This is a genomic window from Kitasatospora sp. NBC_01560, assembly GCF_045208415.1.
Taxonomy (GTDB): domain Bacteria; phylum Actinomycetota; class Actinomycetes; order Streptomycetales; family Streptomycetaceae; genus Kitasatospora.
The window spans coordinates 6,227,773-6,325,000 of the sequence record NZ_CP109364.1 but is presented as its reverse complement, the minus strand read 5'-3'; the positions used below and the strand labels follow the sequence as shown (position 1 = coordinate 6,325,000).

The following is a 97,228-nucleotide window of genomic DNA, read 5'->3' as shown; positions in this document are numbered from 1 at the left end:
TTGCGCGGCTTGCAGATGTTGAAGAAGTACAGCAGCTCACCGGCCGAGGCGTGGCCGGAGACGTGCACCTTGGCGTTGCCCTTGTGCACGACCTTGGCGCCCCAGCGGGTCAGGCCGTTGATCACCCGGTAGATGGCGGTCTCGTTGCCGGGGATCAGCGAGGAGGCGAGGACGACGGTGTCGCCCTCGACGATGCGGATCTGGTGGTCACGGTTGGCCATCCGGGACAGCGCGGCCATCGGCTCGCCCTGCGAACCGGTACAGATCAGGACGACGTCCTTGTCCGGCAGGTCGTCCAGCTGCTTGACGTCGACGACCATGTTGCCGGGGACCTTCAGGTACCCGAGGTCGCGCGCGATGCCCATGTTGCGGACCATCGAGCGGCCGACGAAGGCGACCTTGCGCTTGTGCTCGTGCGCGGCGTCCAGCACCTGCTGGATCCGGTGCACGTGGCTCGCGAAGGAGGCCACGATGATGCGCTTCTCGGCGCTCGCGAAGACGTTGCGCAGCGCGGCCGAGATGTCCCGCTCGGACGGGATGAAGCCGGGGACCTCGGCGTTGGTGGAGTCCACCAGCAGCAGGTCCATGCCCTCCTCGGCCAGCTTGGCGAAGGCCGGGAGGTCGGTCAGCCGGCCGTCGAGCGGCAGCTGGTCCATCTTGAAGTCACCGGTGGCGACGACCATGCCGGCCTTCGTGCGCACGGCGACGGCCAGCGCGTCCGGGATGGAGTGGTTGACCGCGATGAACTGGCAGTCGAAGGGGCCGATCCGCTCGCGGTCGCCCTCCTTGACCTCCAGCACGTACGGGCGGATGCGGTGCTCGGCGAGCTTGGCCTCGATCAGGGCGAGGGTGAGCTTCGAACCGATCAGCGGGATGTCCGGGTTCTCCCGGAGCAGGAACGGGACGGCACCGATGTGGTCCTCGTGCCCGTGGGTCAGGACGATGCCGTCGATCTTGTCGAGGCGGTCCCGGATGTAACTGAAGTCCGGCAGGATCAGGTCCACGCCGGGCTGCTCGTCCTCGGGGAAGAGGACACCGCAGTCGATGATCAGCATGCGGTCCCCGTATTCGAGAACCGTCATGTTGCGACCGATCTCGCCGAGACCGCCGAGCGGAGTGATGCGGAGGGCGCCCTCCTTCAGGGCCGGGGGTGCGCCGAGTTCGGGATGCGGGTGGCTCAAAAGACTCTCCTCACGACGCACGCCATATGCCTGGGGTCCTCCCCCAAGAGACATATGGCGTGCGTACTCAGTGTCGGTTTCCTACTGGGTCGGTGCTCTCGCGCCTTCGTCCGGTCCAGCGGCGGACCTCGGGGAGGCCCGGCGAGCCGGGGCGCGCACGTCTGTGTCTGCTACAGGTGTACCCCGCCTGCGGCGAGATCCTTCTTCAATTGCGCGATCTCCTCGGGAGTCGCGCCGATCAGTGGCAGCCGGAGCGGGCCGGCCGGGAGCCCCTTGAGCTCCAGCGCGGCCTTGCTGAGGATGACACCCTGCGTGCGGAACATACCGCTGAAGACCGGCAGCAGACTCTGGTGGATCGCCGTGGCCTTGGCCACATCGCCGCCGAGGTGCGCCTCGATCATGCTGCGCAGTTCGCCGGCGACGACGTGCCCGACCACGCTGACGACGCCGACCGCCCCGATGGACAGTAGCGGCAGGTTGAGGATGTCGTCCCCGGAGTACCAGGCCAGGTCGGCGCGGGCGATCGCCCAGGCGGCGGCGCCGAGGTCGCCCTTCGCGTCCTTGTTGGCGACGATCCGCGGGTGCTCGCCGAGCCGTACCAACGTCTCGTGGCTCAGTGCGACGCCGCTGCGGCCGGGGATGTCGTAGAGCATGACCGGCAGGCCGGTGGCGTCGGCGATGTGCGTGGTGTGCCGGTACAGGCCCTCCTGCGGGGGCTTGCTGTAGTACGGCGTGACGACCAGCAGGCCGTGCGCTCCGGCGGCCTCGGCCTGGCGGGCCAGCTCGGCGCTGTGGTGCGTGTCGTTGGTGCCGACGCCGGCCACCACGTGGGCGCGGTCCCCGACCGCCTCCACCACGGCGCGGACGAGCTCCGCCTTCTCGGCGTCGCTGGTGGTCGGGGACTCGCCGGTGGTGCCGTTGACGACGAGGCCGTCGTTGCCGGAGTCGACAAGGTGCGCGGCGAGGCGCTGGGCGCCATCGAGGTCGAGCCCGCCGTCTGCGGTGAACGGCGTCACCATCGCGGTCAGGACCCGGCCGAAAGGCGTCTGGGGCGTGGAGGTCGGAGCCATGCGTCCAAAGCTACTCGTAGACGGTGGGGCGGTACCCAGGCCGGTCCAGGGTTCGGACAGGTGTAGCAGGAGATGCGGCGCGCGGGGCGGCCGGAACATGGGATTCCGGTGCTGCATGCTCGGGGGTTCAAGCAGCACCGGAATCCGTGTCACGAGCGTAGGGAGCGGGCGGAAAAGCCGCAATCCAGACATGCCAGCCTAGCCGCCCATATGCCTATCACCCCAGGTCAGGGGGCGACCCGGCCGTGCTTCTCGAAGGCCGCACGGGTGAGCGGCATGAGCCGGGCCCACTGCTCCTCCATCTGCTCGGCGACCATCTCGATCTCGCGCTGCGGGAAGGACGGCACGGCGGCGTTCTCCTTCTTGGTCCGCAGCGACAGGAAGTGCATCAGCGAGCGCGCGTTGCAGGTCGCGTACATCGAGGAGAAGAGGCCCACCGGCAGCACGGCCCGGGCCACCTCGCGGGCGACGCCGGCCGCCAGCATCTCCTGGTACCGGGTGTACGCCTCGCGGTAGGCCGCCTCCATCGCGCCGGTGACGGTCTCGTGCTGCTCCGGCGTGCCGTCGACGAACTCGTACCGGCCCGGACGGCCCTGCTGCACCAGCTTGCGGTCCTCACCCGGCACGTAGAAGACCGGCTGCAGCTCGCGGTAGCGGCCGGACTCCTCGTTGTAGGAGTTGTGGACGACGACGCCGTTGGCGAGGAAGTTGTGCCAGGGCCCTTCGACGGCGAGGTCGTAGGTCATCTCCTCGCCGTCGTCGACAACGGCCGTGATCAGGTCCGCCTTGGCCAGCGCGACCTTCCCGCCCCGCTTGGCCAGGGACTGCTCGTCCGCGCTCTTCGCCGCGTGGCAGTCCGTGCAGGCCGGTGCCAGATTCTGCTCGTCGAGGGCCTTGCCGAGGTCCAGTGCGACCGGCACGACGTGGTCCAGTTCGAGCGCCTCGCGCGGGAAGGTGCGCGAGCACAGGTAGCAGACGTCCAGCTCGTCGATCAGCCGGTTGCGCTGCATCGAGGTCCAGACGCCGATTCCCCGGCGCAGACTCGGCGGCACGAGCGCCTCCGACGGCCGGGTGTCGGTACCGCCGACCATCACCGCGTCGCCGACGGCCAGCTCCCCCGCCTTGCGCCACCCGTCGGGGGTGAGGATCGCGTGGTCCTTGCTGCACCGCAGCTGCTTGCCGCCCGCCGTCGTCAACCGGACGAGCCGCTTGACGCCGGACTCCATCACATCGACGATCTGCGCGCGACCCGCCAGCAGCGTCCGCTCGTCGAAGCAGCGCACGTGGTTGCGCCGGACGGAGTCGAGCTTCCTCGTGCGCTTGCTCGGGTGCGACGCGCGGAACTCCTCGACGGCCGCCTCGGCCGCCTCCCGGCTCGTGTGCAGGCCGAGGTGGTGCACCTCGCCCCGGTGCTTGACCTGGGCCCGCCACTTCTCGGACTTCTTGTGCCAGGTCACGCCACCCTTGGTGGCCGGTACCCGGTCCTCCACGCCGACGTGCCACAGCCGGTACAGCTCCGCAATGGTCCGCCGCTTGAGCGAACCGTCCTTGCCCTGAAGGGTGACCTCGGTGTCACCCGCCAGGCACCATCCGCTGCGGTGGCGGTGGAATTCGCGGAAGACGAAGATCGGCGCGCTGATGAAGAAGGTCATCGAGTTGTGCTCGAACGGCGTGCCGTGCCGGTCCCGCATCAGGTAGTTGATCAGGCCCGTGGACTTCTCCGGATCCTGCTGGAGCGCCTCCAGGGACTGCTCCCCCGCCGTCGAGACCCGGGCCGCCCAGATGACGTCCGAGTCGGCGGCGGCGCTGCGGACCAGCTCCACTGTCACATCGCTGCGGAACTGAGGGGCCGTCGTTTCGTCGGTCACGCATTACTCCTTGCGGATTCGGTGCTGCTGGTCGTACGTGTGCCGGTGCCGCCGGTGCCGCCGGTCGTGCCGTGCAGCCGGATCGCGTGCTGCATCGTCCTGCGGGCCCGCGGGGTGTCGCCGGCGTCGGCGTACGCCACCGCGAGGCGGAAGAACACCCGCCAGTCGCCGGGCGCCTCCTCGGCCTCCGCCTTGCGGCGGGCGAACACCTCGTCGGCCGAGGCCCGGTCGATCCGCCCGCCGGCGGTGCGCCGGAGCTCGTCGACCGGCAGGCCGCCCTCGGCCTCCAGCTCGCGGGCGAGCCGCTCACCGGCCCGGCCGAAGCGGACGGTCTGGCGCAGGAACCAGACGCCGATCAGCGGGATCACGAAGGCGCAGAGCCCCATGCCGATGCCGAGCGGCTTGCCGGTGGCGATCAGCTGGACGCCCTCGCCCACGCAGACCAGGGCCACCAGCAGCAGGACGCCGGAGAGGACGAAGAAACCGGTACGGGAGGTCATCCGTTGCTCACAGGTCCAGGAAGTTTTCGAGGCCCACGGTGAGCCCGTGGTTCTCCACGACCTTGCGGACGCCGAGCAGGATGCCGGGCATGAAGCTGCTGTGGTGCAGCGAGTCGTGCCGGATGGTGAGGGTCTCGCCGGTGTCACCGAACATCACCTGCTGGTGTGCCAGGAGGCCCCGCAGCCGGACGGCGTGCACCGGCACGCCGTCCACGTCGGCGCCGCGGGCACCGGGCAGGCTGTGCGTGGTCGGATCCTGCTGCGGCGGGCGGCCGGCCTCGGCCCGGGCGGCGGCGATCAGCTGTGCCGTCCGGGTGGCGGTGCCGCTGGGGGCGTCCGCCTTGCGGTCGTGGTGCAGCTCGACGACCTCGACCGACTCGAAGTACCGGGCCGCGGTCTGCGCGAACTTCATGCCCAGCACGGCGCCGAGCGAGAAGTTCGGCGCGATCAGGACGCCGACGGGCAGCGGCGGCCGGCCGGTGGCCTCGGCCGGGTACAGCCAGTGCTCCAGCTCGCCCAGCCGGGCGTCGTTCCAGCCGGTCGTCCCGGTGACCACGTGGATGCCGTGGTGGACGCAGAAGTCGAGGTTCTGCATCACGGAGTCCGGATGCGTGAGCTCGACGGCGACCTGGGCGCCGGCCCGGGTCAGCTCCTCCAGATCGGAGCCGCGGCCCAGCGTGGCGACGAGCTCCATGTCCGGGGCGGCCTCGACGGCCTTGACCGCCTCGGAGCCGATCCGGCCCTTGGCGCCGATCACGGCGACACGCAGCGTCATAGCGAGAAGTCCCTTCAGACCAGCAGGTCGGCGAGCCTGGCGGCCCGCTTGTCGTTGATCGGGCCGATCAGCGCCAGCGACGGCCGGTACGCGCCCAGTACGTCCCGGGCCACCGCGTGGACGTCCTCCAGCGTCACGGCCGCGATCTTCGCGAGCATGTCGTCCACCGAGAGGTGGTGGCCGTAGCTGAGTTCGGCCTTGCCGATCCGGTTCATCAGCGAGCCGGTGTCCTCCATGCCGAGCACGGTGGACCCGGAGATCTGGCCGATCGCCCGGCGCAGCTCCTCCTCGGTGATGCCGTCGGCGACCACCTTGGCGAGCTCGTCGCGGCAGATCCGCAGCACCTCCTCGACCCGCTTGGGCTGGCAGCCGGCGTAGATGCCGAACAGGCCGCTGTCCGCGTACGAGGAGGAGTACGAGTACACCGAGTAGGCCAGGCCGCGCTTCTCGCGCACCTCCTGGAACAGCCGGGAGCTCATCCCGCCGCCGAGGGCCGCGTTGAGCACGCCCATCGCCCAGCGGCGCTCGTCGTGCCGGGGCACCCCGGGCACACCGAGGACCAGGTGGGCCTGCTCGGTGGAGCGGTTGAGCACCTCGACCCGGCCGGCGGTCCGCAGCGCCTTGGTGCCGCGGCGGGCCGCGGCGGGTTCGGCGTCCGACTTCGCCAGCAGCGGCGCGAAGGCCCGCTGGACCTGCTGGACGACCTTGCGGTGGTCGAGGTTGCCCGCCGCGGCCACCACCAGGTGCTCCGGCTTGTAGCGGCGGTGGAAGAAGTTGGCGATCTGGTCCCGGGTGAGGGCCTGGACGGTCTCCTGGGTGCCGAGGATCGGGCGGCCGAGCGGGCCGCTGCCGTAGATCACCTTGGCGAAGAGGTCGTGCACGACGTCGCCCGGGTCGTCCTCCGCCATCGCCATCTCTTCCAGGATGACGCCGCGTTCGGCCTCGACGTCCTCCGGGCGGATCAGCGAGCCGGTGAGCATGTCGCAGACCACGTCGATGGCCAGCGGCAGGTCGGTGTCGAGCACGCGGGCGTAGTAGCAGGTGTTCTCCTTCGCGGTGAAGGCGTTCATCTCTCCGCCGACCGCGTCCAGGGCCGCCGAGATGTCCAGCGCGCTGCGCCGCTCGGTGCCCTTGAAGAGCAGGTGCTCCAGGTAGTGGGTGGCCCCGTTGAGCTGCGGGGTCTCGTCCCGCGAGCCGACACCGACCCAGATGCCGAAGGTCGCGGAGCGCACCGTCGGCAGGGTCTCGGTGACGACCCGCAGGCCGCCGGGGAGGACGGTGCGGCGCACCGTGCCGGCGCCGTCCACGCCCTTGAGCAGGGTCCGGGTGGAGCCGGGGCGCTGCTTCGCCGCCGAGGCCTGGGCCACGGGGGTACCTCCGTAGAAAGCATGGGGAACAACGGGGTGCGGCCCGCACGCCGACGGGGGCGTGCGGGCCGCGACCGCGTTTATTGAATGGGGAGGCTAGCGGCGCTTCACTCGGAAGCGGCCTCGCCGCCCTCCTCGCCCTCGACGACCGGGATGAGGGAGAGCTTGCCGCGCGGGTCGATCTCGGCGATCTCGACCTGGACCTTGGCGCCGACGCCGAGAACGTCCTCGACGTTCTCGACGCGCTTGCCACCGGCCAGCTTGCGGATCTGCGAGATGTGCAGCAGGCCGTCCTTGCCCGGCATGAGCGAGACGAACGCGCCGAACGTCGTGGTCTTCACCACGGTGCCCAGGTAGCGCTCGCCGACCTCCGGCATGGTCGGGTTGGCGATCTGGTTGATCGTCGTACGGGCAGCCTCCGCCGAGGGACCGTCGACCGCACCGATGTAGATGGTGCCGTCGTCCTCGATGGTGATGTCCGCGCCGGTGTCCTCCTGGATCTGGTTGATCATCTTGCCCTTGGGGCCGATGACCTCACCGATCTTGTCCACCGGGATCTTGATCGTGATGATGCGCGGCGCGTTCGGCGACATCTCGTCGGGCGCGTCGATGGCCTCGTTCATCACGTCGAGGATGTGCAGACGCGCGTCCTTGGCCTGCTTCAGCGCGGCGGCCAGCACCGACGCCGGGATGCCGTTGAGCTTGGTGTCCAGCTGCAGCGCGGTGATGAAGTTGCGGGTACCGGCGACCTTGAAGTCCATGTCGCCGTACGCGTCCTCGGCACCCAGGATGTCGGTCAGCGCGACGTAGTGGGTCTCACCGTCGATCTCCTGCGAGATCAGGCCCATGGCGATACCGGCGACGGCGGCCTTCAGCGGCACACCGGCGTTCAGCAGCGACATGGTCGAGGCGCAGACCGAGCCCATCGAGGTGGAGCCGTTGGAGCTGAGCGCCTCGGAGACCTGGCGGATCGCGTAGGGGAACTCCTCGCGGGTCGGCAGCACGGGGATGATCGCCCGCTCCGCCAGCGCGCCGTGGCCGATCTCGCGGCGCTTGGGCGAGCCCACGCGGCCGGTCTCGCCGACCGAGTACGGCGGGAAGTTGTAGTTGTGCATGTAGCGGCGACGCGTCTCCGGGGAGAGCGTGTCGAGCTGCTGCTCCATGCGCAGCATGTTCAGCGTGGTGACACCCAGGATCTGGGTCTCGCCGCGCTCGAACAGGGCCGAGCCGTGGACGCGCGGGATGGCCTCGACCTCGGCGGCCAGGGTGCGGATGTCGGTGACACCGCGGCCGTCGATGCGGACCTTGTCCTTGATGACGCGCTCGCGCACGACCTTCTTGGTCAGCGCGTTGTACGCGGCGCTGATCTCCTTCTCGCGACCCTCGAACTCCGGCAGGAGCTTCTCGGCGGCGATCGCCTTGACGCGGTCCAGCTCGTTGTTGCGCTCCTGCTTGCCCGGGATGGTGAGCGCCTGGGCCAGCTCGCCCTTGACCGCGTTGGTCAGGGCGGCGAACACATCGTCCTGGTAGTCCAGGAAGACCGGGAACTCGCCGGTGGGCTTGGCGGCCTGGGCGGCCAGCTGGGACTGCGCGGCGCAGAGCACCTTGATGAACGGCTTCGCGGCGTCCAGACCGGCGGCGACGACGTCCTCGGTCGGCGCCTCGGCGCCGCCCTCGACCAGCTTGATGGTCTTGGCGGTGGCCTCGGCCTCGACCATCATGATCGCGACGTCGCCGTCCGGCAGCGTGCGGCCGGCCACGACCATGTCGAAGACGGCGTCCTCGAGCTCGCTGTGGGTCGGGAACGCCACCCACTGGCCCTTGATCAGCGCGACGCGGACGCCGCCGATCGGGCCGGAGAACGGCAGGCCGGCCAGCTGGGTGGACGCCGAGGCGGCGTTGATGGCCACCACGTCGTACAGGTGGTCCGGGTTGAGCGCCATCACGGTGACGACGACCTGGATCTCGTTGCGCAGGCCCTTGACGAAGGACGGGCGCAGCGGGCGGTCGATCAGGCGGCAGGTGAGGACGGCGTCCTCGGAGGGCCGGCCCTCGCGACGGAAGAACGAGCCGGGGATGCGGCCCGCGGCGTACATCCGCTCCTCGACGTCCACCGTCAGCGGGAAGAAGTCGAAGTGCTCCTTCGGCTGCTTGGAGGCGCTGGTGGCCGACAGCACCATGGTGTCGTCGTCCAGGTAGGCCACGGCGGAGCCGGCGGCCTGACGGGCCAGCCGGCCGGTCTCGAAGCGGATGGTACGGGTGCCGAAGGAACCGTTGTCGATCACGGCCTCGGCGTAGAACACGTTCTCTTCCACCTGGAAGATCTCCTCTTTCGTACGTCTCCGGGAGAGCGTCCCCGCGCATCGCCTTCCGGTGGCCCCGGGCCCTCCTTCTCGGAGGGGGGCAGTCGGGCCGGTCTTCGATCGAAGCCTCCGGTGCGCCCCGCTCGGTCTGCGGGGCTTCCGGCGGCCACTACCGAGGACCGGCGCCTCTCGGCTGCCGGGCCTGGTCGGTCGGTCCGCGTCTGGACGCTCTCTCGGATGCGGGCGGCTTCCGTTTGAAGCCTTCGTCCCGCGGGGGTCGGGGTCTTTCTGTCCGGGTGGCGCGCGACAGCGCCATCACCGGCATTTCCCACAACCCTACGGTGCAATCCTCGGGCACCCGGGGAGGTGCGCGCGAGTTGTTATGTGCTGCTGGTGCCCCCGGGGCGCCGCGGGCCGTCGGCCGCGGCATACGCGCGAGGGGCGGCTCCCCGGTGTGGGGAGCCGCCCCGAGCGGCGGTCTTAGCGGGCGCCACCGGCGGCACCGCGGCGGATGCCCAGGCGGTCGACGAGCGTACGGAAACGCTCGATGTCCTTCTTGGCCAGGTACTGCAGCAGCCGGCGGCGCTGGCCGACCAGGATGAGCAGGCCACGACGCGAGTGGTGGTCGTGCTTGTGGATCTTGAGGTGCTCGGTCAGGTCCGAGATACGGCGCGAGAGCATGGCGACCTGGACCTCGGGGGAGCCGGTGTCGCCCTCCTTCTGGCCGAACTCGGCGAAGATCTGCTTCTTGACGTCAGAGGCGAGAGCCACTGCAACTCCTTCGGGGTGATACCGAGCCGGTCCTGGTCTACGGCACAGGACTCGATGAGAACTCGGTGTCGTGACTGAGTGCGGCCGGCGGTCTTCGACCCTGCTGGGCGGACACACTGGTGCACTCGAAAGGCAAGCGTACCAGTGCCGCCCGGACGGACCGGCCGGTGGGCCGGTACGCACTGCGGCCGGCCCGCCGGGGGGCGGCCGGTCAGCCGGTGGCGCCGCGGACCAGGCTGTAGATGTCGAGCACGGCCAGTGCCAGCGGGACGAGTGCGATCAGGGTCAGGCTGTCGACGAGGTCCAGGATCCGCCCCCAGAACGGGGAGACGCCGAGCCGGGGCACCACCAGGGCGATCGCGGTGAGGATCGCGGCGCCGAAGGCGATCGAGGCGGCCAGCCAGATCGTCCGCAGGTCGACGTCGGTGGAGCTGCCGGCCTTGAGGATGAACAGCGGGGTGTGCAGCGAGAGGCCGACGATCAGCAGCGACAGGCCGAGCAGGCCGGCGATGGTGAGGCTGAAGACCTGCGCGGTGTAGCGGAACAGCCGGGCGCGCAGCATGGTGGCGATCCCGACGGTCAGCGCGAGCAGCTCGGGGAAGACCTGGTCGGTGAAGCCGAGCACGGCGCAGGCGCCGACGATCACCGCGGCGCAGCCGCCGACCAGGCCGACCAGCACCTCGTGGCCGCGGCGGGCCTGGTGGGCGATCCGCTCGTACTGGACGGCCTCGGCGCGGCCGGCCTCCTCGTCGTAGTCCCGGCTGCGGGTACGGGTCTGGCCGGGGGCGCTGAAGCCGACGGGCAGCCGGGCGAAGCGGGCGGAGAGGCCGGGCAGGAAGCCGATCACGGCGACGGCGGCGACGCCGGTGACGGCGGCGATGTGGCCGGCCGGGGTGCCGGGCAGCAGGACGGCGGCGAAGGTGGCGAGCGCGCCGGCGGCGGCCAGGAAGGCCGCGGCGACGAACAGCGAGTCCTTCTCGGGCAGCAGGCCGACGAGCAGGACGGCGACGATCAGGACGGCGACGCAGCCGGTGAGGAACTGGAGCCGGCCCGGGCCGTCCCACTGGTGGGCGGGGGCGATGATGCCGCTGCCGCCGATCAGGGCGTGCGGGAGGGCGCCGAGGCCGAGCGCGAGGGCGGCCCAGGAGTCCTGGTAGACCCGGGCGCGGACGCCGGCCAGGGCGGTGAGCACGACGGCGACGACGCCGGACAGGACGCCGGGCAGGCCGTGCATGTCGTGGCGCAGGTCGGAGAACCAGAGCGCGAAGCCGAGCAGGGTGAGCAGGACGCCGGCGCCGATCAGGCCGAAGGCCCGCATCAGCTCGGGGCTCCAGAACCGGCGGTCGGCCTCGACGGCGGTGGCGATGGCGTCGGCCACGTCGTCGTAGACGGCCGGCGGCAGCGACTCGGCGAAGGGGCGCAGGCTGAGGAGGTCGCCGTCACGGACCTGCTGGGCGGCGAGCGGCAGCCCGCTGTCGAGCACGGTGCCGTCGCGGCGGACCAGGTGGAACCCGGTCGGGGCGCCGTCGGGCTGGGTCTGGCCGGAGAGGCGCAGCACCTCGGGGTAGACGTCCGCGAGCGGGACGTCCTCGGGCAGGGCGACGTCGATCCGGCTGTCCGGCGCGACGACGGTGACCCGGCAGAAGCCGGTCGTGGTGGAGGTGCTCATGTCCGCACCTCGCTGACGCTCATCGCTCGACGCACTACGCGCTCCCCCTTGTTGACGGGCCGCCGGTCCGGGCGGCGGTCGATCTGACTGCTGCGCGGGTGCAGGGCCGGGCGGAACTGGCTCGATCCGGCCCTGAGTTGGCGCGGCGTTACCCTACCCGCTCCGTTCGTGCCCGGCTCCGCGCAGGTCCCCGTGGGGTGGGCCGGTACGGTCGGCGGGCCCTCCCAGTAGGATCGGCCCCTGCGCAAGGCGACGGGGGCAGGGGCCGCGCTCCTCCCCGGGTGCCTGCGGTCGGCGGAGCGGGGGCGGCGTCACACGGGGCGCCCTCACCCGTACGAATCCAGTTGCGTGAGGGCTGATGCCGAAGTGATCGAGCGAGCCGTTCGAGGCCGTGGGGTGGGCGCATGAGTGGGCGAAGCACCGGTGGGTGCGTGACTCGCGGGGCGACCGCCGGGCCGAACGAGGTGGGCGCATGAGTGTGGTGACGGTCAAGCGTCCGGCACGGGCCTATCCGCCTGCCGTGCCGGAGGAGCCGGTGGAGCTGGTGACGCCGCCGGAGCTGCCGAGGTCGGGCGGCGACGACTGGATGATGAGCCTCCTGCCGATGCTCGGCATGGGCGGGTCGGCGGTCTTCTTCTTCTCGCCCGGCGCACAGGCCCCGATGAAGATCATGGGTGGCCTGATGATCGTCTCGACGGTCGGCATGGCCCTGGCCCAGATCGTGAAGGCGCGCCGGGGCGGGTCGACCGCGACCGCCGACGAGCGGCGCGACTACCTCAAGTACCTGCAGCAGATGCGGCGCCAGGTGCGGCGGACGGCGGAGCGCCAGCGCGGTGCGCAGCTGTTCCTGAACCCGGAGCCGGACCAGCTCTGGTCGATCGTCGCGGAGGGCCGCCGGCTCTGGGAGCGCCGCACCGGGGACGCCGACTTCGCGCAGATCCGGGTCGGCCGCGGGCCGGTGCAGCTGTCGACGCCGCTGGTGGCGCCGCAGACGGCGCCGATGGACGAGCTGGAGCCGTTGTCCGCGGCGGCGATGCAGACCTTCCTGAAGGCCCACGGCACGCTGCAGGACCTGCCGCTGGCGGTCTCGCTGCGCGCCTTCTACCACATCACGGTGTGCGGGGATCCGGACACCGTGTACGGCAACGTGCGGGCGATGATCGCTCAGTTGACGACGCTGCACTCGCCGGACGACCTGCTGGTGACGGTGGCGGCGGCGCCGGGCGCGGTGGAGGAGTGGGAGTGGACGAAGTGGCTCCCGCACAACCAGCACCGCAAGGAGAACGACGGCGCGGGTTCGCGCCGGCTGATCGCCACCGGGCTCGGTGAGCTGGAGCACCTGCTCCAGGACGAACTGGCGGGCCGGCAGCGGTTCGTGCGGGACGCGGCGCCCTCGGGGGACCAGCCGCACCTCATCGTGATCATGGACGGCGCCGCGGTGCCGCACGACTCGCTGCTGGCCGGCCCCGAGGGCGTGCACGGGGTGACCATCATCGAGGTGGTCCCGGGCGACCTGGACGAGCCGACCGGCCACCTGGTCGTCACGGTGACGCCGGAGAAGCTGGTGCTCCGCTCGGCCTCGGGCGCGACCTACAACGGCACGCCGGACACCCTGTCCACCTGGCAGTCCGAGGCGCTGGCCCGGCAGTTGGCGCCGTACCGGATCTCGGCCGGCGGCGACGACGAGCCGCTGCTGTCGAACCTGGACTTCACCGAGCTGATGAACTCGGGCGACCCGGGCTCCTTCGAGGTGTCGCGCAGCTGGCGGCCGCGGGCGCAGCACGAGAAGCTGCGGGTGCCGATCGGGCTCGGGGCGGGCGGCGAGCACGTCTACCTGGACCTCAAGGAGGCCGCGCTGGAGGGCATGGGCCCGCACGGCCTGTGCGTCGGCGCGACCGGCTCCGGCAAGTCGGAGCTGCTGCGCACCCTGGTGCTGGGCCTGGCGATGACGCACTCCTCGGAGACGCTGAACTTCGTCCTGGCCGACTTCAAGGGTGGTGCGACCTTCGCCGGCATGGCGGACATGCCGCACACCTCCGCGGTGATCACCAACCTGGAGGGCGAGCTCACCCTGGTCGACCGCATGCGCGACGCGATCGAGGGCGAGATGAACCGCCGGCAGGAGCTGCTGCGCTCGGCCGGCAACTACGCCAACCTGAACGAGTACGAGCGGGCCCGCGCCGCCGGTGCGGCGCTGGACCCGCTGCCGTCGCTGGTGCTGATCATCGACGAGTTCTCCGAGCTGCTCACCGCGAAGCCGGACTTCATCGACATGTTCATCCAGATCGGCCGGATCGGCCGTTCGCTGGGTGTGCACCTGCTGCTCGCCTCGCAGCGCCTGGAGGAGGGCAAGCTGCGCGGTCTGGACACCTACCTCTCGTACCGGATCGGTCTGCGCACCTTCTCGGCGGCGGAGTCCCGGGCGGCGATCGGCGTGCCGGACGCGTACCACCTGCCGCCGGTGCCGGGTGTCGGCTACCTGAAGTTCGGCACCGACGTGATGGACCGGTTCAAGGCCGCGTACGTCTCCGGGCCGTACCGGGCCCCGGGGCAGCAGCGCTCGGCCGGCGGCCGGCTGGTGACGGCGCTGCCGGTGGTGTTCACCGCCGCCGAGGTGCCGGTGCAGGAGCCGGAGGTGCAGGAGGTGGAGCCGGAGGTCGAGGAGCAGGACGACGCGCTGGTCGACACCGTGCTGGACGTGTTCGTGCAGCGGATGGCGGGCCAGGGCCCGGCCGCTCACCAGGTCTGGCTGCCGCCGCTGGACGAGGCCCCGAGCGTGGACCAGCTGCTGCCGCCGCCGCTCCAGGCGACGGCGGAACGCGGCCTGACCTCGCCCGCGTACGGGGCGCTGGGCCGGCTGCGGGTGCCGGTGGGCATCGTCGACAAGCCGCGCGAGCAGAAGCGCGACGTGCTGGAGCAGGACTACTCGGGCGCGGCCGGTCACGGTCTGGTCGTCGGTGGGCCGCGGTCCGGCAAGTCGACGCTGATGCGCACCCTGGTGGCCTCGTTCGCCGTCACCCACACCCCGCTGGAGACGCAGTTCTACCTGCTGGACTTCGGCGGTGGCGGGTTCCAGTCGCTGCAGGACCTGCCGCACGTCGGCGGGGTGGCCGGCCGGCTGGACGCCGAGAAGGTGCGCCGGATGGTCGCCGAGGTGCACGGGGTGCTGAACCGGCGCGAGGAGCTGTTCCGCTCGACCGGGATCGACTCGATCGGCACGTACCGGGCCCGCCGGGCCGCCGGGCAGCTGCCGGACGAGCAGTTCGGCGACGTGTTCCTGGTCGTCGACGGCTGGAACACCTTCAAGCAGGACTACGAGATGCTGGAGGGGGTGATCGGGGACATCGCCCAGCGCGGTCTCGGCTACGGCGTCCACCTGATCATCACCGCGGCCCGCTACGCGGAGGTCCGTCCGGCGCTGAAGGACCTGCTGCAGAACCGCACCGAGATGAAGCTCGGTGACGCGATGGAGTCCGAGGTGGACCGCCGGATCGCGCAGCACGTGCCGGCCGTCCCGGGCCGCGGTGTCACGGCGGGCGGGCTGCACTTCCTGACCGGCCTGCCGCGGCTGGACGGCTCGCACGCGGTGGACGACCTCCAGGCGGGCGTGGCCGGGCTGGTCTCGGCGGTCGCCGCGGCCTGGTCGGGCCCGCGTGCCCCGCAGGTCCGGATGCTGCCGGCGGTGCTGGACGGGTTCGCGCTGCCGAAGGGCTTCGAGTACCCGGACCGCGGCATCGCGTTCGGCGTGGACGAGCTGGAGCTGGCTCCGGCGTTCGTCAACTTCGAGACCGACCCGCTGTTCATCGTCTTCGGCGACACCGAGTCCGGTAAGTCGGCGACGCTGCGGATGCTGATCAAGCAGATCACCGAGCGTTACACCCCGGACCAGGCCGGCATCGTGGTCGGCGACTACCGGCGGGCCCTGCTCGGCACGGTGCCGCAGGAGTACCTGGTGGAGTACGCGGCCGCGCAGCCGGCCATGACGAGCATCGTGGAGATGCTCCGCGGGGCCTGCTCGCGGCGTCTGCCGGGCCCGGACGTGACCGCCGAGCAACTGCGCAACCGCAGCTGGTACAGCGGCAAGGACATGTTCGTGATCGTGGACGACTACGAGCTGGTGGCGACCAGCTCGGGCAACCCGCTCTCGCCGCTGGCCGAGTTCCTGCCGTTCGCGCGGGACATCGGCCTGCGCATGATCATCGCGCGCAGTGCGGGCGGCGCCGGCCGCTCGCTGTACGAGCCGGTGATGCAGCGGATGCGCGAGCTGGGCGGCCAGGGCGTGATCCTGTCCGGCAACAAGGACGAGGGTGCGCTGCTGGGCACGGTCAAGCCGCAGCCGCTGCCGCCGGGCCGCGGGGTGTACGTCTCGCGCCGGGTCACCAGCGGGCAGATGGTCCAGACGGGCTGGCTGCCGTCGGCCTAGCGGGCGTGACGCCTCCGGCGGCGGTGACGGACAGTGATCGAAGGGGTCGGGTTCTGCGGAGCCCGGCCCCTTCGGCGTCCGGGTGCTGAAACGTTACCTAGATCTTTCCGGCGCCGCGCTGCGGTTCCCGCACCCGGCGGGACGGCCGCCCGGCCGCGGGAGGCTGCCTGGGCGAGCCGCCCTCCCGCTCACCCGAGGCCTTTGAATGAGCGCACGCAATGCTCCGTTCACCTTGGATTCAAGTGCGATGTGGCCAAGGTAACAACACGGACATACGTGACAATGACCGCTCGTGATCATTGGATCGCATGTTTATGCCCCTTGACGCAACGGATTCCGTAGCAATTCCGGCGTTGACGCAATCAATACGGCCAAGGTTCCATGGCGGACCGGGAGCGTCAGAACCAAGACCCAGAGCAACCAGCCAGCGGAGGCGATACCGCTCCCTCTCCAGGACCGCTCAGAGCCGATCGGAAGCCTCATGACCGACACGCTTCGCCCGCCCCACGCCGCAGCCCCCACTGCGGCCGCCGAGGGCGCGATCGCGTCCCCCCAGACGCTCAAGCGCTCGATCGGCGTCGTCGGCGGGACACTGCTGACGCTCTCCTGCGTCACCCCGGCCTCCACGCTCTTCGTGATCGTCCCGGAGCTGTTCTCCAGCATCGGCAGCGCCACCGCGCTGGCCATCGCGATCGGCTCGGTCCTCTGTATCGCCGTCGCCTTCTGTTACTCCGAGCTCGGCACCCTGATCCCCAGCGCCGGCGGCGAGTACGCCATGGTCGGCACCCTCGCCGGCCGACTGGCCGGCTGGCTGGTCTTCGTGCTCTCGCTGATCGTGGTGATGATCGTCCCCTCGGTGATCGCCCTCGGCACGGCCGACTACCTCGCCCCCGTGCTGCACGTCGACAAGCCGATCGCCGGCGCCGCGGTGATGCTCGCCGCCACCCTCGCCGGCCTGCTGGACCTGCGGGCCAACGCCTGGATCACCGGCATCTTCCTGGTGCTGGAGGTCATCGCCGCCGGTGTCGTCTCGGTGCTCGGCTTCGCCCACGCCAACGGCAACGCGCCCAGCATGCTGCACGGCGTGGTCGCCGACGCGAACGGCACCGCCACCACGGTGAGCATCGGCGCCATCATCGGCGCCCTCGGCATCGCCCTCTTCATCACCCAGGGCTTCTCCACCGCGGTCTACCTCTCCGAGGAGCTGGAGAACCCGCGCCGCAACGTCTCGCGCACCGTGCTGTGGACGCTGGCCATCTCGGCCGCCGTCATCCTCGTCCCGGTCGCGGCCATCACCGTCGGCGCCCCCGACCTGGCGACCCTGACCTCCGGCGACATCTCCGGCATGGTCACCGCCTGGAGCAACTCCGCCGTCGGCACCTTCATCAGCCTCTGCGTCGCGCTGGCCATCATCAACGCCGGCATCGTCATGGTCATCCAGAACTCGCGGGTGCTGTTCGCCTCGGCCCGCGACAAGGCCTGGCCCGAGCCGGTCAACAAGGCCTTCTCCACCCTCGGCCGGTTCGGCTCGCCGTGGGTCGCCACCCTGGCCGTCGGCCTGCCGGGCGCCGCGCTCTGCTTCGTCAAGGGCGAGCTGCTGAGCGAGATCACCGGCGTCGCCGTCACCGGGATGTACCTGCTGGTCGCGATCGCCGCCCTGCTCTCCCGCCGCAACCACCACAAGCACGCCGCCGCCTGGCGGATGCCGCTCTGGCCGGCCGTGCCGGTCGTCCTGATCGTCGTCCTGGTCTACGTCATCACCCAGCTGGACACCGTGCCGCTGCTGTGGACCGGCGGCATCACCGCCGGCGCCACCCTCTACTGGCTCTTCTACCTGCGGCCCCGGCAGGCCACCCGCTGGGTGATCACCCTCCCCGAGGACCAGCAGGCCTGAGAGCGCCGCACCGACCCCCACCCCCCACACGGCAGTGCCCCGGGCTCCCCCTCGCCCGGGGCACTGCCGTTTCCGCGCTGTGCGCCCGCTACCTCTTCGCCTTCCACAGCGGGCTGGTGGCGATCGCCGTCAGCTGCTCGGGGGTGAGCAGCGTCTTGCCGGTCGGCCCCTGGGAGACCATGACGCGGATGTTGTCCGGGCGCAGGACGTCCGCCATCATCTTGGTCTTCGGGTCGGAGGCCGGGCCGAACACCTTGAGCCTGCTCCCGTCGGGCAGGACGGTCGCGTCCCCGAACACCGTCTCCCCCTTCGGGTCGCCCGGCGCCGGCACCATCTTCTGCACCCGCAGGACGAGCGAGCCGGCGGTCTGCCCCTGGGCCAGCTGGACGGTGGCGACCAGCTCGGTGCCGTCGATTCCGGTCACGGTCACGCCGGCGGGCAGCAGCTGGGCCAGGATCGCCCGGCGGTCCTGGAGGGACAGGCCGGTGTCCTGCGCGGCGTTGTCGACCCCGTCGTACTGGACGGCCGCGACGATCCGGTCCCAGGACCTGTCGACCACCACCGCCTTCAGCCGGTCCAGGGTGAGCGGCGGGTTCGGGCGGCTGTCCGGTGCGCCCTTCTCCTTGGGCGCGTTCCACTCGCTCAGCGAGATCTCCCGGCCGTCCGGGCCGGTGAGGACCGCGGACCACTCCTTGGTGTCGGCCCGCCCGTCGGGGTACTCGTGGCCCTGGGTCAGCATCAGCTCGGAGCCGTCCGCGAGCTTGGTGACGGCGCAGGAGTCGATCCGCGAGAGCTTGAGGTCCGCCGGGCAGGTGTGCGGCTGCGCCTGGCCCTTGCGGTGCTTCTGGACGGCGATCTGGACCAGCGACTTGCCGTGGCCGTCGTCGAAGACCAGGTCGGCCCCGGCGAAGGTGCCGTGCATCGTGCTGTCGTCGGTCCCCCGGCCCTTGCCCTCGGTGGCCTCGCCCTCGGGCAGCAGCGCCTGGAGGGTGGCGAGCACCTCGTTGCCGGTGATGACGGCCTGCGAGGCGGAGGCGGAGGCCGTCGGAGCGGCGGACCCGGTGCCCGCACCGCTCGCCGTCGAGGTGGCGGCGCCTCCCGAGGCGGCCGCCGTCAACGCCGTCCCCACCGGGGAGGAGCCGGTACCGCCGGCGAGGTACACCGCGCCCGTCCCGACCAGGGCCAGTGCGGTGGCCCCGCCGACCACCGCGGCGGCCGAGCGGCGGCGCCAGCGGCGGCGGCCGCGGAGCAGCCCGCCGCTCGCCAGCGGGGCCGGCTCGGTGCGGAAGCCCTCGCCGGTGCGGGTCATGGCATAGAGAAGATCGTCCTCGAACTTGTCCTGTTCGGACATGCGTGGTCACCGTTTCCTTCGGTCACGGGGTGGGGTCGGTGGGCATGGCGTGCCCGGCGGCGGGCTCAGTGGGCCGCGAGTTCGGTGAGCGAGTCACCGAGCATGCTGCGCAGCCGGCCCAGGGCGCGGGTGGTCCTGGTCCGGACGGCACCCGAGGAGGCGCGCAGCACCTCGGCGGTCTCCTCGACGCTGCGGTCCTCCCAGAAGCGCAGCACCAGCACCGCCCGGTCCTTGGCGGACAGCCGGCCGAGCGCGTCGAGCAGGGTCAGCCGCAGTGTGCTGTCCACCTCGCCGCCGACGGGCTCGGGCAGGTCGTCGGTGGGGCGCTCGCCGCTGGAGCGGCGGCGCTGCTGGGCGAGGAAGGTGCGCACCATCACGGTGTGGGCGTACGCGCCGGGGTTGTCGATCCGGTGCCGGCCGCCGGTCCACGCGCTGCGGCGCCACAGCACGTACATCCGGCTGAGGGCCTCCTGGACGAGGTCCTCGGCATGATGGGTGTCGCCGCTGGTCAGCAGGCAGGCCGAGCGGTACAGATGGCCGGTCCGGCTCGAAACGAGTTCCAGGAACTCCGCGTCCTTGCCGTCACGTGTGCCACCGGTCCGCCCCATGTCCCCCGTGCCCTCTGCTCGTTGTCGTCGACATCTGTTCGATGCGGTGAGCGGGGCGGGATGTTACAGACGGACGGGAAAAGGCCCGGGAATTCAGTTCGAGGGGCGCCGGCGGTGGTCGCGGAGCACGACGCCGCCGCCGATGAGCAGCGCGACGAGCAGGGCGCCGACGCCCAGCACGTACGTCGCGGTGCGGCCGTCGCGGTCGGCCTGGGTCTCGCCGAGGCCGACCGGCTGCGGCACGATCGCGGCGGCGGCCAGCGAGACCGACTTGTCCTCGACGGCCTTGTCGGGCGCCACGTCGGGGGCCTTGGTGACGGCCTTGACCGGGTCGACCACGCCCCAGCCGACGTACTCGTTGTCCTTGCGGTCGGTGCGCTGCGCGGTCTGCTCGATCCAGGCGCGGACCTGCGGGGCCGTCCAGTTGGGATGGGCGCCGACGAGCAGCGCCGCCAGGCCGGCGACGTAGGGCGCGGCGAAGCTGGTGCCGTTGTCCACGCACTGGCCGCCCCGGGGGACGGTGGAGAGCATGTCCACCCCGGGTGCCGCGACGTCCACGAAGTCGCCGTACTGGGAGAAGGGGGCACGCTCGTTGTTGCGGTCGGAGGCACCGACGGCGAGCACGGAGGGGAAGGCGGCCGGGTAGGTGTCGCCCTCCTTGCCGTCGTTGCCGGTGGAGGCGACCACCACCACGTTCTTGGCCTCGGCCGCGTCGATCGCGGCCTTCAGCTCGGCGTACCCGGAGAACTGGGCGGTGCCCGCGCCGCGCACGTCCTGGGAGATGTTGATGACCTTGGCACCCCTCTGGAGCGCCGTGTTGATCCCGGCGACCAGGGTGTGGACGTCCCCGCTGCCCTCGGCGTCGTTCTGGCGGACCGACAGGATGGTGGCGCCGGGGGCGAGGCCGACGAACCCGGTGACGTCACTGTGGCCGGCGGCGATGATGCCGGCCACCTTGGTGCCGTGGCCGACGGGGTCGACCTTGGCGTCGCCCTCCGGCTTCTGGCCGTCCTTCTCCTTCAGCAGCGAGCCGCCGTCCACGACGCGGCCGGCGAGCTGGGGGTTGGTGTCGTCCACGCCGGTGTCGATCACCGCGACCATCACGCCCGCGCCGGTGGTCCGGCCGCCCTGCCAGAGCTCGTCGAGGACCATGCGCTGGAGCGACCACGGCACGGCCTGCACGTTCTGCGCGGCCTTGGAGCAGTCACCGGCGGCGGCGATACCGGGGCCGTCCGCGTACGCCGGGGCGGCCAGCGGGCCGCCGAGCACCGCGAGCGCGGCCATCGTCGCCGCCGCCTTCCGGTACCTGACCACGGACACCCTGCCACCCCTCATGTCGTCCACCCCGTGTTGCGCGCCAGGGGCGGGTGCCCGTGTGCCGGGCACCCGCCCCTTCGGCGGAGTCACTCGCGCCCCTCGCGGGGCTCGGGATCCGTCAGGACCAGAGCTGCTTGTTGCTGTTCTCGGTGCTGTTGTAGCTCTCGGCCGCGCTGTCCAGCGAGGTGGCGATCTTCGCCAGCGTCTCCTGGAGGTGCGCGGCGCGCTGGTCCCACTGCGCCTGGTGGGCGCGGTAGCCCTCCTGCGCGACACCCTGCCAGCTCTGGGCGATCTTGTTGACGCCGGACTTGAGCTCGTCCAGCTGCGACTTGATCTGGTTGGCGGTGTTGCGGACCTGCGTACCCGCGCTGCGGACGGTCTCGAAATTAACGTGGATCTGGCCGTCGGACACGATGTCTCCTTGTCGGGATGGCGACGTCGGACCTCAGTGGGTGACGTCGATAGCTGACCTGGAAGAGCGCAGGGATCAGGACTTGAAGGTGGCCTGCTGGTCCGCGTCGGTCTGCGAGTACTGCTTGGTCGTGATCTCGATCGCTTCCTTGATCTTCTTCAGCGACTCGTTCAGCAGCCGAGCGTCCTCGTTGAAGTCGGCCTGGAGCTTGCCGTAGGCCGTGGCGGCCTCGCCCTTCCAGCCACCCTTGATCGAGTCGACCAGGGCGTTCAGGCTCTTGATCTCGCCCTCGATCTTGCCGATGACCTCGTCCATGTGCTTGGCGAAGCCCAGCATCTCCTGAGCGGTCGTCGTGAACTGACCCATGCTCTATCGTCCCCCATGAGACAGACATTGTGTCCGGAGACCCGTTCCCGGTCGCTCCGGCGCATCACGGTGTGATGTCCAGCAGCACTGTAGTCGGCACACGCAACTCACCCAACACCGGGCGACGGGTAGTTACCAGACCATGACACTGCGGCCAATTCCGTTGCCCGACAGGGACGGTCAGGCGTTCTGCTGCTGGGCCGCGCTCTTCGAATTCAGCGGGGGGCCGGCCGGCACGAGGTTCGACCAGGCCTGCGGCACCGGAACGGGCTGGAGCCCCTGGTAGCCGAGCCGGGCCTGGTTGCCGCCGGGCTCCTCCGGCTGCGGCGGCGCGGCCGGATCGGTCGGCTGGGCCGACGGCGTCTTCGTCGGGGTCGGGGTCGCGTTCGGCGATCCGGACGCGCCGGTCGCCGAACCGCCCTTGCCGCCGGTGCTGTTGGCCGGCACCGCGTACCGCAGCCCGGTCTCGGTGATCAGGTAGTCGTTGCCGGAGCCGTCCACGCTGTTGTCCAGCGCGCGGTAGAACAGGCCGAGGCCGGGCGTCACATGGGCCGAGACGGCGCCGTTGCCGTACTTCGCCGGGTAGTCCGGGCCCGCCCAGACGCTGCGGCGCGGCGTCCTGCCGTCCTCCGCCACCCCGTCGAAGGTGCTGCAGACGACCGCCCTCGCGTCCTTCGGCGCCTGCCAGTTGTTGGCCGGGGCACCCGTCCTGGTCGGCCAGTCCTTGGCGCCCTCGCCCATCAGCGGGGTGTCGCTCTTGAGCGCGGCGTGCTCCGCCGGCGTGATGGGGTCGACCCGGGGGTTCTTGTTCGCGTCCTGGTTGTACAGCGGCTGGAGCGCCGGGTTCTGACGGATCAGCTCGGCCTGGAACTGGGTGATCAGGTACAGCCGGTCCTTGCCCACCACGTAGAACCGGTCACCGGCGCTGACCAGCCGGCCGACCTTGCGGTCCTCCGCGTTCTGCAGCGCCACCGTGGAGTTGGGGCCCTTGGCGTCCGGGACCAGGCCGTCGATCTTCGGGAAGACGAGGTCACTGCCGGCGGCCAGGGTGTCCAGCCAGTCCTTCTTCACCCGCTGCGGGGTCGCGGTCGTCCCGAAGACGGCCCCCACCAGCTGCGTCTTGGTGCCGTCCGGCTCGTCCGGGGCGATCGCGTGCTTCCGGCCCTTGGCGTCGATCAGGAACAGCTTCAGCTTGCCCTGGCCGGCCGCCGGCTGGCCGCCGCCCGGCTGCACGGTCACCTGCTGGTCGTCCATCTGCTGCACCAGCAGCGTCTGGTCGACGTCCAGCACCCGGTCCTTGGCCTCCAGGGCCCCGGCGTCGGCGCCGCCCGCCACGAACACCGCCTGGTTGACGGTCTCCTGCTTGTCGTCCGAGCCCGGCCGGTCGCAGACCGACCACTTCATCGCCTTGCTGACGTTGGCCTTGGTCGGCAGCTTGTCCGGCGCGTACGGGATCCCGATCGTCGCACCGTGGTTGGGGTACTTGTCGAGCACCTCGTCGGCGACCACCACGACCTTGGCGTCGGCCGACAGCACCAGCCGCGCCGAGGCCATGTTGAGCACCTGGTGCAACCGCTTCACCTTGGTGTCCTGATCGACCAGGACCACGTACCGGGTGGTGCTCTGCTTGCCCTGGATGATGTTCTTGCCCTCGTCCCAGCCGACCGGCGCGCTCGGCTTGAACACCCCCCAGACGCCGAACCCACCGACCACCAGTGCGCCGATCACCACACTCGGCAGGATCGCCTTCACCGGCCGCGGCGCGTCCTCGTCACTGCCGCCGCCGCTGGGCAGCAGGAAGGCTCCCACCGTTCGCTTGCGGGCGAACGTGTAGGCGTTCAGCTCGTCCCGGCGTGATGCCATGCTCGTCGTCTCCCCTGTCTGACCGACATGCCCCGTGGTCCGCACCCGCCGGGCGAGAGCGACCTCGAACCCTCTACGATGCGGCAGCAGACGGTGAGTACGGTACGGGTACGGTTCGCGAACCGGCCAACCGGGCCGCGACAACTGATCAGAGAGGGTCACTCGGGGGATGCCAAGCCAGACCGCTCCAGGGCGCCGCAGCACGGCACAGGGCAGGGGGTCGCGCCGGTCCGGCCGCCGGGCACCGCACGACCCGGCCCCCGCCGCCGCGCCCCCGACCGCACCCGCCGGCGGCCACGGCGCCCCCGTCCCGGTCCGCGTGCACCCCCGGCCGGGGCTGCTCGGCGGCCGGCTGAGGCTCCAGCAGCTCGTGCTGATCGAGGTCGCGGTGGCCCTGGTCGCGGTCGGCTGGACCATCAGCAAGCCGGTGGCCGGCGCCTTCGGTGCGGTCGCGCTGGCGCTGGTCGTCCTCGCGGTGATCCCGCTGCGCGGCCGGACCATCCCCGAGGCACTGCGGGTGCGCGCCGCCCTGAAGGCCCGTCGGAAGCAGGCCCGGACCAACGTCCCGCCGGCCGGCACCGACCCGGCCGTCGCCCCCGCCCTGGAACTCGAACCGGCCCTGCGCACCTGCACGCACGCCACCGAGACCGACTTCGGCGGCCGCCCGATGCGCCGCGAGACCGGCATGGTCGGCGACGGCACCTTCCTCAGCTCGGTGCTGCTCGTCCAGGCCAAGGACCAGCCGCTGCGCCCCGTCCGCACCGCCCTGCCGCTGCCGCTGGACGTGGTCTGCTCGGCGCTCCAGGTGGACGACATCACCCTGGAGTCCGTGCAGGTCGTCCAGCACACCCAGCCGGCGCCGGCCCCGCACCTGCCCGAGCAGTCGCTGGCCGCCCGCGCCTACCAGGAACTGCCGGACGGCACCGCCACCCCCGGACTGCGGCTGACCTGGGTCGCGCTCAAGCTCGACCCGGAGCGCGCGGCCACCGCCGTCCGGGCCCGCGGCGGCGGCGAGGAGGGCGCCCGCAAGGCGCTCCAGCGGGTCACCGACCAGCTGGCCGGCCGGCTCAACAGCGCGGGCTTCAACGCCACCGTGCTGGACGAGCGCGAGCTGATCGCCGCGATCGCCATCTCCACCTGTGCCAACCCGCTCGCCGTGGCGGGCCGTCAGGGCACCGGGAGCGGCGGCGGCAGCGGCCGCCGCACCCAGGAGAGCAACCGCTTCTGGCGGATCGACGACCGCTGGCACAGCACCTACTGGATCTCCCGGTGGCCCCAGCTCAGCCGCCCCGGCGGCTCCCCCGGCCGGATCGCCGCACCGGACCTCGTCAACCTGCTCACCGGCTCGCCCGCGCTGGCCAGCACCTTCAGCCTGACCGCCGGGCACGGCACCGGCGGCTCGGTGACGGTCAGCGGCCACGTCCGGGTGACCGGGCGCAGCGAGAGCGAGGTGGCCCAGGTCGGACGGCTGGTGGAGGCCCGCGCGCAGAGCGCCGGCCTCGGCCTCAGCCGGCTGGACCTGGAGCAGGCCCCCGGCATGCTCGCCACCCTGCCCCTGGGAGGTGCTTCCTGATGGCGTACCAGACCTACCCGACCGCCCCCGGCCCGCAGCCCGGCACCGAGCAGCCCCGGGTCCGGCCGCGCATCCTGCCCGGCTTCGGCCTGCGCGGCCCGCGCCGGGAGAAGCACGTGCTGACGGTCGAGGACCTCGGCGCGCTCTCCTTCCCGGTCGGCGACGACGGTGTGCTGATCGGCGAGGACGTCCAGCAGCAGCCCGCCGTGCTCGGCCTGTTCCGGCCCAGCGCCTACGACCTGGTGCTGGTCGGCGGGGTCTGGACGGCCCAGGTCATCGCGCTGCGCGCGGCCGCCACCGGCGCCCGGATCGCCGTCGAGACCGCCCGTGCGAACCTCTGGGGCCCGATGGCGCAGGCCGCGGGCGGCGGCCAGCCGTGCGTGACGATCCACCAGGTCGGCCGGCTGGGCCCGCAGGGCGCCTCGGTCAACTCCCCGGTGCTGGTGGTGCGCGACCTCGGTGTGCGCCCGCCGCGCAGCCGGCTCTCCGCCGCACCCTGGCAGACCACGCTGACCCTGCTCCCGTACCTCGGCCCGAACGCGGCCCGGGTGCTGAACGCCGCCGACCTGGTCGGCGTGCAGCGGGTGTCGCCGCAGGAGGCAGAGCTGATCGGCCGGGTCCTCTCGCTCGGCCCGCAGGACGTCACCGCGCTGCCCACCCTGGGCGACGACATGACGCTCTGGACGACCCGGATGCGCCGCCAGTACGTCCGGGCCATCGCCGGGCAGGCCGAGCAGCAGGTGCTGGGCGGCCCGCGCCGGATCGACTGACCCGGGGCCGGACGCCCCGGACGCCCCCGGACGCCCCCGGCCTCCTCCCGGCCGGGTCGTCCTCCGGCGTCCTTCCGCGTCCTCCGGCGTTCTCCGGCGTCCACCGCCGTTCACCGGGCGAGATGAGACTCCGCCTTCAACGGGGGGTGCCGCACGGCCTAGTCTTTGATGCGGCAACGGCACCGCGACGAGCGGCGGCGAACACGAGGGAGCCCTAGGTGAGCAGCGATCGGGACGGCGTCTACGTCGGCGACAACGCGGCGGAGGACGACGACGACTGGTCCGACGCACCCGACTACTCTCCCCCGTCCTGGTACGTGCAGACGGACACCGGTGCGGCTCCGGGCGCGCCGGTCGCACCCGGGCCCGCTCCCGGCCCCGCGGCGGGACCACCGGGTACGGCTGGTGCTCCGGGTGGCCCGGGTATCCCGGGTGCTCCGGGGGTGGCCGCGCCGGTCGGGGGTCCGGGTGCGGCGGCCGCGCCGGTGCCCGTAGCCGTTCCCGTCCCCGCCCCTGCGCCCGCCCCTGCGCACGTGGCCGGTCCGCCGGCCGAGCCGATGACCGGGCCCGCGCCCGTGCCGGTGGCCGCGCCGCCCGTCGCCCCGGTGGCGGACGGTCCGGTCCCGAACGGTCCGGTCGTGAGCGGCCCGGGTGCCGACGGCCCGGTGCCGCCGCAGGCGATCGCCGAGCCGGGCCCCGCGCCCGCCACCCACGTCGAGGCGCAGCACGTCCCCTTCGCCGCACCGCCGACCGAGGCGCCCGTGCCGGTGCCCGGCCCCGGGCCGGAGCAGCCGCAGGTCGCGGCGCAGCCCTGGCCGCCGGCCGAGCCGGTGGCGCACCAGCAGCCCGCGCCCGCACCGGTCCAGCCGCAGCCACTGCCCTACGCCGACCCGCAGCAGGCCCAGGCCCAGCCGTGGGCCGACCCGCAGCAGGCCCCGTACCCGTACGCGCAGCCGCAGGACCCCCAGGCGTACCCGCCGCAGCCGCAGGACCAGCACGGCTACGCACCGCAGACCCAGCAGCCGGACCCGCAGGCCGCCGCCTGGGCCGCAGGCCAGCAGGCCCAGCCGTCCCAGGCACACCAGGCTCCCGGACCGCAGGCACCCGGACCGCAGGCGCCCGGACCGCAGGCCGGACCGGTGGACCCGCGGCAGGCCGGCTGGCCGCAGCCGAACACCTACCAGCAGCCCCCGGCCCAGCCGCAGGCCCCGCAGCAGGCCCAGGCCCAGCCGTGGGCCGACCAGCAGCAGGTACCGCAACAGGTACCCCAGCAGGCGGCGCAGCCGCAGCAGCCCGGTCCGGCCCAGCCGTGGCAGCAGCAGCCCCCCCAGGCCCAGCAGGCACCGGCCGCGTTCCAGCAGGCCGCCGCCCCGCAGCCGACCGCGCACGGCGCGCCGCTCGGCTACACGGCCGCCGTCGAGCTCTCCTCCGACCGGCTGCTGCGCAGCCAGCCGAAGCAGCAGCGCCAGCAACCGCGGTTCCAGTTCGGCGGGAAGGCCGCCGCGGCCGAGAAGGCCCGCAAGCTGGAGACCATCCGCACCCCGGTGATGAGCTGCTACCGGATCGCCGTGATCAGCCTCAAGGGCGGCGTCGGCAAGACCACGACCACCACCGCGCTCGGCGCGACCCTGGCCAGCGAGCGCCAGGACAAGGTGATCGCGATCGACGCCAACCCTGACGCGGGCACCCTCGGCCGCCGGGTGAAGCGCCAGACCGGCGCGACCATCCGCGACCTCGTGACGGCCATCCCGCACCTGCGCAGCTACATGGACATCCGCCAGTTCACCTCGCAGGACATGCACTCGGGCCTGGAGATCCTGGCGAACGACGTCGACCCGGCGGTCTCGACCACCTTCAACGACTCGGACTACCGCCAGGTGATCGACGTGCTGGGCCGCCAGTACCCGATCATCCTGACCGACTCCGGCACCGGCCTGCTGTACAGCGCGATGCGCGGGGTGCTGGACCTCGCGGACCAGCTGATCATCGTCTCCACCCCGAGCGTGGACGGCGCCTCCTCGGCCTCCACCACCCTGGACTGGCTCTCCGCGCACGGCTACGCCGACCTGGTGCAGCGCAGCATCACGGTGGTCTCCGGGGTCCGCGAGACCAGCAAGATGATCAAGGTCGACGACATCGTGGCGCACTTCCAGACCCGCTGCCGCGGCGTCGTCGTGGTGCCGTTCGACGAGAGCCTGGCGGCCGGTGCCGAGGTCAACCTCGACATGATGCGGCCCAAGGTCCGCGAGGCCTACTTCGACCTGGCCACCCTGGTCGGCGAGGACATCGTCCGCGCCCAGCAGGCGGCCCAGCAGTCCGGCTGGCAGCAGCAGGCCCAGCAGCCCCCGCAGGCCGCCGGCCCCTACCCGGGCCAGCCCCAGCCGTACGACCCGCAGCAGGCCGGGTACCCCCAGCAGGCCCAGCCCTACCAGCAGCAGCCGCAGCCCGGCCAGGGCGGTTACCCGAGCGGGCAGCCCGCGCCCGGCGCGCCGTGGTCCCCGCAGCCGGGGCAGGCGCCGCCACCCCCGCCCGGGTACGGGTACCCGCAGGCCCAGCCGCAGCCGGGCGCGCAGCCGCCGCAGCAGGACTGGCAGCAGCAGCCCCCGCCGGCCGGATACGGCTACCCGCAGCCGCAGCCCGGTGCCCAGCCGCCCGGCGGGTACGGCTACCCGCAGCCGCCCCGGCAGCAGTAGGAGCAGCACGCCGAAGGGCCCGCCGATCGAAGGATCGGCGGGCCCTTCGGCGTCCGCGGGCGCCGGGTCGCGCGGGCCCGGTCAGGTCCGCGGCGGCGTGGAGCGGGAGGCGTCGGCCAGGTCGCGTCGGTCAGGTCGCGTCGGTCAGGTCGCGGGCCTGCTTCACGTCGTCGGCCATCCGCTCCAGCAGCGCCTCGATGGAGTCGAACTTCTCCATCCCGCGCAGGTAGGCCAGGAAGTCCACGGCGACGTGCAGGCCGTACAGGTCCAGGCCGATCCGGTCGATCGCGTAGGCCTCCACCGTGCGGGCGGTGCCGTCGAAGGTCGGGTTGGTGCCGACCGAGATCGCCGCCGGCATCAGCTCGCCGTCCGCCGTCAGCCAGCCCGCGTAGACGCCGTCCGCCGGGACGGCGCTGTGCGGCACCGTCTCCACGTTGGCCGTCGGGTAGCCGAGCTCACGGCCGCGCTGCGCGCCGCGCACCACCACTCCCTCGACCCGGTGCGGGCGGCCCAGCACCTCACCGGCGCCCGCCACGTCACCGGCCGCGACCAGCCGCCGGGTCAGCGTCGACGAGAACGGCTCACCGCCGCCGACCGTCCCGCGGACCTGGAGGTCGACCACCTCGACACCGCAGTCGGCACCCTCGCCGAGCCGGGCGAGCAGTTCGACGTTCCCGGCCGCCCGGTGCCCGAAGCGGAAGTTCGGCCCCTCGATGACGAGGCACGCGTGCAGCGCGTCCACCAGCACCTGCTGGAAGAAGACCTCCGGGGACTCCTTCGAGAACTCGGCGGTGAACGGCAGCACCAGCACGGCGTCCACGCCGAGCGCCTCGATCAGCTCGGCGCGGCGCGGCTGCGGGGCGAGCAGCGGCGGGTGGGTGCCCGGGCGGACGACCTCGCTCGGGTGCGGGTCGAACGTCACGACGACCGAGCGGACGCCGAGTTCGCGGGCGCGCTCGACCACCCGGTTGATGATCAGCTGGTGTCCGCGGTGCACACCGTCGAACGAACCGATGGTGACGACGCTGCGTCCCCAGTCACCGGGGATCTCCTCCAGGCCACGCCAGCGCTGCACCCTGACCGCTCCTTGTTCCGTACGGCGCGTACCTTCTGTACGCTCAAACGCTCAAAACCCGAACCCCTATAGCGTGCCATGCGCCTGCCCCTGCTTCGGCACCGGAAGGCGGGTTGGGCGCACCGCCGGGTGCCGGGTGACGGCGGCCGGTGTGCGAACGGCCCCCGGAGCGGTCTCCGCCGACTGCTCCGGCGCGGCCCCGGCGCCCTCCGACGGCCCGTCCGGCGGGCCGGAGCTGTGCGCGGTCTCACGTCCGGCTCCGCGGCCGGCTCCGCGGCCGGCTCCGCGGCCGGTGACCGTGGCCGGCACGAGGGCGGCACCGCCCGCGCGTGCCGCCTCGGCGGCGGCCTCCTGCGGATCGCGCCCGGCCTCCACCAGTGCCCGCATCCGGTCCAGCCGGGGCCCGCCGGGCCGGACCGGCCAGCCCTCCCGCGGCCACTGCGCCAGCAGCTGGGCGAAGCCCGCCGAGCGGCCGGCACAGCGCACCAGCAGGGCGTCGGCGTCCGGCAGGCCGCCCGCTGCCCGGGCCAGTACCGTCCGCGCCCGGGCCGGCCGTTCGGCCGCACCGTGCCCGGCCAGCCGCTCGACCACGGCGGCGAGCACCTCCGGGTCGCCCTCGGTGGCCAGCACGGTGTCCAGCAGCTCGGAGCGCACCGCGTCCGCCACGGCGTCCGCGACCGGCACCGCCAGCACCTCCGCGAACGGCCTGCGGACCGCCGCCGCCCGGGCCGCCAGTGCGCTGCCCAGCAGCAGCCGCAGCTCCAGCCGGGCGGCCGGCCCCTCGACGGCCCCGCGGGCCAGCCGGCGGCCCAGGTAGTCGACGGCGACCGCTCCGGCGAGGGCGGGGTGGTCGCGCAGCAATCGGGCCGCCAGCTCGGCACTGCGCCGGCCGGCGGGCGGGGCGTCGGCGTCGGCGAGCACCCGCAGGATCCCGGCGGCCGGTGCGCCCGGCCGCGACAGCCGGTCCGCCAGGGCGGCGAGCACCGGCTCCGGGTCGCTCTCCAGCGCAGGGGCCAGCGCCCGCGCGGTGAGGAAGCCGTCCTCGCCGCCCCGGTAGCGGGCGAGCGCCGCCGGCAGGTGGCCGGCCCGGGTGGCCGGGTCACGGACCAGCAGCGCCAGCGCGGCCCCGTGCAGGCCCGGTTCCTCCTCCCGGGCGAGCAGGGTCAGTGCCGTGAAGCGCAGCAGCTGCGCACCGGCGCCGCGTGCGTACGGGGCGGCCCGCAGGGCGTGCACGGCGGCGGCGACATGGCGCTCGGGCCGCCGGTCGTGGCTCCACCGGTCCACCGCGCGGCAGAGCGCGGAGGGCTCCTCCGCCGCCAGGACGGTGAGCAGTGCGTCGGCCCGCGGGTGCGCCGCGTCGGCCAGTGCGTCCGCCAACTCGTCCAGGGCGAGGGCCCGGTGGGCGTACAGCAGGTCGTGGGCGAGGTCGGCGACGGTGGTGCCGGGGCGGCCGGGCAGACCGCGCGGGTCCTCGAACCACCGGCAGAGCAGCGGCAGCACACCGGCCGGGTCGGCGCGCAGCCGGCCGGCGACGGTGGCGAGGAACGGCTGCCCCGGTCCGTCGGCGGCCACCAGGCGGCGCAGCAGCTCCAGTTCGGTCCCGGCCGGCAGGCCCAGGCCGGTCCAGAACGCCGGGCCGAACCGGCCGAGGCCGTCGGCCGGCAACCGTTCGAAGCCGCCCGCCGCCGGGGCGACCTCCGCGATCCGGACGGCCAACTGGCCGAGCAGCGCCCGGTGTTCGGCGAGTTCCGGGCTGGCCGCGAGACCGGCGACCAGCAACCGGCCGGCCCACCAGCCGGGTTCGCTGCCGGCCGGGCGCAGGTCCAGCGCCCGCCAGATCCGGTGCAGCCACGGGTCCAGCGCGGGTGCGCCCCAGGCCTCCGCCAGCCGCCGCAGGGCGGCCGCGACCGGGCCGACGCGATGCCGGGGCACCGCCCGGTCCTCCCCTGCCGGGCGAGTGTCCGCCGCCTCGCCGAGCAGCAGCCGAAGCGCCGCGTCGAGGTCCAGGTGCAGGCCCTGCAGCCAGTCGGAGAACTCGCCGTGCGCCAGGCGGTAGCCCGGCCCGGCGGGCACGAACAGTCCCTCCGCCAGCACGGCGGTCGCCCAGCCGCCCGGCACCGGGAAGAGCTCCTCGAACGCCGCCCGGCCGAGCCCGCCCTGCTCCGCCCCGAGCATCCGCCGGGCCGCTTCGTGCACCCGGCCCGCCACCGCCGCCGCCAGCCGCCGCACCCGGCCGTGCGCGCTCCGGACGGGCCGCCCGGCGCCCCGGCGGTGGGCGCCCGGCCGCCGGGACCGCCCGCCGTCGACGAGCCGCTGGGCCACTCGGAGGCAGCAGAGGTCCAGCCGGGCGGCGAACAGCTCGGCCCGGCCCGGCGGCTCGCCGCGCAGCCCCTCGGCCCACAGCTCGCCGGCCAGCCGCAGCGCGAGCGGGTGCCGGGCGTCCGGCGCGGCCGGCCACCCCGGCGGCAGGCCGTAGCGCCGCCGTACCCGGTCCGCCGCCTCCGCCGGCAGCGGCCCGAGGCGGTGGACGGCGTAGGCGCCGGGAAAGGCACCGGGGAAAGCGCCGGGGAAGGCGCCGGGCCGGGCCCGGGCACCGGCCGGCAAAGCGCCCTCCCCCGCACATCCCCGGTCGTCGCCACCGGTGGCCGCGCCCGGGCCGGGGTCGCCGTCCGCCGCGGGCGCGAGCCGCTGCCAGGCCTCCTCCCCGCAGGCCGTCAGCAGCCGCGCGCCGACGGCCGTCAGCCACTCCCCCGCCGACCGCAGCCACTCCGCGTCCAGCGGTGCGGGCGCCTCCTCGGGCCCGTCCAGCACGACCAGCAGCGGCCGGCCGGCCTGCGCGCAGAGCGCGGCCACGGTGTCCGGCCCGGGCGAGGGCCGGCTGTCCGGCCCGGCCGCGCCCTCCAGCGCACGGCCGACCGCGTCGGCGAGCGAGGTGTCCTCGGCCCGCAGGTCGGCGCCGCGCAGCCAGAGGGTGGGCCGCGGGTGCTCGCCGGCGCCGCGGCGGACGGCGAGCGCGGCGAGTTCGGTGGTCCGGCCCGAGCCGGGCTCGCCGAGCAGCGCGGTGACGGCCGCCACCGGTTCGTCGCCGGCCAGGCCGTCGGGGCGGTCGATCCGGTCGGCGGCGAGCGTGGCCACCCGCCCCGGGCCGGCGCCGGCGGCGGCCAGTTGGGCGGCGGCGAGCCGCAGCACGCCCGCCAGGTTGAGCGCCGTCCCGTACCCGGGCACGCCGGCCGCGTTCCGGGCCAGTGCCGCGGCCAGCCCGGGGGCGGTCCGCATGGCCCCGGAGCCGCTCACGGGGGCGGCGGCGAGCGCGCCCGCCTGCTCGGGTGCGCGCAGCGCCGGGGCCGCGACGGCGACCACCGCGCCGCTGCGGGCGTCCAGCACGGGCGCCCCGGCCGGGACGGTCACCGGGCCGCCGCCGACGGCCGGCACGTCGAGCAGCAGGACGCCGCCGATCAGGTGGAAGGCGTCCGGGCGGACGTGCACCGCGCCGGTCGCACCGAGCACACCGCAGCGCAGGGCCACCGCCGGCCCATCCCCGCCGGCCGGCACGGCCAGCAGCGCACCGCGGGCGGCGAGCACGCCGTCCACGGACGCGATCGGCAGCGGCGGCACCGGCAGCCCGCCGACGCCGTCGGTCCGGAGCAGGGCGAGCCCGTGACCGGGCAGCGGCAGGACGCTCTCGGGGCCCAGCACCCGGGTCTGCCCGCCGGGGGTGTGCAGGACGATCCGGTCGAGGCCCGCGACACTCTCGTGGGCGGTGAGCACGGTGCCCTGCGGGTCGGCGACGAAGCCCAGTCCGCGGAGCCGTCCGTCCAGGTCGCGGATGCGCAGCAGGTACCGCCCCGGATCCCCCGCCACCTCGTCGCCGTCCAGGAATCCCGGCATGTCGCGCAGCCCTCCCCGGCAGGGCCGGACGGCCCGGGCGGACACGTCGCGGCGACCTGCTCGCTGCCCGGGAGCCTGCCCGCCGCCGTGGAGGCCCGACCGCACCCGCGCCGCTCACCACCGCGGTTCACCTCGCGCGCTCCCCCGTCCGGGTGAAGCCGCGTCCCTTCCCCCGGAGCGCAGCGCCCGGGTGGCTCCCGCCGGAGAGCCGGCCCGGGAACGCGGCGAGCCCCCCGCCGCCCGGCAGGGCGACGAGGGGCTCGGGTGCTGCCGCGGATCAGCCGACGAAGACCGCGAGCGGCTTCGCCTGGCCGCCCTGCTCCTCGACCAGTGCGAGGAACTGCTCGTCCGGCCCGAACACCGCGATCGGCCCGTCCACGCCCAGCCCCGGCGCCTTCAGCCGGGAGCCGTGCGAGAGCTGCTTGGCCTGGTCGGCGTCGAGGTCCCAGCGCGGGAAGGCCGCGGCCGCGGCGGCGCCGATCGGCAGCACCTCCAGGCCGGTGGCGGCCTCGCCGGTCACCGACTCCTCCAGCTGCTCCAGCGTCCGCGCCGACTCCACGCCGTACGGGCCGACCCTGGTGCGCCGCAGCGCGGTGAGGTGGCCGCCCACGCCGAGCCCGGCGCCGAGGTCGCGGGCCAGCGCCCGGATGTAGGTGCCGGAGGAGCACTCCACCGTGACGTCGAGGTCGAGCACCGGCGTGCCGTCCTCGGCCACCGCGGTGCGGTACTCGTGCACGGTGAAGGAGTGGATGGTCGTCGGTCGGGCCGCGAGCTCGAACTCCTCGCCCTCGCGGACCCGCGCGTAGGACCGCTTGCCGTCGATCTTGATGGCGCTCACCTTGGACGGCACCTGCATGATCGCGCCGGTGAGGGCGGCGACCCCGGCCTCGACGGCCTCCCGGCTCACGCCGTCCGCCGCCGTGGACGAGGTGACCTCGCCCTCCCGGTCGTCGGTGACGGTGGTCTGGCCCAGCCGGACGGTCGCCTCGTACGTCTTGGCGGTGAGCATCAGGTGGCCGAGCAGCCGGGTGGCCCGCTCGACGCCGATCACCAGCACGCCGGTGGCCATCGGGTCGAGGGTGCCGGCGTGGCCGACCTTCCGCGTGCCGGCCAGCCACCGGAGCTTGGCGACCACCCCGTGCGAGGTGATGCCCTCCGGCTTGTCGACGATGACGAGACCGTCCGGACCGGTTCCTTTGCGCTTCATCTGTTCTTTTCTGTGAAAGTGATCAACTGATCGGCCGCAGCGCACTGCGGAACCGCCCGACCACGGCCTGCACGCCCTCCCGGGCGGAGAACCCGGCCGCGTAGGTGTGCCCGCCGCCGCCGAGCTCGGCGCAGGCGGCCGCGACGTCCACCGCGCCCTTGGAGCGCGAGGAGCCGCGCAGCGTGCCGTCCGGGTCCTGCTTGAGCACCAGTGCGACCTCGGCCTCGGCCGGCCGGCGCACGATGTCGATCAGGCCCTCGATCTCCTCGACGGTGACGCTGAACAGCGCCAGGTCCTGGTACGGCACCCAGGTCCACACCAGGCCCAGGCCGCCGGCCGCGTCGGGCTCGTAGACGGCCCGGTCGAGGGCGGCGGCGAGCACCTTGAGGTAGCCGAAGGAGGAGGTGTCCCACAGCTGCCGGGAGATCAGGTCGTGCCGGATGCCGGTGGACAGCAGCCGCCCGGCGAGTTCGTGGGTGGCGGGCGTGGTGGCCCGGTACTTGAACGAACCGGTGTCGGTGGCGACCCCGGTGTAGAGGCAGGTGGCCAGCGGCTGGTCGAGCTCGACTCCGAGCCGGCGCAGCAGCTCGTCCACCAGGACGGCGGTGGCCGGGGCGGTCGGGTCGATCAACTGGTGGGTGCCGAAGCCCGGGTTGGAGGCGTGGTGGTCGATGACCACCAGCACGGGCGCGGCGAAGGCCTTGTCGTGCAGCAGCCCGAGCCGGCTCTCCGCGGCCACGTCGAAGCAGAGCACCAGCTCCGGGGTGTCGGGCACCTCGGAGGCCGGCACGATCAGCTCCTGGCCGGGCAGGAAGGCCAGCGACTCGGGCACCACCTGCGGGTCGTCGCCGAAGGAGACCCGGACGTCGTGGCCCAGCCCGCGCAGCGCCAGCCCGGCCGCCAGGGCCGAGCCGAGCGCGTCGCCGTCGGGGCAGATGTGGCAGATCAGGTCGATCGACCCGGCCCGCCCGATCTCCGCGACGACCTGCTGCCAGACCAGCTCGAAGCCGCTCTCCTCGGCGCGCGGCCCCGGAAGCACCGCGAGGGCACCCTCCACCGTGGTGGTGGAGGACGCCCCCGTGGATGGTCCAGCTGTCGAACCGGCCGCTGCCGGCTCACCCGCCATGACTACTCGTCCTCGTCGTCACGCTCGGACGCCGGCACCTTGTACGGGTCGGCGTCACCGGCGAACGTCGCGCCCGCCGCGGTGGTGCGCACCGCGGCGTCGATGGCCCGGGCCCGGTCGAGCAGGTCGTCGATGTTCCGGGCGTTCTCCGGCAGGGCGTCCGCCACGAAGGTCAGCGTCGGGGTGAAGCGCACCCCGATCTTGCCGACCTCGGAACGGATGACGCCCTTGGCGCTCTCCAGCGCGGCGGCCGTGGCCTCGCGCTCGGTCTCGTCGCCGAAGACGGTGTAGAAGACGGTGGCCTCGCGCAGATCGCCGGTGACCCTCGTGTCGGTGATGGTCACGTACCCCAGACGCGGATCCTTGATCCGGCGTTGCAGGGTCTCGGCCACGACCACCTGGATGCGGTCGGCGAGCTTGCGCGCCCTAGCGGTGTCGGTCACGTTGCCTCCTCGTGCAATGGGCCGGTTGCCCGGGCGTGTTGCTGCCCGTCGGGGCCCACGCCCCAAAGTACCGGCCCGCGCCCAGCCTTGTGGGCGCTCTCGGTCCTGATCTGTGTGAGAACGGCGACTCGCGCCGGTCCGCTCCGCAGACCTCATTCATCGTCGTCGTTGTGGTAGCGCCTCCTGGCGGAGAGCAGCTGAACCTCGGGGCGGCCGGCGACCAACCGCTCACAGCTGTCCAGGATCTCGGTGACGTATCCGGCTTCGCCGGACACCACCGCCAGGCCGATCTCGGCCCTGCGGTGCAGATCCTGGGTCCCGGTCTCAGCAGCGCACACGCTGTACTTGCGCTGCAGTTCGGCCACGATGGGCCGCACGATCGAACGCTTCTCCTTGAGCGAGTGGACGTCGCCCAGGAGCAGGTCGAAGGTGAGTGTTCCCACGAACATGTATGACAGGTCTCGCCGACCTGGAAGGCCTCGGGGACAGCCCTGGACCGGGCTGTGTCCGGGAGGAACCCCCCGGACACCCAGGACCCTACACAGCGAGACCGGGGCCGGTCGACGGGAATTTCCTCCCGCCGACCGGCCCCGGACACCACCCGCTTACGCGCGCGGCTTCTCGCGCATCTCGTAGGTCTCGATGATGTCCTCGACCTTGATGTCGTTGAACGACCCCAGGGTCACACCGGCCTCGAAGCCCTCGCGGACCTCGGTCGCGTCGTCCTTGAAGCGACGCAGACCCTCGATGTTGAGGCTCTCCGCCACGACCTTGCCGTCGCGGATGAGGCGGGCCTTGGTGTTGCGGCGCAGCAGGCCCTCGCGGACGATGACACCCGCGATGTTGCCGAACTTGGAGGAACGGAACACCTCGCGGATCTCCGCGGAGCCGAGGCGCACCTCCTCGTACTCGGGCTTGAGCATGCCCTTGAGGGCGTTCTCGATCTCCTCGATCGCCTGGTAGATGACCGAGTAGTACCGGACGTCCACGCCTTCCTTGTCGGCCGCAGCGCGCGCACGGCCTTCGGCGCGCACGTTGAAGCCGAGGATGATGGCGTCCGAACCCATCGCCAGGTTGACGTCGGACTCGGTGATCGCACCCACACCGCGGTGCAGGATGCGGAGCTCGACCTCCTCGCCCACGTCCAGCTTGACGAGGGCGTCCTCAAGAGCCTCGACCGAACCGGAGACGTCACCCTTGATGATGAGGTTGAGCTGCTCGATCTCGCCGGCGGCGATGGCCTTGTCGAGGTCCTCCAGGGACACCCGGACCCGACGCTGCGCGAAGGCGGCGTTGCGGTCGCGGGCCGAGCGCTTCTCGGCGATCTGGCGCGCGGTGCGGTCCTCGTCGACGACGATGAAGCTGTCGCCGGCGCGGGGCACCGAGGTCAGACCGAGGAGCAGCACCGGGCGGGACGGGCCGGCCTCGGCGAGGCTGTTGCCGTTCTCGTCCAGCATCGCGCGGACGCGGCCGTAGGCGTCGCCGACCACGATCGAGTCGCCGACGCGGAGGGTACCGCGCTGCACGAGCACGGTCGCCATGGCGCCGCGGCCCTTGTCGAGGTGGGCCTCGATGGCAATACCCTGCGCGTCCTGCTCGGGGTTGGCCCGCAGGTCCAGCGAGGCGTCCGCGGTCAGGACCACGGCCTCCAGCAGCTGGTCGATGTTGAGGCCCTGGCGCGCGGAGATGTCGACGAACATGGTGTCGCCGCCGTACTCCTCGGCCACCAGCCCGAACTCGGTCAGCTGACCGCGGACCTTGGTCGGGTCGGCACCCTCGACGTCGATCTTGTTGACCGCGACCACGATCGGCACACCCGCGGCCTTGGCGTGGTTCAACGCCTCGACCGTCTGCGGCATGACACCGTCGTTGGCCGCGACCACCAGGATCGCGATGTCGGTGGACTTGGCACCACGGGCACGCATGGCGGAGAACGCCTCGTGACCCGGGGTGTCCAGGAAGGTGATCGGGCGCTCTTCGCCGTTCACGACCGTGGCCACCTGGTAGGCACCGATGTGCTGGGTGATGCCACCGGCCTCGCCGGCCACCACGTTCGACTTGCGAATGGCGTCCAGCAGGCGGGTCTTACCGTGGTCGACGTGACCCATGACGGTGACGACCGGCGGGCGCGGGGCCAGCTGGTCCTCGTCGCCCTCGTTGGCACCGAAGTCGATGTCGAACGACTCCAGCAGCTCACGGTCCTCGTCGTCGCGGCTGACGATCTCCAGGATGAAGCCCATCTCGCCGGCAAGCAGCTCAAGGGTGGCATCGGAGACCGACTGGGTCGCGGTGACCATCTCACCGAGGTTGAACATCACCGAGACGAGCGCGGCCGGGTTGGCGTTGATCTTCTCCGCGAAGTCCATCAGCGAGGCGCCGCTCGACAGGCGAACGGTCTGGCCGTTGCCGCGGGGCAGCATCACACCGCCGACGGACGGGGCCTGCATGGCCTCGTACTCCTGGCGCTTCGCCCGCTTCGACTTGCGACCACGGGCCGGACGGCCACCGGGGCCACGGCCGAAGGCACCCTGCGTGCCACCACGGGCACCCGGGCCACCGGGACGGCCGCCGAAGCCGCCGGGACGCGGACCGAAGCCGCCGCCACCACCGGGGGCACCGCCACCGGGACGGGGGCCGCCGAAGCCGCCACCGGCCGGACGCGAGCCCGGACCGGCCGGACGACCGGCGAAGCCCGGACGGGCGCCACCGGCGCCACCGGGACCACCCGGACGGCCGCCGGGGCCACCGGGGCCACGGCCGCCGGGGCCCGGACGCGGGCCCGGAGCCGGACGCTGCGGCATCATGCCGGGGTTCGGACGCGGCATACCGGACGGGCTCGGGCCACCGGGGCGCGGGCCGGCCGGACGCGGCATGCCGTCGGGACGCGGCGCGCCACCCGGACGGGGGGCACCGGCACCGGGAGCACCGGCCGGACGCGGACGGTCGCCACCGGGGCGCGGGGCACCGGCACCGGGAGCACCGGCCGGACGCGGACGGTCACCGCCCGGACGCGGGGCACCGGCACCGGCACCGGGAGCACCGGCCGGACGCGGACGGTCGCCACCCGGACGGGGACGGTCGCCACCCTGGGCGCCCGCGGCGGCCGGACGCGCACCGGGCGCGGCCGGACGGCGGTCGCCGGGGCGGGCCATGCCGGTCGCGCTGCCCGAGGTGAACGGGTTGTTGCCCGGACGCGGGCCGGCCGGACGCGGGCCCGGACGGGCGCCGCCACCGGCGGGGCCGGCAGCCGGACGCTGCGCCTGCGGGGCCGCCGCCGGACGCTGGGCCTGGGGGGCCTGGGGGGCCTGCGGGGCCTGCGGCTCGGCCGGAGCCGGCGAGGAGAACTCGGCCGCCGGAGCAGCCGGTGCCGCCGGGCGGGTGGCCACCGGGCGCGGGCCCGGGGTCGGCGCACCGGTGCGCGGCGCGGCCGGAGCCGCGGGTGCGGCGGCGGCCGGGGCGGCGGGTGCCGGGGCAGCGGGAGCCGCCGCCGGCGTGGGACGGGGACCCGGGGTCGCGGCAGGGCGCGGACCCGGGCTCGGGGCACCCGGCTTGGGTGCGGCCGCACCGGCGGCGGAACCACCGGTGGGCTGGGGCGCCGCGGGCTTCCGCGGGCCAGGCTTGGCAGCGCCACCAGTGGGGGCGACGCCCAGCGCGTCAGTCAGCTTGCGCACGACCGGCGCCTCGATCGTCGAGGACGCCGAACGGACGAACTCGCCGAGCTCGGTGAGCTTGGCCATGACGGCCTTGCTCTCCAAGCCAAGCTCCTTGGCGAGTTCATAAACCCGGACCTTAGCCACTTCACTCCTGTCTATGAGTCCGGGGTGTCTCGTCCGCCGGACTGTCGCTACTTCATGGGCGTACCCATCGCGTACTCATCGCGTACTCATCGAGTGCTCATCGCAATCTCGACCTACTTCCACATCGCGAGGTACCTGACTGGTGGCACGGCGCGCGGCTGCACGCGCACTGTGCTTGGTGCGGTGGTTCTCCGCCGCGTGGGGCGGCGGCCGTAACGGGAGGTGCCCGCCGGGCGCCTGAGGAAGCTCAGGACGCCGGGGTGTCGCCTACCCGCTCCTCGATGAACCCGCGGAGCCGCTCCGTGTCGAGCGTGCCCTGGAGCCGGAAGGCCCGGGGGAACGCCCGGCGGCGGACCGCGAGGTCGAGGCAGGCCGGTTCGGGGTGCAGGTGCGCGCCCCGGCCCGGCAGTGCGCCACGGGGATCGGGGACGCAAACGCCCTCGATCGCCGTGACACGCAACAGCTGGTGCTTGGCCGCGCGCTTGCGGCAGCCCACGCAGGTGCGTTCCGGGCGTGCTCGGACATGCGTCCGGCCAGACGAAGGCAAGTCTACCCCTCCGAAGGGACATGGCGCCGCCCTGCCGGTCCGGGGTGGACCGGCGGGCGGCCGCGACAACGCTGACTGCTCGACCGGCTCGCCCTTAAAAATCGTCGCCGGACCGGCGGGCGCCCTCGGGGCGGTCCTCCGAGCGCCCCTCGGACTGGCCCTCCGACTGGCCCTCAGTGTCGGGCCGGATGTCGATCCGCCAGCCGGTCAGGCGGGCGGCCAGGCGGGCGTTCTGCCCCTCCTTGCCGATCGCCAGCGACAGCTGGTAGTCCGGCACGATCACCCTTGCGGAGCGCTGCTGGAAGTCCACGATCTCCACGCTCGTCACCCGTGCGGGGGACAGCGCCGCGGCGACCATCTCGCGCGGGTCCTCCGACCAGTCGACGATGTCGATCTTCTCGCCGTGCAGTTCGCCCATCACCGCGCGGACCCGGCTGCCCATCGGGCCGATGCAGGCGCCCTTGGCGTTCAGCCCGGACCGGCGCGACCAGACCGCGATCTTGGTGCGGTGGCCGGCCTCGCGGGCGATCGCCGCGATCTCCACGCTGCCGTCCGCGATCTCCGGGACCTCCAGCGCGAACAGCTTCTTCACCAGGCTGGGGTGGGTGCGCGAGAGCGTCACCGACGCACCGCGGACACCCCGGCGCACCGCCACCACGTAGCACTTGAGGCGGGTGCCGTGCCGGTAGTCCTCGCCCGGGACCTGCTCCTGCGGCGGGAGGATGGCCTCCAGCTTGCCGATGTCGACCAGCACGTTCTTCGGGTCGTTGCCCTGCTGGACGACACCGGTGACGATGTCGCCCTCCTTGCCCGCGTACTCGCCGAAGGTCTGGTCGTCGGCGGCGTCGCGCAGGCGCTGCATCATCACCTGGATGCCGATGCTGGAGGCGATCCGGCCGAAGCCGCTCGGGGTGTCGTCGAACTCCTTCGGCTCGACGCCCTCGTCCAGCTCCGCCGGGTCCTCCGTCGCCCACACCGTGACGTGGCCGGACTTGCGGTCCAGCTCGACCCGGGCCCGGCGGCGCGAGCCCTCGGTGCGGTGGTACGCGGTGAGGAGGGCCGACTCGATGGACTCGACCAGCAGGTCGAAGGGGATGTTCTTCTCGTTGACCAGCGTGCGCAGGGCACTCATGTCGATGTCCACGGCTACGCCTCCTCGTCTTTCGTCACGTTCGTGTTGCTGTTGATGGCCGGATCCGTCCGGACGGTGCGCAGGGCCTCACTCCGCACCGTCGTCCCCCTCGTCGGAGGCGTCGTCGGAGGCGTCGTCGTCGGCGAAGTCCGGTGCCGCGTCGAGCAGTTCGTCGTCCTTGCGGTTGAACTCCACCTGGACGCGCGCCTTGGCCACCTCGACGTACTCCAGGCGGCGCTCCTTGGCCCGGCCGCGGCCCTTCACGGGCTGCACCTCGACCAGCGCGCCGTCCTCGTCCGCCTCCAGGACGCGGGCGACGATCTCCCCGCCGTCCACCAGCTGGATCTTGGCCAACCGGCCCTCCGCGCGGCGCCAGTGGCGGGGCTCGATCAGCGGACGCTCGGCGCCCGGCGAACCGACCTCCAGGACGTACGCACCCGCGCCCATCACGTCCGACTCGTCCAGCGCCTCGCCGACCGCGCGGCTGAACTCGGCGATGGCGTCGAGGTCAACCCCGCCGTCGGCGTCCACGTCGATCTGAACCTGGCGGCGGCTGCCCGTCTGGGTGACCTTCAGGTCCTCCAGGTCGAGGCCCGCCCGGGCGGCCAGTGGCTCCAGCAACGCACGCAGGCGGTCGATGTGGGTGGTGCTCATCCGGGTGGACTCCTCGGCCGCGTCTGCTGTTGTCAGGAGAGGGTGCCGCACCTCCTGGCGCCGTTCGGGCGCAGGCCGGGTCGCGGCAGCTCGGCCCAAAGCCTATCCGGTGAAGCCGCCAACCACCGATTCCGGACCGCGGCCGGCCGCCCGCGCAACAGCCACTGCGAGCAAGCTCACACCCGCCCCGGCGGGCACCGGTCGGGCCGATCCACCCCCACGGACGTGGGGATTCTGTAATCATTCACGCCTACGAGGGCAGGCGGGCAGGCCGTCCTCCCGTACACGCCCCGGAGTGACACCGATGCAGCCGCCCAGCCGACGGACCTTCCTGGCCCTCGGGCTGCTCCTCACCGCGGGCGGCACGCTCACCGCCTGTACCGACCCGGGCGACGGCCGGGACGGTGAGACGGGCGAGCACCGCCGGCCCGACCCGGACGAACCGGTCCGGCTGCGCGCCGTCACCGCCACCGACACCCTGCTCGCCGGGTACGACGCGCTGCTGGCCGGCCCGGGCGCCGGGCAGGCCGCGCTGCTCCAGCCGCTGCGGGCCGAGGTGGTCCAGCACCGGGCCGCGCTGGCCGCGGGCCTGCCCGGCACCCCGTCCGGACCGGCCACCGGGGCCACCAGGGCCACCAGCTCCACCGGCGGCGCGTCCGCCGCGGCCGCCACCTCGGGTGCAACCGGTACCGCCGGTGCGGTCACCAGCGCCGCCGCGCTCGCCTCGCTGGAACGGCAGACCGCGCAGGGCCGGCTCGCCGACCTCGGCGCCGCCTCGCCGCAGCTGGCCCGGCTGCTGGCCTCGGTCGCCACCGCCGGGGTGCTGCACGCGGTCGCCCTGGGCGACCCCGCCCCGGCAACCGTCCCCGCGCCCGCCGAAGCGGCCGACGCCTCCGCACCGCCCGCCTCGGCGACGCCCACCGCCACCGCGGCCTCCAACGCGGCCTCCGGCGCCGGATCGGCCGTGGCCGCGCCGTCCGCCCCCGCCGTCGGCCCGGAGGCCGTCGCGGCCTTCCAGGCGGCCCTGGGCGCCGAGCACGCGGCGATCTACGGCTACGGCGTGGTCGGCGCCCGGCTCCCCGACGACCAGCAGCGCGCCGACGCCCGCACCGCGTACGCCGCGCACCAGACCCGGCGCGACGCCTGGCAGCGGCTGCTGGGCGGGGCCGGCACCACCCCGGTCCCGGCGGCGGCCGGGTACCAGCTGCCGTTCGCCGTCACCGACGCGGCGGGCGCCGGGAGGCTCGCCGCCCACCTGGAGACCGGCCTCACCACCGTCTACGCCGACCTGGTCGCCGCCGTCACCGGTACCCGGCGCACCACCGCCGCCGACGCGCTGCGCGAGTGCGCCCTGCGCGCGCGCCGCTGGGGCTCCGCCCCCACCGCCTTCCCCGGGATCCCCGACCCCGCCACCGCAGCCCCGGCTGCCGCTCCGACCGGCGGCCCCACCCCCGCCGCCACCGGCTGACCACCCCCGGCACCGCCCCCCGACCTGCGGGAGTACCGCTCCCCCGCCCCGATCCGGGCTGCCGATCTGCTCCGCTGACCTGCGGTTTCGCATCCATGGCCGACAATGGACGGGTAGCACCACGGGGGAGTACCAACCGGAAGGCCGGCATGTCGGGAGCACCAGGGCAGATCACCGTCCCCGAGTGGCTGGCGCGCAGCGTCGGCGTGGACGAGGCGGGGCGGCACTGGCTGGCCGAACTGCCCGGCCTCTTCGCCGACCGGCTGTCCGACTGGGACCTCACCCTGGAACGGGTACTCGACCCCGGCGGCTCGCTGAGCCTGGTCGGCCACGTCCACCGGGACGACCTCAGCCCCGCCGTCCTCAAGGCCGGCCTGGTCACCCCGGAGACCGCCCAGGAGCATGCCGCCCTCGCCCACTGGGCCGGCCGTGGCGCCGTCCTGCTGCTCGCCGCCGACCCCGCCCGCGGGGTCCTGCTGCTGGAACGCCTGCACGGTGACATCCCGCTGCGCTCGCTGGCCGAGCCGAAGGCGATGGTGGAGGCCACCAGCCTGCTCCGCCGGCTCTGGGTGGAGCCGCCCGAGGGCCACCCGTTCGCCCCGCTCGCGGACCGGGCCGCCGCCACCGCCGAGCGACTGCGCCGCCACCGCGGCCTGCCCGGCGCCGCCGAGGCGGCCGCCGTGGTGGACGAGGCCCTGACGGGTGCCGAGGAGCTGCTCGGCTCCGCCACCGAGACCGTCCTGCTGCACGGCGACTTCCACCACGGCAACGTGCTGGCCGCCGACCGGGCGCCCTGGCTGGCGATCGACCCCCGCCCGCTGACCGGCGAGCGCGCCTACGACCTGGCCCGGCTGGCCCTCGACCGCGCGGACACGCTGGTCGGCTCCCCGGGTGTGCCGGCCGCCGTGCGCCGCCGGCTGCACCAGCTCTCCGAGGCCCTGGAGGTGGACCGGGACCGGCTGCGCGGCTGGACGCTGTTCCGCGCGGCCGACCTCGGCCTGCGCGCGCTGGCGGCGGGCCGCCGCGGGGACGCCGAGCTCTACCTGGAGTTCGCCGGCGCGCTCTGAACGGCCGGCGGCCGCAGCAGCGGCAGCGGGGCGCCCATCACGGCGTAGAGGCGGTCGGTGTTCGGGAAGTGCACCGCGCGGGCGAGGTCCCGGTAGCCGAGCGAGCGGTAGAGCCGGCGGGCGGGCGTCTCGGTGTCGATCGCGGAGAGGATGCTGCGGCTCAGGCCGGAGCGCTCGCAGAGGCCGCGGATCAGCGAGGAGCCGATGCCCCGGCCCTGGAACTCGGGCAGCACGTGCAGTTCGGTGATCGCGAACACCCCGTCCAGCCAGTCCCCGTTGGCGTGCGCCTCCAGGTAGGGCTGGATCACCGTGCTCCACCAGTGCTCGCGGCGGTTGGGCATGCCGTACCCGAAGCCGACCAGCCGGCCGCCGCTCAGCGCGCCCAGCGCGATCACCCCGGGCTGCTGCGCGTGCCGGCCGACGATGTGCAACCGGACCATGACCTCTTCGGGCGTCAGCCCGAATGCCACCGCCTGGACATCGAGCGCCTGCGGCGCCAGGGCCGCGAGGTCGATGGCCTCGATCGTCACGCCGGTCAGCTGATCCATGCCCCGGACGTTACTACCCGCCCGGCCCGGACGCGGGTGAAGATCAGAACAGGACGCTCATGAAGGCGCCGACCTCGCGGAAGCCGACCCGGCGGTAGGCGGCGCGGGCGCGCAGGTTGTAGTCGTTGACGTAGAGCGAGACCACGGGAGCGACCTCGCGCAGGGCGAGGTCGAGGACGGCCGCCATGCCCGTCTCGGAGAGCCCCCGGCCGCGGTACCCGGGATCGACCCAGACGCCCTGGATCTGGCAGGCGCCCTCGGTGACCGCACCGATCTCGGCCTTGAAGACCACCTGGCCGTCCTCGGTGAACCGGGCGAACGAGCGCCCGGTGGAGACGAGTTCGGCGACCCGGGCCTGGTAGAGCAGGCCGCCGTCACCGGCCAGCGGGGAGACCCCGACCTCCTCGGTGAACATCGCCACGCAGGCCGGCATCAGCGCCTCGACCTCGTTGCGCTGCACCCGGCGCACCAGCGGGTCCGGCAGGATCTCGGCGGACGGCTCGGAGGTGGCCATCAGCGGCTGGTGGCCGCGGACCTCCCGGGGCGGCCCCCAACTGCGCTCCAGCAGCGCCCAGAGCGCGGCGGTCGGCCCGGCCGGGCCGACGATCGAGGAGCAGCGGCGCCCCTGGCGGCGGGCCCGTTCGGCGAAGGCCTGGACGGCCTGCGGCCCGGCGTTGACCAGGACGAGGTTGGCCCCGGCGTAACAGAGCGCGTCGAGCTCGCCGCGCTCGTCGTACCAGCCCCACATCTCGCCGCCGAGGCGCCACGGATCCAGCCCGACGGCCTCCACCCGGGTGGCGACGAAGGCGTTGGCGACCGGGTCGCGGTGCAACAGCGTCAGGGTGTCGGCGAGGTCGGCCGCCTCCAGGACGCGCGTGGTCGCCAGGGCGCGGGCGGCCTGGAACGAGCTGGGGAGCATCACACCTCGATCGAGCATCGAGACAGCACCTCACTGAGACGACTCTGGCCGCACCCTACTCCGTGGCCCCACCCGGCTACGGCGCGGGGCCGTCCGCGCACGGACGGCCCCGCTTCCGGAAAACTACCGTCCGCCGGTCACTCCGCGGCGGTCACGGTCGGCGCACCCGACGCCACGCCCTCGGCCTGCATCTGCTCGGCCAGCTTGAGGGCCTCCTCGATCAGGGTCTCGACGATCTTCGACTCGGGGACGGTCTTGATGACCTCGCCCTTGACGAAGATCTGGCCCTTGCCGTTGCCGGAGGCGACGCCGAGGTCGGCCTCGCGGGCCTCGCCCGGGCCGTTCACGACGCAGCCCATGACGGCCACCCGCAGCGGCACCTCCATGCCCTCCAGGCCGGCGGTGACCTCCTCGGCGAGCTTGTAGACGTCGACCTGGGCGCGGCCGCAGGACGGGCAGGAGACGATCTCCAGGCCGCGCTCGCGCAGGCCGAGCGACTCCAGGATCTGGTTGCCGACCTTGATCTCCTCGGCCGGCGGGGCGGAGAGCGAGACCCGGATGGTGTCGCCGATGCCCTCGGCGAGCAGCGCACCGAACGCGACCGCGGACTTGATGGTGCCCTGGAACGACGGGCCGGCCTCGGTGACGCCGAGGTGCAGCGGGTAGTCGCAGGCGGCGGCCAGCTGGCGGTAGGCGTTGATCATCACGACCGGGTCGTTGTGCTTGACCGAGATCTTGATGTCGCGGAAGTCGTGCTCCTCGAAGAGCGAGCACTCCCAGAGCGCGGACTCGACCAGCGCCTCCGGGGTGGCCCGGCCGTACTTCTCCAGCAGGCGCTTGTCGAGCGAGCCGGCGTTGACGCCGATCCGGATCGGGACGCCGGCGCCCTTGGCCGCCTTGGCGATCTCGCCGACCTTGTCGTCGAAGGCCTTGATGTTGCCCGGGTTGACGCGGACGGCGGCGCAGCCGGCGTCGATCGCGGCGAAGACGTACTTCGGCTGGAAGTGGATGTCCGCGATGACCGGGATCTTCGACTTCTTCGCGATGATCGGCAGCGCGTCGGCGTCGTCCTGCGTCGGGCAGGCGACCCGGACGATCTGACAGCCGGACGCGGTGAGCTCCGCGATCTGCTGCAGCGTGGCGTTGATGTCCGCGGTCACCGTGGTGGTCATGGACTGCACGGAGACGGGCGCGTCCCCGCCGACCGGCACGTTGCCGACCATGATCTGCCGGGAGTAACGGCGCTTGGCGAGCGGCTTGAGCGGCAGGGACGGAATACCGAGCGAGATCGCGGTCATGTGCGCAGGGTTCCCCGGGGTTGAGGTGTGGTCGGTCCGGCCGATCGGGAAGACCGGGACCGGGCGCGCCGATGAACGCGCACCCGGCCTCCAACGGTACGGCACGGTGGTGGCCCCGGGCACACCAGCCGTACCCGCACGGTCAGCTGATCTTGACCGGGTTGACCAGGTCGGCGACCAGCACCAGCAGGGTGAAGCCGATGAAGACGCTGGCCACCACGTAGGCGAGCGGCATCAGCCGGGCCACGTCGAAGGGCCCCGGGTCGGGCCGCTTGAACAGCTGTGCGAGCCTGCGGCGGACCGATTCCCAGAGCGCGCCGGCGATGTGGCCGCCGTCGAGCGGGAGCAGCGGCAGCATGTTGAAGAGGAACAGCGAGAGGTTGATGCCGGCGAGCAGGTTCACGAAGAAGGCGATCCGCTGGCCGCCGGAGATCTCCTCGTGCGAGAAGATCTCGCCGCTGACCCGGGCGGCGCCGACCATGCCGATCGGCGAGTCCGGATCGCGCGGGGCGTCGTCCACCACGGCGTTCCACAGGCCCGGGATCTTGCCGGGCAGCGCGACCAGCGACTTCACACCGTTCTCGCCCATGTCGTACATCCGGTCGAGGGACTGACCGAAGGTCTGCTGCACGACGGCGCGCTGGGGGGTGAACCCGAGGAAGCCCGCCTGCACCGTCTCGCCCTTGACCGGCAGGTTGTTCGCGTCGAACTTCTGCACGGCGTTGACGGCGATCGTGGGGGTGAGCGTCAGCCGCTCGCCGTCCCGCTCGACCACGACCGGCACCTGGCGGCCGGCCGACTTGCGGATGTCCGCCTGCAGCTGGTCGTAGTCGCGGATCCGGTCGCCGTCGAAGGAGAGCACCTTGTCGCCCTGCTTCAGCCCCACCTGGGCGGCCGGCGTCGGCGGCGCGTCGGCCGGGCAGACGTCGGTGGGCTGCCCGGCCTTCACGATGCACTGGGAGACCGTGCCGATGGTCGGCACCGCGGTGGACTGGCCGAAGCCCATGTTCACCGTCAGGAACAGCCCGAACGCCAGCACCAGGTTCATGAACGGCCCGGCGAACATGACGATGACGCGCTTCCACGGCTTGCGGGTGTAGAAGAGCCGGTGCTCGTCACCCTCCTGGAGCTCCTCGTAGGAGGCCTCCCGGGCGTCCTCGATCATCGTCCGGAACGGCGAGCTGCTGCGCTTGGTGATTCGGCCGTCCTCGCCGGGCGGGAACATCCCGATCATCCGGATGTACCCGCCGAGCGGAACCGCCTTGATGCCGTACTCCGTCTCGCCCTTCTTCCGGGACCAGACGGTCGGACCGAACCCGACCATGTACTGCGGCACCCTGATGCCGAACAGCTTGGCCGTGGAGAGGTGGCCCAGCTCGTGCCAGGCGATCGAGATCAGCAACCCGACCGCGAAGACCAGGATGCCGACCACCGTCATCACCATTGCCACCGATGCTCCTCCGTCATGCCGCTCCGCCGTCGTCCTGTCCTACCCGATCCCACCGCGGTCTGTCACCGCCCGCGGGGGCCGGACCATCAGCCCGCCGCCAGCTCGCGGGCCCGGGCGCGGGCCCAGTCCTCCGCGTGCAGGACGTCCTCGACCGTCAGGGAAGTTCCCGCCGCGGGCGTCCCGTGCTCGGCCACGACCTTGGCAACAGTGTCCACGATCCCGGTGAAGGCGAGGCGGCCGTTCAGGAAGGCCTCCACACACTCCTCGTTCGCGGCGTTGAAGACCGCCGGCGCCGTGCCGCCCAGCGTGCCCACCTCGCGGGCCAGCTCGACCGCCGGGAAGGCGTCGTTGTCCAGCGGGAAGAACTCCCAGGTGGCGGCCTTCGTCCAGTCGCAGCCCGGCGCGGCGTCCGGCACCCGCTCCGGCCAGCCCAGGCCCAGCGCGATCGGCATCCGCATGTCCGGCGGGCTGGCCTGCGCCAGCGTCGAACCGTCCGTGAACTCGACCATCGAGTGCACGACCGACTGCGGGTGGACCACGACCTCGATCCGCTCGAACGGCACGTCGTAGAGCAGGTGCGCCTCGATCACCTCCAGGCCCTTGTTCACCAGGGTGGCCGAGTTGATCGTCACGACCGGGCCCATCGCCCAGGTCGGGTGCGCCAGCGCGTCCTCCCGGGTGACACCCGCCAGCTGCTCCCGCGTCCGGTTGCGGAACGGGCCGCCGCTCGCGGTGACCACCAGCTTGCGGACCTCCGCCCGGGTGCCGCCGGCCAGCGCCTGGAACAGCGCCGCGTGCTCGGAGTCCACCGGCACGATCTGCCCCGGCCTCGCCACCGCCTTCACCAGCGGACCGCCGACGATCAGCGACTCCTTGTTGGCCAGCACCAGCACCCGGCCCGCCTTCAGCGCGGCCAGCGTCGGCGCCAGGCCGATCGAGCCGGTGATGCCGTTCAGCACCGAGTGGCACTCCGCGGCCGCCAGCTCGGTGGCCGCGTCCGGGCCCACCAGCACGGCCGGCAGCGGGCGCCCCGCGGCCTTCGCCGCCAGCGCCGCGCGCAGTGCCGGCTCGGCCGCCGGGTCGGCGACCGCGACGGTGTGCACGCCCAGCTCCAGCGCCTGCTCGGCGAGCAGCTCCACCCGGCCCCCGGCCGCCGACAGGGCGACCACGCGGAAGCGGTCCGGGTTGCGGCGCACCACGTCGATGGCCTGGGTGCCGATCGAACCGGTGGAGCCGAGGATCACCAGCTCCCGGGGGGCGGAAGGGTCCTTCACCACGGGGGTGAAACGCAGCTGCGGGTGGGCGAGCGAAGTCATGCGCCCATTGTGTCCTGCCCGACGCCCTCCCCGGGACGCACCTCCGCAGGACGCCGCCCGGCGCCCCCGCTACCGTCGGAGCCATGCGTACCGTCATCGCCGGGGGCCACGGACAGATCGCGCTCAAGCTGGAACGCCTGCTCGCCGAGCGCGGCGACCGGCCCGCCGGCATCATCCGCCGCCCCGCACAGGCCGAGGACCTGGTGGCCGCCGGAGCCGAGCCGCTGCTGCTCGACCTGGAGGCCGCCACCGCCCCCGAACTCGCCGCGCTGCTCACCGGCGCCGACGCGGTGGTCTTCGCCGCCGGCGCCGGCCCGGGCAGCGGCGCCGACCGCAAACGCTCCGTCGACCGCGACGCGGCCGTCCTGCTCGCCGACGCCGCCGAACTGGCCGGCGTCCGCCGCTACCTGATCGTCTCCTCGGCCGGCGCCGACGCCGCGGCCGAGTACCCCGCCGACGAGGTCTTCGAGACCTACCTGCGGGCCAAGGGCGCCGCCGACGACGCCGTCCGGGCCCGCACCACGCTGGACTGGACGGTGCTGCGCCCGGGCCGGCTCACCAACGGCCCCGGCACCGGCCTGGTCCGGCTCGCCCCCGGCGTCGGACACGGCGCCGTCGACCGGGCCGACGTGGCCGCCGTGCTGGCCGCCCTGCTGCACGAACCGGGCACCGCCGGGAAGACGCTGGAGCTGGTCGCCGGCGACGCCACCGTGGCGGAGGCCGTCGCCGCGGCCGCCGGGCGCGGCTGAACCGCCCCGGGAACGCCGAGGGGCCCGGCCACCGCGCGGTCGCGGTGGCCGGGCCCCTCGGCGGGCCGTCCCGGGCAGGTCGTCCCGACCGGGCGCCCGGGCCGTTCTAGAGGTCCAGACCGGTGAGGACCAGGACCTTCTCGACGGTGTAGTCGTCCATCGCGTACTTGACGCCCTCGCGGCCGACACCGGAGTCCTTGACGCCGCCGTACGGCATCTGGTCGGCGCGGTAGGACGGCGCGTCGCCGATGATCACACCGCCGACCTCCAGCTCCCGGTGGGCGCGGAAGGCGGTCTGCAGGTCACGGGTGAAGACGCCGGCCTGCAGGCCGAAGGCGGAGTCGTTGACGGCCGCGAAGGCCTCGTCGACGCCGTCCACCTTGTGCAGCGACAGCACCGGGCCGAACACCTCGGCCTTGGCCAGGATCGCGTCGGCCGGAAGCTCCGTCAGCACGGTCGGGGCGTAGGTCGCGCCCTCGCGGGTGCCACCGGTGAGCACCTTGGCACCCTTGGCCACCGCGTCGTCCACCCACGACTCGACGCGCTTGGCGGCGTTCTCGTCGACCAGCGGGCCGACATCGGTGGCGTCGTCGTTCGGGTCACCGGTGACCTGGGCCGCGACCTTGGCCACGACCTTCTCCACCAGCGCGTCGTAGACGGACGCGTCGGCGATCACGCGCTGCACCGAGATGCAGGACTGGCCGCCCTGGTAGTTGGCGAACATCGCGATCCGGGTGGCGGCCCACTCCAGGTCGGCCTCGGAGGACCAGTCGGCGAGCACCACGGCCGCGGCGTTGCCGCCGAGCTCCAGGGTGGTGTGCTTGCGCGGCACCGAATCCATGATCTGGTAGCCGACCTTGTCCGAACCGGTGAAGGAGATCACCGGCAGACGCGGGTCCTGCACCAGGGCGGGCATCCGCTCGTTCGGCACCGGCAGGACGCTCCAGGAGCCGGCCGGCAGGTCCGTCTCGGCCAGGATCTCGCCGAGCACCATCGCGGAGAGCGGGGTGGCCGGAGCCGGCTTGAGGATGATCGGGGCGCCGACCGCGATCGCCGGGGCGACCTTGTGGGCGACCAGGTTCAGCGGGAAGTTGAACGGGGCGATGCCCAGCACCACACCGCGCGGGAACTTGCGCACCACCGCGAAGCGGCCCACGCCGCCCGGGTCGGTGTCCAGCCGCATGGTCTCGCCGTTGGTCCGGCGGGCCTCCTCGGCCGCCCAGCGGAAGACCGAGACGGCACGGCCGACCTCGCCGCGGGCCCACTTGATCGGCTTGCCGTTCTCCGCGGTGATCAGCTGGGCGATCTCCTCGGTGCGCTCGGCCAGGCGCTTCGCCACGTGGTCCAGCGCGGCGGACCGCACGTGTGCGGGGGTCGCGGCGAACACCGGGAGTGCGGCCACGGCGGCGTCCAGCGCCTCCTCGACCTGGGCCTCGGTCGGCACGCCGACCTTGCCGACCAGGCGGCCGTCCCAGCTGTTGTGCACCTCGAGCTCGGCGTCGCCGCTCACCCGGCGGCCGGCCAGCCAGAAATCGTACGTGGTGGTCACCGTGGGTACCGGCCCTCTCCTCGTCGTCCTCGGACCCCACGAACGTGGAGCCTGAACCCGAGGGTAGGGCGGCGACGCGCCGAGCCGGATTGGCCACGGAGTAGCGTTCGCCCTCCCGGCCACTCCATCACGTCCAGCCGCCGGTTCTATTCCTCACCGGAGCGCAAGGCCAGCCACAGCTCCATCCGGACGTCCGTGTCGTCCAGCGAACGGCCCAGCAGCTCCTCGACCCGCCGCATCCGGTAGCGCAGCGTGTGCCGGTGCACACCCAGGTCGGCGGCGGCCGCGTCCCACTGCCCGTGTCTGGACAGCCAGGCCCGCAGCGAGGCCACCAGGTCACCGCGCGCCGTCCGGTCGTGGTCCCGCAGCGGACGCAGCAGCCCCTCCGCGAACGCCGTCACCGCGTCCTCACCGAGCAGCGGCAGCAGCGAACCCGCGCCGACCTCCTCGTGATCCACCGAACGGCGGCCGCCCCGCAACGCCACCGCCAGCGCCCGCTCGGCCTGCGCGTGGGCCGTACCGGCCTCCTCCAGCGCGGCCGGAGCCGACACGCCGAGCGACAGACCCTCGTGCTCCTCCACCGCCCCGAGACAGGCCCGGTGCACCGCGCCGTTGTCCAGCGCCAGCACCATCAGGCGCGCCCCGTGCGCACCCTCCTCCCGCGCCACCAGCAGCTTCTCGCCCACCCGGGCCCCGGCCTGCTCGGCCCGGTCACCCAACTCCCCCAAGGACTCCGAGGCGTCCACGCCCTGGCCGGCGCCCGCCACCAGCACCCGGACCGTCCCCTCCGGCAGACCGCCGAACAGCCCCGCGGCCACCAGCCGGGCCGTCGCCACCTCGCCCGCCAGCACCATCCGCAGCAGCGCGGCACCCATCCGCTCCTCCGCCTGCCGAAGCTCGCGGGACCGCTCCAGGGTGAGGGTCAGCAGTGCCACCGCCGCGTTCAGCACGTACCGCTCGGTCGGCGTGATCCGGTCCTCGGTACCGACCGCCAGGAAGCCCCGGGCCCGCCGGTCCGCCCCCAGCGACTGGACCACCACGTAGTCCTCGTCCGCCGTGTCTATGCCCGGCGACCGACCCTGCAGCGCCGCACTCGACGGCGCCGGCCGGCGACGCAGCCGGTCCACCTCGGCCGCCAGCCGCCCCGCCCGGCGGGCCGCCCAGTCCGGCGCCACCACCGACAGCGCACCCGAACCGTCGTACAGCGCCGCCCAGCCGCCCAACCGGGCCGCCAGCCGGCGCACCACCGCCGTGGTGCCGTCCTTGCCCAGCGCCGCCCGGGTCAGCTCCTCCTGCGCCTCGAAGCTCGTGGTCACCGCCTCGTACTGCTCGGCCGCCAGCGCCGCCGACACCACCTTGCTGATCGCGATGAACGGCGTCGGCTCCGGCACCCGCAGCAGCGGCAGGCCGCGCTGCGCCGCCGCCTCCACCAGCGGCTGCGGCACCTCGGTGTGCGAGAGCCCCACCCCCAGACCCAGCCCCACCACGCCCGCATCGGCCAACCGGTGCACGTACGCCTGCAACTGGGCGGCGGTGCGGCCCAGCTTGATGCCGGTGGTGAGCAGCAGCTCGCCGCCCTCGAGGAACGGCGTCGGGTCGTCCAGCTCACTGGTGTGCACCCAGCGGACCGTCCGCTCCAGGTGGTCCGCACCGGCGAGGACCGTCAGATGGAGCGAGGTGTTGCGGACGACGGAGGCGAGTGTGGGAGGCATGGCACCTTCGGGGGAACGACCTGACCGCGCCGTTGCGGTCGGGCGGGGAGAGGACAACGGGGCAGAACGGGCTGAGCGGGGCTGGAGGGAGCCGAGGGGTTTCGGGCTCGCGGGAGACTTCTTCTCTCCCATTATGGACGCTCCGGACAACCGGCACCGCCGAATCCACCTCGACGGCGAGCTTGCGCCCCACCGGCCCCGTCCGGAACGGGACCGGCCGCCCCCGTCCGGCCCGCCCCGGCCCGGGGCGCTCAGCCGCGCAGGTCCACCAGCAACGGCGGCACCTGCTCGCCCGAGACCGCCGTCAGCGACACCACCGCGTGCCCGGCCGGCAGCGCGTGCGCCAGATCCGACGGCGACCAGCGCAACCGCTCCACGTCCCGGGTGGTCACCGACTCGGTCTGCGCGGTCGTCCCCGACAACGCCTTCCGCCCCATCCGCCCCGCCCGCCGGAGAGCGCCGCCGGAGGTGTCCGGCGCATGCGTCACCGCCGTCTCCCGGACCAGGTGGGTGCCCCAGGCCTCGGAGAACAACCGCCCGTCCCACGGCGCGATCCCCGGGAACGCCATCCGGCAGCCCACCGCCCCGAACAGCGGCGCCCGCAGCGCCTCGGGCAGGTCCACCAGGGTCCGCAGCAGCAGCACGGCACCCGCGTTCGCACCGCGCAGCCGCTGCAGCCCGCGGACGGCGTTCGCGTCCAGCGCCGCCGTGGCGTCGTCCACCACCAGCCCCGCGAACAGCGAACGGTCCTCACGGGCCGCCGCAGCCTGCACGAACTGGCCCACCACCAACCGCGACAGCATCCGCGCCGCCTCCGGGTGGCTGCGCTCGGGCAGCTTCACCCGGACCCGCAGCGGGTGGTCCAGCACCCGCATCGCGAATGGCGGACGGCCCGTGCCGTCGGTCGCGAACGCCCCGTCGAAGGCCGGCCGGTCCAGCAGCGCGAGCCGGTCCGCCAGCAACGCCCCCGGATCGTCCGCCCGGCCGCGCTGGCGCTCACGGTGCTCCAGATCCCGCTCGTACGCCCCCAACCGGCCCGCCGCGCGCAGCGCCTTCACCAGGGCCTCCAGCGCCTCCGGGTCGCCACCGAGCAGCGCCCGCAGCTCGCGCACCCCCGGGTAACGGCCGAACGCCGCGTGGAACGGGCCGACCACCTGCTGCACCGTCGTCCGGGCCGTCTCGGCGCGGGCGGTCAGCTCGTCCGGCAGCAGCGCCTCGGCCAGCCGGGCCGCCGCCTCGTCGGGGTCCTGCGCCGCGCCGTACAGGTCCAGCCCGTAGGCCGACTCCTGGTCACCGGGGGCGATCACCACGTCGTACCAGGCGTCCGGACCGAGATCCGCGTCCCCCGCACCGATCACCACCGCGCACGCCGTGCCGGCCAGCGCCTGCAGGCAGAGCGCCTCGGCGGCGGGCCGGGCCAACCGCGCCGTCTTCCCGGTGCCCGCCGGGCCGACCGCCAGCAGCGAGGTGCCCAGCACCGCCGGGTCGAGCGCGAAGCCCGCCCCCCGGTGGGTCAGCGGATTCTTCGGCACGTCCTGCGTGGTGCCCAGCCGCACCTGGCGCAGCAGCAGATCGTGCCGCTCGATCCGCCCGGGCAGCTCACGCGCCTCGGACGGGTGCGCGAACGCCGCGGCACCGCGGGCCGCCACCTGCTCGACGAAGGCCGGGACGAACACCTGGTCCGCCTGCGCCGACTCCCAGGCCCGGTGGATCCGCACGTAGTCGACGTCGCCGACCGCCGCCGCATCCAGCTGCGCCGCCGCCGCGGCCGCCCCGCCGGCCCGCAGCACTCCCCACGGGTCACCCGGCCGGGCCGCCTCCGCCGCCGCCGTACCGTCCTCGGCGGGCGCCTCCTGGGTCACCGTCCGCGAGAGCAGCGGCGCCGCGTACCTCCGCCACAGCTCGGGCCAGCGGCCCATCCGGCCGAAGACCTTGATGACGATTCCGGCCACCAGGACGTTCAACGTCAGGATGACCGACACTGCAACGAAAGCCGACCGGGTCGGCAGTACGCCGATCAGCGTCGTCCCGTACTTGGCCAGCTCGACCCCGTAGACATAGGTCAGCCACCCCACCACCGCGTTCAGTCCCGCCCGCAGCAGCAGGGGCCAGGTCTCGACCTTGGCGTCCTCCGCCCGGTCCGGGTCCACCTGCCGGTGGCCCTGGCGGTAGATGCCCGGGGGGGCTTCGGGGCGGGGGGCGGCGACCCAGGTGGGGAGGTCGAAGGCCGGGGGGCGGGGGCGTTGGTGGGGCATCGGTGTGGGGGGTGTGGTGGTGGACCGCTCTCCGTGGCCCCGCGCCCCGTCCAGTTCCATGTACGGCCCCGCTCCCTCGCCCGCCCGCCCCGACCGTCGTCGGTGCCGCCATACCCATGCCGCCGCACCGACGACACGCCCGCGCACAATGTAGTGGAGCGGAGCCTGCCGGTAGTCGCACTACCCGCGCTGGCCGCCTCGGACAAGTCGGACGGCCCAGTGCTACCGAGTGGCGCATGCCCGGCCGGGGAGGGCCGCCGTAGCCTGCGAAGCACCGAGCCGAGAAGTCTGGAGAAACCCATGAGCGCCGCAACGCCGCTCCCGCAGGAGCGCCGCCTGGTCACCGCGATCCCCGGTCCGAAGTCGCAGGAGCTGCAGGCCCGCAAGCTGGGTGCGGTGGCGGCCGGCGTCGGCACCACGCTGCCGGTGTACGTGTCCCGCGCCAACGGCGGCGTGCTGGAGGACGTGGACGGCAACTCGCTGATCGACTTCGGTTCCGGCATCGCCGTGACCAACGTCGGCAACAGCGCCGAGGCCGTGGTGGCCAAGGCGTCCGAGCAGCTGGCCGCCTTCACGCACACCTGTTTCATGGTGACGCCGTACGAGAGCTACGTGGCCGTGGCCGAGCAGCTGAACGAGCTGACCCCGGGCGACCACGAGAAGCGCACCGCGCTGTTCAACTCGGGCGCCGAGGCGGTCGAGAACGCGGTGAAGATCGCCCGCGCGTACACCAAGCGCACCGCCGTCGTGGTGTTCGACCACGGTTACCACGGCCGCACCAACCTCACCATGGGCCTGACGGCGAAGAACATGCCGTACAAGCACGGCTTCGGGCCGTTCGCCCCGGAGATCTACCGCGTGCCGGTGGCCTACCCGTACCGCTGGCTGACGGGCGCGGAGAACTGCGCCGCCGAGGCCGCGGCCCAGGCGATCGACATCATCAACAAGCAGATCGGCGCCGACAACGTCGCCGCGATCATCATCGAGCCGATCCAGGGCGAGGGCGGCTTCATCGAGCCGGCCAAGGGCTTCCTGCCGGCGATCGTGGAGTACGCGAAGGCCAACGGCATCGTGTTCGTCGCGGACGAGATCCAGACCGGTTTCTGCCGCACCGGCCAGTGGTTCGCCTGTGACGACGAGGGTGTCGTCCCGGACCTGATCACCACCGCCAAGGGCATCGCCGGCGGTCTGCCGCTGGCCGCGGTGACCGGTCGCGCCGAGATCATGGACGCCGCGCACGCGGGCGGCCTGGGCGGCACCTACGGTGGCAACCCGGTGGCCTGCGCGGCCGCGCTGGGCGCCATCGAGACGATGAAGGAGCAGGACCTCAACGGCAAGGCGCAGCGGATCGGCGAGATCATGCTGGGCCGCCTGCGGGCGATGCAGGAGAAGTTCGACGTGATCGGCGAGGTCCGCGGTCGCGGCGCGATGATCGCGATCGAGCTGGTGAAGCCGGGCGGCAAGGAGCCGAACGCGGAGATCACCGCGGCCATCGCGAAGGCCTGCCACGCCGAGGGCCTGGTCGTGCTGACCGCCGGCACCTACGGCAACGTGCTGCGCTTCCTGCCGCCGCTGGTCATGCCGGAGCACCTGCTGAACGAGGGCCTGGACATCCTGGAGAACGCCTTCACCGCCGTCTGAGCCGGCGTTGACCGGTCCCCCGTCCGAGCCGGCGGGGGCGACCGGACGGCCCGCCCCTGGAGGGCGGCTTCGAGACTGCCGGAGGGATGTCCGGACAGCACTGAACGGCCCGTGGGGACGAAAGTCCCCACGGGCCGTTCGGTCTGTTCGACGGGTTCGGGCGGACCGCCGGGCGGGCGGGGCCGGATCCGGCCCGGTGTTCGGACCGTGCGGGGCAGGGCCCGGCGGGCGGTGAAGATGCTGTGGGGAATCGCTGAAGCTCCTCGGCCCGGCAGGGAGGTTGACGTAGTGTCATCACAGATGGACAGCGAGCCTCAGCCATTGACGGATCCGTCCGCGGCACCGCCCCCAACGGCGGCTCCGCATGTCGGCCGTGAGGACAACCAGGCCGTCCCCGAGGGGCCGGCGCACACCGAAGACCGATCGACCGACCGTCCGACCCACACCCCCCGGGGCGCGCGGAACGGCGATCATCAGAGCCGCCCCGGAGCTCTCCCCCCTGCTCCGGGGCGGCCGCTTCGCGTTCCGGGCCGGTTCACCGGCTCGGCCGCGCTGCCGGCCCTCCTGGGCACGGTGCTGGTGCTGGTGTCCTGGCAGGTGGCCGTCGACGGGCCGCTGCTGGGCCTGGACCGCTGGGTCCGGCACGGCGTCCGGGAGAGCCGGCACGAACTCCACAGCACGCTGCTCAACCACCTCGGCACCGCACTGTCGGACCTGGGCGGTTCCGTCCCGGCGATCCCGGTACTGCTGGCCGGCGGGGCGCTGGCGGCCTGGCGGTCCCGCCGGGCGGCGGCGCCCCGGTGGTGGCTGCCCGCGGTGGTGGCGGTGCTGACGACCGGGCTGATCCCGCTGCTGGTCGTGCTGGCGAAGGCGTGGTTCGCCAGGCCGGGCCCGTTCGGGGCGCCGCTGGCCGCCGACCAGTGGGGCTGGTACCCGTCCGGGCACACGGCCACGGCAACCCTCGCGTACGGCGTGGCCGCACTGCTGCTGGCCCGCACGGTGGGCGTCCCGGCCCGGCGGCGGCTGTACGCGGCGGCGGCCCTGCTTGCGCTCGGGGTCGGTCTCGGGCTGGTGTGGAGCGACTACCACTGGCTGCTGGACGTGGTGGCCTCCTGGTGCCTGGGCGGGCTGGTGCTGTGGACGCTCGCCCGTCGGCTGCCCGACCGGCCGCAGCATCCCGGCCGGCTCTAGCCCTCGGCGGGCTCGTCGTTGCGGTGGACGAGGCCGGCCTCGCCGCTGTCGCGGTGCCACTCGACGACCAGTTCGTCGCGGGCGCCGAAGCGGACCAGGTGGCGGCCGACGACGTCCTCCAGGCCGGGCAGGTTCTCGGCGGCTCCCTCGACGGCGAGCAGCAGGGCGTCGGGGGCGGCCTCCAGGGTGGCGGTGCGGGCGCCGAAGGTGAGGGTGCCGCGACCGGTCTCGTCGGACCAGTCGGTTTCGACCTTTCGGCCCATGTGGGCGGCGAGCTGCTTGGCGTAGCGGGCGGGGCGGTCGGTGGTGACGCGGGCTTCGGAGCGGGGCACGGGCCCTCCAGGGATCGGTCGAGGGAACTTAGGTGCCCTCACTGAGGAACTACGCCAACGCAGATACTGAGCTTCACTCAACATATATTCCGGTGCCTGTCGGCCAGTGGTGCCACCGGGTCCGCGGACCGGTGCACGGGCTCCTTGCGCAACCCGAACCGCCGATACCCTGGGTCGGACACCTGCCGAGGAGAGCCGCCATGACCACCACGCCGACCGACGACGCGGCGAGCTCCTCCCCCGCCCCTTCCCCCGGCCCCTCGGCCGACGAAGGCGCGGCAACGCCGCAGGACACCGCCGCCGAGCTCGCCGACGCGATGACCCGCGCGATCAAGCGGATCCGCCGCCTTACCAGCGAGCGGCTGGAGCCCTACGGCATCACCCCCGCCCAGGGCCGCGCCCTGCGCACCCTCGCGCACGCGCCCGGCTGCGAACTGCCGGACCGCGCGATGCGGCTGAGCGACCTCGCGGACCGGCTGCACATCGCCCCCCGCTCGGCCACCACCGTGGTCGACGCACTGGAGGAGGCGGGCCTCGTCGAGCGCACCCCCGACCCGGCCGACCGGCGCGCGGTGCGGATCGTCCTCACCCCGGCCGGACACTCGGCGGTGGAGCGGATCGGCCTGGTCCGGTACGAGGTGGCGCAGGAGTACTTCGGCCCCGTCAGCCCCGCCGAGCAGGATGCGCTGCTGCGGGCGCTGCGCTCCGCCGAGGCCGGGTACGCGGCCGCCACGCCGCCGCGGCGGCAAGCGCCCCCGGGCGCAGCGCGGTGATCCCGATCCCGGCGATCACCAGCAGCGCGGCGGCCCCGGCGGCCGCGCTGATCCGCTCCCCGAGCAGCAGCCACGCCGAGGACATCCCGAACACCGGCACCAGCAGCGAGTAGGGCGCCACCGCGGTGGCGTCGTAGCTGCGCAGCAGGAAGCTCCAGGCGACGAAGCCGAACAGGGTGGAGACCAGCCCGACGTAGCCGATCGCGCCGAGACCGGCCGGGGTGATGTCGCGCAGTGCCCGGAGGTCCGCGGCCGGGCCCTCGACCAGCAGGGAGAGCCCGAGCAGCGGCAGCGGCGGCACCGCGCTGACCCAGACCATCCAGCGCAGTGCGTCCGACGGGGCCGCCCGGCGGGTCAGCACGTTGGACAGGCCCCAGGCCACGGCGGCGAGGACGACCAGGGCGAAGGCGCCGATCGGGCCGCCGAGGCCGCGGTCGAGGGCGCTGAGGCCGATGCCGCCGAAGGCGATCGCCAGGCCGGCGAGCCGCTGCCCACCGGGGCGTTCGCGCAGCAGGGCGGCGGCGAACAGTGCGGTGAACACCGCCTGGCTCTGCAGGACCAGCGAGGAGAGCCCGGCCGGCATCCCGGCGTGCATGCCGAGGAAGAGCAGCCCGAACTTGACCACCCCGAGCACGAACCCGACCGCCAGCACCCACCGCCAGGCCACCCGGGGCGGACCGACGAAGAAGACCGCGGGGACGGCCACCACCGCGAAGCGCAGCGCGCAGAACAGCAGCGGCGGGAAGTTCTCCAGCCCGACGTGGATGAGCACGAAGTTGAGGCCCCAGACTGCGGCGACCAGGACGGCCAGGGCGATGTGACGCGGTCTCATGGTGCCGCCGGTGGCGGCCGGTGTTGCGGTCATGGATCGAGGATGGCCGCCACCGACCGTGTAGCACCAGCGATGAATACTGAAGACCACGCTTTAGCATTGCTGCATGATGGATCTGGGACGCCTGCGGGCGCTGCACGCGGTGGCCGTGCACGGTTCGGTCGGCGGGGCGGCCGCCTCGCTCGGGTACACCCCGTCGGCGGTCTCGCAGCAGATCGCCAAACTGGAACGCGAGACCAGGACGGTCCTGCTGGAGCGTCAGGGCCGCGGTGTGGTGCTGACGGACGCCGCACGCGAGCTGGCCGCCACCGCGCAGGCGGTGCTGGGGCTGGTGGAGCGGGCCGAGGTGCGGTTGGAGGAGCAGCGCGGTCAGGCCGTCGGACGGCTGCTGGTGGCAGCCTTCGCGACCGGTGCGCGGGGCCTGCTGCCGGGGGTGCTCACCGATCTGCGGGAGCGTTGCCCGGAGCTGGACGTCCGGCTGCTGGAGAGCGATCCGTACCCGGCGGCCGAGCTGGTGGCCCGCGGCGAGGTGGACCTGGCGCTGGTCCAGGACTGGCCGACGGTGCCGCTGCCGGTGCAGGAGGGCCTGTCCCGGCTGGACCTCGGCCCGGACCGGGTGGACCTGCTGCTCCCCGCCGCGCACCCGCTGGCGGAGCTCGCCGTGGTGCCGGTGGGGCGGCTGCGCGGCCTGCGCTGGATCAGCGTGCCGCCGGGCAACATCTGCCACGACTGGCTGGTCCGGACCCTGCGCGAGGCCGGCGAGGAGCCCGACGTCTGCTACCAGGTGGGCGAGTTCGAGACCCAGATCGCGCTGATCGCGGCCGGGCTCGGCGTCGGCCTCGTCCCGCGGCTCGGCCGGGGCGCCCTGCCGGCGGAGGTGGTCGCCCGCCCGGTCGTCCCGGAGCCGACCCGCCGGGTGTTCGCGCTCTGGCGCACCCAGGCCTCCCGGCGCCCGGCGATCACCGTGGCGCTGGCGGCCATGCGCGCGCGGTGGGCCGCGCTGGACGGCTGAGCGGGCCGCGCTCGGCGCCGGCGGCCTCAGGCCGCGAGACCGATCACCAGCCACATGAAGCCCACCCCGGCCAGCGTGCAGAGCAGCGTGGTGCGCGAGGGGTGCGGGCTGTGGGCCTCGGGGAGGATGTCGGAGGTGGCCAGGTAGAGCAGGAAGCCGGCGAAGAACCCGAGGTAGAGCCCGAGCAGCTGCTCGGGGATGGTGAACAGCAGGGTGATCGCGGCGCCGGTCACCGGCGCGAGCGCGTCCGCCGCCAGCAGGGTCAGCGCCCGCCGGCGGTCGTTCCCGTACAGCCGGGTGATCGTGTACGTGTTGAAGCCGTCGGCGAAGTCGTGGGCGACCACGGCGACGGCGACCACCGTACCGACGGTGGTCCCGGCCTGGAAGGCCGCGCCGATCGCGAAGCCGTCCATCACGCTGTGGCCGACCAGCGCCAGTGCGGCGGTCAGCCCGATGCCCGGGGCCGCGTTGCCGCCGGCCGCCCGGCCGTGGTCGTGCGCGTGCCGGTGTCCGTGGGTGTGTTCGGCGTACTCGCCCTCGTGACCGCGGTGGATGGCCACCGCCCGTTCGACGATGTGGATGGCCAGGAATCCGGCCGCGAACATCAGCAGGGCCTGCGGCACGCCGTGGATCTCCTCGGGCGCCTGGCGCAGGGCCTCCGGCAGCAGGTCGAAGGCCACGACTCCGAGCATCAGCCCCGCCGCGAAGCCGAGCACCAGGTGGCGGCGGTCACCGGTGCGCTGGGCGACGTAACCACCGATCAGCGTCATCAGGAACGCGCCGGCCGCGACCAGGATCGCCGTCACCGCTGCTCCCCCGTCCCGGGCACCGTGCCCACCTCGCCTCCCCCGTGTGCCGCCCGTCCCCGGGCCGGCCACCGACCGTCGCCGGACGGCTGCGCCGGCGGGCACCGCCTCCCGGCCGGGCGCCGGTCACCCCGGCACCCGCGCCCACCAGCCTCGTGCCCCGCCCGGGCGGCTGCCCGCCGGGCGGGCCGTCAGGGTGAGCCGGGCCACCCCGCCGTCGCATCGGTCCGCCGCCCCGTGTACGGCCCCCGCATCAGGCCTCCTCGCAGCCGGACTCCCCGCATCGGGCCTCCCCACGTCCGCGCCCCGCATCCGCGCCCCACGCCCGCCGCCCCCGGGGGGCCGGCTCAGTGGCCGGTGGCCAGCGGGAGTCCGAGCTGGGTGCGGGCCAGCTCCCGGAGGCCGTCACCGTCGACCAGATGGATGTGCTGGTGGCCGTCCTCGGCGGTGAGGTCGAGCGCCTCGTCGCTGAAGCGGCCGACCGTGAGCCGCAGACCGCGCTCGGCGGACTCCTCGCGGACCGCCTCCGCCAGCGTCCGGATCTCCTCCGCCCCCACCGGCCGGTCGCTGCGGGAGGCCCAGACCACCCAGCGGCCGGGCAGCGCGCTGCCGGCCGCGCCCTCGCCGGTGGCGACCAGCCCGGCCGCACCGCGCAGCCGGACGCTCCACTGCGCGAGTCCGCCCCGGGTGAGCAGCTCGCGGACCAACTGGGCGAACTCGTTCGCCGAGAGGTCCTCGGCGGACGGCACGGCGGCGCCCGCGACGGCGGCCGGTCCCACCCCGGCCGGTGCGTACGGGTCGGGGGTGACGGCGGCACCGAGCTGGCGCAGCCGCACCAGGGCCTCGTCCTGCTCGGCGTCGGCGTAGACGCCCTCGCCGTCGTGCTCCTCGTAGGGGGCGGCCGGGGGCAGCAGCCGGGTGCGGGCCAGCGCGTCGCGGTCGGCGTCCACGCTCACCAGGCAGAGCGGCTCCGCCGTGCCGGGCTCGCGCAGCCAGCCGTTGAGCACGACCCCGGCCAGTATCTCGTCGGTGTCGACGGCATCGGCGGCCTGCAGGGCGCGGAGTGCCAGCCGGGCGACCAGCCGGAGGTAGTCGGTGGCCCGGTCGGCGGGCGGGCGGGGCACCGGGAGGATCTCGCCGTCCGCCGCGAGCCGGTAGCCGGCCAGTGAGGGCACCAGGTCGAGCGCGGGCAGGTCGAGGTCGAGGACGGCGGTGCGGGTGAGCGGGCGGAACACCGCACGGCAGGGTGCGGGGAGGTCCTGGGTGGCCGTCTCGGCGGCGGCCAGGGCCCGTTCGAGCAGGGATTCCACCGCGGCCGGCTCGGCCAGCCGGTACGCCCGGCGGCACTCCTCCAAGCTGTCGTTGTACTCCCGCACCGCGCGGGCCCGGGCCTGCTCGGTCTGCTCGTGCACCCGCCGGGACTCGTCCGCGGCCGGGCTGCCCGCCTCTGCCCGCAGGGTGCGCCACTCCCGCAGGGCGCGCTGGTGGGTGAGCCGGGCCTCGGCCAGCTTGCGCTGGTAGCCGGAGTCGAGCAACCGCCGGGACGGGCTCTCGTCCGGGTCGGCGGCGGTCGGTCCGGCGGGCGCGTAGTCCGCCCAGCGCGGCTCGGGCTCCGCGCCGGGCCCGGCCGCCGGACCGTCGGCCGGGTAGGGCTTCGGCTCGTACTGGCGCAGCTGGCTCTCGAAGTCCATGGCCGAGACGGGCAGCGCGGCCCGCCGGAGCAGGTCCGCGAGCCGCTCGTGCTCGGCCCGGACGGTGACGGTCCGGTGGTGGGTGAGCGCGGCGGCCCGGGCGTGCGCGGCGACGGACTCGTCCGTCCCGGCGTCAGCCGGCCCGCCGGGCGGGACGGCCGGGCCCGGCGGGCCGTCCGGTCCGCCGGGCCCCGCCGGCTCGTCGTCGTCCGGCCCGTCCACACCGAGGTCACGGAAGACCGAGGCCAGGAAGCCGGGCTGGGGGGTCAGGACCGTGCCTTCGGCGTGACCGTCTGCTGAGTACTGCATCGGTGGTCGTTCCCCCATGCTCGTCCGGCACCTGCCCGGGCCGGCCGGCGACCCCGCGGCCCACCCCTGCCGGCCATTGTCCACCGAACGGGCGCACCGGTCAGCCAAGCCTCTCAGTTGGTCCGGGTGTTGGTCAGGTGCAGGCCGATGTAGCCGACATAGATCCGGCCACTGCCGGAACAGTCGTCCAGGTAGTGCAGCCTGGGTGCCGTCCGGCCGCCGCCGATCCGCAGGTGCGCGCCCATGAACGCACGCCTGGAGGCGTCGACGCACTCCGGCACCGGCAGCATCCGCTCGCGTTTCCACTTGGTGTGACTGAAGACCGTCCGGGACTCCCCGCGCACCGCCTTGCGGGGCGGGAACCGGTGGCAGCCCGCCGGGGTCCGCTCGCACCACTGCTTGAAGTCGCCGCCGGCCGCGCCGCGCACGGCGGCCTCGGCGTACTCCTGAAGGGCGGTCAGACCGTCCCAGGTGAGCCGGGCCCAGCCGGCGCCGGCGCAGTGCAGCTCGTCCAGGGCGAGCGCGGCCTTCTGGTCGCCCGTGAAGGTGAGCAGCGGGAACTCGCCGAGCCTGGCCATCAGTTCGACGAAGCTGCCCGGAGTACCGGGGGTCTCCGGGGTACCGGGGCCGGACGGGCCGGCGGGGCCCTGCGTGCTCCCCGGCCGACGCCCGGGGCGGACGGGTACGGCGGCACCGCCGGGGACGGCGCAGAGCCGGCCGGCCAGCGCCCGCATCTGGGCCGCGCCGTGCCGGCGCTCCCGGCGCAGGCTGTGCCGGGCCCGCTCCAACTCGTCGGCCCTGGCCTGCTGGTCGGCCCGGTCCTGCTGTTCCTCGTGGGCCAGGGCCGCCAGCTCGTCCCGGGCCGCGGCGTCGTTCGGGCCGTGGCCCGGGCGCGGCGCCTGCGGGGGCACCCGCAGGACGGGGACGGCGGCCAGCGCCGGCGGCAACGGCTGCTCGGCGGCGAGCCGGCGCGGCTCCCGGGCGATCAGCCCGGCGGCCCGGCGGAGGTCCTCCTCCAGCCGGCGGCGGGCCAGCACCGGGTGCCGGGCGCCGTCGTGCCGGGAGGCCGGGTCGACCTCGGGCAGGTAGGTGCGCACCGCCCCGCCGTACACGGCGTGGTACTCCAGCGCGACGTTGAACTCCGTACGGGCGCCCGGATCCAGCACGTAGGCGGTGGCCAGGCCGGGCAGCTGTGCGCAGAGCGGCCGGACCACCTCGGCGACCCACTCGTCGAGCGTGCGGTCGGCCGGGACGCTGGCCACCACGGTGGGCAGCCGGCGCTCCGGATCGCAGAGCTCGTCGATGAGGGCCCCGACCTCGGCGGCGGCCAGCACCCGGGGGGCGAGCTGGACGGCGGCCGGGCCGTCGGCGGCGTCGAGCAGCGGCAACAGCGTCCGGGCGAGCTCGGGCACCGGTACCCGGCAGGGCGTCCGTACGCCGGTGCCGGTGGTGTGCGTCTCGGCCTCCAGCCGGACCCAGGTGGGCCCTTCGGGCCCGGTCGCCACGGTCAGCGTCAGCTGGTGGGTGCCGTGCGGGGCCGGCGTGCGCAGCCGGCGGCGGTCGTAGCGGCCGCTGCCGGGGCCCCGGAGCGCACCGCCGTCGCGGTCGAGCAGGACGCGGTCGCCCAGCCGGAGGCGCTCGGCGGGGGGTGCGGACGCGGCGTCCGGGGACGCCCCGGGGGCGTGGGCACCCGGGTCGTGCTGGTCGGCGGGTTCGAGGACGGCCCGCTCGCGGACCACCGGCGGGGGCTCCTCGCAGCCCTCCTGTTTCAGCCAGGCGCCGAGGCGCTGGTCGGCCAGGGCGAGGGCGTCGGCGTGCGGGAGCGCGGTGGTGACGGTCATCCGGTAGGGCGTCGCGGGGCCTCTCGGGCCGGGCAGACCGGCATGGGCGGGCGACGGGGAAGTGTCCGAGGTCATGCGCATACCTCCGTGGTGCGGGGGTGGGGTCTCTCGTCCTCCATCGATGGGGGGTTCGTCCGGATCGGCCGGATCCTTGCCCAGGAAACGCCACAACCCGGAGCGGAAGTTCCAACTCCGGGCCACGTCAATACGTTCGAGTGAATCTGCTCAAGCCACCCACCGGCGTGGGCCGTGTTCTGCTGCGGCGGTGCTCAGCCGTCGGCGGGCCCGGGCCCCGGGCCGGCCCGGCTGCGGCTCCACTCCGGCACCGCCACCGGCACGGCGAGCGGGCAGCCCTCGGGGACGTCGTAGCTCGCGATCAGCACGACCGGCACGCTCCCGTGGTTGTGACCGACGTGGACGTGCACCGGCCCGGCCTCCTCCACCAGCGAGTCCCCGGCGCGGCTGACCTCGACCCGGCCGTCGTGCAGGGTCCGGGTCAGCGTGCCGGAGAGCACCACCACGTCGACCCGGCCCGGGTGGTAGTGCCAGCCGGTACCGGCCCCGGGGGGCAGCGTGATGGTCTGGACGACGGGCATCTCCGGAGCGGCTTCCTGGTCGGCGGTGCGCCCAGGCTAGGCAGGCCGGGCGGGCACCGAAACGGGCCGGTACCGAACTGTCCGAAAGTCTGTCCGAAAGGAGTGCCGCCGGCCCCCATGGCCGGGCCCCACCGGCCCCCGGAGACCCCCGGGATCCGCAGGTCGCGACGGGTCAGACCGGCACCTCGACGTAGGTCCGCCCCGCCGCCACCGCAACCGCGGTACCGCCGGTCGCCTCGGCCAGCCAGGTGTGGAACTCCGCCACGTCCGGCTCCGGCACCCCGACCTCGATCCGCACCCCGGTGGCCCCGTACGCCAGGTCGCTCACCGCGTACCCGGCGGCCCGGAGGTCGTTCTCGACCCGGCCGGCCCGGGTGTGGCCGGCCGTCACCGCGAGCAGCGCCACCGGTCGCCGCTCCAGCAGTCCGACGTCGTCCACCGCCGCCGACACCGCGTTCCCGTAGGCCCGCACCAGGCCGCCGGCACCGAGCTTGATCCCGCCGAAGTACCTGGTCACCACGGCGACCGTGTCGGTCAGCCCGCGGCGGCGCAGCACCTCCAGCATCGGCACCCCGGCGGTGCCGCCGGGCTCCCCGTCGTCACTGGAGCGCTCGCGCCGCTGCTCGTCGCCGACCACGAAGGCGGTGCAGTTGTGCCGGGCGTCCCAGTACTGCTTCCGGATGCCGGCGATGAACGCCTGCGCCTCGTCCTCATCGGTGACCCGGGCGAGGTGGCAGATGAAACGGGACTTCTTGATCTCCGTCTCGTGGCTGCCCGCGCGCCGGATCGTGAGGTACTGCCTGGGGGTCGGCTCCGGCGTGGCGGGCATGGTGCGGCGGTTCTCCCGGAGGGCGAGGACGGCGGAGGCCGGCGGTGGGCGGCCCGCGGTGCTGCGGACCGGCTCACCGCCAGCCTAGTTGCCCCGCCGTCCGGACGGTCCGGGGTCGGGCCCCGGTGGCCGGGCCCCGGTGGCCGCGCCGGTCGGCGCCCCCGCGTCAGCGCCCGGCCAGCGCGTCCAGCTGTGCGCGGTCCAGCCCGGTCAGGGCGGTGACCTCGGCGAGGTCGACGGCGCCGCAGTCGAGCCCGCGCAGCACGTAGCCGCTGAGCGCCCGGGCGGTCGCCGGCTCGTCCATCACGTCGCCGCCCGCCTTGGCGACGTAGGCGGCCAGCCGGGCGGCGGCGGCCGCCAGCCCCTCGCGGTAGAAGGTGTAGACGGCGGCGTAGCGGGTCGGCAGGTGCGCCGGGTGCATGTCCCAGCCCTGGTAGTAGGCGCGGGCGAGCGAGCGGCGGACCAGGTCGTGGTGGAGCTTCCAGGCGGCGTGCACCTGCTCGGTGGGGCCGGTGGGGATGACGTTGGTCGAGCCGTCGGAGAGCCGGACGCCGGTGCCGGCGGCGGCCACCTGCATCACCGCCTTCGCGTGATCGGCGACCGGGTGGTCCATGCTCTGGTAGGCGGCGCTGACCCCGCAGGAGGCGCTGTAGTCGAAGGTCCCGTAGTGCAGGCCGGTGGCCCGCCCCTCGGCCGCCTCGATCATCCGGGACACGGTGGCCCGGCCGTCCGGCCCGAGGATGGCCTGGGTGGTCTCGATCTGGATCTCGAAGCCGATCCGGCCGGCCGGCAGCCCGGCCGAACGCTCGAAGTCCTCCAGCAGCCGCACCAGCGCGGTGACCTGCTCCGCGTACGTCACCTTGGGCAGCGTCAGCGCCAGGCCCTCCGGCAGGCTGCCGCCGGCCAGCAGGGTGGCGAGGAACAGCTCCAGGGTGCGGATGCCGCGGTCGCGGACGGCCGCCTCCATGCACTTGATCCGGATCCCGATGTAGGGCGGGGCGCTGCCGTCGGCCACCGCGGCGGTGACCAGTTCGGCGGCCCGGACGGCGGCCGCGTCCTCCTCGGCGTCGGGCCGGGGGCCGTAGCCGTCCTCGAAGTCGATTCGCAGGTCCTCGACCGGCTCCCGCTCCAGCTTGGCGCGGACCCGGGCGTGCACGTCGGCGAGCAGCGCGTCGTCGGCCACGCCGAGGGCGCGGGCCAGCTCGGCCGGGGTGCCGGCGTGGGTGTCGAAGGCCTCCAGCGCCTGGCGGCCCCAGTCGCGGACGGTGTCGGCCCCGAAGGCGTCGGCGGGGACGTAGACGGTGTGCACCGGCTGGCGGGTGCCGGAGTCGCCCGGGTAGCGGCGGGCCAGGTCGGCGTCGACCGGGGCGAGCAGCGCGTCCACGGCGGCACGGGCCCGGTCGGAGAACGCGGCTCCGTCCGTCGCCCCGGTACCGTCCAGCTCGACCTGCGACATCCGCACTCCTCCGCACCTCGCCGGTCCGTGGCGAACCAGCGCTTCAACAGTTTGTTGAGCCGAAGGTAGCCCCGCGGTGGTCGGGCGTCAATGGCCGACCGAGCGCTGGACGGACAGGTCGAGCGCCGGTGGCGCGGCACCGGGTGCCGGCAGGTCGGAGCCGGTGGCGCGGTTCAGGGGCGGCGTCCCGCTGGCTGCCTGGACGGCCGGCCGGCCGCAGCGCGGCGGTCAGTCCCGCCCGGCGGCGGCGTAGCGGTCACGCAGCTCGGGGAAGAGCTCCGCGACGTCCTTCGGGTGCACCGAGCCGTCCGGCCGGCTGCCGTGAACGCCGTACTCCTTGGTCAGCCAGTCGGCGAGGCGCGGCGCGTCGGGCTGGTGGTCGAAGGTGTCGATGTAGCTGACCAGTGCCTCGTAGCAGAGCTCCGGGTCGATCCGGGACGGCCCCGGGCGCGGCGCCGGCTCCTCCTGGTAGCCGGACTCCACGGGCGGGACGACGGCCTGCGGGGCGGCGGCGTACCCGTCGGCCGCCGGCTCGGCCGACGGCCCCGCCTGGGCGGCGGGCTGGGGCACGGGCCGGGGAGCGGACTGCGGATCCGCCTGCGGAGCGGGCCGGGGGGGTGCTTCGGGACCGGACTGCGGACCGGTCGGCCGCGGCGGCTTGAACCACGGCGAGGCCTGGCCCGGCACCCGGCCGCCGGGCGGACCGTCGTCCTGCGGTCCGGCGGTCCGGACCGGCCGCTCGGTCCAGACGTTCAGCTCCTCGTGGGGCTGCGGCGGGGCCTCCACCTCGGCCACCGGCTCCTGCGCCGCCCGCAGCCGTACGGCGGCCAGCTTGGCGAGCATCGGCGCCGCCACCTCCGCGGGCACCGGGGTCACGGCGGGCGGAGCCACCTCGGGCTGCGGCTGCTGCTGCGTCTGCTGCACCTGCGGGGCCGCCGGAGCAGGCTGCGCCCGGGTCTCCACCTGGGCCTGGGCCTGGGCCTGGGCCTGGGCCCGAACCTGCTGGGCCTCCCCCGCGCCGGCGGCCGGCGGAATCGCGGCGGCCGCGGCGGGCCGCTCCTGCAGCTCCCCGCCGTCGCGCGCCGCACGCACCTCGCGCACGTCACGCACGTCGCGGGCGTCCTCGTCCAGCCGGTCCAGCAGCGCCGGATCGAGCGGCACACCGTACTTGGCCAGCTTGAGCGGCAGCAGCGCCTGGATCGGCGCCGAACGCCGCCAGCCGCGCCCGTACCTGAAGCGCAGCTGGGCCCGGTAGACCAGGCGGTTCTGCTCCAGCCGGACCACCTCGTCGTAGGAGCGCAGCTCCCAGAGCTTCATCCGGCGCCAGAGCCGGAAGGTCGGCACCGGGGAGAGCAGCCAGCGCATCAGCCGGACGGACTCCATGTGCCGGTCGGCGGTGATCGCGGCGATCCGGCCGACGGCGTGCCGGGAGGCCTCGACGACGACCACGAAGAGCACCGGGATGACGGCGTGCATGCCCATCCCGAGCGGGTCGCCCCAGGAGGCGGCCGCGTTGAACGCGATGGTGGCGACGGTCAGCAGCCAGGCGGTCTGCCGCAGCAGCGGGAAGGGTATCCGCAGCCAGGTCAGGACGAGGTCCAGCGCGAGCAGCACGACGATGCCGGCGTCCACGCCGATCGGGAAGGCGTAGGCGAAGCTGCCGAACCCCTTCTCCGCCGCCAGCTCCCGCACCGCGTTGTACGAACCGGCGAAGCCGATGCCCGAGATCAGGCAGGCTCCGGCCGCGACCAGCCCGAGCAGGCTGCGGTGGGCCTTGGTGAGCGATGGGCGTGCCATATCGTCTATCAACCCCTGGATGTCGGCTGCGGCCGTGCGCTGCCGCGGCTGCCGGTTCCCGCTTGTCGGGGCGCCGGACGGCTGCGCGACCTCCGGGCTCGGCCCACCGGAGTTTACTCGTACGCCTGTTTCAGCGTCTCCGCAGCCCAGGGTGTCACCACCGGTGCCGGCCGCACACCCGCGGCCGGTCGGCGCACCGGTCGGCCGGTCCGTCAGGAGCGCCGCTCCGGCTGGCCGTTGAGGTGGGCGAGCACCGCCATGACCCGACGGTTGGCGTCGTCGGCGGGGGCCAGTTCCAGCTTGGTGAAGATGTTGGCGATGTGCTTGGCCACGGCGCCGTCGCTCACCACCAGGCGGGCCGCGATCGCCGAGTTCGAACAGCCCTCCGCCATCAGCTCCAGCACCTCCCGCTCACGCGGCGACAGCCGCTGCACCGGTCCCGGCCGGCGCACGGTGCTCTGCATCAGCTTGGCGATGACGTCCGGGTCCATCGCCGTCCCGCCGGCCGCCACCCGGCGCACCGCGTCGATGAACTGGTCGGCGTTGAACACCCGGTCCTTCAGCAGGTACCCGATCCCCCCGGTCCCGTCCGCCAGCAGCTCCCGCGCGTACAGCTGCTGCACGTGCTGGGAGAGCACCAGGACCGGCAGGCCCGGGATCTCGCGGCGTGCCTGGAGCGCGGCCTGGAGCCCCTCGTCGGTGAGCGTCGGCGGCAGCCGGACATCCACCACCGCGACGTCCGGACGGTGCGTCAGCAGCGCGTCCAGCAGGTCCGGACCGGTCTCGACCGCGGCCGCGATGGTGAAGCCGTGTGCTTCCAGCAGACGGATCAGGCCTTCGCGAAGGAGGTAGAGGTCCTCGGCGAGGACAACTCGCACGGCAGCTCCAGGGTGATGGTGGTCGGACCGCCCGACGTGCTGTCGATGGCGAGGACACCGTCGAAGGTACCCAATCGCCGCTCGATGCCGCGCAGGCCGGTCCCCCGCGTGGGGTCGGCCACGCCGACGCCGTCGTCCGTCACCGTGATCCGCAGCATGCCGGCCCGGTACAGGATGTCCACCCAGACCTGCTCGGCGCCCGAGTGCTTGGCCGCGTTCGCCAGCAGCTCGCAGATGCTGAAGTAGGCTGCCGCCTCCAGCGTCGCCGCCGGACGGTCCGGTAGGCTCACGCACACCTCGGTCGGCAGTGCGCTGTCCAGCGCCAGCGCCCGGACGGCGTCCCCGAGCCCGCGCTCGGCCAGCACCGGCGGGTGGATCCCGCGGACGAGGTCGCGCAGCTCCTGGAGCGCCCGGGCCGAGGACTGCCGGGCCTCGGAGAGGAGCTCCCGGGCGGCCACCGGATCGGTGTCCATCAGGTGCTCGATCGTGCCCAGGGTCATCCCGATCGCGACCAGCCGCGCCTGCGCGCCGTCGTGCAGGTCCCGCTCGATCCGCCGCAGCTCCGCCGCCTGGCTGCCGACCGCGTCCGCCCGGGTCTCGGTCAGCTCCGCCACCCGCCTGGTCAGCTGGGCGTGCGAGGCCCGGCCGTCGTGGTTCAGCACCCGGCGCGCCACCTCGGCGTAGGCACGCACCGCGAACGGCGCCAGCACCACCCCGAAAGCGACCAGGGCCAGCCCCAGCCCGACCGGGACCAGCGGGGAGACCGGGCTCTCGGCGAAGGCGTCGTCCGGTCCGTACGACGAGCGGAAGAACACCGACCCCGCGTAGATCCCCCCGCCCAGCAGGAGGCCGACCACCGGAAATGCCAGCACCGCCACCGTCAGCGGATTGACCACCAGCCAAAGGATCTCCGCTCGCGTCGCGCGGTCCCGAAGCGCCCAGTGCAGCAGGTTCGCGATCCTCGCGACGGCATGGGACCGGTGGTACGAGTACCCCGTCCACCAGTGGCCGCGCTCGTCCACCTCCAGCGCCGGCCGGGGGGCGTACTCCACCGGCAGCCGGATCCCGTACCAGTCGGCGATCCGCGCGCGCGTCCGGCGGGCAACCGGCCGGACGAACAGACCGCCCACCGCCGTGCCCGCGAGGGCGGCCGTCATGACGGCCAGCAGCTCGCCCGGGTAGTAGTGATCCAGCAGCGTTGCGACCGCGGCTCCGGCGAACAACGCCGCGAACAGCGGCGCCGCCACCGCCGGGACAACACCCAGCATCAGCAACAACAGCCGGCCCAATCCACGCCCGCCGGCCGCGAGGGCCGCCTCGGCCTGGGCACGCACGGTCGTGCTGCTCGTTCGGGTCACTGCTGTCACGGGTGCTCCTGGGGCCGGTCCCTGTCGTCCTGATTCAGTGTTCCTGAACCGCCGTACAGGAACACTGGCTGTCGCACCCCGGTTCCGGGGTGGACCTAGCACCACCCTTCTCCGCCTACACCGAGGTTTCGCCGTGCTCCGGAGACCGGCGGCCGGGCACCGTACGCCGGGAAATCGTCGCGTACCGGAAAAGGGGTGCAAACGCAGAAAGACCCCCTCCGGAATCCGGAGGGGGTCTTTCTGGAATGATTGTTCGGCGGCGTCCTACTCTCCCACAGGGTCCCCCCTGCAGTACCATCGGCGCTGTGAGGCTTAGCTTCCGGGTTCGGAATGTAACCGGGCGTTTCCCTCACGCTATGACCACCGAAACACTATGAAACTGTCAACCGCACCCATACCGTGACCTGGCATGGGGGTCGTTGTTTCAGAACAACACAGTGGACGCGAGCAACTGAGGACAAGCCCTCGGCCTATTAGTACCGGTCAACTCCACCCCTTACAGGGCTTCCATATCCGGCCTATCAACCCAGTCGTCTACTGGGAGCCTTACCCTCTCAAGGAGGTGGGAGTGCTCATCTCGAAGCAGGCTTCCCGCTTAGATGCTTTCAGCGGTTATCCCTCCCGAACGTAGCCAACCAGCCATGCCCTTGGCAGGACAACTGGCACACCAGAGGTTCGTCCGTCCCGGTCCTCTCGTACTAGGGACAGCCCTTCTCAACACTCCTACGCGCACAGCGGATAGGGACCGAACTGTCTCACGACGTTCTAAACCCAGCTCGCGTACCGCTTTAATGGGCGAACAGCCCAACCCTTGGGACCTACTCCAGCCCCAGGATGCGACGAGCCGACATCGAGGTGCCAAACCATCCCGTCGATATGGACTCTTGGGGAAGATCAGCCTGTTATCCCCGGGGTACCTTTTATCCGTTGAGCGACGGCGCTTCCACAAGCCACCGCCGGATCACTAGTCCCGACTTTCGTCCCTGCTCGACCCGTCAGTCTCACAGTCAAGCTCCCTTGTGCACTTACACTCAACACCTGATTGCCAACCAGGCTGAGGGAACCTTTGGGCGCCTCCGTTACTCTTTAGGAGGCAACCGCCCCAGTTAAACTACCCACCAGACACTGTCCCTGATCCGGATCACGGACCCAGGTTAGACATCCAGCACGACCAGAGTGGTATTTCAACGACGACTCCACAACAACTGGCGTTGCTGCTTCAAAGTCTCCCACCTATCCTACACAAGCCGAACCGAACACCAATATCAAGCTATAGTAAAGGTCCCGGGGTCTTTCCGTCCTGCTGCGCGAAACGAGCATCTTTACTCGTAATGCAATTTCACCGGGCCTATGGTTGAGACAGTCGAGAAGTCGTTACGCCATTCGTGCAGGTCGGAACTTACCCGACAAGGAATTTCGCTACCTTAGGATGGTTATAGTTACCACCGCCGTTTACTGGCGCTTAAGTTCTCAGCTTCGCCCCGACGAATCAGAGCTAACCGGTCCCCTTAACGTTCCAGCACCGGGCAGGCGTCAGTCCGTATACATCGCCTTACGGCTTCGCACGGACCTGTGTTTTTAGTAAACAGTCGCTTCTCGCTGGTCTCTGCGGCCACCCCCAGCTCGGAGTGCAAGACTCGTCACCAGGAATGGCCCCCCTTCTCCCGAAGTTACGGGGGCATTTTGCCGAGTTCCTTAACCATAGTTCACCCGAACGCCTCGGTATTCTCTACCTGACCACCTGAGTCGGTTTGGGGTACGGGCCGCCATGAAACTCGCTAGAGGCTTTTCTCGACAGCATAGGATCATCCACTTCACCACAATCGGCTCGGCATCAGGTCTCAGCCTCAATGAGTGACGGATTTGCCTATCACTCGGCCTACACCCTTACCCCGGGACAACCACCGCCCGGGCTGGACTACCTTCCTGCGTCACCCCATCGCTCACCTAATACAGACTTGGTCCGGCGGCTCCACCACGTCCCTTTGTCCGAAGACTCCGGGCCGGCTTCACGGCCTTAGCATCACCTGGTTCAGCGTTGGCGCTTCAAAGCGGGTACGGGAATATCAACCCGTTGTCCATCGACTACGCCTGTCGGCCTCGCCTTAGGTCCCGACTTACCCTGGGCAGATCAGCTTGACCCAGGAACCCTTGGTCAATCGGCGCAAGAGTTTCTCACTCTTGTATCGCTACTCATGCCTGCATTCTCACTCGTGTACCGTCCACGACTGGTTTCCACCGCCGCTTCACCCGGCACACGACGCTCCCCTACCCATCACAGCAGGCGTTGGCCCTATATGCTGCAATGACACGACTTCGGTGATGTGCTTGAGCCCCGCTACATTGTCGGCGCGGAATCACTTGACCAGTGAGCTATTACGCACTCTTTCAAGGGTGGCTGCTTCTAAGCCAACCTCCTGGTTGTCTCTGCGACTCCACATCCTTTCCCACTTAGCACACGCTTAGGGACCTTAGTCGGTGTTCTGGGCTGTTTCCCTCTCGACCATGGAGCTTATCCCCCACAGTCTCACTGCCACGCTCTCACTTACCGGCATTCGGAGTTTGGCTAAGGTCAGTAACCCGGTGAGGCCCATCGCCTATCCAGTGCTCTACCTCCGGCAAGAAACACGTGACGCTGCACCTAAATGCATTTCGGGGAGAACCAGCTATCACGGAGTTTGATTGGCCTTTCACCCCTAACCACAGGTCATCCCCCAGGTTTTCAACCCTGGTGGGTTCGGTCCTCCACGAAGTCTTACCTCCGCTTCAACCTGCCCATGGCTAGATCACTCCGCTTCGGGTCTTGGGCATGCAACTGTATCGCCCTATTCGGACTCGCTTTCGCTACGGCTACCCCACACGGGTTAACCTCGCTACACACCGCAAACTCGCAGGCTCATTCTTCAAAAGGCACGCAGTCACGAGACACACAGCAAGCTGCATGTCCGACGCTCCCACGGCTTGTAGGCACACGGTTTCAGGTACTATTTCACTCCGCTCCCGCGGTACTTTTCACCATTCCCTCACGGTACTATCCGCTATCGGTCACCAGGGAATATTTAGGCTTAGCGGGTGGTCCCGCCAGATTCACACGGGATTTCTCGGGCCCCGTGCTACTTGGGAGTTTCTCAAACGAGCCGTACAGATTTCGTCTACGGGGGTCTTACCCTCTACGCCGGACCTTTCGCATGTCCTTCGACTACCCATACGGTTTCTGACTCGTCGACCGGCCGGCAGACCGATCAAGAAAAATCCCACGACCCCACCAGCGCAACCCCTGCCGGGTCTCACACGCTGATGGTTTAGCCTCATCCGGTTTCGCTCGCCACTACTCCCGGAATCACGGTTGTTTTCTCTTCCTGCGGGTACTGAGATGTTTCACTTCCCCGCGTTCCCTCCACATACCCTATGTGTTCAGGTATGGGTGACAGCCCATGACGACTGCCGGGTTTCCCCATTCGGAAACCCCCGGATCAAAGCCTGGTTGACGGCTCCCCGGGGACTATCGTGGCCTCCCACGTCCTTCATCGGTTCCTGGTGCCAAGGCATCCACCGTGCGCCCTTAAAAACTTGGCCACAGATGCTCGCGTCCACTGTGCAGTTCTCAAACAACGACCAGTCACCCACACTCAACGATCCGAAGACCGCCTCGCATGAGACCGGCATCTCTGAAGCAACGACCATACGGCCGTTCCCTCAGGACCCAACAACGTGCCCGACACAGTCAATCCCGGAAAGCGTTCCACGCCGAAGCAGTACTTGCTTTCCAGTCTCTTCCTGTGCCGAATAGTCAACGTTCCACCCATGAGCGACCGTGCAGAACATTCGCCTGCAAGCGGCCATGTGCTCCTTAGAAAGGAGGTGATCCAGCCGCACCTTCCGGTACGGCTACCTTGTTACGACTTCGTCCCAATCGCTGGTCCCACCTTCGACGGCTCCTCCCCTTACGGGTTAGGCCACCGGCTTCGGGTGTTACCGACTTTCGTGACGTGACGGGCGGTGTGTACAAGGCCCGGGAACGTATTCACCGCAGCATGCTGATCTGCGATTACTAGCAACTCCAACTTCATGGGGTCGAGTTGCAGACCCCAATCCGAACTGAGGCCGGCTTTTTGGGATTCGCTCCGCCTCGCGGCATCGCAGCCCTTTGTACCGACCATTGTAGCACGTGTGCAGCCCAAGACATAAGGGGCATGATGATTTGACGTCGTCCCCACCTTCCTCCGAGTTGACCCCGGCAGTCTCCTGTGAGTCCCCATCACCCCGAAAGGCATGCTGGCAACACAGAACAAGGGTTGCGCTCGTTGCGGGACTTAACCCAACATCTCACGACACGAGCTGACGACAACCATGCACCACCTGTATACCGACCACAAGGGGGCGACCATCTCTGGCCGTTTCCGGCATATGTCAAGCCTTGGTAAGGTTCTTCGCGTTGCGTCGAATTAAGCCACATGCTCCGCTGCTTGTGCGGGCCCCCGTCAATTCCTTTGAGTTTTAGCCTTGCGGCCGTACTCCCCAGGCGGGGAACTTAATGCGTTAGCTGCGGCACCGACGACGTGGAATGTCGCCAACACCTAGTTCCCAACGTTTACGGCGTGGACTACCAGGGTATCTAATCCTGTTCGCTCCCCACGCTTTCGCTCCTCAGCGTCAGTAATGGCCCAGAGATCCGCCTTCGCCACCGGTGTTCCTCCTGATATCTGCGCATTTCACCGCTACACCAGGAATTCCGATCTCCCCTACCACACTCTAGCCTGCCCGTATCGAATGCAGACCCGGGGTTAAGCCCCGGGCTTTCACATCCGACGCGACAGGCCGCCTACGAGCTCTTTACGCCCAATAATTCCGGACAACGCTCGCACCCTACGTATTACCGCGGCTGCTGGCACGTAGTTAGCCGGTGCTTCTTCTGCAGGTACCGTCACTTGCGCTTCTTCCCTGCTGAAAGAGGTTTACAACCCGAAGGCCGTCATCCCTCACGCGGCGTCGCTGCATCAGGCTTTCGCCCATTGTGCAATATTCCCCACTGCTGCCTCCCGTAGGAGTCTGGGCCGTGTCTCAGTCCCAGTGTGGCCGGTCGCCCTCTCAGGCCGGCTACCCGTCGTCGCCTTGGTAGGCCATTACCCCACCAACAAGCTGATAGGCCGCGGGCTCATCCTGCACCGCCGGAGCTTTACACCACAGTCCATGCGGACCGTGGTCATATCCGGTATTAGACCCCGTTTCCAGGGCTTGTCCCAGAGTGCAGGGCAGATTGCCCACGTGTTACTCACCCGTTCGCCACTGATCCACCCCGAAGGGCTTCACCGTTCGACTTGCATGTGTTAAGCACGCCGCCAGCGTTCGTCCTGAGCCAGGATCAAACTCTCCGTGAATGTCTTCTCGACAGTGCTTAATGAAAAGCCGTCGAGCTGCACTCGCGTCGAGCGGCACGGCAACCACCGGAATAGGGCGGCCCCGCGCACTGCGTCCTCGCTAGTGTTTTACTTCAAAAGGAATCTCCAACCCCGATCAAATGATCGAGGCCGGGGATGTCAACATATCTGGCGTTGACTTTTGGCACGCTGTTGAGTTCTCAAGGAACGGACACTTCCTTCAGGCGGCTTTCACACCGGCCCTCCGGGCGCTTCGTTCTTTCGTGTTTCCAGCTTATCAGATGTTTTCCGTGCCGTTTCCGGCGCTTCCTTCATCCAAATCGCTGCTGTCTTCTGCGGCTTGATGCCCCGTCCGACGTTTCAAACTCTAGCCGATCCCCGCCCCGAAAGGCGAATCCGACCGCAACCCATATAAACGCGCACGCCAAATAAGACCCGAGCCGCGACGCCGAAAAAGCAAAACGCGACCCAGTTCGAACCGGGAAGTGAGTGTTTCCAGAGATTGGCCGCCCCGGGACCGTCCGCGCCGATGCGTGTCCGGTGCTCCCTGCCGAGCGACCAGTCAACACTACGCCGATCTGCCGGGTGGTGCAAACGCCCACAGCACCGCCCCGGCCCACCGGCCGGCCGTGACCCGCCCTCGCCCTACGAGCCCTGTCGATCGGCTCGCCCGCGGCCTCCGGCCACTCTCTTGAGCAGTCGCTCAAAACTCTGCCATCATGGCGGCCATCGGAAGTTGAGCAGTCGCTCAAACTCTCGCTCAGGGGGCACCTATGCCTGCTACCAGGCGGTCGGCCGGGCCGATCTACGTCGAGGCGCGGATCCGCGCGCCGATGGACCTGATCTGGGACCTCACCCAGATACCGCACGAGCACCAGCGCTGGGACGCACGCTTCACCCGGATCACGTACGCGGCCGATGCGTCGGCGCAGAGCGGGGAGGTGGCGGCCACCCCCGTGGTGCGCTTTCGCTACCTGCTCGGACTGCCGTGCGGTCCGGCGCTCCGGGGTACCGGCGTGACCGCGGCCGAACGGCGCCGGCCCGACGGGTCACGCATCAGCGCGCTGCGGTTCCGCTCCGACCATGCGCTCTCGCCGCTTCAGGAAGGCAGTGGCTACTGGCGCTACACGCCGGCCGATTCGGCCTCGGACGGGACGGTCCTTTTCGTCACCGGCTACGACTACCGGTCCTGGCGGTGGCCAGGTGGTACCGCGCTGGACCGCTGTTTCGTGCGGCCTTTCGTCGGGTGGCTCACCGCCTGGTCGTTCGACCGCCTGCGGCTCTGGGCCGAGCGCGGGGTCGCACCCGAACGCGCTCTCCTTCATGCCGCGGCCGAGACCAGCGTGCGGCTCGCTGTTGCCGCAGCCGCCGCGTTCCTCACGGCCGGCCGGACCGGGGTGGCCGTGGGAGCACTCACCGGCGGGGCGGTTCTGCTGCTCCTCGCACTCGTACCGCCGTCACCGCTCACCCCTGCCGCCCGGCGCTGTGCCAGGAAGCCTGCCAGGGACACCGCCGGCAGGAAGGCCCTGGGGCGCAGGCCCCGCCCGCCGCGCCTGCTCACCACTCTGGAGAATCCGTGACCCTCGCCCAAGCATCCGCGAGCAGCACCGCACCCTCGATCGCCGCCGCCCCCGGTCGCACCACCGCATCTGCCCGCGCCGGACGGTCGATCTTCAGCGAGGCCCTGGGGGCCGACTTCGAGCGCCTCCACCCCGCGATGCAAGAACGCTTCGGCTTCTCCTCCGAGGACGGCATCGCCTGCATCGGCACCGGCCGGATGGAGCGCGTCCGGCAGGGCGCGCGGTGGCTCAGCCCGTTCCTCCGGGTCGGGAGTCGTCAGAACATCCTCTTCCCGGAGCAGGGCCGCGACGTCCCGTTCACCATCGCCAACTACGCCTACCGGGACGGCTTCGGCCGGGAGACGGTCACCTTCGTCCGGACGTTCCAGTTCACCCGCCCCCGCCGTTTCGACGCGACGATGGTGGCCGGCCCGCAGCGGCCCGGGACGATCGTCGACTTCCTCGGGACGCACCAGAACCTGGCCGTGGACCTCCATCTGCGGGTCACCGGGCGCGGTGGGCTGGTGATCGGCTCCGGTGAGCAGCGGGTGTCCGGCTGCCCCGGGTCGCCGCGCTGGCCGGCCGCACTGACGGGCCGCGCGGATCTGCACGAGTGGTTCGACGAGGACACCGGCCGGTTCCGGATCCAGGTCCGGGTGGTCAATCCGCTGGCCGGCCTGGTGACGGGCTACCAGGGGTGGTTCACCACGGAGTATCCGCGGGTCGGCCCGGAGGGAATTCCGAACCACGTCCGTCCCGTCCGGGAATCCGTCCGGATGTGAGCGTTCGGCACCGTCGCACTGGTGGCGGTGCCGGGCCGCTACGCTGCCAGGCATGAGCGACACACGTGAGCGGCTGATGGAGGCTGCCATCAGCGCGCTCAAGCGGCAAGGGATCGCGGGGGTGTCGGCCCGCACCATCGCCGGGGAGATCGGGGCCAACCAGGCGCTGGTGTTCTACCACTTCAAGACGGTGGAGGGGCTGCTCGCCGCAGCCGCGCTCCGCGAGACCGGGCTGCGGCTGGACCGGTACCGGCCGGCTTTCGAGGCCGCGGGCTCACTGCGCGAGCTGCTCAGTCTCGGGCAGCGCCTGCACGAGGAGGAACGGGCCGCGGGGAACGTCGCCTTGATCGGGCAGTTCCTGGCCGGTTCGACGGGCCAGCCCCAGTTGGCGGAGGCGACGGCCGCCGCGCTGCAGTTGTGGACGGACGAGCTCCGGCGGGTGCTGGAGCGGCTCTACGCGGGGCATCCGCTCGGCGAGTTCCTCGATCTGCCGAATCTGGCGCGGGCGGTGGCCGCGGGTTTCGTCGGGCTGGAGCTGTACGAAGGGGTGGACCCGCGGGGAGCGGCCGGGGCGTTCTCGGCGCTGGACCGATTGGGCGCACTGGTCGAGGTGGTGGACGGTCTCGGGCCGGTGGTGTCGCGGGCGGTCCGGGCCAAGCTCCGGCGCGAGGTGGGCCGCGAGGTGGGCCGCGAGGCCGACCTCGGCGGCGCGGCCCGGTAGCCGGCGCGCGAGCACGACAGCGCGACGGCACGAACGTCGAACGGCCGGACCCCGGGGAGAGGGGTCCGGCCGTTCGACGTTCCGGGCCGGGCCGAGCCGAGCCGAGCCGAGCCAAGCCAAGGCGGGCCGGCGGCCCGACCCCGCCGGTCAGCTGTTGGTCGGGAAGCCCAGGTTGATTCCACCGTGCGACGGGTCGAGCCAGCGCTGGGTGACGGCCTTGCCGCGGGTGAAGAACTGAACGCCGTCCGGGCCGTACGCGTGGGTGTCGCCGAACAGCGAGGCCTTCCAGCCGCCGAAGGAGTAGTAGGCCACCGGCACCGGGATCGGCACGTTGATGCCGACCATGCCGACCTCCACCTCGTACTGGAAGCGCCGGGCCGCGCCGCCGTCGTTGGTGAAGATGGCGGTGCCGTTGCCGTACGGGTTGGCGTTGATCAGCTCCAGGCCCTCCTCGTACGAGGCGACGCGCACGACCGACAGCACCGGACCGAAGATCTCGTCGTTGTAGACGGACATGCCGGGCTTCACGTGGTCGAACAGCGTGGGGCCGAGCCAGAAGCCGTCCGTGGTCGGGGCGCCGTTGCGGTCCTCGGCGGTGATCGGGTGCTTGCGGCCGTCGACGGCGAGCTCGGCACCGTCGGCGACGCCGGACTCCACGTAGGAGGTCACCTTGTCCCGGTGCTGGCCGGTGACCAGCGGACCCATCTCGGACTCGCCGTTGCAGCCGGGGCCGACCTTCAGGGTGGCCATCCGCTGCTTGATCTTGTCGACCAGCTCGTCGCCGATCGGGTCGACGGCAACCAGCACCGAGACGGCCATGCAGCGCTCGCCGGCCGCGCCGAAGCCGGCGTTGATCGCGGCGTCGGCGCTCAGGTCGAGGTCCGCGTCGGGCAGGACCAGCATGTGGTTCTTGGCGCCGCCGAGGGCCTGCACGCGCTTGCCGTAGCGGGTACCGGTCTCGTAGACGTAGCGGGCGATCGGAGTGGAGCCGACGAAGCTGACCGACTTGATGTCGGGGTGTTCCAGCAGGCGGTCGACCGCGGCCTTGTCGCCGTGCACGACGTTGAAGACGCCGTCCGGCAGCCCGGCCTCCTTCCACAGCTCGGCCAGGAAGTTGGCGGCGGACGGGTCCTTCTCCGAGGGCTTCAGCACGACGGTGTTGCCGGCCGCGATGGCGATCGGGAAGAACCACATCGGCACCATGGCCGGGAAGTTGAACGGCGAGATGATCGCGACCGGGCCGAGCGGCTGGCGGATCGAGTAGACGTCGACGCCGGTCGAGGCCTGCTCGGTGAAGCCGCCCTTGAGGAGCTGCGGGATGCCGCAGGCGTACTCGACGACCTCCAGGCCGCGGGCGATCTCGCCGAGCGCGTCGGAGTGCACCTTGCCGTGCTCGGCGACGATGATCGCGGCCAGCTCGTCGCGGCGGGCGTTGAGCAGCTCGCGGAAGCTGAAGAGGACGGTGCTGCGCTTGGCCACCGAGGCGTTGCGCCAGTCGGTGAAGGCCGACGCGGCGGCGGAGACGGCCTGGTCGACCTCGGCGATCTCCGCGAAGTCGACGTGGCCCGCGACCTGGCCGGTGGCCGGGTCGAAGATGTCACCGCGGCGGGGAGCGGCGCCGGCGGTGGCGACCGGCGCGCCGCCGATCCAGTGGATGATGTGCTTGCTCAAGTCCCTCTGCCTCCGAAGTCCCGGGCGGCGTCCTGCCGCCGGTCCCTTGTCTGGCGCCGCCCGCGAGTGGGCCGGGCGACGGGATCACGGGGCTACCGCGCTCATCACCCAGTCTGGTCGCCGCCGCCGCGAGGCTCAACGAACAGGCTGACGGGGATCCGGGATTCAGCCTTACAGGTCGTCGGACCGATCGGCCGAACGGGCGAGTGCCACGCTCCGGGCCCCCGCCGAGCATCACTCCGGACCCGCGTCACCGGCCCGCGTCACCGACCGTCGAGATCCCGGACGCCCGCGACGCCCTCGGCGTCCGCGACGTCCGCGGTGTCCCGGGTGGCCTCCAGGTCCGCGGCGTCCGCGGCGTCCTCGACGTCCTCCAGGTACGGGTCGTGCAGTCCGTCCGCGGCCTCCTGCGTCTCCAGCAGGTCCAGCCGCAGGTCCTGTGCCCAGGCCAGCGCCCACCGCTTCGTACCGTCGACCGCGCCGGCGGCGAGACCCCGGGCGCGGAACCGTCCGTCGGCGGCGTCGGCCAGCGTCTCCAGCCGGTCGGCGAGCAGGGTGGGCTGGAAGTCCGCGTCCAGTGCCGTGGCCAGCGCGAGCAGCTCGCCCTCCCGGTACCAGGCGGTCAGGGCGTGCACGTCGATCAGGTCGCGGGGCAGCCCCCGGTCGGCGAGCAGCGCGGTCGCCAGGGCGGCCGCGTCCTCCAGGGCGACGGCCGTCATGGTCAGCGACGCCGCCCCGGGAGCGGGCGGGCCGAGCTCCACGCGCACGGGGCGGTGGTTGAGCGGCTCCTTGCGCAGCTCCACCGTGTGCGTCCGCCCGCCCAGGGTCAGCCGGACGGAGAGCTGCTCCAGCCGCGGTGCGCCCGGGCGTTCGGCGACCCCGCCGCCGGCGGCCCGGTAGGCGGCGGTCAGCTCGGCTGCGGCCGCGGGCAGGTCGGTGCTGCCGCTGGTCACCAGGGTGAGGCCGTCCTGTGCGCAGGCCGGCACGCCGTGCGCGCGCAGCGCGTGGCCGCCGGCGAGCGCGAGCCCGTACCGGTCGCAGACGGGGACGGCGGGCTCGGCGAGCCGCAGCTGGGCCGGGCCCGGGCGGAGGTGGGCGTCGAGGGCGTCCGGGGCGGTGGTCACGCTTCCAGTCTGACCCGGCCCGACCACGACGCGACTCCGGCCGACGCACCCGCTCCCCCGCCGGCGTGGCCACCCCGCCCCCGCCCGCCGGGCCGGGCCCGCGCTCACCAGTCGGTGAGCCGCGCCGCGGCCTCGTGCAGGGCGAGCTCCAGCAGGACCGGGTCGTTGAGCCGCCCGGAGCCGTCGGGAGGGACGAGCCAGCTCACCCCGCGGCTGCGCCGGTCGGGGTGCGGGACGACGATCCAGGTGCCCTCGCCCGCGGTCCGCACACCGGTGCCGACCCAGCGGGCGGCCGTGCCGACCGGTACCAGGAATCCCACGCTCTCACCGCCGAAATCGGTGAGGACGGGCCCGCACGAACGTGTGTCCAGGATGTCGATGACCGGGCGGCCCAGCCGGCCGGGCACCGAGAGGACGTCCCAGCGCCGGCCGGCGGGCAGCAGCATCAGGCCGAGGCCGGTGCGTTCCCACTGGTCCCGGAAGGACTCCGGGTCCGGCGCCGCCTCGGCGAGCCAGTGCAGTCCGGTGATCTCCATGTGGTGTCCCCGCTTCTCGACGCTTCTCGACGCTGCTGGTCGTGGCGCGACGGGCACCGAGACCCGCCGTCACCAACGAGAGGCGGACGGCGGGTCTCTCTTACACGGGTAGCGGGGTCACGTACGCGAGTGGCGCGATCCCGCTACCCCGCCGGTGCGATCACCGGAGCGGTCACCGGCCCGCCCGGGCACCCACGCGGGCCCCCGGGCGGGCGGAGCGGTACGGGTCAGCTGTCGAAGCCGAGCCCCAGCCGGTCGAGGGTGCGCAGCCAGAGGTTGCGCCGGCCGCCGTGGCGGTCGGCGTAGTCGAGCGAGCGGGTGGTGATCTCGATCCCGGCCCAGCGGACCGGCTCGGGCGGGAACGGCAGCGGCTTGCTGCGCACCATCTCCAGCGAGGTGCGCTCGGTCCGGGCACCGTCCAGCAGGTCGAGCATGACCTCGGCGCCGAAGCGGGTGGCGCCGACCCCGAGCCCGGTGTAGCCGGTCGCGTAGGCGACCCGGCCGCGGTGGGCGGTGTCGAAGAACGCCGAGAACCGGCTGCAGGTGTCGATCGCGCCGCCCCAGGCGTGGGTGAAGCGCAGCCCCTCCAGCTGGGGGAAGCAGCGGAAGAAGTTGTGCGCCAGGGTCCGGAAGGTCTCCGGCCGCTGGTCGTACTCGTTCCGGACGCGCCCGCCGTAGTGGTAGACCGCGTCGTAGCCGCCCCACAGGATCCGGTTGTCCGCGGAGAGCCGGAAGTAGTGGAACTTGTTGGCGCTGTCGCCGAGCCCCTGCCGGCCGCGCCAGCCGATCGCGGCGAGCTGTTCGGCGTTGAGCGGCTCGGTCATCAGCGCGTAGTCGTACACCGGGACGACGTACGGGCGGACCCGCTTGACCAGGGACGGGAACACGTTGGTGCCGAGCGCGACGCGACGGGCGAAGACCCGGCCGTAGGGGGTGCGGACGGCCATGCCGCTGCCGTACTCGCGCAGGTCCAGGGCGCGGGTGTACTCGAAGATCCGTACGCCCTGGCCCAGGCAGGCGTCCTTGAGGCCCCAGGCGAGCTTGGCGGGGTGGACCATCGCCACGCCCTCCTTGTCCCAGAGCCCGCCGAGGAAGGTCGGCGAGTCGACCTCGGCGCGCAGCGCGTCGGCGTCGAGGACGGTGATGTCGAGGCCGTACCGGGAGACGGCCTCGGCGATCTCGTGCAGTTCCTCGACCTGGTGGGGCTGGGTGGCGACGTCGATCTCGCCGGTGCGCTCCCACTCGGCGTCGATGCCGTACCGCTTCAGGGTGGCCTCGATGCCGTCCAGGTTGGCGGCGCCGAGGCGTTCCAGCTGGGCGAGTTCGGTGGGCCAGCGCTGGAGGCCGTTGCCGAAGCCGTGGGTCAGGCTCGCCGCGCAGAAGCCGCCGTTGCGCCCGGACGCGGCCCAGCCCACCTCGTTGCCCTCGACCAGGACGACGTCGAGCGAGGGGTCGCGTTCCTTGGCGATGAGGGCGGTCCAGAGGCCGGAGTAGCCGCCGCCGACGACCAGCAGGTCGCACTTGACGTCACCGACCAGGGCGGACAGCGCCTCCGGCCGGCCCGGGTCCTCCAGCCAGAAGGGGGTGGGCCTGGCGTCACTGAGCGCGCGGGCGGAGTCCATGCATTATCAGCCACTTTCTGCACATCGATGGTGGTGGTGGGGCCGCCTCCCGACGGTATGCCCGGGAGGCGGCCCGGGCGGTCAGGCGGTGGCCTTGCGGCGGTTTCCGAGCCACTGGCCGGCCACCGTCAGCACGACGGCGGCGATGAACATCGCGGTGCCGATGACGTTCACCTGCACGGGGATGCCGCGCTGCGAGGCGCCCCAGACGAACATCGGGAAGGTGACCGTGGTCGGGCCCGAGTTGAACTGGGTGATGATGAAGTCGTCGAAGGAGAGCGCGAAGCTGAGCAGCGCACCGGCGGCGATGCCGGGGGCGGCGAGCGGCAGGGTGACCCGCAGGAAGGTCTGCACGGGGGTCGCGTAGAGGTCCTGGGCGGCCTGTTCGAGCCTCGGGTCCATGCTCATCACACGTGCCTTGACCGCCGTCACGACGAAGCTGAGGCAGAACATGATGTGCGCGATGAGGATGGTGGTGAAGCCGAACGGGATGCGCATGTTGAGGAAGAGGGTGCCGAGCGAGGCGGCCATCACCACCTCGGGCATGGCCATCGGCAGGAAGATCATCGCGGTGGTGGCCGACCGGCCGCGGAAGCGGTAGCGGGCCAGCGCGAAGGCGACCATGGTGCCGAGCACGGTGGCGCCGATGGTCGCGAGCACCGCGACCTGGAGGCTCAGCGAGAGCGACTGGCACATGTCGGCGACGCCGCAGGGGTCGGTCCAGGCGTCGGTGGAGAACTCGTTCCACTCGTAGTTGAACTTGCCGGCCGGCTTGTTGAACGAGAAGGCCAGTACGACGAGGTTGGGCAGCACCAGGTAGGCGAGGGCCAGCAGGCCGGCCAGGACCACCAGGTGGGCGCGGACCCAGGTGAGGATGCGGGACATCAGACCAGTTCCTCCGTCCCGGCCTTGCGCATGTAGACCGTCACCATGCCCAGGATCAGGGCCATCAGGATGAAGCTCAACGCGGCCGCCGTGGGGTAGTCCAGCACGTTCAGGAACTGCTTCTGGATGCCGTTGCCGACCATCTGCTCGCTCGGCGAGCCCAGCAGCTGGGCGTTGATGTAGTCGCCGGACGCCGGGATGAAGGTGAGCAGCGTGCCGGCGACGACGCCGGGCAGCGAGATCGGGAAGGTCACCTTGCGGAAGGTGGTGAAGGGGCGGGCGTAGAGGTCGCCGGCCGCCTCGTGCAGGCGCGGGTCGATCCGCTCCAGCGAGGTGTACAGCGGAAGGATCATGAACGGCAGGAAGTTGTAGGTGAGGCCGCAGACCACCGCGAGCGGCGTGGCCAGCACCCGGTCGCCGGAGGTGAGGCCGATCGCGCTGGTGACGTCCAGGACGTGCAGCGCGTTGAGCGCGCCGACCACCGGGCCGCCGTCCGAGAGGATGGTCTTCCAGGCCAGCGTGCGGATCAGGAAGCTGGTGAAGAACGGTGCGATCACCAGGATCAGGATGACGTTGCGCCAGCGCTTGCCCGCCTTGAAGGCGATCGTGTAGGCGAGCGGGTAGCCGATCGCCAGGCACATCACGGTCGCGGTGGCGGCGTAGCCGAACGAGCGGACGAAGTGCCAGCGGTACTCGACCAGCGCGTCCCAGTAGGTGGCGAAGTGCCAGGTGACGCGGAAGCCCTCCTCCAGCGTGCCGGTCTGCAGCGAGGTCGAGCCCTGGTAGAGCATCGGCACGGCGAAGAAGACGACGAGCCAGGCGATGCCGGGCAGCAGCAGCCAGTACGGGGTGAGCTTGCGCCGGGCCTTCGGGGCCGCTGCCGCGAGCGGTATGACCTCCGGCGGCGCCGCCTCGGTGGTGGTGGTCATGCCGCCTCCTCCCCGGTGCCCGCGTCGATCGCCTGTGCGGCGTCCAGGGCGAAGGAGTGCGCCGGGTTCCAGTGCAGGAGGACGGGTGCGCCGGGGACGATCCGGGCGTCGCGCTCCATGTTCTGCTCGAAGACGGTCAGCTCCTGGCCGCCGTCGGTGCGCACCAGGTACTGGGTGGAGACGCCGATGAAGCTGGAGTCGACGACGGTGCCGGCCAGCTTGTTGCGCCCGTCGGCGACCTCGGCGGAGCTGTGCTCGATGGTGATCTTCTCCGGGCGGACGCCGAGGTGGACGTGCGTCGCGTCGGTGGCGCAGCGGGCCCTGGGGACGGCGAGCCGGGCGCCGCCGGCGGTGAGCAGCAGGTCACTGCCGTCGCTGCCGGTGACGGTGGCGGGCAGCAGGTTGGACTGGCCGAGGAAGTTGGCCACGAAGGTGGTGGCGGGGTTCTCGTAGAGGTCGGCGGGCGCGCCGAGCTGTTCGACCCGGCCGCCGTTCATCACCGCGATGGTGTCGGCCATGGTCATGGCCTCCTCCTGGTCGTGGGTGACGTGGACGAAGGTGATCCCGACCTCGGTCTGGATCCGCTTGAGCTCCAGCTGCATCTGGCGGCGCAGCTTGAGGTCGAGGGCGCCGAGCGGCTCGTCCAGGAGCAGGACCTGCGGGTGGTTGATCAACGCGCGGGCGACGGCGACGCGCTGCTGCTGGCCGCCGGAGAGCTGGTGCGGCTTGCGCCGGGCGTAGGGGCCGAGCTCGACCAGCTCCAGCATCTCGTCGACCTGCTTCTTGACGTCCTTGCGGCCGCGCCGGCGCAGGCCGAAGGCGACGTTCTCGAAGATGTCGAGGTGCGGGAAGAGGGCGTAGCTCTGGAAGACGGTGTTCGCCGGCCGCTTGTACGGGGGCAGGGCGGTGACGTCCTGGCCGCCGATCAGGACGGTGCCGCTGGTGGGCTCCTCCAGTCCGGCGATCATGCGCAGGGTGGTGGTCTTGCCGCAGCCGGAGGCGCCGAGCAGGGCGAAGAAGGAGCCCTGCGGGACGGTCAGGTCGAGCGGGTGGACGGCGGTGAAGGAGCCGTACGTCTTGCCGATGCCGGTGAGGCGGACGTCGCCGCCGGTGGCCGCGGAGCGCTGCTGCTCTGTCATGGGTGGTGGTGTCTCTCTGGTTTCTCTGCCGTCAGTGGGGGTCAGGCGCCGATGAGCTTGGAGAACTTCTCCTCGAAGCCGCTCTCCTCGGTCTCGGTGAGGGTCCGGAAGACGTGCGCCTTGGCCGCCATCCCGGGGGTGGGGACGACCAGCGGGTTGGCCGCGGTGTCCGGGGCGAGGGTGGCCAGCTCCTCCTGCATCCCGGTGACGGCGGAGACGTAGCCGATGCCCGCGACCAGCTGCGCCGCGATCTCGGGCCGGTAGTAGAAGTCGATCAGCTTCTCGGCGTTGGCCTTGTGCTGCGCCTTGGCCGGGACGAGCATGTTGTCCGTCGCGGTGACGAAGCCCTTCTCCGGGATCACGAACTCGATGTCCGGGTTGTCGGCGCGCAGCTGGATCAGGTCGCCGCCCCAGGCGACGCAGGCCGCGATGTCCCCGGAGGAGAGCTCCTGGCCGTAGTCGTTGCCGGTGAAGCGGCGGATCTGCTTGCTGTCGACGGCCTTCTGCAGCCGGGCGATCGCCGCGTCGTAGTCGTCGGCGGTGAACTTCGCCGGGTCCTTGCCCATGTCCAGCAGGGTCATCCCGACGGTGTCGCGCATCTCGGAGAGGAAGGTGACCCGGCCCTTGAGCTCCGGGTCCTCCAGCAGCTGGGCGACGCTGGTGATCTCCTTCCCCCGGGTGGCCTTCCGGTTGTAGGCGACGACGGTCTGGATGCCGGCCCACGGGTAGCTGTAGAGCCGGCCCGGGTCCCAGTCGGGGGCGCGGAAGCGGGAGTCGACGTTGGTGATGGCGGTGGTGACGTTGGCCGGGGTGAGCTTCTGCGCCCAGCCCAGCCGGATCATCCGGGCCGCCATCCAGTCGGTGAGCACCATCAGGTCGCGGCCGGTGTCCTGGCCGGCCGCGAGCTGCGGTTTGACCTTGCCGAAGAACTCGACGTTGTCGTTGACGTCCTCGGAGTACTTGACCTTGATGCCGGTGGCGGCGGTGAAGGCCTCCAGGCTGCCGTGCTTCTCCTTGTCGTTCTCGTCGGTGTCGACGTAGAGCGGCCAGTTGGAGAAGTTCACCTCCTTCTCGCTGTCCGAGAGGTCCTTGGCGGCGTTCGCGGTGGAGTCGCCGGTGCCGGCGGTCCCGGCGGCCGGGATGCCGCAGGCCGCCAGGGTGCCGGCACCGGCGGTGAGGGCGGCGGCGCGCAGCAGCGTCCGCCGGCCGAGGGAGGCCCTGCCGGTGGTCAGACTGCGTTCCCAGGCCTTGCGGACAGGGTCGGGCAGACCGTCGGTGAGCTCGTTGAACGCCATGGAACGGGCCTCCTGGGGAGAGGTCGGGGCGGTGGGGGGCGCCCCTGGCTGGGGGTTATCTGTCTCCGAAGACGGTGCGGTGCCAGTCCTTGCGGGCGACCGCGGTGGTGTCGAACATGACGTGCTTGACCTGGGTGTACTCGTCCAGCGAGTACTGCGACATGTCCTTGCCGTAGCCGGAGGACTTGTAGCCGCCGTGCGGCATCTCGCTGATGATCGGGATGTGGTCGTTGACCCAGACGCAGCCGGCCGCGATCTCCCGGGTGGCCCGCAGCGAGCGGTGGACGTTGCTCGTCCAGGCGGAGGCGGCGAGGCCGTACGGGGTGTCGTTGGCCAGCCGCAGGCCCTCGTCGTCGCTGTCGAAGGGCAGCACGACCAGGACGGGGCCGAAGATCTCGCCCTGGACGATCTCGCTGTCCTGGGCGGCGCCGGTGACCAGGGTGGGGGCGTAGTAGGCGCCGCGGGTGAGGTCGGTCCCGTCGTGGCCCTTGGCGGGGGCGTGCCCGCCGGTGACCACGGTGGCGTAGGAGCGGGCGCGCTCGACGAAGCCGGCCACCCGGTCGCGGTGGGTGAAGGAGACCAGCGGGCCGAGGTCGGTCCGCGGGTTCAGCGGGTCGCCGAGCCGGATCGCGGCGAAGAGTTCGGCGACCCCGGCCACGAAGGCCTCGTACAGCGGGCGCTGCACGTAGGCGCGGGTGGCGGCGGTGCAGTCCTGGCCGCCGTTGATCAGCGAGCCGGCGACGGCGCCGTGCACGGCCGCGTCCAGGTCGGCGTCGTCGAAGACCACGAACGGGGCCTTGCCGCCGAGCTCCAGGTGGGTGCGCTTGACGGTCGCGGTGGCGAGTTCGGCGACCCGGCGGCCGACCGGGGTCGAGCCGGTGAACGAGACCATCGCGACGTCCGGGTGGGAGACGAGGTGCTCGCCGGCGGTGCGCCCGGCGCCGGTGACGACGTTGACCACGCCGTCCGGGATGCCGGCCGCGGTGCAGGCCCGGGCGAACATCAGCGAGGTGAGCGGGGTCAGCTCGGCCGGCTTGAGGACGATGGTGTTGCCCGCGGCGATGGCCGGGAGGATCTTCCAGGCCGCCATCTGCAGCGGGTAGTTCCACGGCGAGATCGAGCCGACCACGCCGATCGGCTCGCGCCGCACGTACGAGGTGTGGTCGCCGGAGTACTCGCCGGCCGCCTTGCCCTCCAGGCTGCGGGCGGCCCCGGCGAAGAACGCGGTGTTGTCGATGGTGCCGGGGACGTCGAACTCGGTGGCGAGCTTGACCGGCTTGCCGGTCTGCGAGGTCTCCACCGCGGCGAGGTCGGCGGCGGCGTCGGTGAGCACCGCGGCCAGCCGGGTCAGCGCCTCGGACCGGGCCCCCGGGGTGGCGCCGGCCCACTCGGGCAGCGCGGCCCGGGCGGCGGCCACCGCGGCGTCGACCTGCCCGGTGGAGGCCAGCGCGACCTGCTCGACCACGCTGCCGTCGGCGGGGTTGACGACCTGGAAGGGCTCGCCCTCGCCGCGGCTCTGCCTGCCCGCGATGTACTGCGCGCCCGCGCCGAAATCGGTCAGGTCCATCTGGTTCCTCCAAGTGCCGGTGGTTCGGTCGCCCGTGGCCCGGTTGCCCGTGCGGCGTGCCGGTGGTTCGTCTCCGTCATGCTGCCCGTACCGGCAGGCCGGGGCCCGTACCGACGTCGGACGGCTGGTCGAGTCGCCGCGCCCGGGGTACGGGGGAATCCGTCCGGTGGATCACCGAGGAGCGCGATCCTGACAGCCCTGCGGTACCCCGGCAAGGGATTCCGCCGGTGCTTTCCGGTGACGCGACGGATTCCTGCGGTGATGTCGTGTTTCGCCACAGCCGACCCGCTGACCATGCCCGTTGCCGCCGGGGCGTGACAAGGCTCACTCCGCCAACCTCGACGCGCAGGGCCTTACAAGGTGGAAGGGTTCGGGCAGGGCAACAGGTCGTCGCCGGGAGGGATGATTTACCTGACACTCTGAACCCTGGAGGCCAGCGATGCTCCCCACCGTCGCCCGTGTGCTCGACCTGGAGGTGATGCGGCGCGGCCTCCCCCAGGTCGTCGCCGGCGCCGACCACCTGGAGCGCCCGGTGCGCTGGGTGCACATCAGCGAACTGCCCGACGTCGCCGGCGTCCTCCAGGGCGGTGAGCTGGTGCTGAGCACCGGGATCGCGCTGCCCGAGGACCGCGAGGGCCTCGCCCGGTACGTGCGCGAGCTGGACGAGGTCGGGGTGGCCGGGCTGGTCATCGAGTTCGGCCGGCGGTACTTCGACTCGCTGCCGCGGGCCCTGGTGCACGCCGCCGAACAGCGCGGCCTGCCGCTGATCGCGCTCCGCCGCGAGCTGCGCTTCGTCGCCGTCACCGAGGCCGTGCACGCCCTCGTCGTGAACGCCCAGCTGGAGCAGCTGCGCACCTCCGAGGCGGTCCACCAGGTCTTCAACGAGCTGGTCGTGGAGGGCGCCGAACCGGCCGAGGTGGTCCGCCAGGTGGCCCGGATGGCCGGCGGGCCGGTCGTCCTGGAGAACCTCGCCCACCAGGTGCTGGCGCACGAGACCGCCGGCCGGCCCGAGACCGAACTGCTGGAGGACTGGGAGCGCCGCTCACGCGGGGTCCGGCCGGCCGGACGCACCGGCCACGACCCGCGCAGCGGCTGGCTGGTCACCATGGTCGGCGCCCGCGGCCAGGACTGGGGCCGGCTCGTCCTCGTGCAGGACCCGGGCCCGCTGCCGGAGGACGGCGCCCACCCGCACACCATGCTGCTGGAGCGCGGGGCGTCCGCGCTGGCGCTCAACCGGCTGGTGGTCCGCGACCGGGAGAGCCTGGAACGGCAGACCCACCGCACCCTGCTGTCCGGCATCCTCACCCACGCGCTGACCGTCTCCGAGGTGGCCCTGCGCGCCCAGGCGCTCGGCGTGCCGCTGGAGGGCCGGCGGCTGGTCGGCGTCGTGCTGCGGCAGCGCCGCGGGCCGATCCCCGCCGCCCTGGAGGCGCAGGCCCGGCTGCGCGACTTCACCGAGCTGGCGGCGGGCGCCGTCCGCGGTTGCCGGCTGTCCGCCCTGGTCGGCGCGCTGGACGACGAGGGCGTGGGCGTGCTGATCGCGCTCGGCACCCAGCAGGACGAGCACGCCGCACTGGACGCCTTCGCCGCCGCACTGCGCCGGCTGACCGCGGAGGCGCACCGCGACGCCTCGCCCGCCCCGGCCCCGGTGGTCGCGGTCGGCTCCTCGGTCGGCTCGGTCCGCGACGCCCGGCGGACCCTCCTGGAGGCCACCCAGGTCGCCGACGCCGCCCTGCACGACGCCCCCGGCGGGCGGGCGGCCGCCTACTACCGGCTGCCCGACGTCCGGCTGCGCGGCCTGCTGCACCTGCTGCGCGACGACGCCCGGCTGCAGACCTACGTGGAGCGCGAGCTCGGGCCGCTGCTCGCCCACGACGCCGAGCACAACGCCCAGTTGGTGCAGATGCTGCGGATCTACCTGGAGCAGGGGCGGAACAAGTCCGCGGCGGCCGACGCCGCGCACCTGTCCCGGCCGTCCTTCTACGACCGGCTGCACAAGGTCGAGCGGATCCTCGGCGTGGACCTCGACCAGGTCGAGTCCTGCCTCTCGCTGCACGTCGCGCTGCTCGCCCTGGACGCGGTGCGCCGCTAGGCCGGGGGCGGTTCGGCAGGCGCGGCCGGTTCGGCGGCGGGGCGGCACGGCCGGGCCGCGGCCCGGCCGCCGCGGCTCAGACCCCGGTGATGCGTCCCCAGACCTTGTGCAGCCCGGGCCGCTCCGCCGAGGTCACGTCGCGCATGGTGTGCAGCCGGGCCCGCATCTCCTCGGTCGGGAAGAGCAGCGGGTGCTCCGCCAGTTCGGCCTTCTCCTTGTCCCCGCTGGCCGCCAGCACCTCACGGGCGGCCGGCACCGGGCAGATGTACTGCACGGCGGCGGCCAGTTCGGCGGCCACCTCGGGCTGGTAGTAGTGGTCGATGAGCAGCTCGGCGTTGCGCTTGTGCCCGGCCCGGTTGGGGATCAGCAGGCTCTCGGCCCAGAGCTCGCCGCCCTCCTCGGGCACCACGAAGGCGATGTCCGGGTTCTCGGCGGTGAGCTGGACGGCGTCACCGGAGTAGGCCTGGCAGGCGAGCGCGGCCCCGGAGGCCAGGTCGCTGGTGTAGTCGTTGCCGGTGAAGCGCCGGACGTGCCGGGCGTCGACCATCCGCTGCACCTGGTCCATCGCGCGGTGCGCGTCGTCCTCGGTGAAGGCCGCGAGGTCGGCGCCGTGCGCGAGCATCAGCAGGCCGAGCGCCTCGTCCAGCCCGGCGAACAGGGTGACCCGGCCCTTGAGGTCGGGCGCCCAGAGGTCGGCGGTGGACTTCAGCTCGCGGCCGAGCTCCTTGCGGTTGTAGGCGATCCCGGTGATCCCGGACTGCCACGGCACGCTGCGCCGGCGGCCGGGGTCGAAGGCGGGGTCGGCGAGCTGCGGGTCCAGGTTGGCCGTGACGTTGGGCAGGTTGGCCCGGTCCATCGCCTGCACCCAGCCGAGCGAGACGTACCGGCCGGCCATCCAGTCGCTGACCACCATCAGGTCCCGACCGGGGTCGGTGCCCTGGGTGAGCACCGGGCCGATCTTGCCGAAGAACTCGTCGTTGTCGTTGATGTCCTCGGTGTAGGTGACGTCGATCCCGGTGCGTTCGGTGAACGCGTCGAGGGTCGGCCGACGGCCGTCGTCGTCGGTGTCGATGTACTGGGTCCAGTTGGAGAAGGCCAGCCGGTGCTCCCGCTCGGAGCGGTCGGCGGCGGTGCGGCGGTCCTCGGCGACGTACGCGGACGGGATGCCGCAACCGGTCAGCGTGGTGACGCCGAGCAGTCCGGCGGTGCCGAGCACGCTGCGCCGGGTCGGCCGCCGGCGGCGGTTCAGGGTGGGGCTGGACATGGTGGTCCTCCGGGGCGTGGGACGGCCCCGGGCGCGCGAGCACCCGGGGCCGTCCTGTCGGTACGTCAGACAGTGTGCGCGTCGGTGATCGCCAGCACCTCGTCGAGCACGGCGAGGCCCGTCTTGGCCTCCTCCTCGGTGACGGTGCACGGCGGGACGACGTGGAACCGGTTCATGTTGACGAACGGCCAGAGCCCGCGCTGCTTGCAGGCGGCGGCCAGGGCGGCCATCGGCGCGTTGGCGGCGCCGGCCGCGTTGTACGGGACGAGCGGTTCGCGGGTGGACCGGTCCTTGACCAGGTCCAGCGCCCAGAAGACGCCCAGGCCGCGCACCTCGCCG

At 72.6% G+C, this 97,228-nt stretch carries 71 protein-coding genes, 3 rRNA genes and 1 pseudogene (2 of these 75 running past the window's edge); 16 read left to right on the top strand and 59 right to left on the bottom strand.

Features of this window, described 5'->3' with window-relative positions; all coding sequences use genetic code 11:
- From OH807_RS27545 to eccD, 10 genes and pseudogenes are all read right to left on the bottom strand, one after another.
- On the bottom strand, positions 1-1,181 hold the 5' portion of the coding sequence (locus OH807_RS27545) for a ribonuclease J (protein WP_406203759.1). It extends 505 nt beyond the left edge of the window; only the first 1,181 of its 1,686 coding nucleotides appear in the window; its start codon is at positions 1,179-1,181; the stop codon falls past the left edge of the window.
- A gap of 170 nt (positions 1,182-1,351) precedes the next feature.
- A complete protein-coding gene (gene dapA, locus OH807_RS27540) occupies positions 1,352-2,251 on the bottom strand; it encodes a 4-hydroxy-tetrahydrodipicolinate synthase (protein WP_406203756.1) in 900 nt (299 codons plus the stop codon).
- Positions 2,252-2,478: 227 nt separating this feature from the next.
- Entirely contained in the window at positions 2,479-3,534 is a 1,056-nt protein-coding gene (gene thyX / locus OH807_RS27535; protein WP_406211225.1) for an FAD-dependent thymidylate synthase, read from the bottom strand.
- A 303-nt stretch (positions 3,535-3,837) separates the two neighbouring features.
- Positions 3,838-4,119, bottom strand: a pseudogene (locus OH807_RS27530) (FAD-dependent thymidylate synthase); the annotation flags it as partial.
- Complete coding sequence (locus OH807_RS27525; protein ID WP_406203753.1) at positions 4,116-4,619, bottom strand: hypothetical protein; 504 nt, start codon at positions 4,617-4,619, stop codon at positions 4,116-4,118. The pseudogene OH807_RS27530 and the gene OH807_RS27525, both read right to left, overlap by 4 nt.
- A gap of 7 nt (positions 4,620-4,626) precedes the next feature.
- A complete protein-coding gene (dapB, locus tag OH807_RS27520; protein ID WP_406203750.1) occupies positions 4,627-5,394 on the bottom strand; it encodes a 4-hydroxy-tetrahydrodipicolinate reductase in 768 nt (255 codons plus the stop codon).
- Positions 5,395-5,408: 14 nt separating this feature from the next.
- Positions 5,409-6,761: a M16 family metallopeptidase gene (locus OH807_RS27515; protein ID WP_406203748.1), complete on the bottom strand. Its 1,353-nt coding sequence runs from the start codon at positions 6,759-6,761 to the stop codon at positions 5,409-5,411.
- Positions 6,762-6,868: 107 nt separating this feature from the next.
- Positions 6,869-9,076: a polyribonucleotide nucleotidyltransferase gene (locus OH807_RS27510; protein ID WP_406203745.1), complete on the bottom strand. Its 2,208-nt coding sequence runs from the start codon at positions 9,074-9,076 to the stop codon at positions 6,869-6,871.
- Between the two features lie 468 nt (positions 9,077-9,544).
- Positions 9,545-9,835 carry a 30S ribosomal protein S15 gene (rpsO, locus tag OH807_RS27505; protein ID WP_401044788.1) on the bottom strand — a complete coding sequence of 97 codons (291 nt, stop codon included), beginning with the start codon at positions 9,833-9,835 and terminating at the stop codon, positions 9,545-9,547.
- A gap of 211 nt (positions 9,836-10,046) precedes the next feature.
- A complete protein-coding gene (eccD, locus tag OH807_RS27500) occupies positions 10,047-11,504 on the bottom strand; it encodes a type VII secretion integral membrane protein EccD (RefSeq protein WP_406203741.1) in 1,458 nt (485 codons plus the stop codon).
- 472 nt (positions 11,505-11,976) lie between these two features.
- Here eccD and eccCa point away from each other — a divergent pair, with 472 nt between their 5' ends.
- Complete coding sequence (eccCa, locus tag OH807_RS27495; protein ID WP_406203738.1) at positions 11,977-15,927, top strand: type VII secretion protein EccCa; 3,951 nt, start codon at positions 11,977-11,979, stop codon at positions 15,925-15,927.
- Positions 15,928-16,408: 481 nt separating this feature from the next.
- The gene (locus OH807_RS27490) at positions 16,409-17,821 is read left to right on the top strand and encodes an APC family permease (protein ID WP_406203735.1); all 1,413 of its coding nucleotides are present in this window, start codon (positions 16,409-16,411) and stop codon (positions 17,819-17,821) included.
- 88 nt (positions 17,822-17,909) lie between these two features.
- Here the strand turns inward: OH807_RS27490 and OH807_RS27485 are convergent, their stop codons facing one another.
- From OH807_RS27485 to OH807_RS27460, 6 genes are all read right to left on the bottom strand, one after another.
- On the bottom strand, positions 17,910-19,172 hold the full coding sequence (locus OH807_RS27485) for a hypothetical protein (protein WP_406203732.1): 1,263 nt from the start codon (positions 19,170-19,172) through the stop codon (positions 17,910-17,912).
- 65 nt (positions 19,173-19,237) lie between these two features.
- Positions 19,238-19,780: a SigE family RNA polymerase sigma factor gene (locus OH807_RS27480; RefSeq protein ID WP_406203730.1), complete on the bottom strand. Its 543-nt coding sequence runs from the start codon at positions 19,778-19,780 to the stop codon at positions 19,238-19,240.
- A gap of 93 nt (positions 19,781-19,873) precedes the next feature.
- The gene (gene mycP / locus OH807_RS27475) at positions 19,874-21,100 is read right to left on the bottom strand and encodes a type VII secretion-associated serine protease mycosin (RefSeq protein ID WP_406203727.1); all 1,227 of its coding nucleotides are present in this window, start codon (positions 21,098-21,100) and stop codon (positions 19,874-19,876) included.
- A 115-nt stretch (positions 21,101-21,215) separates the two neighbouring features.
- Positions 21,216-21,509: a WXG100 family type VII secretion target gene (locus tag OH807_RS27470; protein ID WP_406203724.1), complete on the bottom strand. Its 294-nt coding sequence runs from the start codon at positions 21,507-21,509 to the stop codon at positions 21,216-21,218.
- 75 nt (positions 21,510-21,584) lie between these two features.
- Positions 21,585-21,875, bottom strand: a complete 291-nt coding sequence (locus OH807_RS27465) for a WXG100 family type VII secretion target (RefSeq protein ID WP_406203721.1) — start codon at positions 21,873-21,875, stop codon at positions 21,585-21,587.
- A gap of 180 nt (positions 21,876-22,055) precedes the next feature.
- The gene (locus OH807_RS27460; protein ID WP_406203718.1) at positions 22,056-23,738 is read right to left on the bottom strand and encodes a type VII secretion protein EccB; all 1,683 of its coding nucleotides are present in this window, start codon (positions 23,736-23,738) and stop codon (positions 22,056-22,058) included.
- A gap of 169 nt (positions 23,739-23,907) precedes the next feature.
- On the opposite strand from OH807_RS27460, the gene eccE reads away from it, so the two are divergent.
- From eccE to OH807_RS27445, 3 genes are all read left to right on the top strand, one after another.
- A complete protein-coding gene (gene eccE, locus OH807_RS27455) occupies positions 23,908-25,311 on the top strand; it encodes a type VII secretion protein EccE (RefSeq protein WP_406203715.1) in 1,404 nt (467 codons plus the stop codon).
- Entirely contained in the window at positions 25,311-26,081 is a 771-nt protein-coding gene (locus OH807_RS27450) for a hypothetical protein (protein WP_406203712.1), read from the top strand. Before eccE ends, OH807_RS27450 begins: the two co-directional genes overlap by 1 nt.
- Positions 26,082-26,299: 218 nt before the next feature.
- Positions 26,300-28,774: an AAA family ATPase gene (locus OH807_RS27445; RefSeq protein ID WP_406203709.1), complete on the top strand. Its 2,475-nt coding sequence runs from the start codon at positions 26,300-26,302 to the stop codon at positions 28,772-28,774.
- 130 nt (positions 28,775-28,904) lie between these two features.
- Here the strand turns inward: OH807_RS27445 and OH807_RS27440 are convergent, their stop codons facing one another.
- From OH807_RS27440 to rimP, 10 genes are all read right to left on the bottom strand, one after another.
- Positions 28,905-29,849: a bifunctional riboflavin kinase/FAD synthetase gene (locus OH807_RS27440; protein ID WP_406203706.1), complete on the bottom strand. Its 945-nt coding sequence runs from the start codon at positions 29,847-29,849 to the stop codon at positions 28,905-28,907.
- A 66-nt stretch (positions 29,850-29,915) separates the two neighbouring features.
- Complete coding sequence (locus OH807_RS27435) at positions 29,916-33,737, bottom strand: serine protease (protein ID WP_406203703.1); 3,822 nt, start codon at positions 33,735-33,737, stop codon at positions 29,916-29,918.
- 277 nt (positions 33,738-34,014) lie between these two features.
- Entirely contained in the window at positions 34,015-34,944 is a 930-nt protein-coding gene (truB, locus tag OH807_RS27430; RefSeq protein ID WP_406203700.1) for a tRNA pseudouridine(55) synthase TruB, read from the bottom strand.
- A 22-nt stretch (positions 34,945-34,966) separates the two neighbouring features.
- Positions 34,967-36,070 (bottom strand): bifunctional oligoribonuclease/PAP phosphatase NrnA, encoded by a 1,104-nt coding sequence (locus OH807_RS27425; protein WP_406203698.1) that lies wholly within the window; start codon positions 36,068-36,070, stop codon positions 34,967-34,969.
- A gap of 2 nt (positions 36,071-36,072) precedes the next feature.
- Entirely contained in the window at positions 36,073-36,513 is a 441-nt protein-coding gene (gene rbfA, locus OH807_RS27420) for a 30S ribosome-binding factor RbfA (RefSeq protein WP_406203695.1), read from the bottom strand.
- A 152-nt stretch (positions 36,514-36,665) separates the two neighbouring features.
- On the bottom strand, positions 36,666-36,962 hold the full coding sequence (locus OH807_RS27415; RefSeq protein WP_406203692.1) for a DUF503 domain-containing protein: 297 nt from the start codon (positions 36,960-36,962) through the stop codon (positions 36,666-36,668).
- Positions 36,963-37,118: 156 nt separating this feature from the next.
- A complete protein-coding gene (gene infB / locus OH807_RS27410; RefSeq protein WP_406203689.1) occupies positions 37,119-40,310 on the bottom strand; it encodes a translation initiation factor IF-2 in 3,192 nt (1,063 codons plus the stop codon).
- A gap of 247 nt (positions 40,311-40,557) precedes the next feature.
- The gene (locus OH807_RS27405) at positions 40,558-40,806 is read right to left on the bottom strand and encodes a YlxR family protein (RefSeq protein ID WP_406203686.1); all 249 of its coding nucleotides are present in this window, start codon (positions 40,804-40,806) and stop codon (positions 40,558-40,560) included.
- 145 nt (positions 40,807-40,951) lie between these two features.
- Positions 40,952-42,001, bottom strand: a complete 1,050-nt coding sequence (nusA, locus tag OH807_RS27400) for a transcription termination factor NusA (RefSeq protein WP_406203683.1) — start codon at positions 41,999-42,001, stop codon at positions 40,952-40,954.
- A gap of 75 nt (positions 42,002-42,076) precedes the next feature.
- A complete protein-coding gene (gene rimP / locus OH807_RS27395) occupies positions 42,077-42,643 on the bottom strand; it encodes a ribosome maturation factor RimP (RefSeq protein ID WP_406203680.1) in 567 nt (188 codons plus the stop codon).
- A 964-nt stretch (positions 42,644-43,607) separates the two neighbouring features.
- Between rimP and OH807_RS27390 the strand changes: the two genes are divergently transcribed.
- Entirely contained in the window at positions 43,608-44,111 is a 504-nt protein-coding gene (locus OH807_RS27390; RefSeq protein WP_406211223.1) for a ferritin-like domain-containing protein, read from the top strand.
- Positions 44,112-44,260: 149 nt separating this feature from the next.
- Entirely contained in the window at positions 44,261-45,178 is a 918-nt protein-coding gene (locus tag OH807_RS27385) for an aminoglycoside phosphotransferase family protein (protein ID WP_406203677.1), read from the top strand.
- Here the strand turns inward: OH807_RS27385 and OH807_RS27380 are convergent.
- The 5 genes from OH807_RS27380 to dxr form a co-directional block, all read right to left on the bottom strand.
- A complete protein-coding gene (locus OH807_RS27380; RefSeq protein ID WP_406203674.1) occupies positions 45,151-45,726 on the bottom strand; it encodes a GNAT family N-acetyltransferase in 576 nt (191 codons plus the stop codon). The genes OH807_RS27385 and OH807_RS27380 overlap by 28 nt on opposite strands.
- A gap of 43 nt (positions 45,727-45,769) precedes the next feature.
- Entirely contained in the window at positions 45,770-46,645 is an 876-nt protein-coding gene (locus OH807_RS27375) for a GNAT family N-acetyltransferase (RefSeq protein ID WP_406211221.1), read from the bottom strand.
- A 137-nt stretch (positions 46,646-46,782) separates the two neighbouring features.
- Positions 46,783-47,943, bottom strand: a complete 1,161-nt coding sequence (gene ispG, locus OH807_RS27370) for a flavodoxin-dependent (E)-4-hydroxy-3-methylbut-2-enyl-diphosphate synthase (protein ID WP_406203672.1) — start codon at positions 47,941-47,943, stop codon at positions 46,783-46,785.
- A gap of 142 nt (positions 47,944-48,085) precedes the next feature.
- Entirely contained in the window at positions 48,086-49,393 is a 1,308-nt protein-coding gene (locus OH807_RS27365; RefSeq protein WP_406203669.1) for a M50 family metallopeptidase, read from the bottom strand.
- Between the two features lie 86 nt (positions 49,394-49,479).
- Positions 49,480-50,709, bottom strand: a complete 1,230-nt coding sequence (gene dxr, locus OH807_RS27360) for a 1-deoxy-D-xylulose-5-phosphate reductoisomerase (RefSeq protein ID WP_406203666.1) — start codon at positions 50,707-50,709, stop codon at positions 49,480-49,482.
- An 83-nt stretch (positions 50,710-50,792) separates the two neighbouring features.
- Between dxr and OH807_RS27355 the strand changes: the two genes are divergently transcribed.
- Positions 50,793-51,458 carry an NAD(P)H-binding protein gene (locus OH807_RS27355; protein ID WP_406203663.1) on the top strand — a complete coding sequence of 222 codons (666 nt, stop codon included), beginning with the start codon at positions 50,793-50,795 and terminating at the stop codon, positions 51,456-51,458.
- A 106-nt stretch (positions 51,459-51,564) separates the two neighbouring features.
- Here OH807_RS27355 and OH807_RS27350 read toward each other — a convergent pair whose 3' ends face one another.
- The 3 genes from OH807_RS27350 to OH807_RS27340 form a co-directional block, all read right to left on the bottom strand.
- Positions 51,565-53,007: an aldehyde dehydrogenase family protein gene (locus OH807_RS27350; protein ID WP_406203660.1), complete on the bottom strand. Its 1,443-nt coding sequence runs from the start codon at positions 53,005-53,007 to the stop codon at positions 51,565-51,567.
- A gap of 146 nt (positions 53,008-53,153) precedes the next feature.
- Complete coding sequence (locus tag OH807_RS27345) at positions 53,154-54,719, bottom strand: PucR family transcriptional regulator (RefSeq protein WP_406203658.1); 1,566 nt, start codon at positions 54,717-54,719, stop codon at positions 53,154-53,156.
- Positions 54,720-54,970: 251 nt separating this feature from the next.
- A complete protein-coding gene (locus tag OH807_RS27340; protein ID WP_406203655.1) occupies positions 54,971-56,974 on the bottom strand; it encodes an ATP-binding protein in 2,004 nt (667 codons plus the stop codon).
- Between the two features lie 300 nt (positions 56,975-57,274).
- On the opposite strand from OH807_RS27340, the gene gabT reads away from it, so the two are divergent.
- Positions 57,275-58,615, top strand: coding sequence for a 4-aminobutyrate--2-oxoglutarate transaminase (gene gabT, locus OH807_RS27335; protein WP_406203652.1), 1,341 nt, complete (start codon positions 57,275-57,277; stop codon positions 58,613-58,615).
- 573 nt (positions 58,616-59,188) lie between these two features.
- On the top strand, positions 59,189-59,806 hold the full coding sequence (locus OH807_RS27330; RefSeq protein ID WP_406203649.1) for a phosphatase PAP2 family protein: 618 nt from the start codon (positions 59,189-59,191) through the stop codon (positions 59,804-59,806).
- Here OH807_RS27330 and OH807_RS27325 read toward each other — a convergent pair.
- Complete coding sequence (locus OH807_RS27325; protein WP_406203646.1) at positions 59,803-60,138, bottom strand: DUF2218 domain-containing protein; 336 nt, start codon at positions 60,136-60,138, stop codon at positions 59,803-59,805. The two genes, OH807_RS27330 and OH807_RS27325, sit on opposite strands and share 4 nt — an antisense overlap.
- Positions 60,139-60,338: 200 nt before the next feature.
- Between OH807_RS27325 and OH807_RS27320 the strand changes: the two genes are divergently transcribed.
- Complete coding sequence (locus OH807_RS27320) at positions 60,339-60,911, top strand: MarR family winged helix-turn-helix transcriptional regulator (RefSeq protein WP_406203643.1); 573 nt, start codon at positions 60,339-60,341, stop codon at positions 60,909-60,911.
- On the opposite strand, the gene OH807_RS27315 is transcribed toward OH807_RS27320, so the two are convergent.
- A complete protein-coding gene (locus OH807_RS27315; protein ID WP_406211219.1) occupies positions 60,802-61,743 on the bottom strand; it encodes an EamA family transporter in 942 nt (313 codons plus the stop codon). The genes OH807_RS27320 and OH807_RS27315 overlap by 110 nt on opposite strands.
- 106 nt (positions 61,744-61,849) lie before the next feature.
- Between OH807_RS27315 and OH807_RS27310 the strand changes: the two genes are divergently transcribed.
- On the top strand, positions 61,850-62,755 hold the full coding sequence (locus tag OH807_RS27310) for a LysR family transcriptional regulator (RefSeq protein ID WP_406203640.1): 906 nt from the start codon (positions 61,850-61,852) through the stop codon (positions 62,753-62,755).
- A gap of 26 nt (positions 62,756-62,781) precedes the next feature.
- Here OH807_RS27310 and OH807_RS27305 read toward each other — a convergent pair whose 3' ends face one another.
- The 12 genes from OH807_RS27305 to OH807_RS27250 all read right to left on the bottom strand — a co-directional run bounded on the left by OH807_RS27305 (position 62,782) and on the right by OH807_RS27250 (position 79,703).
- On the bottom strand, positions 62,782-63,525 hold the full coding sequence (locus OH807_RS27305) for a ZIP family metal transporter (RefSeq protein WP_406211217.1): 744 nt from the start codon (positions 63,523-63,525) through the stop codon (positions 62,782-62,784).
- A gap of 383 nt (positions 63,526-63,908) precedes the next feature.
- Positions 63,909-65,561: a restriction endonuclease gene (locus OH807_RS27300; protein ID WP_406203637.1), complete on the bottom strand. Its 1,653-nt coding sequence runs from the start codon at positions 65,559-65,561 to the stop codon at positions 63,909-63,911.
- Between the two features lie 113 nt (positions 65,562-65,674).
- A complete protein-coding gene (locus OH807_RS27295) occupies positions 65,675-67,477 on the bottom strand; it encodes a hypothetical protein (RefSeq protein ID WP_406203634.1) in 1,803 nt (600 codons plus the stop codon).
- A 194-nt stretch (positions 67,478-67,671) separates the two neighbouring features.
- Positions 67,672-67,998, bottom strand: a complete 327-nt coding sequence (locus OH807_RS27290) for a cupin domain-containing protein (RefSeq protein WP_406203631.1) — start codon at positions 67,996-67,998, stop codon at positions 67,672-67,674.
- Positions 67,999-68,170: 172 nt separating this feature from the next.
- Positions 68,171-68,827 carry a YigZ family protein gene (locus OH807_RS27285; protein WP_406203628.1) on the bottom strand — a complete coding sequence of 219 codons (657 nt, stop codon included), beginning with the start codon at positions 68,825-68,827 and terminating at the stop codon, positions 68,171-68,173.
- Positions 68,828-68,993: 166 nt separating this feature from the next.
- Positions 68,994-70,283, bottom strand: coding sequence for a DUF6986 family protein (locus tag OH807_RS27280; protein WP_406203625.1), 1,290 nt, complete (start codon positions 70,281-70,283; stop codon positions 68,994-68,996).
- Positions 70,284-70,511: 228 nt separating this feature from the next.
- Positions 70,512-72,080 (bottom strand): DUF2637 domain-containing protein, encoded by a 1,569-nt coding sequence (locus OH807_RS27275; RefSeq protein WP_406203622.1) that lies wholly within the window; start codon positions 72,078-72,080, stop codon positions 70,512-70,514.
- 212 nt (positions 72,081-72,292) lie between these two features.
- Positions 72,293-72,958 carry a LuxR C-terminal-related transcriptional regulator gene (locus tag OH807_RS27270; RefSeq protein ID WP_406203619.1) on the bottom strand — a complete coding sequence of 222 codons (666 nt, stop codon included), beginning with the start codon at positions 72,956-72,958 and terminating at the stop codon, positions 72,293-72,295.
- Positions 72,910-74,325, bottom strand: coding sequence for a sensor histidine kinase (locus tag OH807_RS27265; protein ID WP_406203616.1), 1,416 nt, complete (start codon positions 74,323-74,325; stop codon positions 72,910-72,912). Before OH807_RS27265 ends, OH807_RS27270 begins: the two co-directional genes overlap by 49 nt.
- Before the next feature lie 251 nt (positions 74,326-74,576).
- Positions 74,577-74,693 (bottom strand): 5S ribosomal RNA (gene rrf, locus OH807_RS27260).
- A gap of 85 nt (positions 74,694-74,778) precedes the next feature.
- Positions 74,779-77,901, bottom strand: a 23S ribosomal RNA gene (locus tag OH807_RS27255).
- A 278-nt stretch (positions 77,902-78,179) separates the two neighbouring features.
- Positions 78,180-79,703, bottom strand: a 16S ribosomal RNA gene (locus OH807_RS27250).
- The 16S, 23S and 5S rRNA genes sit together here, the layout of an rRNA operon.
- Before the next feature lie 773 nt (positions 79,704-80,476).
- Between OH807_RS27250 and OH807_RS27245 the strand changes: the two genes are divergently transcribed.
- From OH807_RS27245 to OH807_RS27235, 3 genes are read left to right on the top strand one after another with little or no spacing between them, the layout of a single operon-like run.
- Complete coding sequence (locus OH807_RS27245; protein ID WP_406203613.1) at positions 80,477-81,283, top strand: hypothetical protein; 807 nt, start codon at positions 80,477-80,479, stop codon at positions 81,281-81,283.
- The gene (locus tag OH807_RS27240; RefSeq protein ID WP_406203610.1) at positions 81,280-82,044 is read left to right on the top strand and encodes a DUF4166 domain-containing protein; all 765 of its coding nucleotides are present in this window, start codon (positions 81,280-81,282) and stop codon (positions 82,042-82,044) included. The genes OH807_RS27245 and OH807_RS27240 overlap by 4 nt, the downstream gene beginning before the upstream one ends.
- A gap of 52 nt (positions 82,045-82,096) precedes the next feature.
- Complete coding sequence (locus OH807_RS27235) at positions 82,097-82,765, top strand: TetR/AcrR family transcriptional regulator (RefSeq protein ID WP_406203607.1); 669 nt, start codon at positions 82,097-82,099, stop codon at positions 82,763-82,765.
- Positions 82,766-82,912: 147 nt separating this feature from the next.
- On the opposite strand, the gene OH807_RS27230 is transcribed toward OH807_RS27235, so the two are convergent.
- The 9 genes from OH807_RS27230 to OH807_RS27190 all read right to left on the bottom strand — a co-directional run bounded on the left by OH807_RS27230 (position 82,913) and on the right by OH807_RS27190 (position 93,533).
- Positions 82,913-84,436 (bottom strand): CoA-acylating methylmalonate-semialdehyde dehydrogenase, encoded by a 1,524-nt coding sequence (locus tag OH807_RS27230; RefSeq protein ID WP_406203604.1) that lies wholly within the window; start codon positions 84,434-84,436, stop codon positions 82,913-82,915.
- 263 nt (positions 84,437-84,699) lie between these two features.
- Positions 84,700-85,560 carry a hypothetical protein gene (locus tag OH807_RS27225; RefSeq protein WP_406203601.1) on the bottom strand — a complete coding sequence of 287 codons (861 nt, stop codon included), beginning with the start codon at positions 85,558-85,560 and terminating at the stop codon, positions 84,700-84,702.
- Between the two features lie 104 nt (positions 85,561-85,664).
- Positions 85,665-86,096: a hypothetical protein gene (locus OH807_RS27220; RefSeq protein WP_406203598.1), complete on the bottom strand. Its 432-nt coding sequence runs from the start codon at positions 86,094-86,096 to the stop codon at positions 85,665-85,667.
- Positions 86,097-86,323: 227 nt separating this feature from the next.
- Entirely contained in the window at positions 86,324-87,718 is a 1,395-nt protein-coding gene (locus tag OH807_RS27215; protein ID WP_406203595.1) for an NAD(P)/FAD-dependent oxidoreductase, read from the bottom strand.
- 81 nt (positions 87,719-87,799) lie between these two features.
- Entirely contained in the window at positions 87,800-88,603 is an 804-nt protein-coding gene (locus OH807_RS27210) for an ABC transporter permease (protein WP_406203592.1), read from the bottom strand.
- The gene (locus OH807_RS27205; RefSeq protein ID WP_406203589.1) at positions 88,603-89,532 is read right to left on the bottom strand and encodes an ABC transporter permease; all 930 of its coding nucleotides are present in this window, start codon (positions 89,530-89,532) and stop codon (positions 88,603-88,605) included. The genes OH807_RS27210 and OH807_RS27205 overlap by 1 nt, the downstream gene beginning before the upstream one ends.
- Positions 89,529-90,671, bottom strand: a complete 1,143-nt coding sequence (locus OH807_RS27200) for an ABC transporter ATP-binding protein (RefSeq protein ID WP_406203586.1) — start codon at positions 90,669-90,671, stop codon at positions 89,529-89,531. Before OH807_RS27200 ends, OH807_RS27205 begins: the two co-directional genes overlap by 4 nt.
- Positions 90,672-90,712: 41 nt before the next feature.
- Complete coding sequence (locus OH807_RS27195; protein WP_406203583.1) at positions 90,713-91,966, bottom strand: spermidine/putrescine ABC transporter substrate-binding protein; 1,254 nt, start codon at positions 91,964-91,966, stop codon at positions 90,713-90,715.
- Positions 91,967-92,021: 55 nt separating this feature from the next.
- A complete protein-coding gene (locus OH807_RS27190) occupies positions 92,022-93,533 on the bottom strand; it encodes a gamma-aminobutyraldehyde dehydrogenase (protein WP_406203581.1) in 1,512 nt (503 codons plus the stop codon).
- A 439-nt stretch (positions 93,534-93,972) separates the two neighbouring features.
- Here OH807_RS27190 and OH807_RS27185 point away from each other — a divergent pair, with 439 nt between their 5' ends.
- Positions 93,973-95,625: a PucR family transcriptional regulator gene (locus tag OH807_RS27185; RefSeq protein WP_406203578.1), complete on the top strand. Its 1,653-nt coding sequence runs from the start codon at positions 93,973-93,975 to the stop codon at positions 95,623-95,625.
- Positions 95,626-95,701: 76 nt separating this feature from the next.
- On the opposite strand, the gene OH807_RS27180 is transcribed toward OH807_RS27185, so the two are convergent.
- Positions 95,702-96,889 carry a spermidine/putrescine ABC transporter substrate-binding protein gene (locus OH807_RS27180; RefSeq protein ID WP_406203575.1) on the bottom strand — a complete coding sequence of 396 codons (1,188 nt, stop codon included), beginning with the start codon at positions 96,887-96,889 and terminating at the stop codon, positions 95,702-95,704.
- A 65-nt stretch (positions 96,890-96,954) separates the two neighbouring features.
- Positions 96,955-97,228 carry the final stretch of an aspartate aminotransferase family protein gene (locus tag OH807_RS27175; RefSeq protein WP_406203572.1) on the bottom strand. It continues 1,085 nt past the right edge of the window, so only the last 274 of its 1,359 coding nucleotides appear in the window; its start codon lies beyond the right edge, outside the window — the gene reads right to left on this strand; its stop codon occupies positions 96,955-96,957.

Bases quoted from the DNA above. Each gene is read 5' to 3' on its own strand.
- dapA (WP_406203756.1), bottom strand. From the start codon at position 2,251: ATGGCTCCGACCTCCACGCCCCAGACGCCTTTCGGCCGGGTCCTGACC.
- OH807_RS27525 (WP_406203753.1), bottom strand. From the start codon at position 4,619: ATGACCTCCCGTACCGGTTTCTTCGTCCTCTCCGGCGTCCTGCTGCTG.
- dapB (WP_406203750.1), bottom strand. From the start codon at position 5,394: ATGACGCTGCGTGTCGCCGTGATCGGCGCCAAGGGCCGGATCGGCTCC.
- eccD (WP_406203741.1), bottom strand. From the start codon at position 11,504: ATGAGCACCTCCACCACGACCGGCTTCTGCCGGGTCACCGTCGTCGCG.
- eccCa (WP_406203738.1), top strand. From the start codon at position 11,977: ATGAGTGTGGTGACGGTCAAGCGTCCGGCACGGGCCTATCCGCCTGCC.
- OH807_RS27490 (WP_406203735.1), top strand. From the start codon at position 16,409: ATGACCGACACGCTTCGCCCGCCCCACGCCGCAGCCCCCACTGCGGCC.
- OH807_RS27485 (WP_406203732.1), bottom strand. From the start codon at position 19,172: ATGTCCGAACAGGACAAGTTCGAGGACGATCTTCTCTATGCCATGACC.
- OH807_RS27480 (WP_406203730.1), bottom strand. From the start codon at position 19,780: ATGGGGCGGACCGGTGGCACACGTGACGGCAAGGACGCGGAGTTCCTG.
- OH807_RS27465 (WP_406203721.1), bottom strand. From the start codon at position 21,875: ATGGGTCAGTTCACGACGACCGCTCAGGAGATGCTGGGCTTCGCCAAG.
- OH807_RS27460 (WP_406203718.1), bottom strand. From the start codon at position 23,738: ATGGCATCACGCCGGGACGAGCTGAACGCCTACACGTTCGCCCGCAAG.
- eccE (WP_406203715.1), top strand. From the start codon at position 23,908: ATGCCAAGCCAGACCGCTCCAGGGCGCCGCAGCACGGCACAGGGCAGG.
- OH807_RS27450 (WP_406203712.1), top strand. From the start codon at position 25,311: ATGGCGTACCAGACCTACCCGACCGCCCCCGGCCCGCAGCCCGGCACC.
- OH807_RS27435 (WP_406203703.1), bottom strand. From the start codon at position 33,737: ATGCCGGGATTCCTGGACGGCGACGAGGTGGCGGGGGATCCGGGGCGG.
- truB (WP_406203700.1), bottom strand. From the start codon at position 34,944: ATGAAGCGCAAAGGAACCGGTCCGGACGGTCTCGTCATCGTCGACAAG.
- OH807_RS27425 (WP_406203698.1), bottom strand. From the start codon at position 36,070: ATGGCGGGTGAGCCGGCAGCGGCCGGTTCGACAGCTGGACCATCCACG.
- OH807_RS27415 (WP_406203692.1), bottom strand. From the start codon at position 36,962: ATGTTCGTGGGAACACTCACCTTCGACCTGCTCCTGGGCGACGTCCAC.
- rimP (WP_406203680.1), bottom strand. From the start codon at position 42,643: ATGAGCACCACCCACATCGACCGCCTGCGTGCGTTGCTGGAGCCACTG.
- OH807_RS27385 (WP_406203677.1), top strand. From the start codon at position 44,261: ATGTCGGGAGCACCAGGGCAGATCACCGTCCCCGAGTGGCTGGCGCGC.
- OH807_RS27380 (WP_406203674.1), bottom strand. From the start codon at position 45,726: ATGGATCAGCTGACCGGCGTGACGATCGAGGCCATCGACCTCGCGGCC.
- OH807_RS27375 (WP_406211221.1), bottom strand. From the start codon at position 46,645: ATGCTCCCCAGCTCGTTCCAGGCCGCCCGCGCCCTGGCGACCACGCGC.
- ispG (WP_406203672.1), bottom strand. From the start codon at position 47,943: ATGACCGCGATCTCGCTCGGTATTCCGTCCCTGCCGCTCAAGCCGCTC.
- dxr (WP_406203666.1), bottom strand. From the start codon at position 50,709: ATGACTTCGCTCGCCCACCCGCAGCTGCGTTTCACCCCCGTGGTGAAG.
- OH807_RS27355 (WP_406203663.1), top strand. From the start codon at position 50,793: ATGCGTACCGTCATCGCCGGGGGCCACGGACAGATCGCGCTCAAGCTG.
- OH807_RS27345 (WP_406203658.1), bottom strand. From the start codon at position 54,719: ATGCCTCCCACACTCGCCTCCGTCGTCCGCAACACCTCGCTCCATCTG.
- OH807_RS27340 (WP_406203655.1), bottom strand. From the start codon at position 56,974: ATGCCCCACCAACGCCCCCGCCCCCCGGCCTTCGACCTCCCCACCTGG.
- gabT (WP_406203652.1), top strand. From the start codon at position 57,275: ATGAGCGCCGCAACGCCGCTCCCGCAGGAGCGCCGCCTGGTCACCGCG.
- OH807_RS27320 (WP_406203643.1), top strand. From the start codon at position 60,339: ATGACCACCACGCCGACCGACGACGCGGCGAGCTCCTCCCCCGCCCCT.
- OH807_RS27315 (WP_406211219.1), bottom strand. From the start codon at position 61,743: ATGAGACCGCGTCACATCGCCCTGGCCGTCCTGGTCGCCGCAGTCTGG.
- OH807_RS27310 (WP_406203640.1), top strand. From the start codon at position 61,850: ATGATGGATCTGGGACGCCTGCGGGCGCTGCACGCGGTGGCCGTGCAC.
- OH807_RS27305 (WP_406211217.1), bottom strand. From the start codon at position 63,525: ATGACGCTGATCGGTGGTTACGTCGCCCAGCGCACCGGTGACCGCCGC.
- OH807_RS27300 (WP_406203637.1), bottom strand. From the start codon at position 65,561: ATGCAGTACTCAGCAGACGGTCACGCCGAAGGCACGGTCCTGACCCCC.
- OH807_RS27295 (WP_406203634.1), bottom strand. From the start codon at position 67,477: ATGACCTCGGACACTTCCCCGTCGCCCGCCCATGCCGGTCTGCCCGGC.
- OH807_RS27290 (WP_406203631.1), bottom strand. From the start codon at position 67,998: ATGCCCGTCGTCCAGACCATCACGCTGCCCCCCGGGGCCGGTACCGGC.
- OH807_RS27285 (WP_406203628.1), bottom strand. From the start codon at position 68,827: ATGCCCGCCACGCCGGAGCCGACCCCCAGGCAGTACCTCACGATCCGG.
- OH807_RS27280 (WP_406203625.1), bottom strand. From the start codon at position 70,283: ATGTCGCAGGTCGAGCTGGACGGTACCGGGGCGACGGACGGAGCCGCG.
- OH807_RS27275 (WP_406203622.1), bottom strand. From the start codon at position 72,080: ATGGCACGCCCATCGCTCACCAAGGCCCACCGCAGCCTGCTCGGGCTG.
- OH807_RS27245 (WP_406203613.1), top strand. From the start codon at position 80,477: ATGCCTGCTACCAGGCGGTCGGCCGGGCCGATCTACGTCGAGGCGCGG.
- OH807_RS27235 (WP_406203607.1), top strand. From the start codon at position 82,097: ATGAGCGACACACGTGAGCGGCTGATGGAGGCTGCCATCAGCGCGCTC.
- OH807_RS27220 (WP_406203598.1), bottom strand. From the start codon at position 86,096: ATGGAGATCACCGGACTGCACTGGCTCGCCGAGGCGGCGCCGGACCCG.
- OH807_RS27215 (WP_406203595.1), bottom strand. From the start codon at position 87,718: ATGGACTCCGCCCGCGCGCTCAGTGACGCCAGGCCCACCCCCTTCTGG.
- OH807_RS27210 (WP_406203592.1), bottom strand. From the start codon at position 88,603: ATGTCCCGCATCCTCACCTGGGTCCGCGCCCACCTGGTGGTCCTGGCC.
- OH807_RS27205 (WP_406203589.1), bottom strand. From the start codon at position 89,532: ATGACCACCACCACCGAGGCGGCGCCGCCGGAGGTCATACCGCTCGCG.
- OH807_RS27200 (WP_406203586.1), bottom strand. From the start codon at position 90,671: ATGACAGAGCAGCAGCGCTCCGCGGCCACCGGCGGCGACGTCCGCCTC.
- OH807_RS27195 (WP_406203583.1), bottom strand. From the start codon at position 91,966: ATGGCGTTCAACGAGCTCACCGACGGTCTGCCCGACCCTGTCCGCAAG.
- OH807_RS27190 (WP_406203581.1), bottom strand. From the start codon at position 93,533: ATGGACCTGACCGATTTCGGCGCGGGCGCGCAGTACATCGCGGGCAGG.
- OH807_RS27185 (WP_406203578.1), top strand. From the start codon at position 93,973: ATGCTCCCCACCGTCGCCCGTGTGCTCGACCTGGAGGTGATGCGGCGC.
- OH807_RS27180 (WP_406203575.1), bottom strand. From the start codon at position 96,889: ATGTCCAGCCCCACCCTGAACCGCCGCCGGCGGCCGACCCGGCGCAGC.